The 115,343-nt window shown below is 44.0% G+C and carries 104 protein-coding genes (2 of these 104 cut by a window edge); 92 read left to right on the top strand and 12 right to left on the bottom strand.

Going from position 1 to position 115,343, the window contains the following annotated elements; genetic code table 11:
- The 11 genes from K401_RS0129720 to K401_RS0129670 form a co-directional block, all read left to right on the top strand.
- On the top strand, positions 1-100 hold the end of the coding sequence (locus tag K401_RS0129720) for an SDR family NAD(P)-dependent oxidoreductase (RefSeq protein ID WP_024296367.1). It extends 701 nt beyond the left edge of the window; 100 of the gene's 801 nt are visible here — the last part of the coding sequence; the start codon falls outside the window, past its left edge; it ends in the stop codon at positions 98-100.
- 46 nt (positions 101-146) lie between these two features.
- The gene (locus tag K401_RS0129715; protein ID WP_242842341.1) at positions 147-980 is read left to right on the top strand and encodes an SDR family oxidoreductase; all 834 of its coding nucleotides are present in this window, start codon (positions 147-149) and stop codon (positions 978-980) included.
- 65 nt (positions 981-1,045) lie between these two features.
- The gene (locus K401_RS0129710; protein WP_024296365.1) at positions 1,046-2,125 is read left to right on the top strand and encodes an efflux RND transporter periplasmic adaptor subunit; all 1,080 of its coding nucleotides are present in this window, start codon (positions 1,046-1,048) and stop codon (positions 2,123-2,125) included.
- Positions 2,122-5,172, top strand: coding sequence for an efflux RND transporter permease subunit (locus K401_RS0129705; protein ID WP_024296364.1), 3,051 nt, complete (start codon positions 2,122-2,124; stop codon positions 5,170-5,172). The genes K401_RS0129710 and K401_RS0129705 overlap by 4 nt, the downstream gene beginning before the upstream one ends.
- 2 nt (positions 5,173-5,174) lie before the next feature.
- Positions 5,175-5,369 (top strand): hypothetical protein, encoded by a 195-nt coding sequence (locus K401_RS0129700; RefSeq protein WP_024296363.1) that lies wholly within the window; start codon positions 5,175-5,177, stop codon positions 5,367-5,369.
- Between the two features lie 158 nt (positions 5,370-5,527).
- Positions 5,528-6,745, top strand: coding sequence for an AAA family ATPase (locus K401_RS0129695; RefSeq protein WP_024296362.1), 1,218 nt, complete (start codon positions 5,528-5,530; stop codon positions 6,743-6,745).
- A 544-nt stretch (positions 6,746-7,289) separates the two neighbouring features.
- Entirely contained in the window at positions 7,290-8,936 is a 1,647-nt protein-coding gene (locus K401_RS0129690) for an ABC transporter substrate-binding protein (protein ID WP_024296361.1), read from the top strand.
- An 87-nt stretch (positions 8,937-9,023) separates the two neighbouring features.
- Complete coding sequence (locus tag K401_RS0129685) at positions 9,024-10,013, top strand: ABC transporter permease (RefSeq protein WP_024296360.1); 990 nt, start codon at positions 9,024-9,026, stop codon at positions 10,011-10,013.
- Positions 10,003-10,857 carry an ABC transporter permease gene (locus K401_RS0129680; protein ID WP_024296359.1) on the top strand — a complete coding sequence of 285 codons (855 nt, stop codon included), beginning with the start codon at positions 10,003-10,005 and terminating at the stop codon, positions 10,855-10,857. Before K401_RS0129685 ends, K401_RS0129680 begins: the two co-directional genes overlap by 11 nt.
- Before the next feature lie 8 nt (positions 10,858-10,865).
- Positions 10,866-11,798, top strand: a complete 933-nt coding sequence (locus K401_RS0129675) for an ABC transporter ATP-binding protein (protein WP_024296358.1) — start codon at positions 10,866-10,868, stop codon at positions 11,796-11,798.
- On the top strand, positions 11,788-12,405 hold the full coding sequence (locus K401_RS0129670) for an ABC transporter ATP-binding protein (RefSeq protein WP_024296357.1): 618 nt from the start codon (positions 11,788-11,790) through the stop codon (positions 12,403-12,405). Before K401_RS0129675 ends, K401_RS0129670 begins: the two co-directional genes overlap by 11 nt.
- Here K401_RS0129670 and K401_RS0129665 read toward each other — a convergent pair.
- Both K401_RS0129665 and K401_RS0129660 read right to left on the bottom strand, forming a co-directional pair.
- The gene (locus K401_RS0129665; RefSeq protein ID WP_024296356.1) at positions 12,402-13,715 is read right to left on the bottom strand and encodes a sensor histidine kinase; all 1,314 of its coding nucleotides are present in this window, start codon (positions 13,713-13,715) and stop codon (positions 12,402-12,404) included. The genes K401_RS0129670 and K401_RS0129665 overlap by 4 nt on opposite strands.
- Positions 13,708-14,409: a response regulator transcription factor gene (locus K401_RS0129660; RefSeq protein ID WP_024296355.1), complete on the bottom strand. Its 702-nt coding sequence runs from the start codon at positions 14,407-14,409 to the stop codon at positions 13,708-13,710. The genes K401_RS0129665 and K401_RS0129660 overlap by 8 nt, the downstream gene beginning before the upstream one ends.
- A gap of 330 nt (positions 14,410-14,739) precedes the next feature.
- On the opposite strand from K401_RS0129660, the gene K401_RS0129655 reads away from it, so the two are divergent.
- The 7 genes from K401_RS0129655 (at position 14,740) to K401_RS0129610 (ending at position 23,078) form a co-directional block, all read left to right on the top strand.
- Positions 14,740-16,311, top strand: coding sequence for a permease (locus K401_RS0129655; RefSeq protein WP_024296354.1), 1,572 nt, complete (start codon positions 14,740-14,742; stop codon positions 16,309-16,311).
- Positions 16,308-17,153, top strand: coding sequence for a TIGR03943 family putative permease subunit (locus tag K401_RS0129650; protein WP_024296353.1), 846 nt, complete (start codon positions 16,308-16,310; stop codon positions 17,151-17,153). The genes K401_RS0129655 and K401_RS0129650 overlap by 4 nt, the downstream gene beginning before the upstream one ends.
- A 796-nt stretch (positions 17,154-17,949) precedes the next feature.
- Positions 17,950-18,948 carry an MBL fold metallo-hydrolase gene (locus K401_RS0129640; protein ID WP_024296351.1) on the top strand — a complete coding sequence of 333 codons (999 nt, stop codon included), beginning with the start codon at positions 17,950-17,952 and terminating at the stop codon, positions 18,946-18,948.
- 262 nt (positions 18,949-19,210) lie between these two features.
- A complete protein-coding gene (locus K401_RS0129635) occupies positions 19,211-19,624 on the top strand; it encodes a Fur family transcriptional regulator (protein WP_024296350.1) in 414 nt (137 codons plus the stop codon).
- A gap of 580 nt (positions 19,625-20,204) precedes the next feature.
- Positions 20,205-20,774, top strand: coding sequence for an N-acetylmuramoyl-L-alanine amidase family protein (locus tag K401_RS0129625; RefSeq protein ID WP_024296348.1), 570 nt, complete (start codon positions 20,205-20,207; stop codon positions 20,772-20,774).
- Positions 20,775-21,076: 302 nt separating this feature from the next.
- Entirely contained in the window at positions 21,077-21,778 is a 702-nt protein-coding gene (locus tag K401_RS0129615) for a response regulator transcription factor (protein ID WP_024296347.1), read from the top strand.
- Positions 21,771-23,078 carry a HAMP domain-containing sensor histidine kinase gene (locus K401_RS0129610; protein WP_024296346.1) on the top strand — a complete coding sequence of 436 codons (1,308 nt, stop codon included), beginning with the start codon at positions 21,771-21,773 and terminating at the stop codon, positions 23,076-23,078. Before K401_RS0129615 ends, K401_RS0129610 begins: the two co-directional genes overlap by 8 nt.
- A 72-nt stretch (positions 23,079-23,150) precedes the next feature.
- Here K401_RS0129610 and K401_RS0129605 read toward each other — a convergent pair whose 3' ends face one another.
- The 7 genes from K401_RS0129605 to K401_RS0129570 all read right to left on the bottom strand — a co-directional run bounded on the left by K401_RS0129605 (position 23,151) and on the right by K401_RS0129570 (position 30,353).
- A complete protein-coding gene (locus K401_RS0129605) occupies positions 23,151-23,753 on the bottom strand; it encodes an ABC transporter ATP-binding protein (protein WP_024296345.1) in 603 nt (200 codons plus the stop codon).
- Positions 23,744-24,574, bottom strand: coding sequence for an ATP-binding cassette domain-containing protein (locus K401_RS0129600; RefSeq protein WP_242837916.1), 831 nt, complete (start codon positions 24,572-24,574; stop codon positions 23,744-23,746). Before K401_RS0129600 ends, K401_RS0129605 begins: the two co-directional genes overlap by 10 nt.
- A 9-nt stretch (positions 24,575-24,583) precedes the next feature.
- The gene (locus tag K401_RS0129595) at positions 24,584-25,420 is read right to left on the bottom strand and encodes an ABC transporter permease (protein WP_024296343.1); all 837 of its coding nucleotides are present in this window, start codon (positions 25,418-25,420) and stop codon (positions 24,584-24,586) included.
- 1 nt (position 25,421) lies between these two features.
- Positions 25,422-26,390 carry an ABC transporter permease gene (locus K401_RS0129590; protein ID WP_024296342.1) on the bottom strand — a complete coding sequence of 323 codons (969 nt, stop codon included), beginning with the start codon at positions 26,388-26,390 and terminating at the stop codon, positions 25,422-25,424.
- A 47-nt stretch (positions 26,391-26,437) separates the two neighbouring features.
- Positions 26,438-28,120, bottom strand: a complete 1,683-nt coding sequence (locus K401_RS0129585) for an ABC transporter substrate-binding protein (RefSeq protein WP_024296341.1) — start codon at positions 28,118-28,120, stop codon at positions 26,438-26,440.
- 241 nt (positions 28,121-28,361) lie between these two features.
- Positions 28,362-28,757: a transporter permease gene (locus K401_RS0129580; protein ID WP_024296340.1), complete on the bottom strand. Its 396-nt coding sequence runs from the start codon at positions 28,755-28,757 to the stop codon at positions 28,362-28,364.
- An 894-nt stretch (positions 28,758-29,651) separates the two neighbouring features.
- Positions 29,652-30,353 (bottom strand): FadR/GntR family transcriptional regulator, encoded by a 702-nt coding sequence (locus K401_RS0129570; protein ID WP_024296338.1) that lies wholly within the window; start codon positions 30,351-30,353, stop codon positions 29,652-29,654.
- Positions 30,354-30,664: 311 nt separating this feature from the next.
- Between K401_RS0129570 and hypB the strand changes: the two genes are divergently transcribed.
- The 4 genes from hypB to K401_RS0129550 all read left to right on the top strand — a co-directional run bounded on the left by hypB (position 30,665) and on the right by K401_RS0129550 (position 35,639).
- Entirely contained in the window at positions 30,665-31,333 is a 669-nt protein-coding gene (gene hypB / locus K401_RS0129565; protein ID WP_024296337.1) for a hydrogenase nickel incorporation protein HypB, read from the top strand.
- Between the two features lie 71 nt (positions 31,334-31,404).
- Positions 31,405-34,095: an FAD-dependent oxidoreductase gene (locus tag K401_RS0129560; RefSeq protein WP_024296336.1), complete on the top strand. Its 2,691-nt coding sequence runs from the start codon at positions 31,405-31,407 to the stop codon at positions 34,093-34,095.
- A 20-nt stretch (positions 34,096-34,115) separates the two neighbouring features.
- A complete protein-coding gene (locus tag K401_RS0129555; RefSeq protein ID WP_024296335.1) occupies positions 34,116-34,457 on the top strand; it encodes a hydrogenase maturation nickel metallochaperone HypA/HybF in 342 nt (113 codons plus the stop codon).
- A gap of 129 nt (positions 34,458-34,586) precedes the next feature.
- A complete protein-coding gene (locus K401_RS0129550; protein ID WP_029701086.1) occupies positions 34,587-35,639 on the top strand; it encodes a DUF5692 family protein in 1,053 nt (350 codons plus the stop codon).
- 88 nt (positions 35,640-35,727) lie between these two features.
- On the opposite strand, the gene K401_RS0129545 is transcribed toward K401_RS0129550, so the two are convergent.
- Positions 35,728-36,735, bottom strand: coding sequence for a LacI family DNA-binding transcriptional regulator (locus K401_RS0129545; protein ID WP_024296333.1), 1,008 nt, complete (start codon positions 36,733-36,735; stop codon positions 35,728-35,730).
- A 169-nt stretch (positions 36,736-36,904) separates the two neighbouring features.
- On the opposite strand from K401_RS0129545, the gene K401_RS0129540 reads away from it, so the two are divergent.
- From K401_RS0129540 to phoU, 25 genes are all read left to right on the top strand, one after another.
- Positions 36,905-38,305, top strand: a complete 1,401-nt coding sequence (locus tag K401_RS0129540; RefSeq protein ID WP_024296332.1) for an L-fucose/L-arabinose isomerase family protein — start codon at positions 36,905-36,907, stop codon at positions 38,303-38,305.
- 1 nt (position 38,306) lies between these two features.
- Positions 38,307-39,134, top strand: a complete 828-nt coding sequence (locus K401_RS0129535; protein WP_024296331.1) for a transketolase — start codon at positions 38,307-38,309, stop codon at positions 39,132-39,134.
- Positions 39,131-40,060 (top strand): transketolase family protein, encoded by a 930-nt coding sequence (locus K401_RS0129530; RefSeq protein ID WP_024296330.1) that lies wholly within the window; start codon positions 39,131-39,133, stop codon positions 40,058-40,060. The genes K401_RS0129535 and K401_RS0129530 overlap by 4 nt, the downstream gene beginning before the upstream one ends.
- A 1-nt stretch (position 40,061) precedes the next feature.
- Entirely contained in the window at positions 40,062-41,537 is a 1,476-nt protein-coding gene (locus tag K401_RS0129525) for an FGGY family carbohydrate kinase (protein ID WP_024296329.1), read from the top strand.
- Positions 41,538-41,574: 37 nt separating this feature from the next.
- Positions 41,575-44,226 (top strand): alpha-L-rhamnosidase, encoded by a 2,652-nt coding sequence (locus tag K401_RS0129520; RefSeq protein WP_024296328.1) that lies wholly within the window; start codon positions 41,575-41,577, stop codon positions 44,224-44,226.
- An 11-nt stretch (positions 44,227-44,237) separates the two neighbouring features.
- Positions 44,238-46,241, top strand: coding sequence for a glycoside hydrolase family 127 protein (locus K401_RS0129515; protein ID WP_024296327.1), 2,004 nt, complete (start codon positions 44,238-44,240; stop codon positions 46,239-46,241).
- Between the two features lie 12 nt (positions 46,242-46,253).
- Positions 46,254-48,269, top strand: a complete 2,016-nt coding sequence (locus K401_RS0129510) for a beta-galactosidase (protein ID WP_024296326.1) — start codon at positions 46,254-46,256, stop codon at positions 48,267-48,269.
- Between the two features lie 84 nt (positions 48,270-48,353).
- Positions 48,354-50,123, top strand: a complete 1,770-nt coding sequence (locus K401_RS0129505) for a sensor histidine kinase (RefSeq protein ID WP_024296325.1) — start codon at positions 48,354-48,356, stop codon at positions 50,121-50,123.
- A 3-nt stretch (positions 50,124-50,126) separates the two neighbouring features.
- On the top strand, positions 50,127-51,158 hold the full coding sequence (locus K401_RS32165) for a response regulator transcription factor (protein WP_024296324.1): 1,032 nt from the start codon (positions 50,127-50,129) through the stop codon (positions 51,156-51,158).
- A 142-nt stretch (positions 51,159-51,300) separates the two neighbouring features.
- The gene (locus K401_RS0129495) at positions 51,301-52,710 is read left to right on the top strand and encodes an ABC transporter substrate-binding protein (protein WP_024296323.1); all 1,410 of its coding nucleotides are present in this window, start codon (positions 51,301-51,303) and stop codon (positions 52,708-52,710) included.
- A 367-nt stretch (positions 52,711-53,077) separates the two neighbouring features.
- The gene (locus K401_RS0129490) at positions 53,078-53,956 is read left to right on the top strand and encodes a carbohydrate ABC transporter permease (RefSeq protein ID WP_024296322.1); all 879 of its coding nucleotides are present in this window, start codon (positions 53,078-53,080) and stop codon (positions 53,954-53,956) included.
- 14 nt (positions 53,957-53,970) lie between these two features.
- A complete protein-coding gene (locus K401_RS0129485; RefSeq protein WP_024296321.1) occupies positions 53,971-54,801 on the top strand; it encodes a carbohydrate ABC transporter permease in 831 nt (276 codons plus the stop codon).
- Positions 54,802-54,806: 5 nt separating this feature from the next.
- Positions 54,807-56,072, top strand: coding sequence for an MGH1-like glycoside hydrolase domain-containing protein (locus K401_RS0129480; protein ID WP_156945329.1), 1,266 nt, complete (start codon positions 54,807-54,809; stop codon positions 56,070-56,072).
- The gene (locus K401_RS0129475) at positions 56,065-57,429 is read left to right on the top strand and encodes a glycoside hydrolase family 140 protein (protein WP_024296319.1); all 1,365 of its coding nucleotides are present in this window, start codon (positions 56,065-56,067) and stop codon (positions 57,427-57,429) included. Before K401_RS0129480 ends, K401_RS0129475 begins: the two co-directional genes overlap by 8 nt.
- Positions 57,414-58,841 carry a four-carbon acid sugar kinase family protein gene (locus tag K401_RS0129470; RefSeq protein ID WP_027352259.1) on the top strand — a complete coding sequence of 476 codons (1,428 nt, stop codon included), beginning with the start codon at positions 57,414-57,416 and terminating at the stop codon, positions 58,839-58,841. Before K401_RS0129475 ends, K401_RS0129470 begins: the two co-directional genes overlap by 16 nt.
- Before the next feature lie 18 nt (positions 58,842-58,859).
- Positions 58,860-59,531 carry an aspartate/glutamate racemase family protein gene (locus K401_RS0129465; RefSeq protein ID WP_024296317.1) on the top strand — a complete coding sequence of 224 codons (672 nt, stop codon included), beginning with the start codon at positions 58,860-58,862 and terminating at the stop codon, positions 59,529-59,531.
- Positions 59,532-59,582: 51 nt separating this feature from the next.
- Positions 59,583-60,404: a beta-keto acid cleavage family enzyme gene (locus K401_RS0129460; protein WP_024296316.1), complete on the top strand. Its 822-nt coding sequence runs from the start codon at positions 59,583-59,585 to the stop codon at positions 60,402-60,404.
- Positions 60,405-60,896: 492 nt separating this feature from the next.
- Positions 60,897-61,727: an ornithine carbamoyltransferase gene (locus K401_RS0129455; RefSeq protein ID WP_024296315.1), complete on the top strand. Its 831-nt coding sequence runs from the start codon at positions 60,897-60,899 to the stop codon at positions 61,725-61,727.
- A gap of 130 nt (positions 61,728-61,857) precedes the next feature.
- Positions 61,858-62,283 (top strand): VOC family protein, encoded by a 426-nt coding sequence (locus K401_RS0129450; RefSeq protein WP_024296314.1) that lies wholly within the window; start codon positions 61,858-61,860, stop codon positions 62,281-62,283.
- Positions 62,284-63,175: 892 nt separating this feature from the next.
- Positions 63,176-63,973: a phosphate ABC transporter ATP-binding protein PstB gene (gene pstB / locus K401_RS0129445; protein ID WP_084493026.1), complete on the top strand. Its 798-nt coding sequence runs from the start codon at positions 63,176-63,178 to the stop codon at positions 63,971-63,973.
- 114 nt (positions 63,974-64,087) lie between these two features.
- A complete protein-coding gene (locus K401_RS0129440) occupies positions 64,088-64,936 on the top strand; it encodes a phosphate ABC transporter substrate-binding protein (RefSeq protein WP_024296312.1) in 849 nt (282 codons plus the stop codon).
- Positions 64,933-65,778: a phosphate ABC transporter permease subunit PstC gene (gene pstC / locus K401_RS0129435; protein WP_024296311.1), complete on the top strand. Its 846-nt coding sequence runs from the start codon at positions 64,933-64,935 to the stop codon at positions 65,776-65,778. Before K401_RS0129440 ends, pstC begins: the two co-directional genes overlap by 4 nt.
- Positions 65,744-66,622: a phosphate ABC transporter permease PstA gene (gene pstA, locus K401_RS0129430; RefSeq protein ID WP_330363189.1), complete on the top strand. Its 879-nt coding sequence runs from the start codon at positions 65,744-65,746 to the stop codon at positions 66,620-66,622. Before pstC ends, pstA begins: the two co-directional genes overlap by 35 nt.
- 10 nt (positions 66,623-66,632) lie before the next feature.
- Positions 66,633-67,394 (top strand): phosphate ABC transporter ATP-binding protein, encoded by a 762-nt coding sequence (locus K401_RS0129425; protein ID WP_027352260.1) that lies wholly within the window; start codon positions 66,633-66,635, stop codon positions 67,392-67,394.
- Positions 67,395-67,438: 44 nt separating this feature from the next.
- Positions 67,439-68,092: a phosphate signaling complex protein PhoU gene (gene phoU, locus K401_RS0129420; protein WP_024296308.1), complete on the top strand. Its 654-nt coding sequence runs from the start codon at positions 67,439-67,441 to the stop codon at positions 68,090-68,092.
- Between the two features lie 282 nt (positions 68,093-68,374).
- Here the strand turns inward: phoU and K401_RS0129415 are convergent, their stop codons facing one another.
- Positions 68,375-69,307, bottom strand: coding sequence for a helix-turn-helix transcriptional regulator (locus tag K401_RS0129415; RefSeq protein WP_024296307.1), 933 nt, complete (start codon positions 69,305-69,307; stop codon positions 68,375-68,377).
- Between the two features lie 120 nt (positions 69,308-69,427).
- Here K401_RS0129415 and K401_RS0129410 point away from each other — a divergent pair, with 120 nt between their 5' ends.
- The 8 genes from K401_RS0129410 to K401_RS0129365 all read left to right on the top strand — a co-directional run bounded on the left by K401_RS0129410 (position 69,428) and on the right by K401_RS0129365 (position 76,781).
- Positions 69,428-69,949 (top strand): cysteine hydrolase family protein, encoded by a 522-nt coding sequence (locus K401_RS0129410; RefSeq protein WP_024296306.1) that lies wholly within the window; start codon positions 69,428-69,430, stop codon positions 69,947-69,949.
- A 349-nt stretch (positions 69,950-70,298) separates the two neighbouring features.
- A complete protein-coding gene (locus K401_RS0129400; RefSeq protein WP_024296305.1) occupies positions 70,299-70,985 on the top strand; it encodes a response regulator transcription factor in 687 nt (228 codons plus the stop codon).
- 9 nt (positions 70,986-70,994) lie between these two features.
- Positions 70,995-72,032 (top strand): sensor histidine kinase, encoded by a 1,038-nt coding sequence (locus K401_RS0129395; protein WP_024296304.1) that lies wholly within the window; start codon positions 70,995-70,997, stop codon positions 72,030-72,032.
- Between the two features lie 99 nt (positions 72,033-72,131).
- On the top strand, positions 72,132-72,815 hold the full coding sequence (locus K401_RS0129390) for an ABC transporter ATP-binding protein (RefSeq protein ID WP_024296303.1): 684 nt from the start codon (positions 72,132-72,134) through the stop codon (positions 72,813-72,815).
- The gene (locus K401_RS0129385) at positions 72,812-75,130 is read left to right on the top strand and encodes an FtsX-like permease family protein (protein ID WP_024296302.1); all 2,319 of its coding nucleotides are present in this window, start codon (positions 72,812-72,814) and stop codon (positions 75,128-75,130) included. The genes K401_RS0129390 and K401_RS0129385 overlap by 4 nt, the downstream gene beginning before the upstream one ends.
- Positions 75,131-75,354: 224 nt before the next feature.
- A complete protein-coding gene (locus K401_RS0129375; protein ID WP_024296301.1) occupies positions 75,355-75,762 on the top strand; it encodes a DUF134 domain-containing protein in 408 nt (135 codons plus the stop codon).
- A gap of 61 nt (positions 75,763-75,823) precedes the next feature.
- Complete coding sequence (locus tag K401_RS0129370; RefSeq protein WP_024296300.1) at positions 75,824-76,210, top strand: NifB/NifX family molybdenum-iron cluster-binding protein; 387 nt, start codon at positions 75,824-75,826, stop codon at positions 76,208-76,210.
- Positions 76,211-76,241: 31 nt separating this feature from the next.
- Positions 76,242-76,781 carry a class I SAM-dependent methyltransferase gene (locus K401_RS0129365; protein WP_027352261.1) on the top strand — a complete coding sequence of 180 codons (540 nt, stop codon included), beginning with the start codon at positions 76,242-76,244 and terminating at the stop codon, positions 76,779-76,781.
- A gap of 272 nt (positions 76,782-77,053) precedes the next feature.
- On the opposite strand, the gene K401_RS0129355 is transcribed toward K401_RS0129365, so the two are convergent.
- Complete coding sequence (locus K401_RS0129355) at positions 77,054-78,838, bottom strand: sigma-54-dependent transcriptional regulator (protein WP_024296298.1); 1,785 nt, start codon at positions 78,836-78,838, stop codon at positions 77,054-77,056.
- Positions 78,839-79,083: 245 nt separating this feature from the next.
- On the opposite strand from K401_RS0129355, the gene K401_RS0129350 reads away from it, so the two are divergent.
- From K401_RS0129350 to K401_RS0129160, 37 genes are all read left to right on the top strand, one after another.
- On the top strand, positions 79,084-80,331 hold the full coding sequence (locus K401_RS0129350; RefSeq protein ID WP_027352262.1) for a four-carbon acid sugar kinase family protein: 1,248 nt from the start codon (positions 79,084-79,086) through the stop codon (positions 80,329-80,331).
- Between the two features lie 25 nt (positions 80,332-80,356).
- A complete protein-coding gene (locus K401_RS0129345) occupies positions 80,357-81,520 on the top strand; it encodes a sialidase family protein (protein ID WP_024296297.1) in 1,164 nt (387 codons plus the stop codon).
- A 54-nt stretch (positions 81,521-81,574) separates the two neighbouring features.
- Positions 81,575-82,738: an iron-containing alcohol dehydrogenase gene (locus K401_RS0129340; RefSeq protein ID WP_024296296.1), complete on the top strand. Its 1,164-nt coding sequence runs from the start codon at positions 81,575-81,577 to the stop codon at positions 82,736-82,738.
- A 33-nt stretch (positions 82,739-82,771) separates the two neighbouring features.
- Entirely contained in the window at positions 82,772-83,680 is a 909-nt protein-coding gene (gene dapA / locus K401_RS0129335) for a 4-hydroxy-tetrahydrodipicolinate synthase (protein ID WP_024296295.1), read from the top strand.
- A 1-nt stretch (position 83,681) separates the two neighbouring features.
- Positions 83,682-84,776 (top strand): PdxA family dehydrogenase, encoded by a 1,095-nt coding sequence (locus tag K401_RS0129330; RefSeq protein ID WP_027352263.1) that lies wholly within the window; start codon positions 83,682-83,684, stop codon positions 84,774-84,776.
- A gap of 45 nt (positions 84,777-84,821) precedes the next feature.
- On the top strand, positions 84,822-86,102 hold the full coding sequence (locus K401_RS0129325) for an SLC13 family permease (RefSeq protein ID WP_024296293.1): 1,281 nt from the start codon (positions 84,822-84,824) through the stop codon (positions 86,100-86,102).
- 161 nt (positions 86,103-86,263) lie between these two features.
- Entirely contained in the window at positions 86,264-86,611 is a 348-nt protein-coding gene (locus K401_RS0129320) for a VOC family protein (RefSeq protein ID WP_024296292.1), read from the top strand.
- A 425-nt stretch (positions 86,612-87,036) separates the two neighbouring features.
- Positions 87,037-87,255: a hypothetical protein gene (locus K401_RS0129315; protein ID WP_024296291.1), complete on the top strand. Its 219-nt coding sequence runs from the start codon at positions 87,037-87,039 to the stop codon at positions 87,253-87,255.
- A gap of 75 nt (positions 87,256-87,330) precedes the next feature.
- Positions 87,331-87,540, top strand: coding sequence for a YolD-like family protein (locus K401_RS31650; protein ID WP_242842340.1), 210 nt, complete (start codon positions 87,331-87,333; stop codon positions 87,538-87,540).
- A gap of 308 nt (positions 87,541-87,848) precedes the next feature.
- Entirely contained in the window at positions 87,849-88,004 is a 156-nt protein-coding gene (locus tag K401_RS33115; protein WP_156945327.1) for a winged helix-turn-helix transcriptional regulator, read from the top strand.
- 22 nt (positions 88,005-88,026) lie between these two features.
- On the top strand, positions 88,027-88,500 hold the full coding sequence (locus K401_RS0129295) for a metallophosphoesterase family protein (RefSeq protein ID WP_024347528.1): 474 nt from the start codon (positions 88,027-88,029) through the stop codon (positions 88,498-88,500).
- Between the two features lie 183 nt (positions 88,501-88,683).
- Positions 88,684-89,712: a substrate-binding domain-containing protein gene (locus K401_RS32160; protein ID WP_024296290.1), complete on the top strand. Its 1,029-nt coding sequence runs from the start codon at positions 88,684-88,686 to the stop codon at positions 89,710-89,712.
- 363 nt (positions 89,713-90,075) lie between these two features.
- A complete protein-coding gene (locus K401_RS0129285; RefSeq protein ID WP_024296289.1) occupies positions 90,076-91,101 on the top strand; it encodes a substrate-binding domain-containing protein in 1,026 nt (341 codons plus the stop codon).
- A 74-nt stretch (positions 91,102-91,175) separates the two neighbouring features.
- Positions 91,176-93,200: an ABC transporter substrate-binding protein gene (locus K401_RS0129280; RefSeq protein WP_024296288.1), complete on the top strand. Its 2,025-nt coding sequence runs from the start codon at positions 91,176-91,178 to the stop codon at positions 93,198-93,200.
- 83 nt (positions 93,201-93,283) lie between these two features.
- On the top strand, positions 93,284-94,267 hold the full coding sequence (locus tag K401_RS0129275; protein WP_024296287.1) for an ABC transporter permease: 984 nt from the start codon (positions 93,284-93,286) through the stop codon (positions 94,265-94,267).
- A gap of 17 nt (positions 94,268-94,284) precedes the next feature.
- Positions 94,285-95,421 carry an ABC transporter permease gene (locus tag K401_RS0129270; RefSeq protein ID WP_051153145.1) on the top strand — a complete coding sequence of 379 codons (1,137 nt, stop codon included), beginning with the start codon at positions 94,285-94,287 and terminating at the stop codon, positions 95,419-95,421.
- Positions 95,422-95,435: 14 nt separating this feature from the next.
- A complete protein-coding gene (locus K401_RS0129265) occupies positions 95,436-96,431 on the top strand; it encodes an ABC transporter ATP-binding protein (RefSeq protein WP_024296285.1) in 996 nt (331 codons plus the stop codon).
- Between the two features lie 3 nt (positions 96,432-96,434).
- Entirely contained in the window at positions 96,435-97,463 is a 1,029-nt protein-coding gene (locus K401_RS0129260) for an ABC transporter ATP-binding protein (protein WP_024296284.1), read from the top strand.
- Positions 97,464-97,480: 17 nt separating this feature from the next.
- A complete protein-coding gene (locus K401_RS0129255; RefSeq protein WP_024296283.1) occupies positions 97,481-99,139 on the top strand; it encodes a GH39 family glycosyl hydrolase in 1,659 nt (552 codons plus the stop codon).
- 18 nt (positions 99,140-99,157) lie between these two features.
- Positions 99,158-99,838, top strand: a complete 681-nt coding sequence (locus tag K401_RS0129250) for an aspartate/glutamate racemase family protein (RefSeq protein WP_024296282.1) — start codon at positions 99,158-99,160, stop codon at positions 99,836-99,838.
- Between the two features lie 20 nt (positions 99,839-99,858).
- Positions 99,859-100,704: a transketolase gene (locus K401_RS0129245; protein ID WP_024296281.1), complete on the top strand. Its 846-nt coding sequence runs from the start codon at positions 99,859-99,861 to the stop codon at positions 100,702-100,704.
- A complete protein-coding gene (locus K401_RS0129240) occupies positions 100,691-101,623 on the top strand; it encodes a transketolase family protein (protein WP_024296280.1) in 933 nt (310 codons plus the stop codon). Before K401_RS0129245 ends, K401_RS0129240 begins: the two co-directional genes overlap by 14 nt.
- 17 nt (positions 101,624-101,640) lie before the next feature.
- The gene (garR, locus tag K401_RS0129235) at positions 101,641-102,525 is read left to right on the top strand and encodes a 2-hydroxy-3-oxopropionate reductase (RefSeq protein WP_024296279.1); all 885 of its coding nucleotides are present in this window, start codon (positions 101,641-101,643) and stop codon (positions 102,523-102,525) included.
- A gap of 1 nt (position 102,526) precedes the next feature.
- Positions 102,527-103,324: a sugar phosphate isomerase/epimerase family protein gene (locus K401_RS0129230; protein WP_024296278.1), complete on the top strand. Its 798-nt coding sequence runs from the start codon at positions 102,527-102,529 to the stop codon at positions 103,322-103,324.
- A 155-nt stretch (positions 103,325-103,479) separates the two neighbouring features.
- Complete coding sequence (locus tag K401_RS0129220; RefSeq protein WP_024296277.1) at positions 103,480-105,003, top strand: Y-family DNA polymerase; 1,524 nt, start codon at positions 103,480-103,482, stop codon at positions 105,001-105,003.
- Positions 105,000-105,440, top strand: coding sequence for a YolD-like family protein (locus tag K401_RS0129215; RefSeq protein WP_024296276.1), 441 nt, complete (start codon positions 105,000-105,002; stop codon positions 105,438-105,440). The genes K401_RS0129220 and K401_RS0129215 overlap by 4 nt, the downstream gene beginning before the upstream one ends.
- 216 nt (positions 105,441-105,656) lie before the next feature.
- Positions 105,657-106,199 (top strand): AAA family ATPase, encoded by a 543-nt coding sequence (locus K401_RS0129210; protein WP_027352265.1) that lies wholly within the window; start codon positions 105,657-105,659, stop codon positions 106,197-106,199.
- Positions 106,200-106,405: 206 nt separating this feature from the next.
- A complete protein-coding gene (locus K401_RS0129205) occupies positions 106,406-106,828 on the top strand; it encodes a VOC family protein (RefSeq protein WP_024296274.1) in 423 nt (140 codons plus the stop codon).
- Between the two features lie 83 nt (positions 106,829-106,911).
- The gene (locus K401_RS0129200; protein ID WP_024296273.1) at positions 106,912-107,112 is read left to right on the top strand and encodes a putative immunity protein; all 201 of its coding nucleotides are present in this window, start codon (positions 106,912-106,914) and stop codon (positions 107,110-107,112) included.
- A gap of 85 nt (positions 107,113-107,197) precedes the next feature.
- Positions 107,198-107,884: an MBL fold metallo-hydrolase gene (locus tag K401_RS0129195; protein ID WP_024296272.1), complete on the top strand. Its 687-nt coding sequence runs from the start codon at positions 107,198-107,200 to the stop codon at positions 107,882-107,884.
- A gap of 714 nt (positions 107,885-108,598) precedes the next feature.
- The gene (locus K401_RS0129190; RefSeq protein WP_024296271.1) at positions 108,599-110,218 is read left to right on the top strand and encodes an ABC transporter substrate-binding protein; all 1,620 of its coding nucleotides are present in this window, start codon (positions 108,599-108,601) and stop codon (positions 110,216-110,218) included.
- Positions 110,219-110,293: 75 nt separating this feature from the next.
- Positions 110,294-111,217, top strand: a complete 924-nt coding sequence (locus tag K401_RS0129185; protein ID WP_024296270.1) for an ABC transporter permease — start codon at positions 110,294-110,296, stop codon at positions 111,215-111,217.
- Positions 111,218-111,236: 19 nt separating this feature from the next.
- Entirely contained in the window at positions 111,237-112,109 is an 873-nt protein-coding gene (locus K401_RS0129180) for an ABC transporter permease (protein WP_024296269.1), read from the top strand.
- 12 nt (positions 112,110-112,121) lie between these two features.
- Complete coding sequence (locus K401_RS0129175) at positions 112,122-113,102, top strand: ABC transporter ATP-binding protein (protein WP_024296268.1); 981 nt, start codon at positions 112,122-112,124, stop codon at positions 113,100-113,102.
- A gap of 2 nt (positions 113,103-113,104) precedes the next feature.
- Complete coding sequence (locus K401_RS0129170; protein ID WP_024296267.1) at positions 113,105-114,058, top strand: ABC transporter ATP-binding protein; 954 nt, start codon at positions 113,105-113,107, stop codon at positions 114,056-114,058.
- Between the two features lie 31 nt (positions 114,059-114,089).
- Positions 114,090-114,344: a hypothetical protein gene (locus K401_RS33345; RefSeq protein ID WP_024296266.1), complete on the top strand. Its 255-nt coding sequence runs from the start codon at positions 114,090-114,092 to the stop codon at positions 114,342-114,344.
- Positions 114,295-115,343 carry the 5' portion of a family 10 glycosylhydrolase gene (locus K401_RS0129160; protein ID WP_024296265.1) on the top strand. It continues 1,003 nt past the right edge of the window, so only the first 1,049 of its 2,052 coding nucleotides appear in the window; its start codon is at positions 114,295-114,297; its stop codon lies off the right edge, out of view. The genes K401_RS33345 and K401_RS0129160 overlap by 50 nt, the downstream gene beginning before the upstream one ends.

Genomic DNA, 115,343 nt, shown 5'->3' with positions numbered 1-115,343 from the left:
TATAGGAAAGGATTGCAGAATAATGAACGCCTTATATCGCTTGTGGCCTGAATATGCGATGAAATTAATAAGAAAAGTACTGGCAGCCAATAAGCATTAATTTTTTCATATTAATGAAGCGTTGGATCATTAGAAAGGGGAACGGAATGATGCGCAGGATTTGTGTAATTACAGGGGGTGGCAGCGGCATGGGGCTGGCTGCTGCCAAAGAAATGGGAAAAAATTATTATATTATCATATGTGGAAGAAATCCGCAGAAGCTGGAAGAAGCGGTAAATGAATTGAAAGCGGAGGGAATCCAGGCTGAAGCATACCCCTGCGATGTCTCTGATTATACCAGTACGGAGAAGTTGGCTTTTTATTCGAAAGCGAAAGGGTCAGTGGCAGCCGTAATACATGCAGCCGGAATGTCTCCCCATATGGGAGATGCAAAAACGATTATTGAAGTGAATGCGCTTGGTACCATTTATATTAATAATGCTTTTTACAAAGTGATGGAAGAAGGCTCCTGTTTGATTGATGTGTCTTCCATGTCCGCTTATTTAACTCCTAAATTAGTAATGCCTGTCAGATTATATAAGTACAGCCGGGAAGATCCGGAACATTTCATGAAAAAGGTAATGAAACGTATTAATCTTTATCCGGAAAAATATCGTTCCGGTATCGCATATGGAATTTCAAAAAATTTTGTCATCTGGTTTGCAAAACACGATGCAGCCAGATTTGGCAGTAAGGGGGCCAGAGTACTTTCCATATCACCAGGCAATTTCGATACACCTATGGGTGAACTGGAGAAAGAAGAAGCAGCATCTTTCATAAAATTCTGTGCGGTAAAAAGACCTGGGAGGGTGGAAGAAATAGCCAGTCTCTTCTCATATTGTGCCAGTGAAGGCGCAGGATATTTAACCGGAGTAGATATTTTGTGTGACGGCGGATTGGTTGCATCCGGAGTAAATGCAATGCTGAAAAAGGTTGTTTAAATGTACGCGGTCTCCTTGCCGATGAATCAGGATCAAATAATAATGATTTTTATAAGGAGCAGAAAATGAAAAAGAAAGTTTTATTACTTGGAATAATCGCAGTTATACTGATTGTGCCGGTCATTATTCGGGTTAATGAAAAAAAGGTTACAGAGAAGATTGATGTGCTGCCGGTTGTGGAAACAGTATATCCTGAGGTTGGCACAATTGAGTTGTATACCAGCCTGATCGGAACCGTGGAACCAGAGACGGTAGTCAGGATTTTTCCGGAAGCAGCGGGAACCATTACACAAGTTCCCGTAAAAGCCGGTGATACGGTAAATCAGGGACAGCTTCTCTGTGTGATTGACACAAATAAAGTACAGAACGCAAAGAATACCATGGATAATGCTGAAGTTACATATAAAGAAGCTCATGATACTTTGGGACGCATGGCTGTACTTTATCAGAGCGGATCTATCTCAGAGCAGGAATATCAGGGGTATACAAATTCGGCAAAAAAGTCAGAGATTGCTTTTAGACAGGCGAAGGAGGAATATGAAAATCAGATTTCCTACAGCAATATCAAGTCCCCGATCAGCGGCAAAATTGAGAGCTGCAGCATAGAGGGATTTGACAAGGTGTCAGTGAGTGATCAGATCTTTGTTATTTCCGGAGAGGGAAATAAAATTATTTCTTCAAGCCTGACAGAGAAATTAAAACGCCAGGTACAGCTTGGAGACACGGTAAAAGTGAAAGAAGGCGGAGAAGATCTGGAGGGAACCATTTCTGAAATAAGTGGGATGGCAGATGAAAAGACAGGACTCTTTAAGATTAAAATCCAGATGATCGGAGAAAACGATTTATCCTCCGGGACGAGTGTCAAGCTGTCGGTATGTTCCAATCGCGCGGAGCAGGTGCTTACGGTTCCTGTGGATTCCGTCTACTATGAGAACAGCAAACCATATGTCTTTACTTATGATAATGGGATTGTACATAAAATTTTTATAGAAGCCGGTATTTATGATCTGAATCTGTTGGAGGTGAAGGAAGGAATTCAGAAGGATATGGCAGTCATTACTACCTGGAGCCCGGAGCTTTACGAGGGGGCAGAAGTGTTGGAGATGAGCAGGAGTGAAGAAACAAAAGGAGAACCTAAGGCATGAATAATTTAACAAAAATTGTTTTGAAACGGCCTGTTACCATCATCATGTGTCTTCTGTGCCTGGTAGTATTTGGTATCTCTTCTGTTAAGGATTCCAGACAGGAGCTGACTCCTGAGATGAGCATGCCCATGCTTATGGTCGTGACGGCGTATCCTGGAGCTCAGCCAAAGGATATAGATGAATTAATTGGTAAAGAAATTGAGAGTGCAGTTGGTTCACTAAGCGGTATTAAAAAGGTGACATCAAAATCTTCGGAAAATCGCTCCACCGTCACGTTACAATATGAATACGGAACAGATCTTGATAAGGCCTACGATGATCTAAAAAAGAAAATAGACGGAATTTCCTCAAATTTGCCGGAGGATTCTGAAGTACCGGTGGTGATGGAATTGAATATGGCCTCCACTGCTGATATTGCTCTGGTTGTCAGTGGAGGAGAAACTGAAAATCAATATGATTATGTAAAACAAGACATCGTGCCGGAATTTGAAAAGCTGTCCAATGCAGCAGAGGTATCAATTGCGGGCGGAAGTGAGGATTATATCAAGGTAGAACTGAACATGGAAAAGATGCAGCAGTATAAACTTTCCATGTCTTCTGTAGCAAATGATATTTCTGCATCTGATGTAAAGATGCCAGGGGGAGCAATAGAGGTAGGCAGAAAAAAAGCAGCAATATCCTCGCGGCTGAAGTTTGATACAGAGGATTCCCTGCAGAATATACCGCTTACAGCACCCGGTAATAATATTGTTTATCTGGGGGATATTGCATCTATTTATACAACAAGTGAAAAAGAGGGAAGTATTGCCCGCTATAACGGAAACAATACGGTTTCTCTTTCTATAAGCAAACAGCAAAGCTCCACTGCTGCAGAACTTTCGAAAGAAGTGAAAAGTGCAATGAAAGCGCTGGAATCGGTGAATCCGGAATTAGATATACAAATGATTCATGACAGCTCAGAGGATATCATGGCCTCCTTGTTTTCCATAGCAGAAACGGTTGTTCTTGGTATCATTATTTCCATGATAGTTATCTGGCTCTTCTTTGGAGATCTGAAAGCTTCCCTAATTGTCGGAAGCTCTATACCGGTTTCCATTCTGGCGGCACTTATTCTGATGAAATTCATGGACTATTCCCTGAATATGCTGACCCTTGCAGCATTATCCATGGGAGTGGGGATGATGGTGGATAATTCCATTGTGGTGATGGAAAGCTGCTTCCGGGTGACGGCACAGGAAAAGAAAGAATTCATCGATTACTTTAAGGATGCATTGAAGGGTTCGGAGATTGTGGCATCTTCGGTTTTCGGTTCTACCCTGACCACCTGTGTGGTATTTCTCCCGCTTGCTTTCTTAAGCGGTATGGCAGGACAGATGTTTAAGCCTCTGGGATTTACTATCGTATTTTGTATGGGAGCTTCCCTGATATCGGCAATAACGATCGTACCATTATGTTATTTAATATATAAGCCGGAGGAAGCCCTGGCTCCTTTGTCCGCGCCTATACAAAAACTTCAGGATGCTTACAGAACAATTATGCGCTATATTCTGCCTAAAAAGAAAACAGTCATGTCAGTATCTGTTCTTCTGCTTTTAGTATCCTTCCTTATGGCCGCGCAGCTCAAAGTTAGTTTGATCACTGCGGATGACCAGGGACAGCTTGCCATTACGGTGAATATGGTTCCGGGGCTTAAGACAAATGAAGTGGATGAACTGCTGGAAAAAGTAGAAGCTGCATTCTCCGATTACGGGGAAATGGATTCTTATATAACCAGTTATGGAGGAAGCGGAGTCAGTGCAGGAAGTTCTGCAACGATACTTGTATATTTAAAAGACAACAGGAAGATACCGACAGATCAGGCGGTGGATATTTTTAAAGAGAAGTTAAGCCATGTATCAGATTGCAGCATTACAGTAGGAGAAAATTCTTATGCAAACATGAACAGTTCTGGAGATACTTACGAACTGATCATGAAAAGTGCAAATTATGATCAGTTAAAAAGGACCTCTGAAGAACTTGTATCAAAATTAATGGATAGGCCGGAGCTTACCAGGATACATTCTTCGATAGAGAACTCTGCGCCTGTTGTGGAAGTAACTGTGGATCCGGTAAAGGCAAAAGCAAAAGGCATAAGCCCATCTTCTATCGGGCACAGCATTTATCAGGCGATTAATGGGGTGAATGCGAAATCAATAGAAGTAGATGGTGATGATGTGGATGTAAAAGTCCAATATGCGGAAGACGAATTCAAGACAATGGATCAGATCCGGAATATGACCCTGTCCCTTTCAAATGGCGGTTTTACAGCTTTAGATGATGTAGCGGAATTAAGCTTTCAGGACAGCCCGGCAAGTATTACGAGAGAAGATAAGCAATATGTCGTAACGATTACCGGAGATTATACATCAGCAGCAGATAAGAAAACGAAAGGTACCATTAACAGTGAAGTTGTAGTGCCGAATATGAATCCTCTTGTGAGCCTGGGGGTCAGTTCAGTAGATGAAACGACGGCAGAGGAACTTACCACTCTTCTTACCGCAATTATTCTGGCAGTTTTTCTGGTATTTGTAGTAATGGCTGCTCAGTTTGAATCACCAAGGTTTTCCTTTATGGTCATGACTACTATTCCATTCAGCCTTATTGGTGCTTTTGGCTTGTTGTTCTTCGCAGGCTGCGAATTGAGCATGGTTGTAATGCTCGGATTTTTGATGCTTGTTGGAACGGTTGTAAACAGTGGGATTCTTTACGTGGATACGGTCAATCAGTACAAAGAGGAGATGTCTCTTGAAGAAGCAATGATTGAAGCAGGAGCTACTAGGCTGCGTCCAATCCTCATGACAACTCTCACAACGGTGCTGTCTATGATTCCAATGGCACTTGCATTGGGCCACTCAGGAGAAATGATGCAGGGTCTTGCTATTGTCAATATAGGAGGTCTTACCGCTTCCACAGTTTTAAGTCTCCTTATGCTTCCTGTATATTACAATATTATGTGCAGAAAGGGGAAGAAAGAGAGAAAGAAACGAAAGAATCTGGTGACTGAATAGGTTTGAAACAAGATGACCTTGTTATAAGGGATCAGTATGCTCAGTATTACCGGGATGCGGCAAGTGATGCCAGAAGTTCCATATCGGGAGATGATACAGTTTCAGATGCTAAAAGTGCGGTGCGCACCGCGAAAACAGATAAAGAGGCGGATGCTGAATATATTGTTAATTGGATTGTGAAGAGATTGGTTCAGTAGGCGGTGGCATAGGTACTCACGTCTTTATACGATGAACAATTTTACAATCATAGTTAAGATAATGGCCGTTCGAAATACCAAACATATAAATAGATCTAGAGTATGCAACTATTTAAATATACTATTAAACATCCGCCACGCAGAGGAGGAATGACGCAATGATATTATCTTTTCGCTTTAAAAATTTTCGTTCCTTTTTGTACGAAGTTTTTATTGATATGAGTGCATTAAATTATGAGGAACACCCGAGCCATCTGATCCAGGCTGACAGCAAAAGGCTGATAAAGACTCTGGCTGTTTATGGGGCCGGCTCAAGTGGTAAAACTAATTTATTTCTTGCACTTGTGAGTTTTCACTCTCTTATTTACAGACAGCTTTTTTTACTGAAGGGTATTTCAGAAAAATATTACATATCGCTTTTGGACTTAAACTGCAAAAGTAAGATTGTTCCTTATCAAATAACAGATATGAATCATCAGCCTACGGAAATGGAAATTTCTTTTGTAAGTGGCCAGCGTGTTTATGAATATGGCTTCACTATTAAAAATCAGAATATTCTTGCAGAGCATCTGACTGTAGATCATCATGTGGTATATACAAGGGCTGCAGGAGTAATATCCGTCGGACGCAGGTTTGAAAAACTTTTTGATAAACAGACTGCTTTCCGTCCAAATGATAAACGATTATTTTGTTCTGTTCTATCATGTTTGGACATTCCGGAAATTACAGATATAATGGAACCGTTTGAATGTTTTTTTTATGAACATATTGTGTATTGTTTTGATTTTCTTGAACCATTCCAATTACTTAGTAATGCAGCTATAGAAGAGAAAATTTATAAAATACTGGAAAATCATGATGCACTTGATTTTGGTTTGGAGCAGCTTCAAAAGCTGGGAATTCCTGTGGAAGACCTTATTGTTGAACAAGGTATTCCCATGCTTGGATATCGCGTGAAATCTCGGACCACCGGGCAATACAAGACACAATATATGAACTTTACAAATGTTTCCGACAGCACAATGAAATGTCTGTTCTTATTTATAAAAATATACAATCTATGCCAAAAAGGGGGAATCTTAATCATTGACAATATTTCTGACGAATTTCAACCGACTGTTGCGAAATTTATAATAGATTTTTTTCAACGGGATAGTAATGAGAATGTTCAGCTTATTTTCACAATTAATGATTACTCTGTTTTAAATAATCAGCAATTTCGGAGAGATGAGGTGGCTTTTGTGGAAATCAATGAATACCACGAATCAAGGCTATACACTCTGGCAGACATGATGGTACGAGCTGGTTCAAATTTATCATTGAACTTTTTGGAAAGATATAGAACTATTCCTATTTTTAAGGATTATATCTTATAATTTCTGTGTTAATTGTCAGCTAGGGCGAATTGCCATGATGTACTTTGGTGTTGTTAAGATTTCGTTTGAAGGGAAATATTAAAAATATGAAGAGGCTCTAGGCATGAATGCTTGTGGCTTAAATTGAAAATCGACATCAGGATAAATACAAAAGGTACGGTTGATATAACTGCAATTCCCAGACGCCAGTCTAAAAGCGTTACAATCACAAAAACAGCCACACAGACCATATACGTAATAACCACGTCGGGAAGGGTTTTTGTGTGCAGTCAGAAAATCGGGATAAGTCATCTCAAAAATATTAAATGTTAATAAACAAATCTGAAAAAGTGTTGTTTTGATCTCAACTAATCACACTCTGAATCATGTTATTCCATGAACAAGAAATAATTTTAAATACAATTTAGATGGCATTTCATAATTCTTAAATAATCTGAAATCGTTACAATATCTATTGTCATTTTTTTCAGAAGAAACTATAATTTTGCAGTGGAGTTAGATTAAGCTAACTACTTATAATCATAGAAAGGGAGATATGCTTCTTATGAAAAGACAATGGAATAAAACAAGACTTGCAGCAGGAGTGATGAGTATCGTACTGCTTATGGCCGGTTGTTCGTCCCAAGTACCTTCAAATGAATCGTCATCGTCTTCTTCCGATTCGAGTACGGTAAAAAACGTAGCCGCAAAGGATGAAGTAATTGTTGCAGTTGGCGGAGAAAAGGAATCGGGATACGATCCCTGCAAGGGCTGGGGAAGCCACGGTACGCCACTATTTCAAAGTAAATTACTGGATACTGATATCAATAACCAGCTGAAAAGTGACTTGGCAACAGATTACAAAGTCAGTGAGGATGGGTTGACCTGGACATTTACCATCCGTGATGATGTACTTTTTCATGATGGAGTAAAGCTGACTGCAAAGGATGTCGCATTTACATACAATAAGACAAAGGAAATTGGTATTTCTACCGTTGACCTGACTCTGTTGGACATGGCTGAAGCAGTTGATGATACAACCGTTGTATTTCACATGAAATCCCCCATGTCAATTTTTGTTTATCAGACAGCTGCACTAGGAATTGTACCGGAACACGCTTACAGCGACACTTATGCACAGGCACCTATCGGTTCCGGCCCTTACAAGTTTGTACAGTGGGATAAAGGTCAGCAGCTTATTGCAGAAGCAAATGAAGAATATTATGACGGAAAGCCGCCATTCAAACGCCTTGTGCTTCTGTTTCTTAGTGACGACGCAGCGTATGCAGCATTACAGGCGGGCCAGGTAGACGTAGCAAAAATTTCAGAAAATCTGGCCGTTAAAGGAATGCCAGGTTACAATCTGGTAGACTGCAAAACCAATGATTTCCGCAGCGTAGCACTTCCCGTTCAAAAACCGGGTGAAACCAGTAGTGAAGGATATCCCATTGGAAACGAAGTCACCAGTGATTTGGCAATACGAAAGGCCCTGGCAAACGGTATCAATCGTCAAAAAATTATTGATACGGTACTTAACGGCTATGGGGATGTTGCTTTCACCATTTCGCAGGGTCTGCCGTGGGACAATAAGGATATTATTTTAACTGACGGCAATGTAGATGCAGCTAAGCAAATTTTAGAAGAAGCCGGATGGGCAGACACAGACGGAGATGGAATTCGTGAAAAGGATGGGCAAAAAGCAGAATTCAGTTTAATCTATGCTTCTGATGACTCGACTCGCCAGTCCATTTCCATGGCCTTTAGTGAGCAGGCAAAAGCGTTTGGTATCAATGTAATAACTGAGGGACTATCTTCCGCAGACCGTACACCGAGAAAGCACAAGGATGCGTTCATGCTGGGCGGCGGCGATTACAATCCAACACCTGTTATCAATGCACTTTACGGTCCTTATGCAGCAAAAGGCGGATGGTATAATATAGTAGCATATAAAAATGCAACTGTAGACAAATATCTGGATGCAGCTGTAGCATCTACCACTCAAGAAGAAGCCAATCAATATTGGCAGAAAGCCCAGTGGGATGGAACCACAGGAGGAAGTATTCTTGGTGATGCACCCTACATTTACATCGTAAATATCAGCCATCTGTATTTTGTACGAGATGGTATCAGCATTGGAGAACAAAAGATCCATCCTCATGACCATGGGTTTGCGGTGCTGGGCAATATTATGAATTGGAGTTCTGTAAAATAGTCTGCAATTTAATATCAAGGAACGCGGCCATGCCAATTAAGCGGCTTGGCCGCTTTTTACAGGAAGAAAGGAGAGGTGTCGAACCAAATGAATAAGAGCCTAATTCAAATAATTGCACGAAGCCTTTTACGTGGGATAACCTTATTGATTGCAGTGGTTATTATTACCTTTTTGTTGGCGAACGCATCCCCAATTGACCCCATAAGCGCTTATGTCGGCTCCGAGAGTGCGATCAGTGAGGAGCAGAGAGAGGCAATTGCCCAGTATTGGGGGTTGGATGAGCCGCCCGCCGGCCGACTGATCAATTGGATAAAAGCCGTATCAAAAGGAGACATGGGCAAGTCCTATTATTTTCAGCAGCCGGTAACAGCAGTAATCGGGGAGCGGTTTACACAATCCATTATGCTGATGGGCGTTGCATGGATCTTGTCCGGAGTTTTTGGATTTCTGTTGGGTGTTATTGCTGCGGCCTATCGTCACAGTATAGTTGACAAAGGTATCAAAGCTGTGTGCCTGCTGCTGTCATCCAGTCCGGCATTTTGGTTGGGACTGCTGTTAATGATGGTGTTTGGGGTAAATCTTGGGTGGTTTCCGCTGGGGCTGGCGACACCTATCGGCAAGCTGGCTGGAGAGGTTACCATTTGGGAAAGACTGCACCATCTGGTGCTGCCTGCCGTTACATTATCCATTACGGGTGTTTCCAGTATCGCGTTACATACCCGGCAGAAGCTCATAGACATTCTGGAAAGTGACTTTATGCTTTTTGCACAAGCACGAGGAGAAGGAAAGTGGCAGGCAATACGCCGCCATGGATTTCGCAATATCCTTTTACCGGCAGTAACTTTGCAGTTTGCAGCAATCAGTGAATTATTTGGAGGATCAGTGTTGGCAGAGAATGTCTTCTCCTATACAGGGATCGGACAGGCGGCTGTATTGGCAGGAACGCATGGTGATACACCGCTGCTAATGGGAGTTGCATTATTTAGCGCTTTGTTTGTATTTTGTGGTAATATGATCGCAAATCTGCTTTATCCCATTATTGATCCTCAGATCAGGGAGGCCGCACATGACAAATAAAGCAATAGCTACAGAAAAAAAGCTTTTTATCAATCGACGCACATGGACATTAATCACTATCATAGCTGCCATTGTCATCCTGCTTGGTGTTGCGATTGCAGGGATTTTAATGCCTTCGGATGCCTATGCCACCAATTTTGAAAATAAGAATCAAGCCCCGTCGTTTTCACATCTCTTTGGAACCGATTGGATGGGAAGGGATATGCTTGCCCGTACCATAAAGGGGCTTTCGACCAGTATTCTGATTGGTATGTTAGCCGCAGGTATCAGTTCTATGATAGCGGTTATTCTGGGGACACTTTCCGCTGTCATGGGCAAGAAAGTGGATCAGTTGATTTTATGGCTGATTGATATGGTGCAGGGGATCCCCCACCTGATTTTGCTGATGCTGATTTCATTTATGCTGGGCAAAGGTTTGCGGGGTGTTATGGTAGGAATTGCAATCAGTCACTGGCCGAATCTGGCTCGAATTGTTCGCGCAGAGGTCATGTCGGTAAAGAATGGCCAATTTGTTCATGCATCCCGTAAGATGGGACACAGCCGTATGTTTATTGCCGTACGGCATATCCTTCCTCATGTAATTCCGCAGTTCATTGTTGGTTTAATTCTGTTATTCCCGCATGCAATTTTACATGAAGCATCCATCACCTTTCTTGGGTTTGGACTATCACCGGAAGAACCGGCGGTGGGTGTCATCTTATCGGAGTCCATGCGCTATTTGACCTCAGGCTTTTGGTGGCTGACCGTGCTGCCCGGTGCGGCTCTTCTGATTATTGTACTGCTTTTTGATGCCATTGGAGACAATCTTCGAATGATTATAGATCCATACAGCGCACAGGAATAGGAGAGTATATGTTGCAGAAAAAAGAAAAACCTCCTGTATTAGAGGTTAATGATTTATCGATTTGTTTTCGGATGTATGACCGGGGGCTGAACCAAAAGGAATTAAAGGTGATTTCGAACCTTGACATAGCTATAAACGCAGGTGAAATATTAGCAGTAGTGGGTTCTTCCGGGAGCGGAAAAAGTCTTCTTGCTCATGCTATTTTAGGAATATTGCCAAGCAACAGCTCTTGGGCGGGTTCCATGAGGTATTGCGGAAGAGAGCTTACGCCCCGGCTTCAAAGAAAGCTGAGGGGAAAGGAAATCGCCCTGGTCCCTCAGTCTGTGGGCTACTTAGATCCTATGATGCATGTTGGCAAACAGGTCAGCGGCATTCATGGGTCAGAAAAACAGCAGCAAGATGTTTTCCGTCGTTTTGGTCTTGTACCGGAAACAGCACAGAAATATCCATTTCAGCTTTCCGGAGGAATGGCTCGGCGAGTCTTGGTGTCTACAGCGGTCATTACAGATGCACATCTCATCATAGCTGATGAGCCTACCCCGGGACTTAATGCGGAGGTGGCGGAGGAAACCATGCGCTATTTCCGTGAAATTGCCGATCAGGGAAATGCCGTCATGCTGATTACCCATGACATTGATTTGGCGCTCAGCATTGCAGACAAGATCGCTGTTTTTTATGCGGGCACGACAGTTGAAATTGCACCGGTTCAGGATTTTATTGCAGGGAAAGACCATCTGCGCCATCCTTATACAAAGGCTTTGTGGGATGCTTTGCCGCAGAATGATTTCATTCCAATTTCCGGATTACAGCCCTATGCAGGCAGCTTGCCAAGCGGCTGCCCCTTTGCGCCACGCTGCCGGTTACGCACCGATGCATGCACCGGAACAATAGAAATGCGTGAACTGCGGGAAGGAGAGGTGAGGTGCAAGCATGCTACTTGAAGTAAAAAATGTAAGCTTCGGATATTCAAAAAAAGAGATGATATTAAAAAACGTAAGTTTCACAGTTAGCAAGGGGGAGCGCGTTGGATTGGTCGGCCCTTCCGGTTACGGGAAAAGCACGCTGTCCAAACTGCTTGCGGGCTATTTGGTACCCACAGAGGGGGAAATCCTTTTTGAGGGGAAGCCCCTGCCTGCAACTGGCTACTGCCCGGTGCAGATGATTTATCAGCATCCTGAAAAAGCAATCAATGAGCGGTGGAAAATGCGGCAGATTTTGGAGGAAGCGTGGACGCCGGATGATGCGTTCCTGCAAAAAATCGGCATTGAAAAGCAGTGGCTGGACCGCTGGCCAAATGAATTGAGCGGAGGTGAAATGCAGCGATTTTGCATTGCCCGTATCTTGGGACCGAAAACAAAGTTTTTGCTTGCTGATGAAATCAGCACCATGCTGGACGTCATTACGCAGGCCCAGATATGGCAGCTGGTGCTTTCTGAAGTAAAAGAACGGGAAATGGGGATGATTATAGTTACACATAGCAAGGCGTTGTCTCAAAAGGTATGTACGCGCATCATTGATCTTCCCGCTCTCAACGAGATTCAACGTTAAGATATCACCGATATAATAGGGATACTAAGTATAACTTGAAACAAAGAATCGTCTTTACTTATTTGTAACACACCTCCGCTTTGAAACGCAATTTCGCGGGCACTTTTCAAACCAACTCCGGCGCTGGAAACAGTGTCGGAGTTTTTTTTCAGTATATGATTGCAAAAAGACAGCACAAATACATGCTCTGATCTTTGGAAGTATATTTCAATTGGAAAAGCGGGATCGGCATATTTTAAAAGGTTGGAAAAAATGTTATCCAATATTCGTTGTAAGGAAGCCTTTTTGATGGAAAAAAACTCGGTTTCTTCTTTGGGTTTTGTGAATACAGATTGAAACAATTGTGATTCCAGCATGAAAACACCATCTTCGATTAATAAGTTAATTGTTGCGCAGTCACAAAAGGTATCTTCTGATTGCGCTTCATCCATGCTTACCATAAAATGATTAAACATATTTTCAGAAAGGTTCTTAAGCTGTAGTGCTTTTTCCTCTGCCTTATGAAGATATTGCTGCTGCAGTTTTATATCAGGAAAGCGTTTTTGATTCACAATATCCAAATAGCCAATTAAACTGGTTATAGGGGTACGCAAATCATGAGACATATGCACGGCAAATTGATCACGATCCTTGCGTGCCTTTTGAAAAAGAATAATTTGTCTAAGCAAAGCACAGCGCATTTTATCAACATCCTGAGCAAGAGAGGAAAGCTCATCATTTCCTCTAAGTGTAATCGGATTATTAAGGTTGCCTGCTTCTATATTTCGGATTTCTTTTGCAAGACAGTGTATATAAACTACTTTTCTCTGCATATACCAAAGCATAACAAGCAGAAAGACTAAGAAAAAAACAGCCAGACAGATATAATTCAAATTATCCTCGAAGCGATGACGCGCAAAAGTGCTGATAACTGCGGTTACTTCAACATCACGGAATTGCAAGGGATACGTTTTTTGCCATGGCAGGGGAGCAGTTAACCTGCCGCTCAATAAATTGCCTGCATGATAGGAAATTGTTGAATCATAAATAAGACGGTCCCCATAATATAAAAACAGAGAGGTCAGCTCTCGTTCCTTTACCCAAGCGGACACAAAATGATAATCCAGAGCAGATGCTTGACAATTGTCAATATGCTCTTGTAATTTTTGCAGCTCTAGATGTTGCTGCTGTTCGGCAAAGGCAGCATCTTGAAATTTATGATCAATCCACATTGAACCCATGGAATGAGCAACAAAAAAAATCAGGGTTGCAATGATAAATGCTGATAATGTACATAAGGCTAACTTCGAGCCTAACTTAAGACTAAACAATCTGATACCCCTCCCCCCAAACAGTGAGAATGTATTTGGGATGCTGGGGATCTTTCTCTACTTTTTGTCTTAGATTCCGAATATGCACCATCACTGTATTGTTTGCAGAGGGAAGATATGGCTCAGCCCAAAGCTCTTCATAAAGGACCTGCACCGAAAAAACGACCCTTCTATTTTGTGCAAGATAAGATAAAAGCTGATATTCTTTGTGTCTCAAAAATATAGGTGAATCATTCAAAAAAACTTCTCCGGAGGTTGGGTGTATGGCCAGCTCGTTAATCTGAATAAAATCTGAGTTTAGGCGGGAATGTTGTTTGCTGCCTGAGTAAATGTGATACCTTCTGAGCATGGCCTTTACCCTTATCAGAAGTTCACCCGGAATAAAGGGCTTTGTTAAGTAATCATCTCCCCCTGAATTAAATGCAGTTTCTTTATCCTTTGGTAAGCTTTTAGCACTTAAGTACAGAATAGGTGCGGTCGTCACCCTGCGCATTTTCTCACACACAGTAAAACCGGAATCTCCAGGCATCATGATATCTAAAATAATCAGATCAATATCTTTTCCAACCATGGACACTGCATCCTTCCCGTTGTTGGCCTGTAATGTGGAATAGCCCTGGCTTTGCAGCAAGGCGGCCGTTACTTCACATATATCTTTATCATCATCTACGATCAATATAGTTGATGTTCGCATTAAGCTTCCCTCCTGCATATAGCTGAATATATTTAGTAATGTGTGTATGCTCTCATATTACATAATACGTATAAGTTTATTTCACAATTTCTTTTAATATATAAATGGATTGATAACAGCTTTTAAATTTATCTTACTTTATTTTAACATAGAAAATCTTATAATGTAATCCAATAATTTGCAATGAGATTTTGTGTGCTAGATACATTTGTGAAATCTTTAAAAGGTATAAATTGTTAGACAAGTGAATAAAAAGTATGGAGGACATAGAGAATGAGACTTGATTTCCTTATAAGAGATTTCAAGGTATCTTTTGGGTAAAGGAGGAAAATGGCAATACCTGTTTATGTTATCACAGGGAGCCTGGATGCAGGAAAAACCACCTTTTTAAACAATATGTTTGATAAAAGGAAAGTAAAAGCTTTGGTAATACAGTTTGAGGATGGCGAAGAAGCTCTCTTTTGCGGCTATACTGGACATAGGAAACTGAAGATTCCCAGAAGGTTATTGGACCAGCAGCAGGAACAGATTCCTAATCAGATTTACGAGGTTGTACAAAACGGAGGCTGGGAAGAGATTTGGGTTGAATGGAATGGAACAGCCCCTTTTTCCTGGCTTTTATCACTGTTTTGGGACCCGGTGTTCAGCTCAGTCTGCCAGTTAAAAAAGGTAATCCATATTGTGGACGCTGAGAAACTGGAATTCCTCCTCAGTGGAATGGGAATTTATTTAATTGATCAGATTTCAGAAAGTGACATAGCGATTGTCCGCAATTACCATAAAAAAAGTCAATATCAACGTACCCGCCGTCTGTTGGAAGAGGTGAATCCCGGATTACAAATTTTAGAGATGACCTCTTACAGCAAACTTTGTAAGCTGGTTTTAAGAGAGCCGGATGGACCGGTCAGCACCTTTTTCATGGAATTTATGCTTATCATCTGTTTGTTTCTTCTGGCAGGAATCATTTCCGGACTGGAGGGATTACCAATCAGTAGAATGGTCAATCTGTTTTTTGGGATGACCCTGCAGGCAGTTCCCTTTTTGCTTATTGGAATTTTGCTTTCATCTGTCATTCAGATACTGATTCCGGATGGAATGCTGGAACGATGGTTTCCAAAGTCTCTTGTTTTGGGAATGGCAGCAGCATTAGCCGGAGGATTTTTATTGCCGGTATGTGACTGTGCTTCAATTCCAGTTTTTAGAAGTCTGATTAAAAAAGGAATTCCTCTGCCGGTGGCAGTCACCTTTATGATGGCGGCCCCTGTCATGAATCCAGTTGTGTTGCTGTCAACCTTCTATGCGTTTGGCGGTAACATGACGGTGGTCGCTGGTCGGGCAGGAATAGGTGCTTTAGCGGCAGTTTTGATTGGATTGCTTGCTGCTGTTTTCCAAAGAGAGACCCCGCTCCTTTCGGGGGGTGGACGAAGCCGGTTCATCTGTGCGTGCGGCTGTTATGAGGACAGTCAAAAAGCTGAATCACTGGCAGGAAAGCTGGTACTTTGTCTGCGTCATGGGCAGGCTGAGTTTTTTCAGGTAGGCAAATACCTTCTGATTGGAATACTGGCAGCCGCCGTTTTTCAGGCGTTAGGAGATGGGCCGCTGACTCTTACACAGTACAGAGGCGGACTGGCAGCTTCGATTCTGTTGATGATGGCAGCGGCTTTTATCCTGTCACTGTGTTCTTCATCTGATGCGGTCATTGCCCGCAGCCTTGCCAGCCAGCTGCCGGCCGGGGCTGTTATGGGGTTTCTCGTATTTGGGCCAATGATGGACATTAAGAATATGCTGATGCTCTACTCCGGATTTAAGAAGGGATTTATAGTGAAACTGATGCTGGTAACTGTCGCGGTATGCTTCTTCCTGGTCTTTTTGCTGTATGGGATATGGGGAATTAGGTTATGAAGAAAACAGTCAAAGTGTTAAATCCTCAGGTGTTAATTGAAATCCTATGTCAAATGGTTTTTGGAGGAATGATCGTTTATCTCGCTGCAAGCGGAGCTTATCTTCGGTATGTTACTCCGAGAATGAGGCCTTATCTGTATTTTACCGCCTGTATTTTGGGATTATGGGCATTGGCCGGAACCGGGAGATTGTTCAGGCCAAGATATAAAATACGCATGAACCACTGTTTCCTGTTAATTATCCCTGTCCTAATTATGTTGCTTCCACATACACCCCTTGATGTTTCTTCTTACAATACCATTGGTGAAGGCTCAAAGCTGCAGATAAGTAAAGCAGAACGAAAAGAGCCTGAGCGTATTCCGGATCAGATGGAGGGGACATCTGACCTGCAGCAGGAGACGGTTTCATTAGAAAAGCCACCTGCCAAAGACGAAAATGAGAACGCAATGCCAGGGCTGAATAAGGAAGAAAAGAAAATTATTGTATCGGATGATTTGTTTGGAATGTGGTATTCAGAGCTGTACATGCATATGGAAGAATACGAAGGATATACCATTGTAATAACCGGATATGTGCTGAAGGATCCAGAAACCTATGGAGAAAATGAGTTTGCAGTCGCTCGTCTGGCAATGACTTGTTGTGTCGCTGATCTGGCTCCTGCAGGTTTTCTCTGTGATTACAGGGAAGTAACAGGTTTAAAAGAAGATTCGTGGATAACCGTAGAGGGAACATTGACTTTAAACTACGAAGATTATAATGGACATAAGTATGCAGATCCTTATATTGCGGTGACAAAAATAACACCCGCAGAAAAAGTGGAGGGATATGTCTATCCGTATTAAAATTAAATTGATTCTTTAAGATACAACGAAAAGTCTCTTGACGGTTATCCGTAACTAACTTATAATATAGCACATAATGCAAATGAAAAGCATTTGCATTATGTGCTATATTATAAAAGGACGGGGAGAAATGAAGTTTAGAAAGATTACGGCAATTATACCGGCAACAGCCTTATGTATGTCTGTCACGGCATGTTCCCAAGGTGAAAAACAGCCAGAATTCAGCTCTGGATTAGGCTCAGAGATAAAAAAGGATGAGATGTGTTTGCCAGCACGAAGGATATACGGGATATCAATCCTCATTTATTTTTGGGAGAGATGGCGTCTTAAATATGGCTTTTGAATCTTTGGCGGTCAATACAGCTGAAGGGGGGCAGCCTGTCCTTGCGGAAACATGGAGAATTGGATAATTTGCAAACATAGTGTAGGTTTGGGAGAAAAGCAGCAGGTTATGTTGCGCCCTAATATACCTGGTTGTGAAAGGCCAGTCACCCTAATTAGTGGGGGGCGTGGTGCGGACATTTTGGTATTTTGGCATCTGTGTTCTTTCTATGAACGGTACAGGCTGTGGCTTTACGGTATTCAGCTGAGTATATCCACCCTGAAAAACATTATGATTGTAGGCATTCCGGCGGGTATACAGGCAATGCAGGTAACCCTTTTAAACCTTATTGTACAAAAACGTATAAATCGCCTTAGGGATAATTGTAAAAATGCTATCTGAAAATCTGCTTAAATAATTGATCCATTACAAAGGAAAACAATAAATAATAGAAGGAAAAGGAAGAATAATACTATGAAAAGATTATATAGGGGATTGTTTTTACTGGTGCTCGCACTGTGTGTGTCTAACGCAAATACACCGTTAACCGCAAATGCAGAAGAAACACATTCGGTTGATCCATTGTTTTCCGATTCAGAGATTGAGATAGGTGCATGGGGAAGTGTATCGACTCCTGTAACAGACCCTAGTTCTCTTTTTGGAGCAGGGCGCCTGACTATGCTGGCCAATCATGATACAGCGGCACAGCAGTTGTCAGTTATCATAGAGGATGGAGAAGGCGGACTGGTGGTCATTGATGGAGGTTGGACCGATAATGCGGAATACCTGTTTAATCAAATCAAACAAAAGGGGGGGCATGTAAAGGCATGGCTACTGACCCATCCCGATCCGGATCATGTAGGAGCCATTGCGGAAGTTATTTATAGGCATCGAGATGAATTAACGATTGATGGGATATATTATTCCCTTGCAGAAGATGAATGGTACCAGCAGAAGGACCCTGGAATTGTGGGAATGGTATCCTATTTAAGAGGAGCGCTGTCTTTAATGCCGGAAGCTGTGCTTCATAAAAATTTACAGGCTGGGGAAATAATTCATGCAGGGCCTGCACAGATACAGGTTTTAAATAAATCTTACTTGCTTGAACAAAATCCGATTAACAACAGCTCAGTTACATACCTGGTCTCCTTAAATGGAACAAATGTTGTAACTTTGGGGGATATGGGAGAAGAAGCCGGAGAGCTTTTACGCAGGGATTGTAACTTAGGTGCTTTGGACTGCGATATAGTTACTATGGCACATCATGGACAAGAGGGTGTGGGGTATGAGGTATACAAAGACCTGAAACCGGAAATTTGTCTGTGGCCAACTCCGCAGTGGCTGTGGGATAATGATAATGGGGGAGGCCCAAACAGCGGCCCATGGAAAACCATGGCAACCCGAAGATGGATGGCAGAACTGGGAGTAAAAAAGCATTATTGTGTTAAGGATGGAGATCAAATCATAGAATGAAAAGCGGCAGATAGTGTAAGATAATTGCTCCTTGGTATGAATCATATCAATTTAAATGCTGCAAGAGGAAGAACTCTATGCTGTTTTGCTTTAAAAAAGGACAGTTTTTGCTGGAGACTGACTTGACTTGCATAATAGTCAGGTATGCATTTAATTACTGATGTCTTCATAATGGTATCAAAGGATTCATATGGTAATATCGAGTAAGAGCCCATTATAGTTCATAGGATCAGTTTTACTTTTATCGGAGATAAATACTATTATGGATGAGAATTTTGAAAGCTGGCCTTCTGGCATAAAAAGAACTAAACCGCGTGAAAGCATGCTTACTGTGCTTAGAAATGCAGAAAAGCCTTTAAGTTCCATTGAAATCTTTACAGAAATTCAAAAGGATATTAAAACGGTTGCGCTTTCAACAATTTACCGTTCTCTTGAGCTTTTTGTAAAGAAGGGAACAGTTACTAAATTCGCGATCATGAATAATGAAGTAGCGGTTTACGAGTTCAACCGGTCTCAGCATAATCATTATGCGGTCTGTTTAGGGTGCCGGGAAATTTTCCCCCTGAAATACTGTCCCTTGGAAAAAGTATTGCCTGAGATGGTAGATGATGGCTTTAATATAAAGGGACATAATTTAGAAGTTTACGGATATTGCAAAGAATGTATTAATAAATGATGTAATGGCAGGCGCATGATACGCTTGCCTTGTATCTAAGTACCTTGAGTACGGGAAGACAGAAACCTTGACAAAGAGGTCAGAACACTTTATAATAAGTTATTGCGAATGATGTGCGTTTACATTCAACTGGTCTATAGTAATAATCATTTATGGTATTGGCCGTTAGTAAGGCTGTAAAAATTAAATTTTATGTAAATAAGGAGTGGCGGACTTCTTTATTTTTTGAATTTAAGTTAGTTTTAACTAACTTCACAAAGAACTCTTATTATCCAACTCCATTTTGAAAGGAGCAAATCATGGAAAATCCAAAAAAGCAGGGGTGTCCCGTCTGCTTGAATTTACCGGAAAGTATAAGCCGCTTGTAATCGTTTCCTGCGTGCTTTCCGCAATCAGTGCGGTAATCCAGTTGGCGCCATTTGTATGTATCTATTTCGTTATACGGGAAATTCTGATAGCAGCTCCGGCTCAGTAACGAAGAAGGCTGTACCCAGAATTTGTAAAAAAATCACGGAAAATGTAGCAATTGGGAGACCCTGGAATATATTGAAAGTAGCTGATTATGAAAGGAAATACAGATATGGCTATTAGAATATTTATTGATCAGGGTCATAATCCCAGTGGATACTTTAACAGCGGCGCGGAAGCAAACGGTTTGACAGAATCGGAAATAAATTATCAGGTGGGGCTGTATTTACAGAGCCTGCTGAATAATGATCCAAGGTTTGAGGCACGTGTGTCCAGGCCGGAACCAGATACTGTATTGGGAACAAACAATACCACCAGCCTGGCAGAGAGAGTCCGCATGGCCAATGAATGGCCGGCAAACTACTTTATAAGCATTCACGCCAATTATAATCCTAATCCCGCCTATAATGGGACAGAGGTGTACATTTACCAATATGGCACACAGGCTCAATGGCTGGCGGAACAGATCATGGATGGAGTAACCCAGGTGACCGGAACGAGAAATAATGGAATCAGGGAAAATCCCTCCTTATATGTTTTAAGAAATGCAGATATGCCCGCAAATCTTGTTGAATTGGCATATTTGAGCAATCTTTCGGATGTGGAAAAGTTACGTAATGACCTATACGGATTTGCTTACGGCATTTACTTAGGATTGATGCGGTACTTTGGCTTCGCTTAACAGACATGGTATGAGGGGAGCTCTTTACGGCAGACCCCGGAATATAAGGGCTGTTTGCCGTGAAGAGTACATAACACATTATATTATTATGCATACAGTATATGGTGTTTATCTTTCTTTTTGCAACAGCCCCTTTACTTTCGCCTTTATCTCAAATTATAATATAATAATCAAATATTGTGGATGAAACAAGGAGTTGATAGAATATTATGCGCTTTAAAAAACATGGTTATGGATGACCGTGAGGATATTCGTGAAGTTGTTGCGGTTCTTCACAACGTGACGGAGTGGAGGTGGGATAAATGAGTCTGACCAGAGGCGCAACAATTCTTATTGTGGATGATGATCCGGAAATCCGGGAAATCGTTCGCATTCTGCTGCACCGGGAAGGCTTTATCGTGCGGGAAGCCTTCGATGGGGAGACCGCGTTGATCATGCTTAAATCTCATGCAGATTTAATAATATTAGATATTATGATGCCAGGCCGTTCCGGCTTAGAGCTTTGTTCAATGATAAGAGAAACAACGACAATTCCCATTTTGTTCCTGTCTGCCAAAACACAGGATACCGACAAAGCAGAGGGTTTTTCCCGTGGCGGAGATGATTTTCTGGTAAAACCCTTTTCTTCTGTTGAGCTGATATCAAGGGTGAAGGCGCTTCTTCGCAGATGCCTTATTTACCAAAAACCGGAAACAGTTGTTAAAAATGAAATCAGAGCAGGTGATCTGCATATGGATCAGGACACAGGAACTGTCTCACTTGCGGGACAGGAGATTGTGCTGACAAGCATTGAGTATCAGGTGCTGCGACTCCTTTTACAGAACCGAAAAAAAACACTTTCTGCCCGTGAAATTTATGAACATGTATGGCAGGAGCCCTTTCTTCCCCTTTCAAACAATACGGTGATGGTACATATAAAAAACCTAAGAAAAAAACTGGAGAAGGATATAGGCCATCCGCAATATATCCGAACTGCCTGGGGAAGGGGATATTACATTGAATAATACGAAAGGCGAATGCAGGCTTTCACATAAATTGCTGGTGTCCGCCATTGCAGCGTTTCTTGTTTCGGCTACACTATTTCTTATTTCACAAAATATTTCCCGTAAAATAATCCATGTGTATTGTGAGCAGCCGAAAGTGATATCCCAACATATTCAGGAAAAAGCAGAAAGCCTTCAACAATATGTGAAAAACAGCAATCTATCCCTGTCAGAAATCTCCATGCTGGATAGATGGATGGAAAAAGAAGATTTGACCGAGGTTGCTGTTTACCGTAATAACATACTGCTGTACAGCTCTCACGCAGTGTTTCCAGGGTTTTTTCTTGAAAGCCGTACACAGGATATCAATTTTTCCTGGCAAAACGGTCATACACTGAGCTTTGCAGATGGGGAATCCGTTGCTTTTATCAATGATTTATTTGAACATCGCTATACAGACTATGCAGCCTGCTTAAACCTGCTTTTATTTTTTCTATGCTTCATCACCATTATGATCCTGTTCATTCGCAAAAAGGTATCCTACATCAATACTCTGGAACAGGAGATCAAGGTTTTGGAAGGCGGTGATCTCAATTACACAATCACCGTAAAAGGCAATGATGAACTCACTTCTCTGGCACAGGAGATAGATGAGATGCGTAAAGCGTTTATCGCCCGGGAACAGTATGCTGACAAAGTAAGAACTGCCAGTAACCAATTGATGACAGGTATTTCCCATGATTTGCGGACCCCGCTTACAGCTTTGATCGGATATCTGGAGGTAATGGAGGGTGAGGCGGTTCCCGCCGGACAAAGTCCCTTCCTACAGAAATGCAAAAATCGTGCTTTTCAGATAAAGAGCCTGACAAACAACCTGTTTGAATATTTTTTTATATCCACGAGCATTCATGAACAGCTTCAGTTCAGAAACTGTACAGTGAATGAAATCCTGGATGAAGTCATTAACGAACACGTTTTTTTAATGGAACAAAGTGGCTTTAAGGTTAAAAGCAGTATAAATCTGCCGGCTGTCAGACTTAAAATCGATCGGGGAATGATCCAGCGTGTATTTGATAACCTGTTTTCCAATATATGCCGGTATGCCGATCCCGGCTGCCCAATCCAGCTGAATATTGTTACCGAACCCCAAAAGCTTACGCTTATGATCCGGAATCATGTTCTGAACTCCCCTGAAATAATGCAGAGTACAGGTCTTGGGCTAAAAGTCTGTGAGAAAATAATGCTGCTGCACAGTGGGAATTTTATCCACAAACAGCAGGGAGATACATATACCGTCCAACTGCATTTTCCGCTCATCTGACAGCATAAAAAAAGCAGGTGCGCCGCAAAATGAAAAATCAAATTGCGGCACCCTCTGTCTTTTATCTTCCTGTCAGTTTTTCCCGACTTCAAGCACCCGGTCACAAATACGGTTGATCAGGCTTTTTTCATGGCTGACCACAATCAAGCCCAGCTGCCGGTCTTTGCATATGTGAAGCAGACTGTGCCATATCCTGGCCTGTGTGATCGCATCCAGCATGGTGGTCATCTCATCCGCTATAAGATACTTCGTCTCGGGATGCAGGGCACGGGCAATGCAAAACCTCTGCAATTCTCCGCCTGAGAGCTCAATGGGCCAGCGGTTCATCCATTCGTCCCTGATTTCAAAGGCATCCAGAATATCCTGTGAAGGCGAATAGGACTCGGTCAGTACCTCACGCATGCGCCATTTAGGGTCAATGGCCTTTTCCGGGTGCTGGTAAATAAGCTGTACCGGACGGAATCTGTGCCGTTTAAAAACGTTATTATCCAGTGTTACACGGCCTTCGCAGGGAGAAACATATCCGGCTAAGATTCTGGCCAGAGTGGTTTTTCCGCACCCGCTGTATCCGGATAAGCCAAGCACTTCCCCAGGCGAAACCGAAACATTGGTATCCTTAAAAATCCAGCGGTCCTTCTGATAATAAAACCCCAGGTGTTCACCGGTTAAAGGCATGATGCGTTTCCTCCTTCCTTTTGAAATTCCAGATCAAAGTCGTTTTGCGGCAAAGCTCTCCACAGTCTGCGGGTATAATCGGTCTGCAGGCGTTGGCCATTTCCTTCAAAAGCAGAGGCTTCGGAAATCTCCACAGTGCGTCCGTCCTGGATGACCGCCACACGATCCGCGATCTCCAGCGCCGACATGATATCGTGGGTAATCAGCATGACACCTGCCCCGTTATCTGCAAACGCTTTGAGTTGTTTCAAAATCTCCGAAAGTGCCTGGGGATGGATGCCGGGAGTGGGCTCATCGGCAATCACCAGACGTATCCCCTGCCGTACACTGGTTGCAAACAGTACGCGGCGCAGCATACCGCCAGAAAGCTCATAAGGAAACAACCTGCTGTCTCTTTCCTGCAAATCGTACTGCTTAAACAGCTCAAGCTGCTTTCTCTTTGCATCCCCTTTCCCCAGTCCAATTTGTACCTGCTTACCAACAGGCATAAGAGGGTCAAGGTAATTGACTGACTGAGGAATAAAGGAAATTTCCTTCCCCCGAAGTTTGCACTTGCGCTCTTGCGTCAGTTCCCCGCCCCGGTATGTAATATGCCCTTCGCATATGGCGTTGCCGGGAAGTATACCAAGTATGGCGTGAGCCAGCAGACTTTTACCGGAACCGCTTGCGCCCACAACCGCCACGATTTCGCCTTCGCTGATATCCACATGCAAATCCGCAATCGGCTGAATGACGCGTTTCTTTGTTCCTTTCAAATATTGTGAAAAGCCAATTGCCAGCTTTTCCACCTGTAAAAGAGGTGTTTTTTTCATATTGTCCATCTATCCCCCTTACTCATTGGAGCTTGCAGGCTCCATCAGGATACGGAGCTGCTCACCGATATTGTCAAAACTCTTAATAACAATTACCAGCAGCAACCCTGGGAAGAGCACCAGCCACCATTTTCCGGTGGAAATATGGCTCATTGCTTCCGAAAGGATGATGCCGATGGCAGGAGTCTGGGGAGACAGTCCAAACCCTAAAAAGGTCAGCGCAGCTTCATGCAGGATAACATGAGGAAACATCAGCAGAAAGCCAATCATGATCTGTGGAAATACAGACGGCAAAATGTGCCTGCAGGCAATATACCAGGGCGATTTTCCATAGCTTTGGGAAATATGGATATACTCCGCACTCTTAATTTGCAGTACCTCCGCCCGCACCACACGGGCCAGAGACATCCAGTGTGTAAAGGATACCCCAAGTACAATGCCGCGGATACCGCCGCCCATAATAAAAGAAATCAAGATCATAAATACAAGGTGGGGCATTCCAATAAACAAATCTATCACCCATGAAATCACATTATCTGCTTTTTTCCCGAAGGTGGCTGCTCCGATTCCCATTACGGTTGCAACAATTACGCTCATGACAGAAGCAAATGCTCCCACCGCAAGGGACAAACGCAGCCCTTTCATGGTTCTTGTCAGCATATCACGCCCCAGCCAGTCTGTGCCGAATGGATGCTGTGTGCTTGGGGGGAGGTTTTTTCCCACTGCGCTCAGCCGCAGGTTTGCATCACTGAGTGTGAAGCCAAGGATGAGGATGATCAGTAAAAGCACGGAAGAAATTGCAAGCATCCGCATCATTTTTCTTTTTACATTCTGTTCTTTTTTTTTCTTATGCATCCTACTCAGCTCCCTTCATGCGCGGATCGACAACTGTGTTTAATATATCCGCAATAAAATTACCCAGAAAAACAAACAGGGAACTGATCAGGATGATCCCCATCAGCAGGGGCAGATCCCCCTTTAATCCGGCAGTGGTCAGGGTACTGCCGAGCCCTGGATAAGCAAATACCTGCTCCGCCAGCACCGAGCCGCCAAACAGCTCGCCAAAATAGGCAAATTGCAGGGACATGGCAGGGATGATGGAGTTGCGAAAACCATGATTTTTAAAAATTTGCCATTTGCTTTCCCCTCTTGCCTTGGCAAACAGTACATACTCGGTGTTGAAAATATCGATCATTTTTTCACGGGTATGCATGGCGATATTGGCAACTCCCAGGATGCTTAAGGTGAGGGCAGGCAGCACAAAATGCCGCACCCGGTCAATGAACCGCACCTCGCTGTCAAGAACGCCGGCCGGTGCGGCAAGTCCTACCGGAAACCATTTAAGACCTGCCGCAAAAACAATCAGAAGAATCAGCCCCAGCCAGAAGATTGGGGTGGAGACCAGCGTGTAGCTATACCACTTGATAGCCTTATCAAGTGGTTTCCCACGATTCATGGCCGAAATAACACCTAAGAGATACCCCAGAATCCCGGACAGCACCCATGCGGTTCCCATCAATACAAACGAGGTCACAGCGCGGCTTTTGATGATATCAATTACAGGGCTGCGGTACAGCTTGGATATCCCGAAATTCCCCTGAAGCAAAGATCCTGCCCAAGAAAAATATTGTTCGGCCGGGCTTTTATCCACCCCCCAATATTCCTTGATTTTTTCAATCTGTTCGGGAGATGCGGAGCTGTCCCCGCCGACATAAGCATTTACAGGGTCCATGGGCGATAAGTGAACCAGAGTAAAGGTCAGAATTGATAGCCCGATAATTAAAGTGATCATGCGAAACAGACGAATCAGAATTATTTTTGTCACGAAACTTCCTCCTTCCTTTTCGCAGTGTCTTTTTAAACATTAACGGATCAGTCTTCCCATGTCCACTCCGTGATGTTTCCAAACAGAGCCCATTCATGGCCGTGAGAGTGAATCGGCTGACTGCCCACATTCAGCTTTTCGTTTGCCAGATACAGGTGATCCACACGTGCAAGCCAGATGATAGGAATGTCGCCGAGTGTGCCAAAGCCTGTTTTGCCATCCCACTGCGCCAGCTTCCAATACTTGTTGGCTTCTTCCTGGGTCGCTGCGTGCATGGCCTTATACAGATATTCATCCACAGTTGGATTCGTGTAGTGGGTCATATTATTATATCCCTGATTAAGAACCTTGGATGAATACATGGTATACAACTGATGGGCATGGTGGCGCCCACCGCCCCACATTACTGCGTTTTCCTTACCTTTGACATATATCTCATCCCAGGTCATTCCTTTGGCATTAATCTTAATGCCGAATTCCAGTGCCAAATCTGCCACAGCCAGAGACATGTCGCTTCGAAGCTGGTCGCTGGAGCTGAACAGCAAATCAAACTCTGCTTTCAGGCCATCCTTTTCAACAATGCCGTCCTTGTCGGTGTCCACCCACCCGCCGTCAGCAAGAATTTTCCTGGCCTCTTCCATATTTCCGTCCTGAATGACGGTTTCCTCGTTAAACCAGGGTAAATAGTCACAAAGCGAGAATGCCTTTTGTCCATAGCCATCCAGTGCAATATCAAGGATCGAATCGCGGCTTAATCCCACACTTAACGCCTTGCGGATAGCCAGGTCAGAGGTCACATCGTTCCCTACATTGACATCATTTTCGTTGATCTTTCCTTTTCCTCCGCTTTTTTGTGTGGGCATGGAGATTCCCCGTGAATCAATGCTCTCAAATTTAAGAAGGGTCATGCCGTCCACAGCCTGGTCTGCAAACGTGGGCGGAACATAAACAATATCGGCTTCCCCCGCCTTAGCAGCAGCAAGAGCAGCATCTTCTTCCAGAAGGAGAAGCGTCAGTTTTTTAAACTGCGGCTCTGTTCCATACCAGTATTCATTGTATTCCATGATGATCTGCTGTCCGTCATTATACTGAACAACCTTATAGGGACCGGAGCCGATGGGATTACCGGAATAATTGTCGTCGTATAAATCCTTTGGAACAATTCCTATTTCGGTAAGCTGGCTGACAAAGGTGGAACGCGGCTCAGACAGCGTAATAACAATTGTGTGCGCATCCTTTGCCTCAATGGACTTCATAAAGGATAAATCAAATTTTACCCCGTCCGCCTGAAGCATTTCATATGTAAATTTGACATCCTCCGCCGTAACCGGATTGCCGTTGGAGAATTTCACATCATCCCGCAGGGGAAAGGTCCATGTCAGCGCGTCCTCACTGACCTCATAGGACTCGGCCAGGTCGGGAACAAAATTCATGTCGGAATCAATCCGCAGGAGAGAGCTGTGGGTCAGACGGATCTGCGCATGGGTGCCCCAGCCCTTTTTGGGGTCAAACATACCGGTATCGGTTTTACCTACAGCCAGAATCAGCTCGTCCTTCTTTGTGGTGGATTCCGCCGATGTTTTTGATTCTTCCGGTGCCTGAGATGAAGAGGAAGGCTGAGAAGAAGAGGAAGAAGAGCCGCACCCTGAAACGATAGATGCAAACGTTAAAATCATTGCCATAAGAAGCGGCATGATCCGCTTTAAGGGCAAATTTTGGGGTTTTTCCATTTTTTTACCTCCGTATAATAATGTTTTGCTGTTTAATTGATCCATACAAATTTTAATGTGCATGGATCAATCAGTTAATCATGTCTAACTATAATAAACAGGGCCGGTAAATTCAACCAGTTCTCCGTATTCTTCAGGATTCTTCAGAATTCTGGTACAGAATTAATTATGGAATTTTATGAGATAGCAGGCGGATCCATTCTTTTTCTCAACTATATCCCTGTATACTTGATTCTATGAGTTAGATTATCCTAATCATAAATTTACCGGAGTTGTTCCATATTGCATTACCTGGCTGTAATACCATAGTTGAACAAGGCATTGCTACTGGGGTCATGAATGCAACCAGAAATACGGCAGTAATCTCAAAAGACTGAACGGCTTCCTTTTCTGAAACTACTTTGGCAAGCACCAGTATTACGGCACCAACAGTAGAAGTTATATACAGCGGAATACCGATGGAATCCTCAAAAACCATACCTAACACTGCGATAACCAAGATAATTAATGATAAATATTGTTTCCATGCAGGAACATTACTATAATCCATTTCTTTATTGATAAACTCGTTGCTGGAATCTTTGTTTGGCAGAAGTTTATGTCCTGCTAATAGAATGTAAAGGATTCCCCCAGCCAAAAGCGGGATTCCACTTTGCTGTATTCAAAGAAGCCGAACTTCATGCCACCATTACTATAGGAAATCAATGCATCATTGACGATCATATTTGGCGGAGAACCAATTAAGGTAATAGAACTTCCTAAACCTGCAGCTATTTAAAACTTATCAGGGGATTGCCCAGGACTTGGAGAGCGTAAAAGGGCAACTCAATTATGTGCGGGGAATACAAGACGATTATGAAACTGCAATTGTACGCTCCGCACTTTCACAGTTGCAGTTATAATATTATGATATGAATTTGGTTTTTGGGGTTATAATTCATAGACCAGATCTCTCCCGTTATCAATTTGATAATTTGGTGGAGTTCTGGTCTTTCTGCTGCAATGTTTAAGAAACTATTCATATAGCTTTTCAATGAATTGTGTGAGATAATGAAATTGGAGATAACCAAAGCTCGATTGCGGAAATGAAAATAGAGCTTTCCCGCATTCGCACATGGTCAGAGATTTCCGATGAGAGTGATATGGAAATAAAGAAGATGGTAACCAGTCACATTATAAAACGGGTCAATGTCTTTAAGGATTACAAACTGGATATTGAATTAAACCTGGATATACAACAATTTCTAAACGGAATTGATAGCATAACTAGAGAAACATCAATTACTAAAGTATCATAAGTAAAAACACATTTATAATAGCTCTTTACAGCTGAGTAAGTATTACTAACGTATAAAAAGATGGTTTGTGGGGGTGCACATCCGACATATCGGGAGAGCGCTTGAATGGCATTCAAGAGGTCATGGGTCCGAATCCCACTATCTTCATTTAAACAATAAGCCGCAGGCATGCTTGCGGCTTTATTTTAACTTAAAGAGACGGCTCCTTTTCCGGCCCTTCTTATTATATTCACTTAATATATCTGATGACCACCTTCCAAAGCCTCATCCAGCTGTTTATCGGTGCATCGTCTTGCCGCCTCCGCATCACGGTCTTTGAGGCATTTATATAAACAAAGTACGCTGTCGTATAGTGCCTCTTTCCCGTAACGCAGACAAAAACGTTTCCAAAGCTGTGTTACAACAGGTTTAAAAGATATGTAAATTAAAGGAATAATACTGTTTCCGCTGATAACGGAAAGTCTGTGATGAAAAGAAAAGGTGGCTGATACCGTTTCTTCAATCGAAGTTGCATCTGCAACTTCCTCTAATAATCCTTCCAATCCAAGAATATCCTCATTGGATGAATTCTTTATAATGGAATCCGTTGCCAGATGCTCCAATGCCCGGCGTACTTCAAGTATGGAGTAAATTTCTGCCTGTCCAAGTGTATCTCCGTGATATTCCATAATGGCATTTAAGGTATTGATATTTCCGTTCTTGCCGTAATCTGCTACAAACACTCCCTGCCTTGGATGTACTTCCAAAAAGCCCTGTTTTTCAAGTTCTGCAAACCCACTGTTAACCACTGCACGGCTAACCTGCATCTGTCTCGCAATCTCCCTTTCAGGAGGTAATTTGCTTCCAACCGGGATATGCCCTGATAAAATCATGTCACGAATCTGACAAATAAACATTTCTTTTAAGCTGGAAGCGCTAAGTTTCTGAAATTCCATGTTTTTTCCCCCTTATTCTGGCTCTGGTCATACCAGAAATCAATACCATTTTATCATACATTCTTACAAAAATTCAACAAATAAATATGTAAAAATGACGATTAATTTTTACATTATTGCTAGTTTTCATAGAATAATTTATAATGATATTGTTAAAAAATAAACTAGGCTATTCGCCTGGCTGAACCAGAGCACTTATGAAAAATATTCCTTCCTCTTGAAGGCTGAAAGACCTTTGAAGAAAAGGAAAATGCCAAAAAGTGATTCTAAAGCAACAGATGACAGAAAAGGAAAAGAAAGGAGCGCAACACATGGAAGATTTTAAAGTTCTTGAGATAAAAACAAGTGTCTTTGCTGACAACAACATACAAGCCGGAAAGCTTCGTGAAGAATTAAAGGAGAAGAAGGTCTTTCTTCTTAATCTGATGTCCAGTCCCGGTGCAGGTAAGACCACTACTCTGACCCGTACGGTTCATGCCCTAAAGAACGACCTTAATATTGGTGTTATGGAAGCGGATATTGATTCTGACGTGGATGCCCGTACCATACGGCAAACCGGTGCAAAGGCGATCCAGCTGCATACCGGTGGTATGTGCCATCTGGACGCGGAAATGACCCGCCAGGGATTAGAGGGGCTTGGTACAGACGGTCTGGACCTTGTAATATTAGAAAATGTGGGCAACTTAGTCTGTCCTGCAGAATTTGATACCGGCGCAGTAAAAAATGCTATGATCCTATCCGTACCGGAAGGAGACGACAAACCACTTAAATATCCGCTGATGTTTTCTGTTTGCGATGTAGTACTGATCAATAAGATGGATGTAATGCCGTATTTTAATTTTGACCTGGAAAAATGCAAAGTGAATATCAGACTTCGTAACCCCAACGCCATCATCATTCCCATCAGCGCTTTAAAAAATGAAGGGATAGAGGAATGGACCGGCTGGTTAAGCAATGCAGTAAAATCCTGGTGTGAATAACAAACGTATAACTGTCATAAAAAGGTATTCATAAACTTCAATTGCGTAAAACAAGCGCGGGAAAGGAAATTATGAGTGAATTAAGACCTAAAATAGTAAAGCTGGCGAAAATGGTAGGCGGTATTGCCGGAGCCATGAACAAAATCGATGAAAATTCTCCCGAATACTACGCTCTAAACTGTGTTGTAACAGATGACATGGCTGATATTGCTATGATTATAGGGCTGCGTAAACCCCGTACCTTCGAGTATGTCGCTAAGCGCTCCGGAAAGAGTAAAGAAGAGACAAAGGCGCTCCTAAAGCAGTTAACGTACACAGGTGTCGCCAAAGTATGGAAGGATAAGGAGGATCATAAAGAACGGTTCTTTGTGAATATATTTGCCCCCGGTATGTTGGAAATGATGGTAAATAACCGGGAACAGCTTAACGAACATCCTGAAATCGGCAAAGCCTTTGAAGAATATACCAGACTGCGTCTTGCGCCTATGGCAGCAAAATTCCCGCAAGGCATGGCAATGATGCGTGTCATTCCTGTGGAAGAGGCCATCAAGGATATCCCTGGTACAAAACCCTGGGAACGTCTCTCTTATTATCTGGATAAATATGATACGTTCTCAGTATCTGACTGCTCCTGCCGCCAGTCACGCCGTGTACTGGATGAGGGCTGCGGCCATCTGGAAAAAGAAATTTGCATCCAGATGGGCGAAGGTGCCGAATATTATATAAGAACAGGCAGAGGCCGCCAGATTTCACGGGAAGAAGCAAAGGAAATTATTAAATTTGCAGAAAATAACGGCCTCATGCATGAAATGCCCCATACCGACGGACTTGGTGAATCAGCGGCAATCTGCAACTGCTGTGGCTGCTCCTGCTTCTCCCTGCGTCTTGCAACACTTTTTAATACTCCGGATTCCATACGATCCAACTTCGCTGCCACGGTAAAAAAGGAAAACTGCGTAGCCTGCGGACAGTGTGTGGAAAACTGTCCGGTTAATGCTTTAAAACTTGGCCAAAAACTCTGTTCTAAAACACCCGCTGCCATAAAGGCAGAACCTACCGCACGTGATCATATCTGGAGAGAAAGCAACTGGAATGTGGATTACCGCGAGAACCGTAAAGATGTTGCGGAAGAAGGAACTTCTCCCTGTAAAACTGCCTGTCCTGCTCATATTTCCGTACAGGGTTACATAAAGCTTGCTGCTTCCGGCCGTTACCATGAAGCATTAGAACTGATAAAGAAAGAAAATCCTTTCCCTGCTGTCTGCGGACGGATCTGTCCTCATGGCTGTGAAAGCGAATGTACCCGCGGAGATATTGATGAACCGGTTTCCATCGATGAAATCAAAAAATTTATTGCAGATAAAGAGCTGGATGGTTCGATCCGCTATATCCCGCCAATGCGTTACCATCTTGGAAATAAAATTGCAGTGGTAGGCTCCGGTCCCTCCGGTCTTTCCTGTGCATATTACCTGGCAATTGATGGTTATCAGGTAACGGTATTTGAAAAGGAAGAAAAACTTGGCGGTATGCTTACCCTTGGTATTCCCTCCTTCCGCCTGGAAAAGGAGGTTCTTAATGCCGAAATAGATGTTCTGCGTGAAATGGGTGTTACCTTTAAAACCGGAATTGAAGTCGGAAAAGATATTACTCTTAATGAGCTTCGGAAAGAAGGTTATGAAGCCTTTTATCTGGCAATCGGCGCACAGGGCGGCAGAAGTCTTGGTATCGAAGGGGAGGACGCTGAAGGGGTTATCTCCGGCGTTGATTTCCTTCGCAATGTAAATCTTGGAAGAAAGGCAGAGTTTTCCGGAAATGTAGTTGTGATCGGCGGCGGAAATGTAGCAATTGATGTAGCCCGTACAGGGGTAAGACAGGGGGCTGCTGCTGTTAATCTTTACTGTCTGGAAAGTTCCGGTGAAATGCCGGCATTACCGGAGGAGATCGCAGAGGCTGAGGAAGATAACGTTTCCTTTCATAATGGCTGGGGCCCTAAGCGCATCCTGACAGAAGATGGAAAGGTAACCGGTGTAGAATTTAAGCGCTGCATCAGTGTATTCGATGAAGACCAGCGTTTCGCTCCAAAGTACGATGAAAATGATACCATTACTGTGGAAGCTGATACTGTACTGCTTTCCATTGGCCAGACCATCCAGTGGGGCGGACTTCTCTCAGAAAGCAAGGTTGAACTTGGACGCGGCGGTACTGCCAAAGCGGACAGTCTGACCTTACAGACTTCGGAACCGGATATTTTTGCCGGCGGTGACTGTTTTACAGGACCCCAATTTGCGATCCATGCCATTGCAGCCGGAAAAGAAGGTGCAATCTCCATTCACCGTTATGTACAGCCGGGACAGTCTCTTGTATATGGCCGTGACCGCCGGGAATACCATGCGTTTGATAAAAATAACGTTGCCATCGGCTTACAGGATTTTGATACAACTCCCCGCCAGAGACCAGGCCATTCTCCTGAGAAAAAAGGCAGCTTCTATGATGAACGGTTGACCTTCACCGAGGAACAGTTAAAGAAAGAGACGGAACGCTGTCTTGGCTGCGGTGCGGTAGAAATCGACGCTTATATGTGTATTGGCTGTGGCATGTGTACGACCAAATGTAAATTTGATGCAATTCATCTGGAGCGCACCTATAACACGGTTCCCAATACCTATGAAAAACTTCCTGTCAAGATTGCTGCCAACGCAATTATACGTACCGGAAAGATTGCTGCAGCCACCCTCAAAGAAAGCGTTGGCAGAAGAAGCTAACGGGAAAGGGAGAGTCAGTCATGCATGAGCTTGGTGTATTAAACTCAATGGTTCACACCATTGAGCGTATTGTAAAGGAGCAGAATATTACAGAGGTCCACAAGCTTGTCATCGAAGTTGGTGAGCTTTCCGGTATCGTGCCCAGATACTTGGAGCAAAGCTGGCCTGCTGCCTCCTATAAAACTTTTATGGAAAAAACAGAGCTGGAGCTTATCGTCATTCCCGGTATTGTGAAATGCAAAGGCTGCGGCAGGGTATTTAATGCCGTTTACAGTGATTTAATTTGCCCTGGCTGCGGCAGTATGGATATGGAAATCCTGGAGGGCGATGACATGATCATTAAGGAGATCGTGTGTAACTAAAGGATTCTGACGATGAAGTGGCGAAGGCTGTGAAAGAAGGGATCGCAATTCGTCACAGGTGAATGCCAGAATGCTCTCATGAATTAAATATGAAAGAAATAGAAGCGTGTAAAACAAGGAGGAATGGGTATGTTTGTGTTTTCAGAAGGTGTTCCGACAATATTGGTTTTACTGGTATGGCTTGGGGTGTTTCTATCGTTGTTTGCCGCAAATGAATTGAGCCGCCGTTTTAAATGGGTGGGATTTGGCTGCTTTGTTGTGCTTCCGGTTGTTTTAACCGTTTTATGGGTGACAACGCTGAAGGATACTTCTTATATGGACTGGTTTCATCTGGCAAAGGTTTACTCTTCTACGGCAGGGTGTATTGGCTTTTGGTGTATCCGTCATATCAAAAAGCTGCAGCATAATAAAATTGCGCTGTGTTTCCCGCCGTTAATTCTGGCGGTCAATATCCTGGAAGCCTGTTTCCGCGATTTTGAAGTAAGCCAGTATGTATCACCGGTTATGGAGTATATGAACAATCAGGTTCAGTACTATATCGGCGGTTCATGGAATGTCATGAACGGGATCGCAGGTCTTTTGAATATTGTGACCATTACAGGCTGGTTTGGAATCTGTATTCGAAAGAAGACCAGTAAAGATAAGAGCCAGGATATGCTTTGGCCTGATATGATGTGGTTCTGGATTATTGCCTATGATTTGTGGAATTTTGCTTATACCTATAACTGCCTTCCGACTCATGCATGGTATTGCGGATTAGCCCTTTTGCTGGCCCCCACAATTTGTGCATTTACAGTGGGGAAGGGGGCATGGCTGCAGCACCGTGCCCAGACGCTGGCACTGTGGTGCATGTTTGCCCAGACGTTTCCGGTATTTCAGGATGCCAGCAGTTTTCTGGTGCATTCCCGGTCCAGTAAGGCTATTGCAGAAGCAGCGATACGGGAAGGAATGCTTTCCCCTGACGGGTATACGGTATTGACCGGAATAGGAATCCAACCGGTGGCAGGTGTATCACCGGATACCACTTTTTTATTTGTTATAAGTTTGCTGGCTCTTCTTGCAAATATCGGAGTATTTGTATATATGATTCACAGAATGTATAAGACAAAGAGAAATCCATATACCGGAGAATTATATACGGATCATAAGAAGTATCAGGAAATTAAGGCTTTGGCAGAGTAAATGAAACGGCAGGAAACGAAAAGTCACTGAATAATCAGAGATTTGATCGTTGCCTGCTGTTTTTTATTCTACAACCTTTTCCTCTGCTTCAGGCAGAATTCCTCCGGATTAAAGTCGTGGCAATTTCAAGTTTCACGGAGGTGGCATCCGGTTCTTCCATGCGGCTAATGAGTCTGTTGGCAGCCATTGTTCCCATATAATGCTTAGGCACATGAATGGTAGTGAGGGCAGGATCCACAATGATTCCCGCAGGGATGTTGTCAAAGCCCACGATGGAGATATCCTCCGGTATCCGGTAGCCACACTGCTTAAATGCCTTAAGGGCTCCCATGGCGATTAAATCATTGTCCGCAAAGTAGCAGGGAGCCAGAGGTTCCTTCCTTTTAAGGATTTCCAGCATATCCGCATAAGCGCCTTCTATGGAAGGAGTGACTGAGTGGACAATGCTGTTGGAGGCGGCCATTCCATAGGTGTGAATTGCCTTAAAGAAGCCGGAATGCCGTTCTGCAAAATTTCCGATCGGATAGGAGGAATGGAGATAGCCAGGCTGTTTTCCGGTTGTTTTTATCAAGTAAGAAGCGGCAAGGAAAGCCCCCTGGATGTTGTTGATAATGATGCTGTCGCAGGGAACCGTTTCAAAATAGCTGTCCAGTAAGACGATCGGAATCGTGAGGGACCGAAAAGGAAGAAAATCTTCAGGTGTCATTTCGGTTCCCAAAAGGATGATTCCGGTACAGCCGGAGTAGAGCATATCTTTTAATCGATTTTCAATATTACCTTCCTCACCGTATAAATAACGGATTTCCATCTTGTAATTATTTTTCTGGCAACCGGCCGCGATTCCTTCGGAAAGCTCTTGAAAAAAAGGATTGCTTCCAACGATAGCTCCGTGTTTTTTATAAATAATTAAGTAAATGCTGCTCACGTCCCTTGGGCGAAATGTGTGACGGGTCAAATCATAATCAAACTTCTGGGCTGTTTCGATGACCCTCCTTCTTGTTTCCGTGCTGACGCCTGGCTTGTTATTTAAAGCCATGGATACGGCGGCAGCTGAAAGGTTTAATATTTTAGCCAGCTCTTTTGCAGTAATTCCCATAGATGTACCTCCTGATCGTTCTGATATCATTATGGTCTATTAAGTGGAAAAAGGCAAGAATTAAGTTAAAAATTCATTAATAAATACTGAATATCATAATGAAATTAAGTTATGTAATCTGTATAATTTATATATATGAAAAGATCGTTCAGCAGAAAGGATGGATGTTATGGCGACTATAAAACTGGGGTTCGCCCCCACAAGAAGGAGCATTTTCAGCGCTCCGGATGCTATAAAGTACAGGAATTTGACGGCGGATAGACTTGAGGAACTGGGAGTTTCTTTCGTGGATATTAAGGATATGAACGAAGAAGGGCTTCTCTACGATGACAGCCATGTAAAAATCATAGCTGAAAAGTTCAGGGATGAAGGAATCGATGGACTGTTTCTCCCTCATTGCAACTTCGGAACGGAATACGTTTGCGCGAGACTGGCAAAGGAGCTTGGAGTTCCGGTCCTGATTTGGGGGCCAAGAGACGAGAGGCCGGACGAAAATGGAATTCGCCTGCGGGACAGTCAATGCGGCCTCTTTGCCACAGGAAAGGTGCTGAGAAGATTTAAGGTTCCCTTTACCTATCTGACCAACTGCCGGCTGACGGACCCGGAATTTGAGCGGGGAATCCGTGATTTTCTGGCGGTCTGCAATGTAGTAAAAGTATTTAAAAACACAAGAATCCTGCAGATAGCCCCCAGGCCTTTTGATTTCTGGACCACCATGTGCAACGAAGGCGAGTTGCTGGAACGGTTCAACATACAATTGTCCCCAATTCCTATGCCTGAATTAACCTCCGAGATACAACAGATGAAAGAGGAGAGGACAGAGGTTGAAAAGATCGTAAAGGACTGCAAAGAGTCCATGAATATTAAAATCAGTGAAGAGGCACTGTTAAATGTCGCGGCATTAAAGGCTGCCATGAAAAATCTGGCAGTTAAGTACGGCTGCAACGCGATTGCCATTCAGTGCTGGAATGCTCTTCAGGGAGAAATCGGCATTATGCCATGCGGAGCCAATTCCCTGTTAAATGAAGAAGGAATCCCGGTGGTCTGTGAGACAGACATTCACGGGGCTGTTACCGCAGTTATGGCAGAGGCGGCGGGCATGGATGAATGCAGAAGTTTTTTTGCGGACTGGACCGTAAGACATCCGGACAACGAAAATGGAGAATTGCTTCAGCACTGCGGCCCATGGCCCATTTCCGTTGCGAAAGAAAGGCCGACCCTGGGCTACCCCCTGGCCTTTGACCATCCGGGAGCTGTGGAGGCGGAGGCAAAGCATGGTGAGATGACCTTGTGCCGGTTCGACGGGGATAACGGGGAATACTCTCTTTTACTTGGAAAGGCGAAGGGAATTGATGGTCCATACACGAAAGGCACTTACGTATGGGTGGAGGTAGCAAACTTAAAGAAACTGGAAGCAAAGCTGGTGGAAGGGCCTTATATTCATCACTGTGTGGGTATCCACAAGGACATTGTTCCGGTATTATACGAAGCATGCAAGTACATCGGCGTGAAGCCGGATTTATATGATGACAACGAGGAAGAGATCAGGGCCTATTTAAGAGGAGAATGATATGGACGGACTAAAGGCAAAGACCTATGAACTGAGAAAATCTGTGATAGATATGATTATGGAAGGGAAAGGGGGCCACATCGGCGGAGATATGAGCGTCATGGATATATTGGCCGTGCTGTATTTCCGCCAGATGAACATAAGTCCGGAGCTGATGGAAGATGAGAACCGGGACCGGTTTGTGCTTAGCAAGGGACATTCCGTGGAAGCTCTGTATGCGGTTCTTGCAGCAAAAGGTTTTTTCCCCATAGAAGAAGTCATAAAGAGTTTCTCAAAATTCGGCTCCAGGTTTATTGGGCATCCTAACAACAAGCTTCCTGGCATTGAGATGAATTCCGGCTCTCTGGGCCACGGACTGCCTGTCTGTGTAGGAATGGCTCTGGCAGGAAAGATGGACGGGAGGTCCTACCGGGTCTATACAGTTATGGGCGACGGAGAGCTGGCGGAAGGATCGGTATGGGAAGGGGCCATGGCTGCCAGCCAGTTTAAGCTGGATAATCTCTGCGCTGTTGTGGACCGCAACCGCCTCCAGATTTCCGGGAATACAGAGGAGGTCATGGGGCATGATGACCTTGGTAATCGTTTTAAAAGCTTTGGCTGGCATGTAATCGACGTGGCAGATGGAAACGATGTGGAGAAACTGAACGACGCATTTGAACAGGCAAAGACAGTAAAGGGAAGGCCCAGCGTTCTGATTGCCAACACGGTGAAAGGATGTGGTTCCCCGATAATGGAAAATAAGGCGGACTGGCATCATAGGGTGCCCACTGGAGAAGAGTATGAGGCTATAATGGCTGATTTGGAAATGAGAAGGGAGGCGGCAGTATGAATCAAATACCCAACAGACAGGCGATATGTGAGACATTGTCAGCGCAGGCAAAGGAAGATCATGATATCATTGTCTTGTGCAGCGATTCACGGGGAAGCGCATCCCTGGCCCCATTTGCACAGGCATACCCGGAGCAATTTGTGGAAACAGGAATTGCGGAGCAGAATCTGGTCAGCATTTCGGCCGGATTGGCAAAATGCGGGAAAAAAGCATTTGCTGCTTCTCCGGCTTGCTTTTTGTCTGCCAGAAGTTATGAGCAGGCGAAGATAGACTGTGCTTATTCCGACACGAACGTGACTTTAATCGGAATCAGCGGCGGGGTCAGTTATGGAGCTCTGGGAATGAGCCATCATTCCGCCCAGGACATTGCAGCTATGGCCGCAGTTCCCAATATGAGGGTTTATCTGCCCAGTGACAGGTTCCAGACAAAACGGCTGATCGAGGAATTGTTAAAGGATCAGAAGCCTGCTTACATAAGGGTGGGAAGAAATGCGGTGGCAGACATTTACACGGAGGAGAACTGCCCCTTTGAACTGGACCGGGCCAATGTTCTTTCCCTTGGAACGGATATTGCTGTCATTGCCTGCGGGGAGATGGTAAAGCCGGCGCTGGAGGCCGCAGAGCTGTTAAAGAAAAGCGGAATTTCAGCATCCGTTATTGATATGTACTGTGTAAAGCCTTTGGACCAGGAGGCTGTATTGCATGCGGCAGAACGTGCTGGAGCAATCATCACCGTGGAGGAGCATTCCCCATATGGAGGTTTGGGTTCCATGGTCAGCCAGATCGTCGCAGCCCACTGCCCAAAAAAGGTGATCAATTTGTCTCTTCCCGATGCCCCTGTCATCACGGGAACCTCAAAAGAAGTGTTCGAGTATTACGGACTTACGGCAGAAGGAATCGCAAAACGGGCAAGGGAGCTGATTTAACATGGCAAAATATATTCTGGCGGTGGACCAGAGCACTCAGGGAACAAAGGCACTTTTATTTGATGACCATGGGAAACTGGTAAAAAGGGAGGATGTGCCCCACAGGCAGATCGTAAGCGAAGAGGGTTACGTTTCCCATGATCCGGAGGAAATCTACCAAAACACGTTAAAAGTGGTACGAAAGCTCATGAAAACCTCCGGAGTTCCTAAAAATGAGATTGCCGGTCTGGGAATCAGCAATCAGCGGGAAACTGCCCTTGTGTGGGATAAGAAAACAAGGAAACCGCAAGCCTTGGCAATCGTATGGCAATGCGCCAGGTCAAGGGACATCTGCAAAAGAATAGAAGAGACCGTTGATTCGGAAATTATACGGAATAAGACAGGATTGATCCTTTCCCCTTATTTTCCTGCTTCAAAATTTAAATGGCTTCTGGAACATGTGGCTGGTCTGAAGGAACGGGCGGAGAAGGAGGAGCTGTGTTTCGGAACTGTGGATACGTGGCTGGTTTACCGTCTGACAGGCGGAACTTCTTATAAAACAGACTATTCAAACGCTTCCAGGACGCAGCTTTTTAATATCAGGGATTTGGCCTGGGATCAGGAGCTCTGCAAGATATTTGGTTTAAAAAGCCAGTGGCTTGCTGAGGTTTCGGATTCGGACTCATGCTTTGGAATGACGGACTTTGAGGGACTGTTTGACGCACCTATTCCCATTCACAGCGTGATGGGAGATTCCCACGGCGCGCTGTTTGGCCAGGGCTGCTTAAAAAAAGGCATGACAAAAGCAACCTATGGAACCGGATCTTCCATCATGATGAATACGGGAAAAGAACCGGTGTTCAGCACCCATGGAGTAGTGACTTCCTTAGCCTGGCGCATGGGCGGAAAGGTGAACTACATTCTGGAAGGTAACATCAATTATACGGGCGCGGTAATTACCTGGCTGAAAGAGAAGATGAACATGATTTCCTCCCCGGAGGAGACGGAGCAGATTGCAGCAGCAGCCGACCAAAATGATAAGGTCTACTTAATCCCGGCCTTCACCGGCCTTGGAGCGCCATATTGGGACAGCCGTGCCACCGCTTCCATTAACGGAATGACAAGGACCACAGGCCGGGCGGAAATCGTCAGGGCCGGACTGGAAAGCATTGGCTACCAAATTGCCGACGTAATTCAGGCTATGTGTGAGGACATGAACTGCATCATAACAGAACTGCGGGTGGACGGAGGTCCCACGGGAAACCAGTACCTGATGCAGTTTCAAAGCGATATCCTGGGAACAAATGTGCGTGTCTCCGAAATAAAAGAGCTCTCTGGAATGGGAGCCGCTTTCGCCGCAGGCCTTTCCCTTGGCATTTATCAGGAAGATATATTTGAAAAAATGAAAGCAAAGCAATATAATCCATGTATGGAGCCAGGAGTGAGAGCTGAGAAATATGAGGGCTGGAGAGAAACGGTCAGGAAGCTTCTGGCTTAATTACAGCGGACAACGATAATGGAATGGGAGAGAAAGCATGCTGAAAGTGTCGGAAATAACAATTGAATATTTGAAAAATCCGGTGGGGCTGGACGGCAGGCCATGGTTTGGCTGGATTCTTTGCAGTGACAAAAAAAATGTAAAGCAGGAAGCGTACAGGCTGGAGATTGCCGGGGATGAGAACTTTAAAACCATGGTTTATGAAAGCGGCTGGGTTAAGAGCCGGGAGTCCATCCATGTGGAGGCAGCCGGGTTTTGTCCTGCTTCCTGTAAAAAATATTTTGTCCGGGTGCAGGTGCAGGATGGAGAGGAACAAAGCAGTTTCAGTGAACCGGCGTTTTTTGTCACTGCAGTCATAAAACAAGACCAATGGAAGGCCCAGTTCATTACTGCGGAAGGACCGGAGGATAAAGACTTCTCGGGAAGCACTTATCTGCGAAAGGAGATCGAAGTCAGCGGTGAAATGCTGGAAGCCTATGCATGCACCACAGCACTTGGACTGTATCATTTCTATATAAACGGACATAAGGTGGGCCAGGACGAGATGACCCCTGGCTGGACTTCCTATCAGAAGCATTTGTGCTATCAGACCTATGAGGTTACGGATCTGCTGAAACAGGGAGCCAATGCGCTTGGAGCTTTGGTTGGTGCCGGATGGTATAAAGGGAAAATGGGCTTTCTTCATCTGCGTAATAATTACGGAGACCAGGCGTCTTTTCTGATGCAGCTGGTGGTCCGCTACCGGGATGGCCGGGAGGAGACGTTTTTTACGGAAGAAAGCTGGCTGGGCCATGAGGGCCCTGTGACTTTTTCTGAGATTTATGACGGGGAGATTTATGACGCCGGCATGGAAATTGAAAATTGGAACTGTCCTGGCTACCGCGCAGATGACTGGAAGGGGGTAGAAACGATTGAGTTTCCAAAGAGTGCTTTGACCGCCCAGGCTGGTTCGAAGGTAAAGGTCATAGAGACTCTGAAGGCAAGGAGTATCTTCCAGACGCCGCAGGGAGACCGGGTCATTGATTTCGGGCAGAACTTAACGGGCTGGGTACAATTTAAGGTGCGGGGAAGGACAGGAGAAGAGGTAAGATTTCAATGCTTTGAGACGCTGGATTCTTCAGGAAATGTTTATACAGCCAATCTTAGGTCGGCAAAAGAAGAAATCCGCTATATCTGCAGAGGAGTAGGCGAAGAAATCTATCATCCCCATTTCACCTTCCAGGGCTTTCGGTATGTTCATGTCCTGGATTGGCCGGGGGAACTGAAAGAAGAAGATGTGGAAGCCTGCGTCCTGCATTCGGACATGGAAGAAACCGGAGAATTTTCCTGTTCCCATCCTTTGGTAAACCAGCTCCACAGCAACAGTAAGTGGAGCATGAAGGGGAATTTTCTGGATATTCCCACGGACTGCCCCCAGAGAGATGAGAGAATGGGCTGGACGGGAGATGCACAGATTTTTTGCCGTACTTCCTGTTATCTGATGAATACCTATACGTTTTTCAGAAAATGGCTGAAAGATGTGGCCGCGGACCAGACGCCGGAAGGGGGAGTTCCCCATGTGGTGCCGGATATCATAAGCGGCAGGGAAAAAGACGACTGGCTGCTTTCAAAGGGAACCCATTCCGCGGCAGCCTGGGCTGATGCGGCCGTGATCAACCCATGGACTTTATATCTGATGTATGGGGATAAGGTCATATTGGAAGAGCAGTATGACAGCATGAAGCAATGGATCGGGTTTATGAGAAAACATGCCAGGGATCATATCTGGAATTATAAACTGCAGTTTGGAGACTGGGTGGCGCTTGATGCAGAGGAGGGCAGCTATTTCGGAGCAACCCCCAATGATCTGACCTGTACCGCATATTATGCATACTCAACAGGACTGTTTGCGAAAATAGCTTTGATCCTGCAGCGGGAAGAGGATGCCAGAGAGTATGAAGCATTGTATGGAGAAATTGTAAAGAAGTTTCAGAGCACATTTTTTGAGAGTGACGGAAGCATGACGGCTATGACCCAGACCGCCCATATTCTGGCTTTGCATTTTAACCTTGTTCCGGAAGCATACAGGCAGAAGACGGCCGAGCAGCTGGTTACACTCCTTGAGAAAGAGGGCGGACATCTGGTGACCGGCTTTGTGGGCACCCCCTATTTCCTCCATGCACTTAGTGGAAATGGTTATGCGGATAAGGCTTATGAGCTGCTTTTAAAGGAAGATTTTCCTTCCTGGCTGTATCAGGTCAAGAGGGGGGCGACCACTATTTGGGAGCATTGGGACGGCTTAAAGCCGGATGGAACCATGTGGAGTCCGGATATGAACTCTTTTAACCACTATGCCTATGGAGCGGTGGGAGAATGGCTGTACCGCTCTGTTCTGGGAATTGAAACGGATGAGGTTTGTTCCGGATACCGGCGTATCATCATCAGCCCCCAGACAGGAGACGCCTTAGCATATGCAAAAGGATCATATAAAAGTGCACTTGGAATGATCCGGATCAGCTGGGAAAAAACGCAGACGCCGGGAGAGCGGCGGCTTGCCTTTGCCGTGCCGGCCAATGCAGCGGTTACAATACGTCTGGAAAAAGGGGCAGTGCCGTATGAAACCGATGGTCTTGCCTTTCAGCTTAAGGAGGGGTGTATGACGGCTGAAGCAGGCTCCGGAAGCTTTGAAATAATTTATAAAAAACAGTGAGGAGGAGAACGATGCTGACAGATTTAAAAAGTTCACCCTTTGCCCGGGTTTGCGGTCTTCCCTTTCCCGCGGTGAAATGGACAGGCGGACTATACAAGGAACGGCTTGATACCTGCATGAATTCTACGGTTCCCCATCTGCAAAAAATGTTTGAGAGCAAAGAAATCAGCCATGTGACGGAAAATTTTAAGATCGCAGCGGGTGAATCAGACGGTGATTTTGACGGCACTGTTTTTGGAGACGGCGATTTTTATAAATGGATGGAATCTGCTGTTTATACGGCGGCTCTGGGAGAGGACCGGCAGCTTTTGGAAGAGCTTGAGGATTATGTTGGTTTGATCGGCAGGGCACAGATGCCTGACGGATATATTTCCACAAAACAGATTATCAGTGAGAAGAAGGGGAAGGCCGCAAGACTTGGAGATATCAACGAATTTGAAGTCTATAATTTCGGCCACCTGTTCACCGCTGCCTGCCTGTATCAACGGGTGACAGGCCGGGACAGCTTTCTTACCATTGCCGAGAAAGCCGCCGGATATTTAAAGCATCTGTATGAAGAGGCCAGGAAGAGCAGGGAGGCACAGACCGCTGTATGCCCTTCCCATTACATGGGGCTGGCCGAATTGTATCGGACAACGGGAAAACAGGAATATCTGGATTTGTTAAAAGATGCAGTGGAGCTGCGGGACTGCATAAAGGAAGGGCTGGATGACAACCAGGACAGACTTCCTCTTATAAAACATGAAAAAATCATCGGCCATGCGGTGAGAGCCAATTACCTGTATGCAGGAGTGGCGGATTTATGCCTGGAAGAGGAAAATCCGGAACTAACGGAGGTCCTTCATAAAGTATGGCACAGCCTTGTGACGCAGAAGCTCTATATAACCGGAGGATGCGGCGCTTTGTATAACGGTGCGTCGCCATATGGAAACTTTTTCACCCACCAGCTGGTCCATCAGGCTTATGGATATGAATACCAGCTTCCCAATGTGACGGCTTACAATGAGACCTGTGCCTCTGTGGGAGGCGTATATTGGGCATACCGTATGTTCTGCATGGAGAAAAAAGAGGAGTATGCGGAGGTTCTGGAACGGATGGTCTTAAATGGGAACCTGGCGGCAGTCAGCCTGGATGGGAAGAGATTCTTCTATGAGAACATGCTGCGCCGGGCAAAAAAACTTCCTTATGAGCTGATCTGGGGACAGGAGCGGACGGAATATATTTTAAGCTACTGCTGTCCGCCGAACCTGGCCAGGCTGATTGCCCAGCTGAGTGAATACGCTTACACTTTAGATGATACCGGCATTTATCCGGTATTATACGGTGCCAGCCGGGCGGATATAAAGCTCCTGAATGGCTGTGAAGGTGTTCTGGTTCAGGAAACGGACTATCCATATGACGGAAAAATAACCTTTCGCTTTGAAGACATGAAGAAGAATGAGCCGGTGAAGCTGCATTTGAGGATCCCGTCCTGGGTACGGGGAGAAAGCGGGGTTCAGATAACGGAAAACGGGCAGAAGTGTATATGGGAAAGAAAGCTCTCGGCTGCGGACAGGGGCAGTTTTCTGACTGTGGAAATAGAGGATCCGGAACATACCGTGATCAGCCTGGATTTAGGGATGAAGCCCCGTCTGACCTGCTCCCATGCTCTGGTGGAAGAAAACTGCAATCAGGTAGCTGTGGAGCGGGGGCCACTGGTATACTGTCTGGAAGGCATGGACGCTCCGGCAGAAACCATTGACGATCTGTTTGTTCCGTCAGACGTACGGTTGGAGCCGGAGGAGATTGAGATAGAAGGCCGGAAGGTGACCGGACTTGGGGCCACGTTTTTAAAGAAAATTAATGGACCGGAATATGACAGAAATTCCCTTTACCAGGATTACTCTGAGGAAGGCTATGAACCGGTCCCGGTGCGTATGATTCCTTATTTTGCCTGGGATAACCGGGGTCTGGATGAGATGCGCATCTGGATGCCCGTAGTCAGAAACAGATTTGGCAGTGAAAAGCAAGGTTGAGGAGGCAGATCAATGTTATATGGAGTATCCTATTACCCGGAACATAAAAGCAAAGAAGAGCTTAAATGGGATTTAAAGCTGATAAAGGAATCCGGAATCAATACGGTCCGAATGGGGGAGTTTTCCTGGTGCCGGATGGAACCGGAGGAAGGAAAATATGACTTTTCCTGGCTGGACCCGGTGATTGAGGAACTGGGGCAGGCCGGCATCCGTACGATCGTAGGAACCCCTACGGCATGCCCCCCGGCGTGGATGGTGGAAGCCTGGCCGGACATGTTATATCAGGATAACAGGAGGATTCGCCGTCCTTTCGGAGGCAGAAGACATGGATGTTATCATCATGAAGCGTACAGGAAGGCCTGTGCCGGCATCGCAGAAGCTGTAGGGAAGCATTATGGCAGGAATCCCTATGTGGCAGGATTTCAGATTGACAATGAACTGGCTCAGGAAGGAACGGGCAGATGTACCTGCGAAAACTGCCGGAAGAAGTTTCAGGATTGGCTGAAGCAGAAATACGGCGGGATCGAAACCTTTAACAGGAGAAGCGGTGCCATCTTCTGGTCCCAGGAGTACCGGTCCTTTGAACAGATCAATCCACCGGTCAATGCCATTGAGCCGGGGGCGCAGATCCAGATTCGGGACTTTTATGAAAACCCCACGGTCCGTCTGGAGTTCGAACGGTTTTCCAGTGAAAGCCAGATCGAGTTTCAAAACATTCAGGCTGATATCCTGAAGGCTTTTACTTCGTATCCGGTGACCACCAATGGAACGGGACTTGTGACCAACAGCATTGACTATTTTAAAGGCTTTGAACAGCTGGATTGCTATGCCTTTGATTATTATCCCAATCTGCGAAACGCCTGGGTAGATTCCTTCCCCTATGCATTTGGCAGAGGGGTAAAGCCTGACCAACCGTTCTGGGTCATGGAATTTATGTCCGGAGGAGGCCACAGGCTGAGCGGGACGGGACGGCTGCAGCCCGGACCCGGTGCATTGAAGCAGGCGGTGGTCCAGGCATTTGCCAATGGTGCCGGTTTACTTTTACACTATCAGTTCCGCAGCTTTCCGGCGGGGGCAGAGCAGTTAAACTATGCAATCGTGGATTTAGACGGGATTCCAAGAAGGCGGTATTATGAAATGAAGGAAACAGCCAACATCTTAGAGCAGCTGGAACCTTTAAAAGAAGCATCTTTCTGCTCAGAAGTAGGGATTCTGCTGGATTACGACAGCCATTGGGCCTTAAAAATAAAGCCGGTCAATGATCCTGAATTTTCTTATATGGATTTTGCCGGAAAGCTGTATTATAATTTAGAGCGTATTGGGATTCATTCCGATGTGATTTCCCTTGAACGTGATTTCCAGGAGTATAAGGCATTGGTGCTTCCGGCAGCTTTTGTTCTGAAAAAGGAGACAGTAAAGCGTCTCCGGGATTATGTAAATCAGGGCGGAATTTTAATCGCCACCTTTTTGACGGGTGTTAAAAATGAGGATAACCTGGGGTATACCATATCTCTTCCGGCCTATCTTGACGAAGTATTTGGAGTAACGGTGCAGGAGGTTGAGCCGGTATTAGACAGCAACCGGACCAGACTGGGCATCCGCCTGGCATCTGAGGAAGATGAGGTGGAAACAAGGGACAAAGCATGGAGCGAGCTGCTGGCAGGGGAGGCAAAACTTCTGGGGTCCTACAAGGAAACTTATAAGAAGGACTCTATGGTGATTTCCCAACATTCCTATGGGGACGGAACGGCTTATTATGTGGGAACGGATCTGGAAGATCCGGCATGGAGGGCACTTTTTAAGTCACTGTTAGGCCCTGTCTGCAGACGGAAGGATGAGATGGAAGCTCCGGAAGGAGTACAGGTGATAAGCCGGATCTGGCAGGGAAAATCAATCTATTTCCTGTTTAATTTTTCCGGGCAGGAGAAAACTGTCTGCATTCCGGAAGGAAAATTGGATTTTCTGACAAAAGAGAAGCTTTTACAGGAGATAATCTTAGAGCAGAATGGTTTTAAGGTCATTGTGTAAGGATAGGCATTAGAAAAGAGAAATAAGGGAGCACCGGATTTAAGGTTCTTCCTTATTTTTGCATAGCAAGCGGAGAGGGGAATTATGAAGCAGTGGAAATTATGGTTTGAGGAAATGTGGAAAAAGAGAAGCATCAAGAATCAGATCTTGATTTCTACGCTGATATGCTTAATTCTGGCAGTGGCTTTGGTTGGCTGCATAACCTTTATTTTTTCAAAAAGGACCATGGAGCGCAATTACCAGAATTCCCACAGGCACAATTTAGAAGTGTCCGGAAGCATCATTGACATTCAGCTGCAGAATCTGGTCGACCTTTCCAGGACCCTGCTTAACAATCAGAATTTTAAAAAGATCATGACGAAGAAACAAAAGAAAAGCACTTATTTTTCCAGCCTTGATGATGTTGTTTTAAATCATACGCTGCGAGATTTGGCTGAGCAGAACAAATATATCCAGAGTACTGTTGTCATTCATAAAAAGGGAAATATCTATTTTTACAGCAAGCTGACCCTGCAGAACGGTAAAATGCTTAAGTATCATAAGGATGAAGATATTTTAGCTATGGACTGGGTTGGGGTTGCGGACCGGGAAATGGGGAAAGAGGTATTTTACGGGTACAACGTGCTGTTTGATGATAACAATGAAACATTTTCCATGGTGAAAACCTTGAAAAATACGGAAAATGGAGAAGACATGGGGTATGTGGTCTTTAATATTAAAAAAAGCATGTTCCTTTCCGCGTTTGGAAAAGGGGATGAGGGATATGTGACCAACCGGTATATGATTTTTGATAAAAATGAGAGCCGGTCTGTAAGCAGACCTGACTGGAATCTCGTCTACTTCCACGGAGGAACGGACGTGAAGCAGGAGGTTCTGGAGGATTATATTTCAGGAGAGACGGGCAAGTACTTATTCAGTGAAGTGCACAATGAAAAGGGTGACTGGGAAGTGGTCAATGTAATTGCCAGAGAGGAATTAAGCCGTGACAGCAATTATATTGCCTGGATTTCTGTGCTGGTATGTATGGCCATGCTGATGATCTGCTGCTTGTTTGTCAACGGAATTTCCAAGGTCATCACATTCCCTCTGGAACAGCTGAAAAAGAATATTGACGTGGTCAGCAAAGGAACATTCCGCATTGAAGAGGAGTTTGACGAAACGGAAATAGGAAAGATCGGCACCCAGTTTAAGAACACGGTAAACAATAATCTGGACTTACATGAGAAGCTCCTCCATTCTGAAATCAAGGAAAAGGAGGCGGAGCTTTTACTTCTCCAGTCGCAGATCAACCCTCATTTTTTGTACAACACCCTGGATTCCCTTTATTTTATGGCGGTCATAGAGCATGCGGATGAGATTGCAGATATGGTGCTTGCTCTTTCGGATACGTTTAAGCTGAGCTTAAACAGAGGAGAAAAGCTGATTGAGGTGGGAGCCGAGATTGAGAAAATAAAAGCGTATATGAAGCTTCAGAACATGCGTTACCACAACCGTTTTGAACTGAAGATTGAGATAGAAGAATCCCTGATCACCCGGAAAATCCTTACGTTTATTTTGCAGCCTGTAGTGGAAAATGCGGTGTATCACGGGCTGGAGCCGAAGCTTGGCGGTGGGTGCAGCATCCGCTTATCCGGCTGCCTTGACGGGGAAGCTATGGTATTTAAAATCAAGGATAATGGGGTGGGAATTGTGGATATGAACCTTCTGGACGAAGGCTACGGAGTAAAGAATATAAGGGAGAGGCTGTCCTTGTTCTATGGGGATCAGGCAGGTATCTGTTTTGAAAGTGAGGCCGGAGCGGGAACGGAGGTTACCCTAAGAGTACCGCTTCATGCAGAAAATAAGGGGGAATAACAGATGTATCGAATGGTGGTTGCAGATGATGAATATATCGTGGTTGAGGGGATCAAAGCGATTCTGGAACGGCAGAAGCTGCAGTGCGAAGTGGTGGGATATGCCTACAATGGAATCGACGCTCTTGACGTTATACAGGAGCAGAAGCCGGACATTGTCATTACAGATATCAGGATGCCCGGGTTGGACGGGCTTTCCCTGATCGAAAGCTGCAAGGAATTTCTGCCGGAAGCCAGTTATGTGGTGATCAGCGGTTATACGGAATTTGAATATGCCAGGCGGGCCATTACCCTGGGCGTGGTGAATTATATTGATAAGCCGGTTACCATACAGAAAATTGAGGAAGTGCTGCAGGAAGTGGAAAAACGGAGCAATCCGCCCCAATACGCATATAACCGGATCATACGTGAGACAGACCGTGTTGTGGATATGGTGCTTATTGGAAAAGCGGAAGGGCTGGAAGAAGGAATGGAAGGAATCTTACGGGTGATGAGGGAAACAGTCCCTGATTTTGAGCAGTATAAACAGGAGATATATAAGATCATGTCAATGCTGGTCCAGATTTTTAAGGAAACAAACCCGGATGCTGTCTGTCAGCTTACCCATCATGATGTGGAAAAACTCCATGAGGAGGAAGAATGCAGGCTGTACTGCCTGTCCCTCATCCGAAAGATGAGCGAGCTTTTTCTTGGAAAAAAGGTGGGAAGCAATCACCGTGTCATTCAGAAGCTTCTGCAGTTTATTGATGAGAAATATGCGGATAACATCGGCTTAAATGAGCTGGCCATGCTGGTAAACATGAATCCGGCTTATTTAAGCATTTTATTCCGCAATGAAGTGGGCATGAGCTATGTTAAATATTTAACGGATTTGAGGATTAAAAAGGCAAAAGAGCTTTTGGATGAGGGCATGAAGGTAATGGAAGTCAGTGAAAAGGTGGGGTATTATAATTACCGGTATTTTTGTGAGATATTCAAGAAATATCAGGGTATAACGCCGAACGAATATAAGGGACATACCAGAAGAAGAGATTAAATACACAATAAGAAAATTGCAAATCATAATTATTATATAAAAAGTGTACAAAAACAAAGAAATGACTGACTAGTATGTGGGGAAATTCCTTGTTAAAATGTATCTATCAAACAAAAACTATGAAACGTGTGGGAGGTAGAAAATGAAGAGAAAAGTTTTAGCAGGAATCCTGGCTGCAGCCATGATGACAACCTTATTGACCGGCTGCGGAAACAAACAGGCATCCGATGGCGGCGGACAGACAGGGGCAGAAACGGAATCCGCAGCAAAAACGGAAGCCTCTGGGGAAACAGAACCTGCTGCAGGGGCGGATTCAGGAAAACCCAGCGCAGCGGAGGACCCCAAGCTTACAAAGAACATGAAAATTTTATCGATCTGGGCGGAAGACAATGATAACGGCGTGCTGATCAAGGCTCTCTGTGAGAAATACCAGAAAGAGGTGAATCCTAATTTCACATGGGATTATGAAGTGGTGTCTTCCGATAACTTAAGACAGAAGGTGGCTACCCTGGTGGCTTCCAATGATCTGCCGGATATGTTCGTGTACGAATCAGGCAAACCCATTGTGGACTTAATCGAAGCAGGAAAGCTGGTAAATGTTTCAAAGGTGCTGAAAGATTTTAACTGTGAAGAAGCATTGAACCCATCAGCAGTCTCTCTTTTGAAAAGTTTATCAGGAACGGACGATATTTATGATCTGCCTCTTGGAATGAATGTGGAAGGTTTCTGGTATAACAAGGCTTTGTTTGAGCAGGCAGGCTGCCAGGTTCCGAAAACATGGGATGAGTTCGAATCTGTGCTTGCAAAGCTGAAGGGAGCGGGAATTCAGCCGATCGCGTGCGGTGCTGCGGATAAATGGGGAGCGACCCGTCTTTTAAATTCTTATCTCGTCAGAATTGCCGGACCTGATGCCATGGCAAAAGCAGATGAAGGAATTTCCAAATATACGGATGAGGATTACGTGAAGGCCGCCCAGAAAATGCAGGATTGGGCAAATGCAGGGTATTTCGGTGAAGGAGTCAATACCGTAGACATGAACACCGCGGGCTCCATGCTCATGACCGGACAGGCAGCCGTATTCTATAACGGTTCATGGTTTACAAGCAACTTAAATGATGCTTCCCAGAATCTGGCTGGAGAAGACGGAATCGGATTCTTCAACGTGCCGGTTGTAGATCCTTATGTCAGCGACGAAAGCAGTTATTCCATGAACTGCGGCAATATCCTTTCCTTCAGCCAGAAGAATTATGATGAGGCAACCGGATGGTTTATGAAATATTTCGCAGAAAATATGGGCGATCTGGCCATGGAGCTGCAGGGGAGCGTAAAGGGCTATAATTATACAGTCTCTGCAGAAGGCGCCAGTGGTTATACACAAATGGTCCTTGATACCATCAACAATGCGGAAAGTGCTTTTACATGGTTTGAAGCAACCATGGGCAATGAAGTTCAGAATGTGGCAAAAGACGGAATCCAGACCTTGTTAACCGGTGAATTATCGGCAGAGGATTACATGAAGTCCATTCAGGAAGCCTGGGATATGAGCCAGTAGTAAGAATTTAACTTCTATAAGTCTGATGGCCTGATAAGCCGTAAAATGAGATGCGGGGTGCTGCGAAGTTCTGAAAAGGAATCCAGCACCCCGTTTTTTAACCGAATCAAGAAAGTCCCCCGCTTCAAATGCGAAAAGCATTAAGCGGTGGGTGAGGGGACTTGCTTGTATCAGGTGGAGTACAAGCTCCACCTGATAAGCAGCGATAGCTGCTATTCGGTTATGCCCGATGGAGCGGGGCACACTGTGAGCAAGTAGCGAAGCGGATTGCGAATATCCGCTTGACCCGAATCCGGCAGCAAAGCGGATTATATAAGTCCGCCTGGCATGCGGGAGCGTCAAAAGGAAAGGGATTGGAGGTTTTTCTATGAAAAAGGTATTGGAAAATAAAATGGCAATTGCAATTTTCGTATTACCTGCATTGATCGTCTATTCTGTCATAGTCATTCTGCCGGTAATATGGTCTTTGTATTACTCGTTTTATTCTGGATCTCCGGGGCTGAAATGGGTGTTCTGCGGGTTTGACAACTTTCTGCGTCTGCTGGGAGACAGCAACTTTAAAGCGTCATTAGCCGTAAATTTGAAGTACATATCCATTGTTATGCTTGGTCAGGTAGGGATGGGGCTTTTGTTGGCTCTGATGTTTTATTTCTGGCTGAAACGTTTTAAGAACGTGATCCGTACTCTGGTATTTTTTCCGGTGGTGCTGCCCACTGTGGCAGTGGGTCAGCTGTTCCAGAAAATTTACGAGATACAGCCAAATTACGGACTGCTAAACAGCCTTTTAGATACCCTGGGACTGTCCGGTCTGGTACAGCCCTGGATCGGCCAGGCTTCCACGGCTCTGGGAAGCTTGTGCGTAATGGATATCTGGGTGGCCATGGGATTTTATGCCGTTATCTTCTACGGGGCGCTTTTGGATATTCCGGGAGACGTAATCGAAGCTGCAAAAATTGACGGAGCTGGCGGACTGCAGCTGTTTCGCCATATTCTGGCCCCTTTGCTGCATGCAATGATCATCACCTGCCTGATCTTCAGTTTTTCCGGAACAGTGAAAATGTTTGAATCCGCGACCGCTCTTACGAACGGAGGACCGGGAGCTGCCACGAGATCCCTGTCCATGTATATGTATAATGTTTCCTTCACCTATAACAAGGTGGGATACGGAAGTGTGGTTGCGCTGTTCATATTCATGCTGTGCGTGCTTGGATCGTCCATCATCCGTAAGTTTGATGTAAAAGAATAGGAGGTAGGCCGAGAATGAAAAAAGGATTTAAGTCAATTGCAATTAAATTAGTCATTATTTGTCTTGTGGTGATCGAAGTATATCCGCTGTTCTGGATGCTGACCGCTTCCTTAAAACAGCAGAGTGAGTGGACCAGCAAGCCGGCATATGCGTTAAACTCGGGCTTCTATATCCAGAATTACATAGAGGCGTGGACAAGAGGAAATATGGATATTTTCTTTAAAAACAGCTTTATATGTACGGTGGTTTCCTTATTCTTTATTGTACTGTTTACGGTAACTGTCAGTTTTGCGGTAACAAAGATGAGATGGAAGCTTAAGGGGTTTGTTGGAAAGTACTTTGAATTTGGCATCATGATTCCGGTGGCAACTGCCCTGATTCCCTTATTCCAGATCTATTCCGGAATGGGCCTTTTAAACAGCAGGCTCTGCCTGATCATCACATACACGGCTTTCGGCCTGTCTCTGTCGACACTGCTGACAACCGGTTATCTCCGGTCGTTTCCCGATGAGATTATGGAAGCGGCGGTGATTGACGGATGCGGAATCTACAAATTGATGTGGTATGTGGTTGTGCCGCTGATGAAGAATGCCATTGTTACGGTTTTAGTATTGCAATTCTTCTTTAAATGGAATGATCTGATTTTTTCCATGACATTTATCAGCGACCAAAAGCTGAAGACGGTTCAAACCGGTCTTCTGTATTTTCAGAATGAATTTGGAGCGAAAAACTGGGGAGCGATTTTTGCTTCCGTGTCTATGTGCGTGATCCCTATGCTGGTCTTATATATGATTCTGAACAAAAGGGTAATCGAAGGGATGACAGCAGGAGCGGTGAAAGGATAAGCGGGATGATGGATCAGGAAAGCAAACGTTATGCGCAGGAGATAAAAGATTATGTGGCAGGTCATGTGAACGGGCTTTTAAAAGAGCCTCATGGATTTATCCGCCATCCCTTTATTGATCCGGGCAGTGTCTATGACGGAAATTTATGGGACTGGGATACCTACTGGTCGGTTTACGGATTATTCGGTATCATGGATTCTTTTTCAGAGGAGCTGCAGGAAAAGATTCTGGTCCATGCCAGAGGAAATGTGAGAAATTTTATGGATCATCAGCTGAAGGATGGCTATATTCCCATGATGATTGAGGTTGACCGGTGGCCGGAGCCCTATTTAAACATGAAGCATAAGGAAGGCGTGCAAATGAACATGCATAAGCCGTTTCTTTGCCAGCAGATGCGTCTGATCAGTGAATTCCAGGGGGATTATTCCTGGACAGGGGAGTATTTAGACGGACTGAAAGCATACTTTGACTGCTATTACCGAAATTATTTTATGGAAGAAAAAGGGCTGTTTGTCTGGTGCGATGACATTATGATAGGGATGGACAATGATCCCGCTTCCTTCGGGCGTCCCAAGTTTTCCACGGCAAATATATATTTGAATTCATTTATGGTTTTGGAAATGCAGGCATACGGGTGTGTTCTGAAAAACGCAGGAAAAAGCGGTGAGGCCCTTGAGTGGGAGAACCGGGCGAAAGTCCTGATACAGACCATACAGGAGGAGTGCTGGGATAAAAGGGATCAGTTCTTCTATTCTGTTGACGTGGATATCAGGACCAGAAAATTTGACTGGTTCCATGAAGGCCTTGGGGTGTTCTGGAAGACCCTTCCCATTAAAATAAGGGTATGGTCCGGATTTATCCCCATGTATGCTGGTTTTGCAACAAAGGAACAGGCAAAGAGTCTGGTCAGCCATTATCATGATGAGAATACATTTCACAGCAGTTTTGGAATCGCCACCTTGGCCAAGGATGAGAAGATGTTTAATCTTGAAGCGACCAATAATCCCTCCAACTGGCTTGGTCCTGTGTGGCTGGTAGCCAATTATGTGGTGTTTCAGGCCATGCTCACTTATGGATACCGGGAAGAAGCAGAAGAAATCTGCCGTAATTCTTTAAAGCTTCTGGGCATGGATCTGGAAAAAACGGGATGTATGCATGAATATTACAATCCTATCAACGGAGATCCGGTGGTAAACGGCGGGTTTATAAACTGGAACCTCCTGGCGATTAACATGTTGGCTGACTTGGAAAAGGAGAAAGAGCATGAATAAGAAACCCTGGGAGAGAGGACTTCTGCGGGTGCATGAAAACAAACGGTATTTTACCAACGGGGCCACGCCTTTTTTCTGGCTGGCCGATACCGCCTGGCTCATGTTTCAACGGCTGACCTTAGAGGAGACATACCGGTATTTGAGAAACCGGAAGGAAAAAGGATACAATGTGATTTTAGCTGACTTTTTGCATACGGCTGACCAAAGGAATCTGGCGGGAGATGCGGCTCTGATGAATGGGGACTTCTCCAAAATCAACACCTGCGGAACCTTTTGGAGTCATATTGACCGGGTAATGGAAATGGCAGAAGAGCTGGGATTATATCTGGGAGTTCTGCCGGTATGGGGAAGCGATATTGTAAAAAACGGCTCCTTACATATGGGGAATTTAACGAGCTTCATGAAATTCGTGCTGGAACGTTATCACCACTGCCCCAATTTAATCTGGATCGTGGGCGGTGATGTGAGAGGCGATGTTAATCAGGAGCTTTTTTGTACCATGGGAAAAATGATGAAAGAAGATGAGCCGGACCGCCTGGTTACTTATCATCCCTTCGGGAGAACGGATTCCTCCCAATGGTTCCACAAAGAAACGTGGCTGGATTTTAATCTGTTCCAGTCAGGGCACAGAAGATATGACCAGGATCAGTTAGGATCTTGGGATGACAACCGGCCCTCAGAAACCTGTTTTGGGGAAGACTGCTGGCGTTATGTGGAAGACGATTATGCCAGACTGCCTGTGAAACCTGTTCTGGACGGTGAGCCTTCTTATGAATGGATTCTGCAGGGACTTCATGATAAGACCCAGCCCTATTGGCAGGCTGCAGATGTCAGACGTTATGCCTACTGGGACGTGTTTGCCGGGGCAGCAGGCCATACTTACGGCCATAATGCGGTGATGCAGTTTCAACGTGATTTATCAGAAGACGGAAGCTTTGGCGTAAACTGTTTATGGGAAGACGGCCTGCATCATTCCGGAAGCTCACAAATGAAGCATTTAAAAGATTTGATGGAGTCGGTCGGCTTCGTACACGGAAAACCGGCGCAGCAGCAGCTCCTGTCCCAACAGGGAGAAAAGTACGGTCGGATCAGTGTGTTTGCCGGAGAAGACTTTTTAATGGCTTATTCTTATACTGGAAGGGAAATAAAGCTTTCCCTGGAAGATTATAAGGAAAAACGGATGATGGTATTCTGGTTTTGTCCGGCGACAGGAATAAAGAGCTATATTAAGACCGTCAGGGGGCAGTCTGAAATTACGGAAACGCCGCCTGCCGTGGATGAGACAAAGGATATTGTGCTGCTGTTGCAGGAAGAAAAAGATATGCATGGAGAAGTAGACGGATGGAAAAAAGAATAAGCAGTGAGATATTACATTCATACCCCTGTTACGATAAGAGGAAGGTGGATGATCTGCTGGCAGCAGAAGCCGACGCGGATACCAGGAAAATTGTTGTTTTGGATGATGATCCCACAGGGATACAAACAGTCCATGATATATCCGTTTACACGGACTGGTCTCCGGAAAGCATAGGCCGCGGTTTTGAAGAAAAGAATAAATTATTTTTCATTCTGACCAATTCAAGGGGATTTACGGCAGAACAGACGGCTAAGGCCCATGGGGAAATTGGAAAGCGGGTAGACCGGACGGCAAAAGAGATGGGAATGGAATATCTGATTGTAAGCCGCGGGGATTCCACTCTGCGCGGTCATTATCCATTGGAGACCGAAGTGTTAAAGGCGGTTTTAGAAGAGCAGAACCCGTGGAAGGTGGACGGAGAAATTTTGTGCCCCTTTTTTGCAGAAGGAGGACGCTTTACCATTGATAATGTCCATTATGTTAAATATGGGGCCGAACTGGTTCCGGCGGGAGAGACGGAATTTGCCGGGGATAAGACGTTTGGATATCAATCCTCCGACCTCTGCGGATATATCGAAGAGAAGACGGAGGGAAGGTTTCGGGCGGATTCCGTTGTCTGCATTTCTTTGGAAGATTTAAGGGAAATGAAACTTGATAAAATTACAGAGCAGCTGCTGGCTGTAAAGGGTTTTCAGAAAATCATCGTAAATGCGGTAGATGAATATGACATTAAGGTTTTCTGCATTGCTCTTTACCGGGCCATGGGAAGGGGAAAGCATTACATCTTCCGTACGGCTGCGGCTTTTGTAAAGGCGTTTGGCAATATCAGTGACAAGCCCCTTCTTACGAAAGATGAGATGATAACTGGGGCCGGAAGGGCGGCAGGGATTGTGGTGATTGGCTCTCATACGGAGAAAACCACCATGCAGCTTGAAGAGTTAAAAAAGACGGCTGGCCTTCAGTTTATTGAAATGGATTCTGATCTGGTGCTGACGGCTGGAGGGCTGGAACAGGAGGCAAACCGGATACGGACGATGTGTGAAAATGCGGTCCGTGAAGGGAGAACCGTAGTCGTTTATACAAAGCGCCGTCTGCTTTCCATAGAAAATGATACAAAGGAAGCTGCGCTGCTTCGTTCGTTAAAGATATCGGAAGCGGTAATGTCCCTGATTGAGAAGCTGGAAGTGACACCGGCATTTATCATTGCAAAAGGCGGAATTACTTCCAGTGACATTGGAACCAAAGCTCTCCGGGTGAAATGTGCCCGGGTTCTGGGGCAGATCCGTCCGGGAGTTCCGGTATGGCGTATAGGAGATGAGAGCAAGTTTCCCCAACTGCCATATGTTATTTTTCCGGGGAATGTGGGAGATGTGACTACACTCCGGGAGGCGGTGGAGCTGTTAATGATATAATAATAGAAAGGATTCAATATGAAAATTGGTTTGATTTATACCAGCACCACACCGGAGCTGGTTGAAATTGTTGAAAAAGAAGTCAGGGAACAGCTGGGCAGCCAAGCGGAGCTCATAAGCTTTCAGGATCCCACAATTCTGGCGGAAGTGAGAAAAGAAGGTTATGTTACAGCAGCGCCTGCAGCAAGGCTGATAGGGATGTATATGAAGGCGGTGGAGCAGGGAGCGGATGCGATTCTGAACCTGTGCTCTTCCGTGGGCGAGGTTGCAGACTGCGTGCAGGATGCAGCCAGATATCTGGGAGTGCCCATTGTGAGAGTGGATGAAGAGATGTGCAGGGAAGCGGTCAGACTGGGCAGGAACATCGCAGTGATGGCAACACTTTCTACCACACTGGAGCCTACCAAAAGAACTGTTTTACAGGTCGCAAGAGAGATGGGAAAGCATGTGGAGATGATGGAGGTGCTGGTGGATGGAGCGTTTGGCCTGGATCAGGAGCAGTTTAAGGTCTTGATGGCAGAGCATGCCGGAAAAGCAGCGAAAGAGGCGGATGTGATCCTGTTTGCCCAGGGCTCTATGGCGTATTGTGAAAGCTATATCGCTGACATGTATGGGAAAACCGTGCTTTCCAGCCCGAAATTTGGAGCAAAGGCACTGAAGGCGGCCCTTATTTCAAAGGGAACCTTATGACCAATGCCCCTTACAACCAATGACCCTATAACAAAGAAACAGGAGAGCTGTATGAAAAAAATAGTGATATCCGTTGCACCGGTGGCAGCAGATGATACGTTGATCGATCCCAGGAAGATCGCAGAGGATGTCATTGCCTGCAGCAGGGCAGGAGCCGGAATGGTGCATCTGCATGTAAGGGATGGGAATGGACGGCTGACTCCGGATTTAACTCTGTTGGAGGAAACGGTCCGGTATATTCGTTCGGAATGCGACATTGTCATCCAGGTATCCACGGGAGGGGTATCGGATTTAACCATAAAGGAGCGCTGCACACCTGTATTTGCGGACTGGGTGGAAGCGAACTCCCTGAATGTAGGCTCTGTGAATTTGGGAGATCAGGTTTATATCAATCCTATTAAAGATGTTCATTATTGCGTAGAGCAGATTCTTAATCATCATAAAACTCCGGAGATAGAAGTTTTTGAGATCGGTATGATTAAAACGGCAAAGGATTTGTCCATGAAGTATGAATTTACAGACCCAATTCTGTTCAGCATTGTACTGGGACATATGGGAGCAGCTCCGGCCACGGTCCGTACCTTAAAGTCCATGCTGGAAGCATTGGAGGAATTCTTTCCGGAGAAAGAGAAGATCCTGTGGGGAATTACCCATGCCCATCGGACCGATTTCCAGATTATAAAAACTGCGCTCGATTTAGGGGCCTCCACGGTGCGGATCGGATTTGAAGACAGCAGGTATTTAAGCCGGGAAGCCATAGCCGGTACGAATCTTCAGTTAGTGGAGGCGGCGGCAGGCATTGTGAGAGAGAAGAAAATGCTGCCTGCTTCCCCTGATGAAATCAGGGCTATGCTGAATATTCGTCCCCTATAACTACATGTATTCCGCTCTTATACGTTCAACAAAGGCATATCAACCTTTGACATCTTTCAGGCTGGATGGACTTCTAATTATAGTATAAGTAAAAAGAATGAAACATAATTTGAGTAATGCCCCTTGAGCGTAAGAGCGATTTTGCTTTTGCGCTTTTTTCTTAGAGAAACAATACTATTGATTTTAAGGTGAAAATATATAAATTATTATCTTAAGATATAAGTACATGTTGAAAAATAGCAGGAAGGGATATACAATTATAGTAATAACATTGTTGGTATTGCTATTGTCTTTTTAGAGGTTAAAATTTCTGAATATTATCTTACGGCTTCAAGCCGGCAGATACTTGGAAATTAGTTTCCTCTTTTGCCAGGGCCCCACGGGAATATGAACGAGTTATTTTAACAATTCAAAGCAAGTGGAGGCTTGTAGCAAATTTAACGAAAATAAATGGATTGTAATTTATCAAACGGAAGATATGGAGGGATCTGTTTGAAAAGTCTGATCAGATTAACGGATTTAAAGTCAAGGGAGATATATGATATTTTCAGGATTTCAGATGAAATTCAGTGCGGTAAATACATTGATATACTAAAAGGGAAAAGTGTAGTCTTATTCTTCCCAAGTTCAAGTATTAGAACGCGTGTCACATTTGAAAAGGGGATACATTTATTAGGAGGACAACCTATATTATTTCCCAATGAAGCGCTTGATAAAAAAGAAGATTTGAGAGATGTATGCGGGTATTTAAATAACTGGGCAGATGTTATTGTAGTAAGACATAGGAATATACACATACTGGAACAGCTGGCCAAATATTTAAGAGCACCAGTTATAAATGCAATGACAGATGTAAACCATCCATGCGAGATACTCACAGATATGTACGCACTTTCAAAGATAAGGAAAGATTTTATTCATGATAAATACTTATTTTGCGGAGCGTTAGGAAATATAGGGTTGGCTTGGAAAGAGGCTTCTGATGCCATGGGCTTTGAATTATCACAATGTTGTGGTAACGGCTATGAGATAAATGGTTTGATGACGTACAACTACGTAACAGAAGCCATAAGCGGCAAAGACATTATTTGTACGGATTCATTGCCTTCAAATGTACTTGAGGATTTTAGAAATTGTCAGATTACAAAGGAAATAATGGATATGGCGAATGATGGAGCGATATTAAATCCCTGTCCTCCATTTTATCGCGGAGAGGAAGTTTCTGATGATGTGATAGAGTCAAAGTACTTTGTTGGGTACGAATTTAAAAAGTATTTGCTTCAAGTTCAGCAAGGGATAATTATATACTGTTTGCTCAGCTGAATTCTGATTTGTGAAGGAGTTGTTTATTATAACGAAAAAAGGAAGGATGAGTTTTGGCTTATCGGGAGATTGGGCAGAGTGAAGTAATGGAAGTTTAGTATAGATTATTTTTTAAGGAGGTATCAGCATTATGAATGATGAATTAAAAATCAAAATGTACTCGTTTACGGTGGATTGCAAAGACCCGCATGAATTAGCAAAATTTTATGCATCGCTGCTTAAGTGGGAAATGATGTTGATCGATGAAGAATGGGCATGTGTATACGCTCCGGGAACCAATCAGGGAACATATCCTGGTATAATGTTTCAACGGAATCCTGAGTATAAACCGCCTGTGTGGCCGGAAGAGCCTGAAACGCAACAGCAAATGGCACATATAGACTTCGCTGTTAATGATTTAGAAAAAGCGGTTCAACATGCAGTCCATTGTGGAGCAACAATTGCAGATGAGCAATTTTCTAATGATTGGAGAGTTATGTTTGACCCCGCCGGACATCCTTTTTGCTTATGCCAAATGAAATCAATGATTGAGAGTCCTCATTTTGCGTTGTTATAGATAATCTTGATATACTCATTACAAGCGGATCGTATTAACATTATATGAGGCTTGGCAGATCCAATTTGTAAAGAGAAAGGATGTAGAGCAGGAGAAAGTAAAAATGCAAGTAGAAGATAAAATAATATTCACCGTATATGAATGGCATATACCCGACATGTAAAATAATGCGGCTTTGATATAACTGAGGATCAAGTAGAATTACGTACCTGCCATGATATTTCTATTGATATAACATTGGATGACATTTACGAGCATAAATTTAAAGAAAAACTGGGATTATTTAATCAGTCGATATATCATTTATTAACGAAAATCCATGAGAATATCTGTATTGAAAGAAAGACGGTGCTGGGACTTGCGTCCTTGCACCGTCTTTCTTTACAGTCTGAGAGATTTCAATTAGAAATCTCTTTTTTTATTTTTGACAATTCTGCTTCCGTAAGATACTAATAAAAAAATTAATGGAGAAAATATTACAATACATACAAAATACAGAATAAATAAAAAAGATTAGGGGATTTGAACAGTATAAATATAAAAACGTATTGCAAATTGCGGACAATAAATTACTTTTGATAGTTATAAAGGACAAACTGCGATTATGTCCGAATAACTATTTTCAAGAATGCTTCGCAATTCTGATTGAAGAATATCGGTCTATTAGGAATCCGGCAGGGGGGGGGTTATATCACCTTGCCTGCTGGACCTTTTGGAGATAAAAATTTTACAAGAATTTTACCTATAATTAACATAGATAATGCTTTTGTTAACTTTAATTATTGTATAATTAATAATTGTTGTGAAAAAGAAGATAGAAATTTCAAATATTATAAAGGATAAGAGCTTCTTAATTAAAGTTTAATAAGGAGTCGGTTAGCGAGGGTGACGAATGGATGATCTAATGTTAAAACCTGGGCAAAGAGCCAAGATAAAAACAGATGCGGTAAACCTTTTTTATGGCAATTTCCAAGCTCTGAGGAATGTTACAATGGATATTGCGGAATGTGCTATTACAGCCATAATTGGGCCGTCGGGATGCGGTAAATCTTCTCTTCTGCGTCTTTTTAATCGTATGAATGACCCAATACCAGGAGTTAGGGTAGAGGGGGAAATTATGCTTGATGGTGTTTCTATCTATGATAAGAATATGGATGTTGTTGTACTTAAAAAAAGAGTTGGTATGGTTTTTCAAAAACCTAATCCCTTTCCCATGTCAGTGTATGATAATATGGCTTTTGGTCCAAGGCATCATGGAATAAAACAAAGAGCTCGTCTTGATGAGATTGTGGAGAGGAACTTGAACCAGGTGGCTTTATGGGACGAAGTTAAGGACAAATTGAAAGAATCTGCTTTTGATCTTTCTCCGGGCCAGCAGCAGCGTTTATGTATTGCCCGTGCGTTGGCTGTGGAGCCTGAGGTTTTGTTAATGGATGAATCTTGTAGTGCTCTTGATCCGGAATCTACAATGCAGGTTGAGGGGTTAATGGAGGAGCTGGCTCAAAAATATACGATTATTATTGTAACTCATAGTATGGAGCAAGCAGCAAGGGTGTCTCATATGACTGCGTTTATGATGATGGATCCTGATAGGGCGGGGACGTTGGTTGAATACGCTCCAACAGCACAAATTTTCGCTAATCCTAAGGATAAACGCACAGAGGACTACATTACAGGTCGGTTTGGATAAAGATTTATAAAAGGTGAACTTGCAGTTCTTTAATATATTCTGAGAAATGGAGGAAATCAAACATTAGAATTTTATCGTAGCTGATGATTTTAATGTTTGATTTTTGTGAGACATATGAGAAAAAAGATTGTAACATGCAAATTATTAAGACGGATAAGAGGTTTTGTCAGCGTAGTGATATTGACCCTTTCCATGGGTATGATGACTGCCTGCAGCCAGGCGCCTGGCTCAGCTGCGATTGTTGCAGGCTCAACTTCTGTACAACCCTATGCTGAGATTCTGGCGGAAGAGTATATGGTTTTAAATCCTGACGCTGTGATTGATATCCAGGGCGGAGGATCTTCGGCAGGTATTACGGCAACCAAGACACACAGTGCTGATATTGGAATGTCCTCCCGTGCATTAAAAGATGAGGAGAAAAATCTGTGGAATGTAGAAATTGCTCAGGATGGATTGGTATTAATAGTGAACCCTAAGAATCCAATACAAAACCTTACTTCAGATCAGATCCGCGATATTTACGCAGCTGCAATTACCGACTGGAGTCAATTGGGAGGCTCAAAGTCAAAGATCAATATCATAGCGCGTGAAGAAGGATCAGGTACAAGAAGTGCCTTTACGGAGCTGTTGATGGGTGAAGAAGAGATAACCCCGAAAGCTATCGTCCAGGACTCCAATGGGGCGGTACGGCAATTGGTTGAGGATGACCCTAATGCCATAGGATTTATCTCTTTGGGTCTGGTTACGGATAAAGTGAAGGCTTTGCATTTAGATGGTATCGAAGCGACACGAGAAAATATAATGAATGGCAGCTACAGACTGTCCAGGCAGTTTTTGTTTGTCACTAACGGTGAGCCGACCGGGTTAGAGAAGAGATTCATAGATTTTACCCTTTCTTCAGAGGGGCAAAAGTTACTGAGCAATGAAGGACTTATTCCTTCAGCAGAGGGGGCAGGGAAATGAAGAGTTTCAAGGAAAAATTATCTGAACGAGTGTTTCTACTAATCGCTCTTTCGACTTTATCGGTGCTGGCGCTCATTACTGTGTTTATATTTATAAAAGGTATCCCTATTATTGCCGAGGTTGGCATAATAAACTTTGTTTTTGGTATGAAATGGGCTCCCAGCCAAGGTGCCTATGGCATTTTCCCGATGATAGTGGGATCTGTATCGGTCACTTTAGGAGCAGCAATCCTGGGAGTTCCCATTGCCATTTGCTGCAGTATTTTTTTGGCTGAGTTTGCTCCTGCAAAGCTTAGAAACATATTCAGACCCGCCATCCAGTTGCTGGCTGCCATACCTTCCGTGGTATATGGGTTTTGGGGAGTATTGTTCGTGGTACCAATGATACGTAATTACCTGGGAGGGCCGGGGTTAAGCATATTGGCCGGTTCCATCATTTTGGGTATTATGATCCTGCCAACGATCATCAGCATCACCGAAGTATCTCTCCTTGCGCTGCCGCGCCATTATAAAGATGGAGCGCTTGCATTAGGGTTGACACATTGGCAGACCATATGTTCACTGCTGTTACCTGCGGCTAAATCGGGTATTGTTGCTGCCGTAATTTTAGGTTTAGGCAGGGCAATTGGTGAGACTATGGCGGTGATTATGGTTCTGGGTAATGCTGTCGCACTTCCTGAATCAGTTCTTGACCCTGTCAGGACACTGACCACGAATATTGGTATTGAGATGGGATATGCATCTGGCGAACACCAGCAGGCGCTTTTTGCCACAGGTATTGTACTGTTTGTCATTATCATGATTTTAAATGCTACTGCCCAATACATCACACGAAAGAGGTGAGGTTACTATGAGAATTAACCCGAAATCTTCCCAAAAGATAGCAAAATTTTTAATTTGGACAGCTGCTCTTCTTGTTATTGCAATTCTTTTTTCTATCATTATTCATATATTAGTCAAGGGAATACCTATGCTCAGCTGGCAGTTTTTAACGGATATTCCGCGGGATATGGGCCGTTCCGGGGGTATTGCCTCTTCCATTGTCGGTACTCTGATTGTGACTGCAGTAGCCGTTATTGTTGCAACACCATTTGGAATTGGAACAGCTATATACCTTACGGAGTACACACGGGAGAGCAAAGTCACCCGCATTATCCGTTTCAGTGCCGAGTCCCTGGCAGGCATACCCTCCATTGTATATGGACTTTTTGGTTTTATCTTCTTTGTCATATACTTAAAAATGGGCTGGTCAATTTTGTCCGGCGGATTAACCATGGCTATCATGATTCTTCCTACTATTATACGTACATCAGAAGAGGCGATTCGTACTGTGCCGCAGCTATACCGGGAGGTAGGCTTCTCTTTGGGACTCACTAAGTGGCAGGCAATAACCAGAACAGTACTTCCATCAGCACTCCCTGGTATAGTAAATGGAGTGATTTTGAGCATAGGGAGATGTGTAGCCGAGACAGCTGCCGTTATTTTAACAGCCGGCTCAGCATTGCGTATGCCTGCATCAATCTTCTCCCCAACTCGAACCATGGCAGTACATTTTTATATACTGGCGAGGGAGGGAATATCCATGGATAACGCTTATGGAACAGCAGCGCTCTTGATTATTCTTATTCTTCTGCTTAATGTTGGTTTTAATATGCTGGTCAATCGATTCATAGCGAAGGGCCGTTAAGAGGTGAAAAATGATACAGAAATCAAAAATAGAGATAAAAGGATTAAACTTCTATTATCAACAAAAGCAGGTTATTAAAGAACTGAACCTGGAGATACCTAAAAATCGGATTATGGCTGTTTTTGGTCCGGCCAACAGTGGTATAACAACACTGCTCCGCACATTAAACCGTCTGAGCGACTTGACTGTGGGTGCCCGTCAGGAGGGTGAGATACTTTTAGATGGGAAAAATATCTTTGACCCGGATGTTAATGTGACAGAACTGCGCCGCAGGGTAGGGATGGTTTTTGATGTACCAACACCTCTTCCTATGTCCATCTTTGATAATGTGGCATTGGGCCCCCGTATGGGTGGAATAAAAACCAAGTCGGCTGTGGCAGAGGAAGTAGAAAAGGCTCTGCGGATATCTGCCCTTTGGGATGACGTCAAAGATAGGCTGGATACTCCTGCGGCCAGGTTATCCGGTGGTCAGCAGCAGCGCTTGTGTATTGCCAGGGTTTTGGCTCTTGAGCCGGAGGTTATTTTGCTGGACAGACCCTGTTCAGCTCTTGACCCAATATCAACGGCCAAAATTGAGGAATCCTTAATACAGCTTAAGGAGCAATACACCATTATCATTGCACCGCATACCGTTCAGCAGGCTGGGCGCATTGCTGACCGGGTTGCATTCATGCTAATGGGAGATTTAATAGAGCAAGGTTATACCCAAGAGGTTTTTTCATTCCCAAAGGATAATCGAACCAACGATTACCTTACCGGAAGATTTGGTTGAAATTCCGAATATTTTATATGTTTTTGTAAAAGGAGATGAGCATTTTGGTTAGAGAACGTTTTACACAGAAGATACTTGACGTTAAGCAAAAGGTATTAAAAATGGGAGCCCTGGTTGAGAATATTATTGATACGGCAGTGACTGCTTTAAAGACACAAGATCTTCAACTTGCAAGGATTGTTTTGAAGAAAGATGATGAAATAGATCAGTTGGAACTTGAAATTGAACAGGAATGTATGATGCTTCTTGCCCTTCAGCAGCCTCTCGCCAAGGATTTAAGGACAATTGCATCGGTTCTGAAAATCATAACAGATCTTGAAAGAATGGGAGACAATGCAGTAAACATTGCAGAGGTAATACTTGAGATTGGCGAAGAACCCATTATGAATTCCCTGAAAGATATTCCAAGTATGGCAGATATTGCTCAGAAAATGTTAAAAATGAGTCTTGATGCCTTTGTAAATGAGGATATTGCCCTTGCAGAAAAGGCAGCGGAGAGGGACGAAGATGTTGACAGGCTCTATGAAACCGTTATAAATGATATCCTTAACATTATCACAGAAAAAAGAGAACTTACAAAACAAGGCACTAAACTTCTGTTCTTAGGCCGGTATCTTGAGAGAATCGCCGACCATTCTACAAATATATGTGAAAGAACCATATACATGATTACAGGTGAGTTAAAGGAAATCAATTAGAGGCATGCCTCTGATTGATTTCCTTTCAGACAGCTCTGAGAAACTAAAGCGAAAAAGTATATGCTAAAAAAGCCCATGTAAAGGCAGTCCGTCATAAAACAGTATAAAAAACTATATTGTTTATGGACTGCTGCCATGTAAAATGTCTAAAACGAGCGGATTGTTCAAAGTGGACGAGCCGTGAATGTTGATCTTTTACCTGTAAAAGAACAAGCGGAAACAACGAAATAGTACAATACAGCGAGCAGAAAGTATTGTGAATATGAGAATAGACTCCTTGTACTAGTTTTCGTATAAGTTAGCTATATCTTGTATTCTGCGCTTCATTTCTGTGCGGATATGTAACGGCTCTAAACACTGGCATTTGTCTCCAAAACTGAAAAGAATATTGTAATAGTATTCGTTCTCTATGAAAGGAAAACTAACAATGTAATGCTCATTACCGTCTGGAGAAAAGTGTTCATAGGTGCAATAATCAAGTACCCTGTCCATGACAGATTTATGAATACGAATTTTAATTTTTGTTTGCATAGTTGCCAAAATATCAGTAAAATCTAACTGCGGTTTTTGATAATCTCGCGGCGTAAAAAATTCCTCTTGTATTTGCAGGTTTGATATGCGGGAGAGTTTGAATAAGCGAAAATCATTTCTTTTATGGCAATACCCTTGCCAATACCAATCACTACTTTTCAATACAAGCTGATACGGCTCGGCTGTTCGTTCAGTTTTATTTCCATAGCGGTCTGCATATTCAAAGGTCAGCAGCTTGCTTTCCTGTAAAGCTGTTTTGATAATTTCTAAATATGGTTGTATGTTCCTGTTGCCCATCCACGGACTTAAATCTATATATATTTGATTTGCTTTTAATTCAATGTCTTTCGCTCTGTCGGCGGGGATAAAACTCTTGACTTTCGCAAGAGCGTTTACCAGTTCATCACCTCGTATCATGTTGGAAAGGCTGGAAAGCCCCATCAAGATAGCGGAAATATCGGCAGTCGAAAAAACTTTTCTGTCAATCTTGTATTTCTGCATGATTTCAAAGCCGCCGCCCACTCCCGATGCCCCGCGGACAGGAATACCAGCCATGTTGATCGTGTCTATGTCGCGGTAGATTGTGCGGGGGGAAACTTCAAACATATCTGCTAACTCCTGTGCGCCTATACGCTCTTTACCAAGGAGTATCATAATAATGCTCACAAGCCTGTCAACTTTCATTTGATAGCCGCCTTTCAAAATTTCTTCTTATCATCATAGATTGTTGCCATACTGTTGTCAACAATTACATGGTACAATAAAAAGGCAAACAAATCAATCTACCTATCAGGAGGAGACACTATGCAGAAAAAAGCTTTAGTAATAATCGATATTCAAAATGACATAACAAAGAATTATAAGAATATTATTGACAATATCAATAAAGCGATTGATTGGGCAGTCAAAAATAATATTCACGTTATTTATATAAGGCATGAAAATTTATCGGTCGGTACGAGGACTCTTAAACCTAATACATATGGGTCTGAATTAGCCTCAGACTTGAAAATAGTATCAAAAAATGTTTTTACAAAATACAAAGGCAACGCATTAACCAGTGAAGAATTTACAGACTTTATTAGTAAAAATGAAATATGTGATTTCTACATAGCAGGAGCAGATGCTGTTGCCTGTGTTAAATCAACCTGTTACAACTTATGCAAAGCAAATTATGGCGTTAATGTCCTATCAGATTGCATTACCAGTTATGATAAAAGGAAAATTGACGAAATGCTGCGTTATTATGAAAGTAAAGGCAGTAAAATCATTCGTTTAAATGACTTGTTACCGAATCACATCTTTGAAGCACAGAAACATTACTGAACTCAGTCGATGAAGAAGGCCGTCTGACATTGGATTAGCTCTCAACGGCGGACTATAATACTTCGGGCCGCTAAAGCATAGCGGCTCCGGTTGTCTTGTTCATTTTTGATTTATTGCTTTTTATTCACAAAGGCTTGACTTTGCTTAGCTGGCCTGGTTAGTGGTAAGCCATAAATGCTCTTAAAAGTGACATGCTTGAATTATTCGATATCTCGAAATATAATATAAGCATATCTGTAAAAAGACGGTGCTTACATGGTATTTTTAACAGTGAAAGAGGCCGGGGGAAAATGGCTTATTCCAGCCAATATAGAAAAACCTAAAGATGGACGGACAAAGGAGCAAAATAATGAATAGGATGTTACTTCTTGAAGATGATTTAAGCCTGATTGATGGGCTTTCCTGTTTGCTAAAAAGACAGGGTTTTGAATTGGATATTGCTCGAACCGTTAGAGAAGCCAATACCATTTGGACAGACGGTAAATACGATTTATTGATCCTGGATGTGTCTCTGCCGGACGGTTCCGGGTTTGAAGTATGTCAAAAAGTGCGTCAGGTATCCAAAGTGCCGATTATCTTTTTAACTGCGTCAGATGAAGAAATAAGTATCGTTTCAGGACTTAATATCGGGGGTGACGATTATATAACCAAACCCTTTAAATTAGGTGTTCTCATATCGAGAATTAACGCGTTGCTTCGGAGAGCAAAGAACTTTGGAACGACAGATACAGAGATAATATCCAATGGAATAAAAGTTTTGCTGCTGCAAGGACAAGTGTATAAAGACAACCGGCTTTTGGATTTGACAAAAGCCGAGTATCGGCTGCTTTGCCTGCTTATGCAAAATCCCAATATCATATTATCCAAAGAAAAAATTCTGGATAAGCTATGGGACGGTGAGGGCAGCTATGTGGACGATAATACATTAGCGGTATATATTCGCAGGCTAAGAATGAAGATAGAAAACAATCCGGGTGAACCGCAAATGCTGCTGACCGTCAGGGGTATGGGGTACAAATGGAATATATTGAATTGAGGTGGGCAGGTGAAGATTTTTACCAATACGGATATTAGAAATTTTTTTATTGCAATATCGTGTATATTGGGCGGTTTTATCCTTTTATTTCAGTTACTAATATGGCTGTTTTACGGCACATGGAACCTTGTCATACTGTTGCTGTCTTTGTTCGCTGCATTGTGTATTTTAGGCGTTTGCTTTCTTTATTTTCGTAAGCAAAATCAGATTATGGAAGAAGCCATATCTAAAATCAATTTATTCCTTTCAGGGAATACGGATATCCGAATTGATTGCGATAAGGAAGGCAGTCTGTATAAGCTTTTCCATGCAGTCAACACATTGGCTACAGTACTCAATGCTCATACAGTAAAAGAACAGAAACTAAAAGAGTTTTTGAAAGGTAATATTTCTGATATTTCTCATCAGCTAAAAACACCCCTTGCCGCTCTCACGATTTACAACAGTCTGTTACAAGATGAAACAGAAGATATTGCCGCGGTAAAGGAATTTGCAGTAAAATCAGAGAAAGAGATTGAGCGGATTGAAATGCTTGTTCAAAGCCTCTTGAAAATCACGAAGCTGGACGCAGGGGCTATTATTATAAAAAAAGCACCTGAAAGTGTAGAAAATATGATAAATGATATCTATCAGCATTTTGAATTTCGTGCCAAAGGGGAAAAGAAAATTATTACCTTGTCAGGGCCAGATGACACCCGGCTTTTTTGTGACAGAGATTGGATCATAGAAGCTATTAGTAACATTGTAAAAAATGCACTCGACCATACGAACGCAGGAAGTCAGATTACAATTGAGTGGAAAAAACTCCCGTCTGTCACACAGATAACCATAAAGGATAATGGAAGCGGCATACACCCTGAAGATATACACCATATTTTTAAGCGGTTTTACCGCAGCCGCTTTTCAAAGGATACGCAAGGAATTGGCCTTGGACTGCCTCTTGCAAAAACAATCGTGGAAGCACATGACGGTACCATCACAGTGGACAGTGTATTAGGTAAAGGAAGCATATTTGTTATGAATTTTCTTAACCTTACTAAGATGTAAGCGGAAATTCATGTGGGAGTAAGGTGCAGATGTTAGCGTATCCTTAGGCAGTTATAAAAACGTAATGAATCGTAACTGCCTGGAAAGGTGTAATAAGATATGGATTTATTAGAAGTGAGAACAATTAGCAAAACCTATGGTACAGGTGAAGCTGCGGTCAATGCACTAAAGAATGTGAGCTTTTCGATTCCTAAAGGAGAATTTGCTGCCATTATAGGGGAATCCGGCTCCGGAAAAAGCACATTGCTTAACATGATCGGTGCACTGGACACTCCTGCTTCCGGCAAGGTGTTAATTGACGGCAATGATATATTCAGCATGAAAGATGAAAAGCTTACTATCTTTCGCCGCAGAAACATTGGTTTTGTTTTTCAGGCGTTTAATCTGATACCGGAACTTAATGTGGAGCAGAACATTACATTTCCCGTTCTGCTGGACTATAAAAAGCCGGATCAGGCTTATGTAGAGGAAATTCTAGCTGTGTTGTCCTTGAAGGACAGGCGGAATCACCTGCCACGGCAGTTATCCGGCGGTCAGCAGCAGAGGGTAGCCATAGGACGTGCTTTGATTACCCGTCCTATGCTGATTCTTGCAGATGAACCGACCGGAAATCTGGACAGCCAAAACAGCAGTGAGGTTATATCGCTTTTAAAAACAGCGTCTAAACGCTATCAGCAGACAATTATCATGATTACTCATAACCGGAGCATTGCTTCTGCGGCTGACCGTGTGCTGCAAGTGTCGGACGGTGTTCTCACAGATCTAGGGGGATATACCCAATGAACAGCTATCTTGGTCTTGTTTCAGAATATGCAAAAGTACATAAAAAGAAAAATAGGCTGACTGTAATATGTATTGCCATATCCGTCATGCTGGTAACAGCTATTTTCGGTATGGCCGATATGAGCCTGAAATCCCAAATTAATGAATCGATACGCCGGTATGGTAACTGGCACGCTATTGTTTCAGATATTTCAGACGATACAGCAGCCTCCATAGACAGTCGCGGTGATATCAATGTATCCGGTTTTTTGGGTATGGCTGATGCGATAACATATCAGGGAAAGGAACTTATTGTTCAGAGCAGCAGCGAAGAGCTTGCGAAACAAATGAATTTGGTTGTTTCTGATGGACGTTATCCTGAATCGGAGCAAGAAGCCTTGCTTGACAGTCAGGGTCTTGAACAGTTTGGTCTTTCCATTGGTGACACAATTGAAATTGATTTTTCTGACGGAAAGGCAAGGCAGTATAAAATCACTGGAATCTACGGTGATTTCTCTAGCCTGCAAGGTACGGACGCTCACGGTTTACAGCTGTCAACTGCTGGAATGCGTACGCTTCCGTCTGAACTATATCAAGAGTATGATTACATTCAATTCAAAAACGGTGTAAATATCAATCAGGCGCTTTCGGAAATCAAAGCGGAATATGGTCTGACTGATAAACAGGTTTCCACAAATGCCATGCTACTTGGCCTAATGGGACAGAGCAATGACACCACTGTGTTAGAAGTTTATCTTACAGCTGCAATTTTATTTATTCTTGTGACAATGACAGGTACATTCATGATTGCCAGCAGCTTTAGCATGAGCATTTTGGAAAGGACACAATTTTTCGGATTGCTGCGCTGTCTTGGAGCAACCAAAAAGCAAATCAAACGATATATCCGACTTGAGGGACTTCAGTATTGTATAAAAGGAATACCTATCGGATTATTGGCCGGATGTGTTATATTGTGGACAGCACTCTTTTTTTTAAACAGGCTGAACTCGGAATATCTTCCTGAAATGCCAATGTTCCAGATCAGCTGGATTGGTATGGCTTCGGGAATTATAATGGGCTTCCTGGTTGTTTTGCTTGCTTCAAAATCTCCCACAAAAAAAGCCGCCAGGGTATCTCCTCAAGCTGCTGTAACGGGCAATATCAATAAAACCAATAATTTGCAAATAAACAGAGCGTCAAACACAAGAATGCTTCACGTAGATACCGCAATGGGTGTTCGCCACGCTTTTTCCAATAAAAAGAGCATGGTGTTGATTGCGGGTTCTTTTGCAATCAGCATAGTCCTGTTCTTGTGCTTTTCAATCTTAATTACCTTTATGAACCATGCGTTAAATCCGTTGAAGCCTTATGCGCCTGATTTATCCATCGAGGGAACCCAGGATACCGTTCTGCTTAAACGTTCACTCAAAGAAGAAATAAATGCACTTCCTCATATAGAGAATATCTATGGACGTATGTTTTACACAGACATTCCTGCAAGCGACAAACGGGATACCAATACGGCCACACTGGTTTCCTATGACGAGCCTCAATTTGCGTGGGCAGAAGATTCGCTTATTACCGGCAGTATTGAAAATGTTAAAAACGGAAACGGTGTATTGGTTGATTACGGGTATTCACAGGAATTTAATTGGCAGATTGGCGATACGATTACGCTGAACATGAACGGAAAGCTGCATGAGGTACAGGTTGCCGGTATTGTTTCCGATGTTCCCCTTGATTCAGCTAATGGCGAGTGGATTATTCTTTGCTCAGAAAACACATTTACAGCCTTAACCGGGGTAGATTGTTATAAAATTATTGATATACAGGTTAAGCAGGACATTTCCGGTCAGGTCAGAAGTCTGATTACACCGGAAATGAAACTGCTGGATTTTCAGCAACATAACAGCGAGGTACGCACAAGTTATCTCGCAATGGCAGTATTTGTATATGGATTTTTGATGGTCATTGCACTCGTTGCCTTAATCAATATTATCAACACGGTAAACGCAAGTGTTTCCAGTCGTATTGGCAACTATGGCATGATGCGTGCAGTGGGCATGTCAGGTAAACAGCTTAAAAAAATGGTAACGGCTGAGGCTGCTGCTTACGCTATATCCGGCAGCCTGACGGGAGGAATTTTAGGACTAATTTTACACCGTTTCTTCTTCGGAATGTTGATAACATCCAATTGGGGAGAGCTTTGGCAGCCGCCGCTTGTGGTTTTGACTGCTGTCATTTTAGCCGCGATCCTAACAACCTTTATCGCGGTGATTTCACCAACTAAGAAGATCGAAAAAATGAGCATTGTTAATATTATGAATGCAGGATAACAGTAAAGTGTATTTAGGCAGCCGGAACACGGAAATAAAAAAACGTTGTTTCGGCGGTGGTATAGCTATGCCTTTTAAAGAACAGCCATGCCAAACAACGGTGGCATTGGGAGATGCTGATGATGTTTATAATTAGGTTATTGACATATGCCAAAAACAGAGTATAATTATTATATAAATGGCATATGCCATTTATATAATTGACTTGGAAAGGCGGTAACTATATGCCAAGACCTCACAAATGCAGGCGGGTATGCTGTATGCCTCAGAGCAAGGTTTTCGGTCCGCTGGATACTCCGGAATTAAGTGAACAGGCAATCAGCATGGCTATTGATGAATTTGAGGCAATCAGACTTATCGATCTGGAAGGGCTGACACAGGAAGAATGCGCCGGGCGGATGGGGGTTGCCAGAACAACGGCACAGGCAATCTATAACAGTGCCCGTGTCAAATTAGCGGAGTGTCTTGTGACGGGAAAGAAGCTGTACCTGGAAGGCGGTAATTATGTCCTTTGCAATGACCGCACATCTCATTGCGGCTGCAGACATTGCCATAGGGAACAGCATCCGGAAAGAACGGCTGCGGGAGAGAAGGACATTCAGTCCCATACCTGTGATGAACAATCAGAATGAGACTTCCGGACACGAGTCAGTTTGAACAATGGAGTGAATAGATTACAGGAGGGTTATAATCATGATCATTGCAGTACCTTATGAGAACAAACAGGTGTTTCAACATTTTGGGAAAACGGAAACCTTCAAAATTTATGAAGTAAGTGATGGCAGAATTACCGCTGCAGAAATCCTTTCTGCAGATGGCCGCGGACATGGTGAACTCATTGACATTCTTAAAAAGCGAAAGGTTTCCGTGCTGATCTGCGGGGGCATTGGCAGCGGCGCCCAAAATTTGTTGATCGAAAATGGCATACAATTCTTTGGCGGAGTAATTGGTGAGGCGGATAAGGCTGTAGAGGATTATCTACAGGAAAAGCTGAATTACGATTCCAATGTTACATGTGGTCATCACCATGAGGAGGGTCATATTTGTGAGGGACACGACCATGGCTGTGAGCCTCACTGAATCAATGACAAACAGGAGTATGGGAACGAATATGAATAATAAACTGGAGAATCCAAACAGACTTGCGGAACTGACCCCAAAGGACACACTCAGACGAATCGGCCTCAAAGACGGAGATACTTTCTGTGATGTTGGAGCCGGTACGGGAATATTTACATTCGCTGCTGCTGAAATAACAAATAATAAAATATATGCAGTGGAGATTTCCAACGAAATGCTGGAGGTATTGCGGGTAAGAACAGAAGAAAAGAAGCTTGAAAATGTCATGATCATAAACGGCATTCAAGCAATGCCGGAATCATCCTGCAGTGTTATTTTGCTTTGTACCGTTTTACATGAAGTGCCTGATGTGCAGAAAATGGTAAATGAAATAAAGAGGATAATCACCAAAGGCGGAGTGTTGTCTGTTATAGAGTTTCATAAACGGCAAACGCCCATGGGGCCTTCAGTTGAGCATCGCTTGGATCGTATACAGCTGGCGGAAGACCTTCGTAACTATGGATTACATCAGTTACAGCATTTTGAGCTGGGAGAGAATTTTTACTGTTCTGTTTTCAGATGCATGGATTAATGATATTTTTGTAAGGTTGGGTTCAAAAATTCATTGCCTTTTTATGCAGAACCAAACACAAGAGACTATGTTTTCTTTAATGAGAAATATAGTCTTTTTTATTGCTGTTTAAGAGATATCGTGATAAATGGCAAATGGAATGGCTGGGATCAACGTGCTCTGTCTCCTTTGTCTGCAGTCTGAAGCTGGTAAACAAATGTTTTACTGGCTTTTTTTGTTCATCCCAGGCATTCATATGTTTATTTAACAAAAACCTGCGTGCTTTTTTTATATTATTTTTGCATCAGACGCCATAGGGTTGTGCGGCTGATGCCCAAACGTTTGGCTGCTGAGGTGTGGTTGCCCCCGGTTTCATTGACCACCCGGATAGCGATGTCCTGACTGATCTCTGTAAGCGTACGGTTTAAATCCAGAGGAGTGGCGGCATTTTCTTTCTGGGAGGAGAAAGCACCAACGTGCCGTTCCTTAAGCAGTACCTGACGGACATTTTCGGCGGTGATGATTTGGCCTGTACCCGTTACCGCAAGTTCCCCAATTACCCGGCGGAATTGGGTGTAATTATGGGGCCAGTTGTAACTTTGCAGCAGAGACAGCGCTTCCGGGTCTGCACCCAGAATCTGCCGGGGCATGTTGACGTTCATGTGGCTCAGACATAGATTCATCAAAGTGGGAATCTGATGAGAGAGCTGGCGCAACGGGGGTAAGTACAAGGAAAGACAGGAAAGTTTTTCCCGGAAAAGGGCACCTACTTTGGATATATATTCACCGTTCTGACAAACACAGGAAATCATTACCCTGTTTCGCCGGCACACATCCATCTCTGTCAGAACAGCGATTAGCTGGTACTGCCGTTCCAGAGATAATACATCCACATTTGAAAAGTATAGGGTGCTGTCCTCGTCTGCCAATGGGGAGTTGTGATGCTCCATAAGAAACACCCAGCTGCGGTCGTTCAGCAGGCTGCAGTTGATGGATACTAAGGGGTTATTCCGCAGCGGGCCCCTGATGTAAAGCATGCTGACGACAGATTCCTTACCTGTGCCATCCTCGCCTGTGAAGATGACAGGGGCGGTACTTTGGCCTATTTGGTCAATTTCCTGCTGAAAGCCCTGGAGATTTCCCGCAAAGCTGAAAATGCTGTTGTAATAAGCTGCCTCTGCCTCTGCCCGGCCGGAGAAACTGATTCCCATCTGGTTTGAGGATACGGTCAATTTTCTTTCATCGAAGAAAAAAGCGGTATATCTCAAAGTACCGCTGGCAATTTGCCGGACACGAATGGAGTAGCGCATGCCTCTCAGAGAACGGCTGATCCGCTGATCCCCCTCCTGCTGTCCTTGGGATAGTTCCTGGCGCAGCAATTCCAATAATTCAGGCTTTGGATCTTCCAGCGTGGACAGAAACAGATTTCCCTGACTGTCAAAGACAATCGTCTGCCCGATCTGCCCTCGGATAAGCTCCCGAAAAAACAAGTTTTCATCCCGCAGGTATTGTTGGCTTTCGCACAGCAGCAATACCTGGTTATAGGCATTTCGGATGCTGTCCATTCCGGAGGTGATAAGGAAAGAATTGATTCCCAGCCGCTGTGCCGTGGTGTTAACAATCACGTCGCAGAGAATGGTCTCACACTGTTTCTCCTGAAGGCTGCGCAGAGTCGGCTCCACTGCCTCAATAGAATCCACTGTATGGATATCAATGTCGCATTCCAGCAAGTCGCATAAGGGCAGCACATGGTTTCGGATATCAGCGAAAGAAATCATGGTAATCTTTTTTTTCAGTCCGTTGGCCAATTTGATGGCACAGAGAATATCATACATAGAAATTTCGATCTCAATAACCGGAATGGTTAGCTGCCGCCGCAGCATCTGCGCCGTTGCACCACGGGAAATTACCACATCGTAATCTCCATGAAAGTTATTCTGGGCGATAATAAGGCCCTGCTCCATATCACCAACATAGACTGTCAAATCAATCTGGGGATATTCTTTCGCCAGATTGAGCATCTGAATTTTCATTCCCTCATAGGGCGCAATGCCCAAAACACGAATATAGTTTTTCATAAACACCTCCATATTGCGTTTCATATTTGAACATATTATACCAAATGCACAAAAAATAAGCAATAAATTTTTTGTATGTTTCAAATATAAACGATTTAAAGCCGAAAATAACTTGACGAAAGCAATAAAATTTATATAAAATGAATATAAAATTAAACTAAAAGGGATTGACAATTTCCAAAATGCACAAAAAAGAAATTAGCCCTTCTATACTGTTTCAAAATGAAACAACAGGAGGTAAATGTATGGTAAAGCTTCTGATCATTGCTGATGACTTCACAGGAGCACTTGACACAGGAGTGCAGTTTGCAGCCAGGGGCACAGCAACAATCGTGGTCACAGATTTAAACTATGATTTCCGAACAATTGAAAAAGCGGTAGAAGTTTTAGTGGTGGTGGCAGAAACCCGGCATCTGCAGCCACGGGAGGCCTATGAGATTGTGTACAGCATAGTACATAGAGCATTTCAAGCCGGAATTGCTTACATTTATAAAAAGACAGACTCTGTACTGCGGGGAAATATTGGCAGTGAATTGACGGCACTGATGGACGCAACAGGTGTCAGCGCCATACCGTTTCTCCCAGCCTTTCCCAAACTGGGCAGGGTCACCCGTAAGGGAATTCACTATATCGACGGTGTACCTGTGGCCCAGACCGTTTTTGGCCAGGATCCTTTTGAACCGATTTTGGACTCGGCGGTGGCGGAAATCCTTGGACAGCAAACGAATGTGCCGGTTCTGATACATCCACAAAATAAAGAGTATCAGATTTCAAATCCCGGAATCCAGGTATTTGATGCTGAGACAGATGCAGATTTAAAGCACATCGGCAGAAAACTGGGGCTGGAGAGGCTGCGATTCTGTGCAGGATGTGCCGGGTTTGCGGCGGTGCTGGCAGATATGCTGAATTTGAATGGGCCTGCCTCCAAAATGCCCAAGCTTGAAGATACACTGTTTATAGCTTGCGGCAGTGTTAATCCGGTAACGATCAGCCAAATGAAAGCGGCAGAAGAATACGGCTTTCCCCATGTGAATTTGAACCCTGTTCAAAAACTGGAAGGCGGCTGGGCGGATAGTGAGCCGGCGGCCGAATGTGTTGGTCAATGGCTGGCACAGGCATATGCGAAAAAACGCTTTATTCTTGATGTTAATGACCCGGAAGGGTATGAGGATACCCGTATCTATGCACAGGAACACAACCTGACAACGGAACAGCTTCGGGTGCAAATTTCGGACAATCTGGCAGCTTTGATTAAGCGAATGCTTGACCACGGTCTGAACGCCACTCTTTTGTGCACCGGCGGAGACACGCTCATGGCGTTAATGCAGGCGTTAGATGTTTCAGAGCTGACGCCAATTTGCGAAATGGCAACCGGCGTTGTTTTAACAGAATTTATTTACAAAGAAAAAACATATCATATTATTTCAAAATCCGGTGGTTTTGGATATCAGGATCTACTGATAAAATTAGCAGAAAAAATTTCCTGGAAATAAAAAATATGAACTGGAGGTATATATTATGAGCTATCCTACTCTTGCCGGTCTGACTTTAGACGGTCGTATTTACCGCAACGAAGAAATGGGTACTGTGGAATCCATGGTACCTCCCGGCCCTTTTGCTACCTGTCATTCTCCTGCAATGCTGGAGCTTCCAAACGGTGACATGCTGTGCTGCTGGTTTGCGGGAACCTATGAAGGAGAAGCCGACGTGCATATTGTATGTGCCCGTCTTCCCAAGGGGGCCGATCGATGGAGGCCGCCGGTCTCCGTATCCGGTGATCCCAAGCGCAGCGAGCAGAATCCATCTTTATTCTACGGTCCTGACGGTGCTGTCTGGTGTATGTACACCGCGCAGCTGGACCGCGTTGCGGGCAAAGATAACATGCAGTTCACTTCTCAAATCAGATGCCAAAAGAGCTTTGACGGCGGCCTGACCTGGGGCGGCTATGAGACCGTTTTCCCAAGAGAAGGCAGCTTCTGCCGCCAGCCCATTCAGATTCTGAAAAATGGCCGCTGGATTTTTGGCAACTGGCTGTGCACAGACTCCGAAGAAGGCCTGTCCGGCGACCCCAGTGTATTTCAGATATCTGATGACCAGGGTAAGTCCTGGCGAATGGTAGAAATGCCGAACAGCCGTGGCCGTGTTCATCCTACCGTTGTGGAGCTTGATGACGGGCACCTTGCGGCTTTCATGCGCAGCCGTGAGGCCGACCACGTCTACCGCAGCGAATCTCTGGACTGGGGCGAAACCTGGTCAGAGCCGAAACCTACTCCTTTGCCAAATAATAACTCCTCTATAAGTGCGATCCGTACCCAAAGCGGCCGTGTTGCTGTGGCATATAACCCCACCGCCACGCCATCTCCCGTTCCGGGCAAAGCTGCATGGCCGGGGCTGCGTTGTCCTGTTGCTGTGGCACTGTCCGAAGACGGCGGCCTTACTTTCCCGTTAATCCGCTTGATGGAACGTGGAGAGGGATACATGGGTGAGGAGAACAAAACAAACAACAAGCAATACGAGTACCCTTACCTGATGCAGAGCGCTGATGGCAGACTGCATTTGACATACGCAGCCTACACCCGTAAGTGCATTAAATACGTCAGCTTCACCGAAAAAGACGTGATCGGCGCAAAGCGTGAGTACGTCGGCGTGTACAACCCTACATCCGGCGAGGGCACAAAATAAACAACATTATAAGGATGTCTTTCACTAAATTACGATCAATAGGAGTGATATCAGATGCAGACTGTATATAATTTAAGAATGCCCCATGCCGTCTACGGCGGCGAAAACTCAATAGACAATATCACTGCAATATTAAAGAATAATTACGTTAAGCGTGTAGCCATGTTTACCGACAAGGGAATACATGCTTCCGGCCTGTTTGATTTGCCGGAAGCTGCAGTAAAGGCCGGGGGAGCAGATTACTATGTGCTGGACGGGATTCCGCCGGAGCCATCCTACATGGCGGTGCAGAATATTGTTGATCAATTTAAAGCAAGCGGCGCAGATATGATTATCGCCTGCGGCGGCGGCAGTGTTTTGGATGCTGCCAAGCTGGCCAGCGTACTTGTAACTGATGAATACGGTGTAAAGGAACTGCTGGATGAGCCGGGGCGCGCGAAAAAGTGTGTTCCGACAATTCTTATTCCCACCACCGCCGGCACCGGTGCGGAGGTAACTCCAAATGCCATTGTTGCGGTTCCGGAAAAAGAGCTGAAAGTTGGCATAGTAAATGAAAATATGATTGCTGATTATGTAATTTTAGATGCCCGCATGATTAAAAATTTACCCAGACAGATTGCTGCAGCTACCGGCGTGGACGCCTTAGCTCACGCCATTGAGTGCTACACCAGCAAAAAGGCTAATCTGTTCTCAGACACCTTTGCAATGGAAGCGCTTGATCTGATTTTGAACAATATTATTCCTGCCTGTGATGATCCTGAGGCTATGGATGCCAAGAACAAGATGCAGATTGCTGCATTCTATGCCGGAATTGCCATCACAGCTTCCGGTACCACAGCTGTACACGCCTTAAGCTACCCTTTGGGCGGAAAGTATCACATTGCTCACGGCGTTTCCAATGCAATCTTGCTGGCACCGGTTATGCGTTTCAATGCACCTTTCTGTCAGGATCGTTTTGCTTTAGTATATGATCGCTGCTGCCATGACACCGAAACGATCTGCCGGACAACGAATGAAAAGGCAGAGTGGATGATTGGGCAGCTTGAGCGAATCGTACGTCATTTAGACATTCCGGCCAGCTTAAAGGAATTCGGCGTTCCGCTTGAGGATTTGGATGGCTTAGTAGAGGCCGGCATGCAAGTGCAGCGCTTGCTGGTAAATAACATGCGCCCTGTAACTGCAGAGGATGCAAGAAATCTGTACTTAGAAATCCTATAAATTATTTTATAAATAAAGAAGGAGAGCGTTATTATGAGGAATATTGAATTAAAAGGCATTATCCCACCGATTTTAACCCCAATGAATCCCGATGAATCGATTAATCTGAAGGAGCTGTGTAACCAGATCGAACGTTTGTTGGAGGGCGGCGTCCATGGTCTGTTCCCATTCGGAACCAACGGTGAAGGCTACATTCTAAGTGAAAATGAAAAAATTCAGGTTCTTGAGGCTGCTATCGACCAAGTGAAACATCGTGTTCCGGTGTATGCAGGTACCGGCTGCATTTCCACGGCTGATACCATTCGTATCAGCAAGAAGGCTCAGGAGCTTGGCGCCGACGTGCTGTCCATTATCACTCCCAGCTTTGCTCTTGCTTCACAAAAAGAGCTTTATGACCACTATGTAGAAATTGCCAAGCATGTAGATATTCCAATCGTGCTGTACAACATCCCTGCACGCACAGGCAACAAATTGCTTCCTGAAACCGTTGCAAAGCTGGCTAAAGATGTAGACATCATCATGGGTGCCAAAGATTCCAGCGGTGACTGGGATAATTTACTTGCCTACATCAATCTTACAAGGGACTTGGACAAAGACTTCCGTGTTTTGTCCGGAAACGATTCATTAATTCTGCCTTGCCTGGAGGCAGGCGGTGCAGGCGGCATCGCAGGATGTGCCAACGTATATCCTCATGTTCTGGCATCTATTTATGAATTGTTCAAGGCCGGTAAGCTGGAAGAGGCTAAAGCAGCACAAGACTCCATCGCCTCCTTCCGTGCCGTATTCAAATATGGCAACCCTAACACTGTTGTTAAAAAGGCTGTTTCTATGCTGGGTTATCCTGTAGGCGACTGCCGCCGTCCATTCAACTACCTGTGCGACGAAGGTATTGACGCGCTAAAACAGGTTTTGAAGGAAAACGCCGACAGAGGGATGTGCTGATATGAATATAAAATTGAAACCTGTTATTGGTATTTCTATGGGTGACCCCTTTGGAAATGGCCCGGAAATTACCGTTCGTGCACTGGCAGATGCAAAACTCTACGAACGTTGTAAGCCCTTGGTAGTGGGCGACGAAACTTCCATGAGTTACGCTCTGAAGGTGGCCGGGAAGGTTCACGGCATTCATCTGGAGCTGAATGTGGTTTCTACCCCTGCCGAAGGCAAGTACACCTATGGCACCATCGACCTGATGGATTTGGGGCTGATTCCTGCAGATGAAATTCCGGATACCTCTAAACTGGATGTGCCTGAGCCTTTTGGTGTGGGAGCCTGTGCCCTGGGCGGCGAGGCAGCTTTCCAGTATGTTGTAAAAGTTATTCAGCTGGCTACGGATGGCCAGATCGATGCTACGGTTACCAATGCCCTGAGTAAGGAAGCCATAAACATGGCTGGCCATCACTACTCAGGCCATACCGAGATTTATGCTGATTACACGGACACACCGAAGTACACCATGATGCTGGCTCACGGCGATCTGCGGGTAGTCCATGTTTCCACTCATGTGTCTTTACGTGAAGCTTGTGATCGTGTGAAGAAAGATCGTGTCCTGGATTGCATCCGCATTGCTAACGAAGGCTGTAAAGCATTGGGAATTAAAGAGCCTAAAATCGGTGTTGCAGGGCTGAATCCCCACTGTGGTGAGAACGGCATGTTCGGCTGGGAGGAAGTGAAAGAAATCCAGCCTGCAATTGAGGCTGCTATGGCTGAGGGCATCATTATCCCTGAAAAGAAGCCAACCCCTCCCGATACCGTGTTCTCTAAGGCATTGGGCGGATGGTATGACATCGTTGTGGCCATGTACCACGATCAAGGTCATATCCCGCTGAAGGTGAAAGGCTTTGTTTATAACCGTGAGGAAAAGCGCTGGGAGGCTGTTGAAGGTGTTAACGTGACTCTGGGCCTGCCTATCATTCGGGCCAGTGTGGACCATGGCACAGGCATAGACCTTGCAGGCAGCGGCCGTTCCAGCGAGCTGAGCCTGGTCAATGCCATAGATTATGCCATCCTTATGGTTCATGCCAGGAAAGAAGCATGATATTGTATAAAAATAATCCTGTATAAAAGAGAGGAGTTCAATCAAATGACTGTCCCAATGATTATTGCCATTGCTATCACTGCATTCATGATTATTTTGATCATGACAGAAAAACTTCCGTTCGGCGCACCTCCAATTCTCGCATGTCTGCTGATGGTTCTTTTTGGAATAACCGATATCAAGACTGCTTTCGGCGGTTTTTCTAACGCTACCATTATTATGCTTGCCTCTTTTATGGCAATCGTGGCAGCTCTTCAAAAAACCAGCCTTATTGGTACTTTCAGAAAAACAATTTTGAACATGGCTAACAAAGGTGGATTTAAGGCATATATACTGTTATTTATTATCGTTATGCTGGCCAGCAGTATCTTTGGCACGGGCTCAACTGCATTCTATGTTCTTACCTTAGGTATATTATCTACCATACAGTATACTGACAAGTTACCGCGTGGTAAAGTTATTGCTGCTGCTGGTTTCGCAGCTAACCATCCACTAATTCCTGTAAATGTTACATTACAATATGGTATTGTTATTGCTGTTTTAGGAGCTGCTGGTTCAGGTATTACCAGCGTGTCCTTAGCAAAATTCTCTATTGTAAATCTAATACTTTCATTAGCTTATGTAGTATGGGCTTTAATTGGTTATAAAGTTCTGCCTGACAAAAATGTTGAAGATACAGAAATCGACGCTGATAAGTCTAAAGAAACAGTTTACGATTTACCAAAATGGAAAGAAAATACAACATATGCAGCCTTTATAGCAGCAGTTGTTGGTATGATTCTTCAAAGCAAGGTTGGCGATGCAGGATATATGATTCCGGGTTTATCTGCATGTCTGGTTTTAGCTGTCGGTGTTCTGAATTTCGATGAAATTCGTAACAACATCGGTGCTCCAATTATTTTGATGTCTGCTGGCGTGATCGGTGTTGCTGATGCTCTTGGCAGTACAGGATTAACTGCTTTAGTTGGCGAAACTGTAGCTAATATGCTGGGCACTAATATCAATCCTTTCATCCTGATCTTTGTTTTCTGTATGTTAACAAGTGTACTTGCAACCCTTACAGGATCCACTATAGGTACTGTGTATGTATTTGCACCTATGGCTATTGCTACCTGTATGAGCTTGGGTCTGAATCCAACAGCTGCTGCTGCTGCAATTGTAGTTTCGGGCTGGAATGGCCATTTCTTACCAATTGACGGTATGCCGGCTATGGTAATGGGAATTGGTAAGTACAAGCTGATCGAGTTTTGGAAATATACAATTCCCATGTACTTTATCCGTCTGCTTGCTTTAACTGCCGGAGCTTTGCTGTTGTTCCCAATGTAGATTCTAAATTACTTAAATGAATGGTAATCTTTTTGATCGGTCCATGGTCTCTCATATGGTTTACGGCAGGCAGTGACCGAACGCATTCAATGTATTTAAAAAAATATCCGGCTTTATATGAAACGGATCATCTTCCGACATTTTGAGAAAGAGGTATGATTATGAATAATAAATTTGAACTGGAGCATATCGGCATCAACACCCCAAATGCTGAGGAGGCAGAGAAACTGGCTCAGCTTCTGAGTATGATGTTTAACCTGGAGCCTCGTCATGGACAAAAGTCCGAATTCGGCGGTCCTTACTTTGAGTGTATGAAGGCTCCATTCCTGGGGGCAAACGGTCATATCGCCATGCGTACACCTGATTTGACCGCTGCAGCAGAAGAGTTAAAAGAGAAAGGTTTCTCCTTTAACATGGATACTGCCGCATATTCCGAGGATGGCAAACTGAAGAACGTATATTTAGACGGTGAGTTTGGCGGCTTTGCCATCCATATTATGCAAAAGTAAGAGAAAAACCAATTGAATCAACACATTAAAATTAGCCCCCGGTTCAACCAAATCAAGTAAGTTCCCCACTTCAAATGCGAAAAGCATTAAGTGATAGGTGGGGACTTGCTTGTGTCAGGTGGAGTACAAGCTCCACCTGACAGGCAGCGACAGCTGCTGTTCGGTTATGCCCGATAAAGCGGGGCAGGGCCTCCCCCGCACTATCGGGGACGCCGTGAGCAAGTAGCGAAGCGGATTGCGAATATCCGCTTGACCTGCACCCCAAAAGTCAGGCATGTTATAAAACAACATGTCAGACTAAAGGAGTGCAGTTTTTTTATAGAGGAATACAATTTACTGGTTGGACCTGAATCATATAGGCATTGTCAATATGGGCCATATTACCCGCGCAAATGAGGATTCGCTATACCGATTGTTTGGCATTGATGATTGGATATTCTAATGAACTGGAATTAAAACCGGCGATAGGAACCACATCCATGTCTGTTGCCACTAATTCCTACCGAGCTATGATACCCTATGTGATGGAACAGTATGACTTATTTACCGGTCCGGCAGAACTGGAAAAAGACAGGAGGTTACAGAAGGCTGGTACCACCATAGAACGTAACAGGCAGATTGGAGGTCATAAAAGCGGAGAATAGCAGGAGTAAAATGGACAGGAGCAGCCGTGCGAAACAATTTTGCCCTTTGATGCATTAAAAGGGTTTCGGGAGGCAGTGGGAGAAAAAGAACAGATTATCGTCCCTGAACGTGATCTGTCAGAAGAGAAGAAGGAGGAGTTAGATTGGAAGTTAAGACAGATTCAGAAAAGAGACATAGTGACTGTGGAGTATTTTATGGGTAGAGAATATGTGCAGGTAACCGGAATGGTAACACGAATAGATGATGTAAGCAGAACATTGGAGATTGGCAATGCAAGGGAATAATAGAATGGAAAAACTTTTAATTCCGCATAGTTATGTGTTTTTTCTGGATGTGGAGTCATGGAAAACAGAATGGCCTTATCAATGGCAGCGCCTCTAACTTTTTAACTTGACTCTCCACAGAGAGCATTATATGTTCATGGCTATCAATAATCATAAAAAACATCTTCCTTTCTTATGGCGACTTGTAAAATTGATGCCGTTTGTTATACTAAAAGAGTAGCACCATTCTTTAAGGGAAGCAAGTATGCACTTTATTAATACGACGTATCTTTTTTGATATGTACTCCATAGAAGAAAGGATGATGTAGATGTCAAAAACAGTTACAATCAGCGAAATATGCCCTACGGAGCTGGGAATCAATATTTTGTCCGGTAAGTGGAAGCTAATGATATTGTGGAGAATTTATAGAAGCAAGGTAATTCGTTTCAATGAGCTGCAAAGACAGGTTGGGAACAATTATTAACAAAACTAAGAAAGAGGAGCTCATGAAACAGATTGCAATCTTATCCGATACTCATGGTCTGCTGCGAGAACATGTTATGGCTGAACTTGCTGAAGCTGATTGTACCATTCATGCTGGCGATATCAACACACCATACATTATCGAGTCAATGCGAAAGCTGGGAGAGACTTATGTGGTGCGTGGTAACAACGATAAAGAATGGGCAGAAGCCCTGCCTAAAAGCATTGCCGTCACAATTGAAGGTGTAAGATTCTTCATCGTTCATAACAAGAAAGATGTCCCAAAATACTTAACAAATGTGGACGTGGTGATCTATGGACACTCCCACAAATATTCTGCTGAAATTATTAACGGAGTACTGTTTCTCAATCCCGGCAGCTGCGGTAAACGGCGTTTTGATTTGGAAGTCACAATGTGCCGTATGATCGTGGATGCGGGGCGCTACCAGTACGAAAAAGTGATGATTCCCTATGACATCTCAAATGGGCGAATATAATACATTTGCTTTTAAGAGTAATTTCAATTTTCAAGAAAGTCACTAAAATATAAAAATGAATAATAAATACGCGTAATTAATATTTTTTAATATATTTATGAAAAGGATGGGAATGATGCCGGCAGAATATTTAAAAAATATTTTGTCAGCTTTGAAGATCTCATCATTAAATTGGGAGATGCCATGAATTGTGAGAATAAAGAGATTGCAGATGCCCTGCGCCACGAAATAATAATGCTTCAGTCTGACCGATTGGTTAAGCTGGAATCGGAGAGGAAATTAGAACAAAGGCTTAAAGTGGGAAGGCAACGGATCAGGGAGGTCATCAGCCAGCTTGTGTCGGAGGGGCTTTTGATCAAGTATGAAGGAAAAGGAACTTATATTGCGCCTTTAGTAAAAAATGAATTTGTAAATATTATCTGTTCCCCCGACATTAAGTTAAATGATCCCTTTTATAACCGTATGCTGATGGAACTTACGGGATACTCCGCGAAAAACAGTGTGAACATGATTCCGCTTACTATGGATACGCTGGAAAACGGAGATATTATTTCGCCGGTATTGATGATTGGTAAGTTTGCAGAAGAACATCTTGAAAAGATAAAAAAGGCCTATTCCCAAATCATTTCCTTTGAGAATTATCCTGATGATGACGATTTTGTACAGATTTATTTTGACCATTTTAAAATTGGGATGAATGCAGCTAAAGTTCTTGCTGCATATGGACATATGAAGGTGATACACATAACCGGCCCGGCATCCTTTGCTTCTGCTCTCTATCGGAAAGACGGTTTTATCAGAGGAGCCATAAAAAACGGAATGGAATATACTGTATTGGAAAGCAAGATGAATTTTGCAGGAGGGTATTCTCTTGGGGATGAGGTTGCAGAACTGGTCAGTCAAGAGCAATATACGGCGATATTCGCCGCTAATGATTGGATGGCTATCGGCTTAATTCAGGCTCTTAGAACAAAAGGCCTGGAGGTACCCGATTATGTTTCTCTGCTCAGCGTGGATAATATTCCCTTGGCAGGTCAGTTCGCTCCTGCGCTCACCACCTACTCTCTTGATGCCAATATGGTGATTGCAGAGTGTTTTTCCCTTATGAATACAGCCAGGACAAGTCAGAAGGAGAAGCATTTTCAAAAAAGGGTGATTCTTCAGCCTGTGTTAATAACCAGAGATACACTGAAAAAAACAGGAAATAGATAATAAGGAGTCCAAAGTTTCTTAAGTGGAAACTTTCAGGACTCCTTATTTTTGTGTGGTAATACTAGACAAGTATGGGAAATGAAAAATGTGCAAAATAACTAAAATACAGAAAAAAATAATTAGTTTTTTTATTTACTTGACAAGAATAAGTGGGTGTTGTATTATTGGTAAAAATGACTATAAAAAAGATAAATGAAAACGTTATTTTAAGCAATATATTAATTAAAATAAGAATAAATTGTAAAATATGTATAGTAATGCACTTTATTTGGGTTAAACCAAAAGTAGTTTTTGTGAATATTTTTATATTAAAAACAAAAAGGGTATTGTGCAAAATTTACAATAAAAGTCAGGAGCGAAAATATGAATGAGGAAAATAAAGTAATTGCTGATGTACTGCGCAGAGAGATAAAAGAACTTCAATCTGACCGCTTGATCAAGCTGGAGTCCGAGCGGAAGCTGGAGCAAAGGATGAGGGTAGGCAGGCAGCGTATAAGAGAAATTATCGCCCAATTGGTGTCAGAAGGGCTGCTGATCAAGTATGAGGGAAAGGGAACTTATGTAGCTCCCATCATCAAAAGCAAATACATCAATATTATTTGTTCCCCCAGCATTAAGCTGAATGATCCATTTTACAATAGGCTGTTGATGGAGCTGACCAACTATTCGGCAAAAAACAGCGTAAATATGATCCCATTGACCATAGATACCCTGGAGAAAGGAAATATGGTTTCACCGGTTCTGATGATTGGAAAGTTTGAAGCAGTGGATCTTTCGAGAATCAAGGAAAAGTTTCCCCGCATTATTTCCTTTGAAAATTATCCGGATCATGATGATTTTGCGCAGATTTATTTTGATCATTTTAAAATTGGTATGAATGCAGCAAAGGTCCTGGCCGGTTATGGTCATAGACGATTGATTCATATTACCGGACCAGACACATATGCTTCCGCACTATACCGTAAAAACGGATTTACCCGGGGAGCCAGAAAGCATGCGGTTGAACATGTTGTTCTGGAAAGTAAGATGAACTTCAGAGGCGGTTATTCCCTGGCCGACCGGGTAATCAACCTTGTGGAGCACCGCAGCTTTACCGCAGTTTTTGCCGCCAATGACTGGATGGCCATTGGCTTGATCCAAGCTCTTAGGGCAAAAGGAATTGAGGTTCCGGATCAGGTATCGGTGCTCAGCGTGGATAATATTCCTCTTGCCGGTCAGTTTGCTCCGGCGCTTACCACCTATTCTCTGGATGCCAATATAATGATTGCAGAATGCTTTTCCCTGATGGAAGAGGCTCATGTAAATCTGGAAGAACAAAAGTTTCATAAACGAATCATTCTCCAACCGGTTCTGATGACAAGAGATACACTAAAAAAGCCGGGTAGTTGAGTATAGAATCATAACTGAAGTAACAAGGTTGCTTAAAAACACCTGAAATAAGGAAAGGAAAGAGAGGAAGCAGAATGAAGAAGAGGAGATTTGTAGGAGTGTTACTGGCAGCTTGTATGGTTGCTGGAACTGCAGGCTGTGGAAGCGGTACTCCGGCAACGGCCACATCCCGGGAAGGAGGTGCAGCGGCTCCGGCAAAAACATCTGGAGGGACGCAGGCAGGAGCTTCCGGGACAGACAATCTGGCTCGCGGAGGCGTTGGAGATGGAAGGTACAAGGAATCTCCATTGCTGTATGAACTGGTGGAAAAGGGAGAACTTCCCCAAATTGAGGATCGGCTTCCCAAGGAACCGGCTGTAGTTGAAGTGGATGAAATCGGTGTTTACGGCGGAACTTATGTTGGTGCTGCCTTTGGGCCGAGCGTGGGTCAGGTGGATACGGAAGGATTGCGATTCCAGTCTATACTGACCATTGAAAAGGATTTGCAGACCTTTAAGCCAAACCTGATTAAAAGCTATGATGTCAGTGAGGATTTCACTGAATTTACCATTCACTTAAGAGAGGGGATGAAGTGGTCCAATGGAGAGGACTTTACCACTGACGACTGGATGTTCTGGTACAATGATATTCTCATGAATACTGCTGTCAATCCTGCAGTAGAAGCTGCTTACTGTAGTAATGGAATACCCATGGTATATAATCAGATCGATCCTTATACTCTGACCATTAATTTTGAAGAACCAAATCCCGCGTTTGAGGTTACCATGGCCCGTTATTCCACCAACATTATCCGGACATTTTTTGCACCCAAGAGTTATTTGGAGAAGTGGCACAAAACTTATAATCCGGATGCAGATAAGGTTGCAAAGGAAGAAGGGTATGAATCATGGGTGCTTTGCTTTAAAATGCATGTGGACAACTCGCAGGCACAGACGGATACCGAGGCTCCAGATGTCTATCCATGGGTTTTAGACAGAATCGATACAAACGGAAATAAGTATTTTGCACGTAATCCATATTACCATGTGGTTGACCAGGAAGGAAACCAGCTTCCCTACATAGATGAGCAGAAAGCGATGATTGTACAGGATAAAGATGTGCGTGCCCTTAAGCTGATCAGCGGTGAAATTCATGCGGCAGGTGAGAATCCTCTCCCTGTTTCCGATTACACCATGCTGAAAGAAAATGAGGCTAATGGAAATTACCAGGTGTATTTGTTTGATAATACAAGAGGTGCGGATTGTGCGTTTTCCTTCAATCTCACTGATAAAAATCCGGATTTGAGAGAAGTATTTACCAATGTGAAATTCCGCCAGGCAATGAGTTATGCTCTGGACAGGGATACCATTAACCAGACCTTATACTATGGAAAAGGTGATGTGAGACAGGCAACCGCTGCGTCCAACACCTCCTTTATGAAGGCAGAATTTGAACAGGCATTTTTGGATTATGATGCACAAAAAGCAAATGCATTGCTGGATGAGTGCGGATATCAGTGGAACAGCTCCCATACTGTAAGGCTTATGCCAAATGGGCAGGAGTTTAATATTGCATTGGAAACCATTGAAGAATTTGTGCCTGTAGCTGAGATTGCCTGTGAATACTGGAATGCAGTTGGTATTAAGGTTTCTTTAAAGCAGGTGGAGCGCTCTTACTATCTGGAAAGAGGTATTGCAAATGAACGAAACATGCAGGCATTTACTTTGGATTCAGTAGGTGAGTTTAACTTAAGAGGAGCTGCGTTCAGCCGCCTGCGTCCCGGGAATGCATTTGACGATCTGGAATTTATGAGAGCATATAAGGATTACTGGGACAGCAATGGAACCAAAGGTGAGAAACCTCCTGTTGAAATTCAGGAAATCTATGATGACTGTTTAAGGTTTGGAACCATGTCTAATACAGATCCTGAGTATGCAGTTCTGGGAGAAAGTATTTTAAAGAGAATCAGTGACCAGTGCTGGCTGATCGGTGTTTCTGTCTCCCCACGGCTGGTAATTATCAGCAATCGCCTGGGAAACACACCAAAGGAAGGGGCTTTTGCTAATGATTATAATTTCTGGAAGCCTTATCGCGGTGATACCTGGTATTTCAAAAATTAAGGTGTGACTTAAACGGGAAGGCGGATTACCTGCCTTCCCTGATATGAAAAGGCAAAATGGAAATAAGGAGGGATGAAAGATAAATGAAGAAGTATATTGTTAGAAGATTTATCTACATGATTATTTTGCTGGCAGTCATGTCAGTGTTTGCCTTTGTGGTGATTCAGCTTCCTCCTGGGGATTATCTTACTTCCTATATCGCCAATCTGCAGCAGCAGATGGGACAAGTAGATGAATCGGTGGTTCTCAGCTTAAGGCAGCAATATGGCCTGGATCAGCCGATGTGGAAGCAATACCTTTTATGGATGAAAAATATGTTCCATGGGGACTTTGGGCAGTCTTTCCAGTGGAAAACCCCGGTTAAGGATTTGATTGCGACCCGTATGCCCATGACTATAGTTCTTTCCTTGATCACCCTGGTGTTCTCCTATGCGCTGGCAATACCTATCGGTATCTATTCCGCCAGACACCAGTATTCCGTGGGAGACTACCTGGTATCCATTCTGGGATTTGTTGGATTGGCTACTCCCAGCTTCTTTCTGGCACTGATTCTGATGTACTACAGCAACCATTATTTTGGATTGAGTGTGGGAGGGTTTTACTCACCGGAATTTCAGAATGCATCCTGGAGTATGGCAAAATTGTGGGATTTGTGCAAGCATCTGCCCATACCGGTTATTGTCATCGGTCTTGCCAGTATGGCTAATGTGATCCGTATCTTGAGGGCGACTCTTTTGGATGAGCTTAAGCGGCCATATGTAGTTGCGGCCAGGGCCAGAGGACTTAAAGAAAATAAAATGATTTATAAATATCCGGTTCGTGTGGCGCTCAACCCGATCATCAGTTCTATAGGAAGCGTTCTGCCTACCATCGTATCAGGCGCTACGGTAACTGCGATTGTTTTAGATATCCCCACAGTTGGCTCCCTGCTCTACAATGCGCTGCTGTCACAGGATATGTATCTTGCAGGAACCAGTGTGCTGATGCTAACGGCAATTACTGTTGTGGGTACCTTTATTTCGGATATACTGCTGGTGGTGATTGACCCAAGAATACGGCTGCAATAAAGGAAGGAGAGTATGACATGACTTTTGGGAAAACGAAAAAAGCAGCGGGAACAGCGGAGATTTCCATGGAAGAATCAATCTATATGGAAACCCAATGGCAGCTGATGTGGAGGAAATTTAAAAAGCATAAGCTGGCAATGCTGGGGATGATGATACTGCTTATCCTTTATACGGTTGGTATTTTCAGCGAGTTTTTTGCGACACAGGATATTGCCAAGAGAAGCACTACTGCCATCAGCATGGCGCCTACAAAGATACATTTTGTGGATGCAGAGGGGAACTTTTCTTTACAGCCTTTTGTTTATGGGCTGAAGCAGGAGGAGGATCCGGTAACCTGGAGAAAATACTATGCAGAAGACACCGCCGTCAAGCATGAACTGGGATTTTTTTATAGGGGGGATTCTTATAAACTGTTGGGCGTTATAACGGGAAACATTCATTTTTTCGGGACACCGAAGCAGGATGTATTCTTTCCTTTTGGTACAGACTCTTCCGGCCGGTGTTTATATTCCAGGGTAATGAGTGCCTTGCGGATATCTCTGAGCACGGGATTGGTGGGTGTGTGTTTTACCTTCATTCTGGGCTGCTTCTTTGGGGGGATTTCGGGGTATTATGGGGGCATAGTGGATACCATCATCCAGCGTATTATTGAATTTTTAATGTCCATTCCCAGTATTCCTCTGTGGATGGCTCTTGCAGCGGCCTTTCCCACTACATGGTCATCCCTGAAAATATATTTTGCAATTACCATCATTCTGTCCCTGATCGGCTGGACCAGCCTGGCAAGAGTGGTGCGGGGAAAGCTGCTTGAGCTTAGGAATGAGGATTTTGTAACAGCCGCAAGGGTTTCCGGAGCTACAGATGGATATATCATCCTTAAGCATCTCCTTCCGTCCTTTGGCAGTTATCTGATTGTTAACGTGACGCTGGCGATACCCAGTATGATTCTGGCGGAAACATCCTTAAGTTTCCTTGGAATCGGTCTCACGCCTCCTATTGTAAGCCTGGGTGTACTTTTACAGGATGCACAAAGCATTAATACCATTTCCATGTATCCGTGGATGATGATACCTGGTCTCTTTGTGGTTATCTCTGTTCTTGCCTTTAACTTTTTGGGGGATGGACTCAGGGATGCGGCGGATCCATACAAATAAGAGGGGGAAAAGAGATGAGTGAATACATTTTAAGGGTAAATAACTTAAAGACCTATTTTAAGCTGGATACGGGAACTCTGAAAGCGGTGGATGATGTCACCTTTCGCTTAAAACGGAATGAGACAATCGGAATCATCGGAGAATCTGGAAGCGGAAAGAGTGTTACGGCCCACTCGATCCTCCGTACCGTGCAATACCCGGGAAAGGTTTTGGGGGGAGAGATTCTGTATCATGATGAAAATGAACTGGTGGATTTGGTAAATTATAATCCGGACAGTAAGGCTATGAGAAAGCTGAGAGGAAAAGACATATCCATGATTTTCCAGGAGCCTATGGCCAGTTTATCGCCGGTTTATAGTATTGGTGCACAGATGATGGAAGCAGTTATGGTTCATCAGGAAAAAAAGGATAAAAAGGCAGCCAGGCAGCTGTGCGTGGAGATGCTTCAGGCAGTGGGAATGCCCAATGCAGAGCAGAAATTTGATGCTTATCCCCATCAGATGTCCGGTGGGCAATGTCAGAGAGCAATGATAGCTCTGGCGATGGTAAACAAGCCCAAAATTCTAATTGCAGATGAGCCTACAACGGCTCTGGATGTAACGGTGCAGGCTCAGATCACTGATTTAATGAAGCGTTTCCAAAAGGAATATAACATGTCCATTATCTATATTACACATGATATGGGAGTGATTGCGGAAATGGCAGATTCCATAGCGGTGATGTATCTGGGAAGGGTAGTGGAGAGCGGAAGCGTCAGGGCTATTTTTAAAAACCCTATCCATCCTTATACCAGGGCATTGTTAAGTTCCATGCCGGTGCTTGGGAAGAAATCAAAGGAACGGTTAAATGCCATAGAAGGAAATGTACCCGTTCCACTGGATCCACCGGAGGAATGCGGATTTTATTCCAGGTGTAAGGAGCGCTCAGGGCATTGTAATAAAAGCATACCACCCCTGATTGAAGCAGAGCCGGGACATATGGTCAGATGCTTTCATTTTAAAGGAGAATAAAAGATGCAAAAACCTTTACTGGAAATTACAGGATTAAAGAAATATTATCCGATTGAAACAGGTATTACGAAGGCGCGGGTGGGGGTGGTAAAGGCAGTCGATGACATCACCATCAGCATTGCTAAAAATGAAGTGCTGGGCGTGGTAGGAGAGTCAGGATGTGGAAAAACCACTTTGGGAAGAACGATTTTAAGAATCATTGAGCCTACAGAGGGAACGGTGAAATTTAATTTTGATGATAAGGAAATTGATTTTACATCTATAAATAAAAACAAACTTAGGGAAACGCGGAGATATATTCAAATGATTTTTCAAAATCCTTATACCTCTCTTAACCCGCGAATGACTGTTTTTGATATTGTGGCAGAACCCATGAGGCTTGCAAAGCAATTCAAAGAAGAAGAGATAACGGAACGGGTGAAATATCTGGTTAACAGGGTTGGTCTGGAATTAAAGCATTTGAACCGCTATCCTCATGCATTTAGCGGAGGACAGCGGCAGAGAATCGGGATTGCCAGGGCATTGGCGTCAGGCCCTAAATTTGTGGTGGCGGATGAAGCAGTATCTGCCTTGGATGTGTCCATTCAGGCACAGATTTTAAATCTCTTGCAGGATTTAAAGGAGGAATATGACTTAACATATATGTTCATTGCCCATAATCTGAGTGTGGTGGAGCATATATCGGACCGTGTTTGTGTGATGTACTTAGGGAGAATTGCAGAGCTTACCGAGACTGAGGAGCTGTTTTACAACCCTATGCATCCCTATACCGAGACTTTGATTTCTGCTATTCCGGTTGCGGATCCCACGGTGAAAAATGAACGGATTATGCTGCTGGGTGAGGTCGGAAACGCGGCAGACCTGCCTTCCGGATGCTGTTTTCAACCAAGATGCCGGTATGCACAGGAAATATGCAGCAGAGTATGCCCTGCCTTAAAAGAAGCTATACCCGGACACTTTGTATCCTGCCACTTTGCGGGAGAGCTTAAGCTGAAAGGGATAGGCGAGTTAAAGAAAAAAAGTGATGATTAAAGGAGGATAAGAAGGAAATGAGAAGACCTATCAATGTGAAAGTGAATGCAGATCAGGTTATAGGAACCCAGGAACATTTATGGAGGTGGATTGGATATGATGAGTGCAATTATACTTACATACCAGAGGGGGTAGAGCTTTTAGAAAAGTTTGCCGCACTTGAAGATGCCCCATATTATGTCAGGACGCATTTTATGTTCTGTACCGGGAATTGCCATGGTGCATATAAATTTGGCTCTACCAATATCTATTGGGAAGATGAAAATGGAAACCCATCATATGACTTTACCTATTATGACCTGATTGTTGATGCGATTTTACAAACCGGGAATAAACCTTTTATTGAACTGGGGTTCATGCCTAAGGATCTGGTGGATTTGAACTATCTGCCTCCGGCAGAAGGAAATTGGGATCAATATGAACAATATAAGCAAACCGGCTGGACTTGCCCTCCAAAGGATTACAGGAAATGGCATGATTTTATCAAAGTGGTGATTGAGCATCTGGCTGAGCGCTATGGCATGAATGAAATCAGGACCTGGTACTATGAACTTTGGAATGAGCCGGATATCTTTTACTGGAAAGGGACGGCAGCAGAATACTGTAAGCTGTACGATTATACGGAGCATGCTGTCCATGGAGTGTCTCCGGAGCTGAGACTGTCAGGCCCTGCAGTGACTGGTATCTTTGAAGGAAAACGATCCCAGAAGTTTTTATGCTTTTTCCTGGACCACTGCAAAAACGGAACAAATTACTGTACACAGGAAAAGGGAGCACAATTGGATTTTATTACCTTCCATGTAAAAGGCGGCGGCTTCCCCTTTGAGATGCATGCCTCTAAAGCAGTTCCGTCAGTGGAGAGTCTGGTGCATCAGGTAAAGCTGGGCCTTGACTGCATTGTGGAATATGGTTATCAGGACTGTGAGGTGGTTCTATCAGAAGCGGATCCGGACGGTTGGGCAGCAGGCGGGATATATGATAATCCAAACATGATTTTTAGAAATACAGAATATTATGCCACCTATGTTGCATCCACTTATGAAAAAATCGACCGGCTTTGCCAACAGTACCAGATGAAGGTAAGACCTTTGGCATGGGCATTTATGTTCCCGGGAGAACGGTGTTTTGAGGGAACCAGAACCTTTACTACCCAGGGAATTGATAAAGCAGTATTTAACATGTTTAAAATTTATGGAATGCTGGGAGAAGAAAAGCTGGAATTCTCCAGCGATGGAACATCTGGTCTGGAATTCTTCAGCCGGCCTGGAATAGGAGAAAAAAATAAAGGCCGGTACACCGGAGAAGGAGAAGATACCGATGTTTCCGGCTTTGCGGTAAAAGGGAAAAACGGCGAGGTACAGGTGGTGATTTACAGCCATTGCAACGACAGGGATAAGAAGGAACAACAGTTTATCACGCTTTTGGTGGAAGGAATTGAAAAGGAAAAGGTAAGCGTTGAACATTACCGGATTGATGAGGAGCATTCCAATCCATATGCGGAGTGGGTCAGACAGGGCAGCCCTATTTTTCCCAAAGGAAAGCAGTATGAAGCCATTAAGGCAAGGGATGGACTGGAAAAGCTGTGTAATGATTTTTCGGCAGAAATCAATGGCGGACAGCTGGAAATAAAATTTGACATGCCGGCCCATGCAGTTTCATATTTGGTGATTAAGTAAAGAGAAAGAAGGATAACAATGAGCAGTGATTTAAGAAAAAAAACATTGGGGGTTATCCATGCATCCCATATTACCATAAAAGCCATGGAACCATATATTAAGCAATACATCCCGCAAGTACAGATCATGCACCTCTGTGATGATACAATTCAGAGGGACAATATCAAGGCGGGCCCAGGAGTGATTCCTAAGGTGAATTACTTTAAGTTTGCCCAGTATGCCCATAATCTGGAGGAAGCGGGGGTAGATTTAATTCTCCTTGCTTGTTCCACCTTTAATTATGCGGCAGAGCTTGGAAGGCCCCTGGTGGACACTCCTATCGCACAGATAGACCGGCCTATGATGGAAAAGGCTGTCCGCACAGGAAAAAAAATTGGTATGCTGGCAACGCTGGTAACTACCGTACCTTCCTCCGAACGGCTTCTTGACATTGCGGCGGCAGAAGCAGGTGTGGAGATTGAAAGAAAGACTGTTTTGTGCAGCGAGGCATTTGAGGCATATTCAAAAGGTGATATTGAGCTTCACAATAAGATTTTGATGGAAGCTATTGATGAACTGTCGGATGAAGTGGACTGTATTGTGATGGCACAGCTGTCCATGTCAGCGCTGGCACCTTATTTGAAGGAGACCAGGGTTCCGGTGTATAATAGCGGGGAGACCTGCTTTATCAAAGTCCGGGAAATTCTGGAAGGCAGATAGGGCAGAAGGGGGAATCAGATATGCTTGAGTTAAAGAAAAAACAGGAACTTTTACTGAAAGCCAGAGAGATACGAAAGGATATTGTGGAAATGATTGGAGTGGGAAAGGCCGGCCATCTTGGCGGCTCCTGCTCTCTGGCCGATATGGTAACCGTTTTGTATTTTCATAAGATGAAACATGATCCCTCAGAACCGAAAAAGGCGGACAGGGACAGATTCATTTTGAGTAAAGGGCATGCGGCCATTGTTCAATATGCGGCTCTGATGGAGTGCGGATACTTTGACAAGGAATCCCATATCCATACCTTAAAGAATCTTGGCAGTAAGCTGCAGGGGCATCCGGATATGAGAAAGCTGCCGGGGATTGAGGCAAATACCGGCTCCCTTGGACAAGGGGTATCCCTTGGTGCCGGTCTGGCAGCAGGACTGAAGCTGGATGGACTGGATTCAAAAGTTTTTGTAGCGGTGGGAGATGGCGAACTGGCAGAGGGGCAGCTTTGGGAAGGTTTTATGGCTGCGTCAAACTTTAAGCTGGATAACTTAAGGGTGATTATCGACAGGAACAGGCTGCAGGCTACCGGAAAGACGGAAGAGCGTTTCCCCATTAGGGAAATCGAAAAAAAGATGGCAGCTTTTGGCTTTGAGGTCATGGTAATTGACGGACATGATATGGATGCCATTGCCGATGTCTTTGACCGGGCCGATGAGGTGAAAGAAAAACCGGTATGCATCATCGCGGATACCATAAAGGGAAAAGGCGTATGCTTTGCTGAGGGAGTTGCCGCATTCCACAACGGAACACTTTCCCAGGCACAATTCAGTCAGGCAATACAGGCACTTGAGGAGGTTTCGCATGGGAATACATAATCAAAGAGTAGAATATGGAAAAACCCTGGTTGGGCTGGGGAAGAATAATCCGGATATAGTGGTGCTGGAGGCAGACCTTGGAAAATCAACCATGAGCTGTATGTTTGAGGAAGCTTTTCCTGAGCGCTTTTTTGAAATGGGCATTGCAGAGCAGAATATGACCAGCTTTGCCGGGGGACTATCCCTGGCGGGAAAAATTCCTTTTGTCAATACCTTTGCAGTGTTTGCATCGGGAAGAGCATATGATCAGATACGCCAGAGCATTGCCACAGCAAATTTAAGGGTGAAAATTGTGGGCTCCAGTTCCGGAATGTCCGACTTTGGAGATGGGGCAACCCACCAATCCATTGATGACATTGCCATTATGAGCGCCATTCCCAACATGGCGGTGTTTACTCCCTGCGACGGAGTGGAGGTACAGATGGCAGTCAAGGCAGCTGCAGGCATTGACGGGCCTTGCTATATCCGTCTGTGCAGAAATGATCTGGAGGATATCTATCCCTCCTCTGTTGAGTATAAAGTGGGAGAGCCGGTGGTGCTTTGTGATGGAAGCGATGTTACGGTATATACTCATGGAATAATGGCCCACGAGGCGCTCAAAGCAGCCCAAATGGCTAAGGCAGAGGAAATTGGTGTAAGTGTGGTTCACATTCCTACCATAAAGCCTCTGAATGAGAAGGCGGTAAAAGAACTTGCCGAAGGAAAAAAAGGAGTTGTAGTTTGCGAGGAGAGCAGCATTTACGGCGGATTGAATATGCTGGTCAGCTATATTCTGCGTGGAACAGGGCTTCCCATACAGAGCGTGGCGGTGATGGATGTGTTTGGTCAGTCCGCATCTTCCCATCAGGAGCTGCTGGAATATTACCACCTTGATGCCAGGAGTATTCTAAAGGAGATAAAAAAAGCTGCAGGTAAATAGAGAAAGGGGCATTTGTCATGAAAGTTGGTTTTATTGGTTTGGGAATTATGGGAAGGCCCATGGCTAAGAACTTATTAAAAGCGGGATATGAGCTGAATATCTGTGATGTAAATGAAGAGGCGGTAAAAGAGGTGGAAGCTGCGGGTGGAGCGCCATATAAAACTCCAAAGGAAGTAGCCGAAAAGAGTGAGATCATCTTAACCATGCTGCCCAATTCTCCTCATGTGAGAACAGTGATGAAAGGAAAAGATGGTGTGCTGGAGGGGATAAAGCCGGGAACCATTGTTGTTGATATGAGTTCTATTGATCCTACTGTTTCTATTGAGCTGGAAAAAGCAGTATCAGAAGCAGGAGGAGAGATGATTGATGCTCCTGTCAGCGGGGGAGAGCCAAAAGCAATTGACGGGACGCTTTCCTTTATGTGCGGAAGCAAAGAAGAAGTGTTTGATCAGGTTAAGCCGATTTTAGAAAAGATGGGAGCCTCCGTGGTTCACACCGGTGAAATCGGAAGCGGAAACATGACCAAACTGGCTAACCAAATGATTGTGGCAGTAAATATTGCAGCAATGTCTGAAGCTCTGGTTCTTGCAGCCAAATCAGGAGTGAATCCTGAACGTGTATACCAGGCTATCCGTGGCGGACTGGCGGGAAGTACGGTGATGGATGCAAAAGCACCAATGATGCTTGACAGAAACTTTAAACCAGGATTTCGTATTGAACTGCATATAAAGGATTTAAACAATGCAAAACATGCATCAGAGGCAGTGGATATGGATCTTCCTATGACGAAACAGGTGCTTGAAATGATGAATAAACTTCAGGAACAAGGACTGGGTGCTTATGACCATGGTGCAGTGCTTTGGTATTATGAAGAAAAAGAAAATGTGGAAGTGAAGAGATAAGATGAAATTGGGTTGTTGTTTAAATATGTTAGGAAACAGCGTGGATCCAATTGGCGCAGGGTATATCCCTGCGCTTGCTTCATCGGGCTATGATTATGTGGAGCTTCCGCTTGCCCAGGTGATGGAGCTTCCGGAAGAAGAGTTTGAAAGTTTATTGTTTGAAGTGGAGCGTTCAGGGGTTTCCTGTGAGTGCTGCAATAATTTCTTCCCTGCCTCAATCAGGCTGACTGGAGAAATGGTAAATAAACAAGAGATTGAAAGCTATGTAGAAAAGGCCATAGACCGGGCAAAGAGACTGGGGGCGAAGGTGATTGTTTTTGGCAGCAGCGGGGCCAAAAATGTTCCGGAAGGATTTGACACTGGCCGGGCATTTGACCAGATTGCAGCTGTGTTAAAGCTTGTTCAGCCCTATGCTTTGGCTGCGGGAATCTGCATTGTCATTGAACCGCTTAACCGGATGGAAAGCAACATCATTAGAACGTTAAAAGAGGGAAAAGCGCTGATGGACGCTGCAGATGCATCCTCGGTGAAGCTTTTGGTGGATTACTACCATTTTTCCATGGAAGAAGAGTCCCTGGATGCGTTGAAAGAGCTGATGCCCTATATCAGACATGTACATTTTGCAAAACCTGAGGGGCGGCGTTTTCCCCTGGAACCGGATAAGAGATACGGGGAGTTTTTTGAAGTGTTAAAAAACGGCAGGTTCACAGAGCGGGTGAGCATTGAGGCGTATTCTGATGAACCGGAGGAGGAGATAAAGAAGGTGCTGTTTCTTAAGAAGTATTTTTACTCTTTATAGATAGAAAGGACAAAAGTCAGTATTTTGCTGAGGACAAAGTACTGGCTTTTTCTTTTTGATAAAAATTCAGTGCTATATTTTTTCTTTTTTTTTGCTATAATTAAATTATATGTTATGGAGCAGATGAATTTTAAGGAGGCGATCAGAGAATAAAAATGAAGAACAGAATCTATATTGCAATCGATTTAAAGTCCTTTTATGCTTCAGTCGAATGTATAGAACGAGGTTTTGATCCGCTGACCACTAACCTTGTTGTCGCTGATGCAAGCCGCACCGAAAAAACCATCTGTCTCGCCGTCTCTCCATCTCTCAAAGCATACGGTATTCCTGGCAGACCGAGGCTGTTTGAGGTCGTGCAGAGGGTCAGGGAAGTAAATGCAGCACGGTTACGAAACGTGCCAGGACGAGCCTTTTCCGGGGCTTCCTTCAGCGATATTGAAATTAAATCCTCACCGGAAACCTCGCTGGACTATATGATTGCTCCACCGAGAATGGCGCATTATATAGAATACAGCACGAGGATTTACAATATTTACTTGAAATACATCGCACCAGAAGATATCCATGTCTATTCCATTGATGAGATATTTCTTGATGCTACCGATTATCTCAGCACCTACAATCTCTCAGCCCGTGAACTTGCTACGAAAATAATTCTTGATGTTCTTAAAACGACTGGAATTACAGGATCAGCGGGAATCGGCACAAACCTGTACCTTTGTAAGGTAGCTATGGATATTCAGGCAAAGCATATTCCGGCGGACCAGAACGGCGTGCAGATCGCTGAATTAGACGAAATGAGCTACCGTCATTTGCTATGGTCGCACCGGCCTCTGACAGACTTTTGGCGTGTAGGTAAAGGATATGCTAAGAAGCTGGAGGATCAAGGTCTCCTTACCATGGGAGATATTGCAAGATGCTCTATCGGTAAGAACACCGATTATTACAACGAGGATTTACTGTACAAGCTGTTCGGCATTAATGCGGAGCTGTTGATAGACCATGCATGGGGGTGGGAGCCATGCACAATTGCTGATATTAAAGCGTATAAGCCAAGTACAAACAGTATTGGGTCGGGGCAGGTACTGCAATGTGCCTATACCTTTGATAAAGCGAAGCTGATCGTGCGGGAAATGACCGATCTGCTGGTACTTGATCTGGTGGATAAAAGGCTTGTGACCGACCAGCTTGTTTTAGAAGTCGGATATGATATGGAAAATCTGACAAACCCCAAGGTAAAGAAATCATATCACGGGGCGATTACCATTGACCGCTATGGACGCTCTGTACCAAAAGCTGCCCATGGTACGGCAAATCTTGGCGGACAGACCTCCTCTACAAAACTGATTCTGGAAGCCGTCACAGAGTTGTTTGAACGCATCGTTGATAAAAATCTCATGGTCAGGAGAGTCAACATTACAGCAAATCATGTTATGAATGAGGAAACCGTTCATGAGACAGACAACTTTGAACAGCTTGATCTCTTTACGGATTATGCGGCTGTACAAGCGAAGAAAGAGGAGGAAGAAGCTGAGTTTGCACGAGAAAAAAGCATGCAGAAAGCAATGCTGGAGATAAAGAAGAAATACGGCAAGAATGCAATCCTAAAGGGTATGAATCTGGAGGAAGGCGCTACCACTGTAGACCGAAATAAGCAGATTGGAGGACACAAGGCATGAAGAGGGCATATGACGACATCATCAATCTACCGCACCATGTCTCTACGGCCCACCCTCATATGGAAGTCATTGACCGGGCAGCTCAGTTTTCTCCTTTCGCCGCGCTGACCGGCTATGATGCGGCTGTCAAAGAGACAGCAAGGCTGACTGATGAGAAAGTTGAATTGGACGAATACATGAAGGATGCTTTGAACGATAAGTTACAAATCATAGCAGACCGGCTTAAAGAGCATCCTGAAATCGCTATCACCTACTTTCGGCCGGATGTGAAGAAGAATGGCGGTGCCTATGTTACCACTATAAGTACAGCTAAAAGGATAGACGAATATGAACGGGTTATCATTATGACCAGTGGTGAAGTGATCCCCGTTGATGATATGATTAGTATAGATGGGCAGATATTTGAAACTATGGCGATCCATTCCTGTGATGAATAACGAAAAATCAGAAGTTGCCGGGTAGAATACTATTTTTCTTATGGTAAGAAATAATTATAACTAACACAAGATATTTTTAAAATATGTAGTACAGTGTCAACTATGCATTAAAAGAATATTACTGATTTTCATGAATACTTGGGTTATTCGAAGGCAGATCCCTTAAAAATTACGGTTATATATTTGTATTATGATAATGAAATCAGGAGGTACTCAATGCTGGAAAAAGCAATTTACTTAATTACCGGCGTTATGGCATCTGGAAAATCAACAGTTGCAGAACTGCTCACTTCAAAAATTGAAAAGAGCGTACATTTACGCGGTGATATATTTCGCACAATGATTGTATCAGGACGTGCTGAGATGTCCCCGCAGCCGTCCGATGAAGCAATCCGGCAGCTGCATCTGCGCTATCGTTTGGCTGCAGATGCGGCAAAAACCTATTATGATAATGGATTTTCCGTAGTTATGCAGGACAATTATTACGGTCAGGAACTTGCCCGCGTATTAGATATGCTGGGAGATCGTCGTGTACATGTAATAGTACTTTGTCCAAATGTGGAAACAGTAAAGCAGCGTGAAACATTGCGGGGAAAGGTTGGGTATGTTGGTTTTACGCCAGAAGCTCTATATGCGGATTTTATGAGAGAAACTCCTAAAATTGGATTTTGGCTTGACACCTCAGCGCAGTTACCGGAGCAATCGGTGGAAGATATTTTGTTACATTTCAGGGAGCAGAGGAACGAATCAGGTAATTGACTATGTGGAATATTATTTAAACAATGAGATTAATGAGGCATCCTGATGGATGTTTGACAAACTCGCACAGTCCCATATGAACAGGTCACTTTGTTATCTAAAACAAGAATGTGAATTACTGAATGATGTGTTCTGACAGAAATGCCTGTCTTATAAATTTGAATTTGTTTTATGCACAGAATATTAAAATAGCGGGAGGTAAAGATATGGTTACACCTTATATTACATTTGCAGGAAATTGCAGTGAAGCATTGGAGTTTTACCAGACAGCTTTTAGTAGTAAAATTCTAATGTCACAGCCATATGGAGAGTATGTACCGGAAGGTGTTACTGCTCCGCCGTTAAATCTAAAAGACTGGATTTTACATGCTGAAATGAATATCTGTGATACAGTTTTTTGGTTTGCAGATGAAATAGCAGAGCCAGTGTCCAAAGGTAACATGATAAAATTAACTACAAAAGTACCCTCCGCAAAAGAGGCACAAAAAATTTTTGATGTATTGAGCGTTGGTGCTCATATTACCCTTCCGCCGACAAAAACATTTTACAGCACATTTCATGCGGGGCTTATGGATAAGTACGGCGTAAGTTGGAATCTCGTTGCCGAAGAGCCGCCCAGTCAACCTTAGTATCATAAGCATTATTATACAGACTCCAATTTATCTGATGGTTTCAAACTGCGGCTTATTATTAATAGATGAGGGAGGATAATATGATATTGCCTAAAATCCGTGACAAAAGGTTCATCACAGTTCGCCGAGGCGGTACATTGTCAGATGAGGATCACCATCTGTTGGCGGTTTGGGCAGCACAGTGCGCTCAGCATGTCCTGCACTATTTTGAAGAAATGCGTCCGGATGATGACCGTTTGCGAAATGATATTTGCTGGTTTGTGTTCAACAAGGATTTGTAAACGATACTACAAGCAGTCAAATTATATTGACTGGAATGAATGAAGTATTGCTTCAAGATTTGCTGCCGGAAAGGTGGGATAACAAATGGAACTGAAAAAAATAAGCGGCAGGATATTTTATTATCCACATCAGCAGGAAACAGACCGTCCTATGCTGGTTTATCTAAAAGGTGAAAAAATTATGATTGCCATTGATGCAGGTAATTCAGCAGACCATGTTGATGAATTTTATAAAGCTTTAGAAGTTGCGGGATTAAAAAAGCCGGATTTTACAATCATAACCCATTGGCATTGGGATCATACATTTGGAATGCATCATATTCATGGACTATCCATTGCTCATAACAGAACGAACGAGTTCTTGGATATTGAACGAGCCAAACTATCAGACAGTGCATATATACAATTTCTAAAAGAGAATGATGAGTGCCTCAGCAGAGAGTATGAAGATAATAAGAAAATTGTTGCCGTACTATCGGATATTCAATTTGAAAAAGAACTTACTGTTAATTTGGGCGGAATGACTGCAAAGATCTTCCATGCAGAATCGCCCCACTCAGAAGATACCGTGCTTATTTATGTGCCTGAAGAAAAAGTATTGTTTTTGGGAGATTCAACAAGTGAGGATTTCTTTAATGATTCTTACATGGATAGAGAGAAATTAGAGAAATTGATAAATCTGATAGAAGGTACAGATTATCAATATTGTATTTTGGGTCATGCAGACCCACTTACTAAATGTGAGTTATTGTATTATTTGAAATCGATATAATGTTTCTTTGCAGAAAAAATATGCAAATTCCAATTTGTCGGTTTAAATCTTAACTTATAGAAATGGAACACTTAACAAAAAGCAAGGACAATAATGAAAGGTACATTTTCAAAACATGGAAATGTGCCTTTTTTTTGATAAATGTTTTTCAATGGGTATTTCAAGCTGCCTTATTATATTGCTTCGCAAATCTGTTGAATTGGTTTGTTACTGATTCAAAGTTCTGACATGTATAACTTGATCTTTGCAATAAAGAATCCGTCGGGAGTTTGGTACAGGCTTCCAGTACCTACATTTGATACTTTGATTGTACCGGAATTATTTTTTTGAAAATTTTCATTTTGACATGCAGTATTTAAATTCTAACACCAATGATTAAGCAGACTGGAATGATAAGCATTCTTAAAACGTAGAAGAGAATCATGGCAATGATAATGATCAGAGCGAAATAAGAATGAAGTCAACTAAAAAAGTATACAATAATTGATTTAAATGCGGCATGTTATGCAATATTTACAACAAAATGTATACATTTTGTAGAGAATGTCAATATAATCAATGATTTTTTAATGATATAATGTATACGAAAATAAGAAAAAATAAGTGTAAAAGTAAGAAAAGCACACATAAAGAATACATTATGCAGAGAGGGGGGATAATTTTGAATCATGTGTGCAAAAAATAAAAATTCTAAAATATCAGGAGGAAGGTTTAATGAAAATGAGCAAAGTATTGGCAATAATGCTGGCAGCAAGTATGACTTTTTCACTAGCAGCCTGCGGCGGGGGGGCCGTCAGCAATTCCGGAGGAACGGCTTTACAGGCACAGAATTCCGATGCCTCATCTTCGGGAAACAGCAGTGCAGATGGCAGCAGCACAGATTCCGGGGGGAAAGATACAGTCATTGTAGCCTGTGCCGCAGAGCCGGATTGTTTCTTCCCATTCCACAGTTCATTGAAGACAAATATGGATGAGGTTCCGATTCTACATAATGTATACGAAACACCGATTAAGTTTGGCCCAGACGGTTCCCATGAGCCCCTGCTGGCTGAAAGCTGGGAGGTTTCTGATGACGGAAAAACGTACACCCTGCATATCAGGGATGATGTATATTTCCATGACGGCACAAAGATGACAGCAGATGATGTGGCCTTTTCCATTGACACAGCCGGACATACTGCCCAGGGAGCCGCACAGTTGGCTAATTTAGACAGTGCAGTGGCAACTGATGACAAGACGGTAGTAATTACCCTGACTGCTCCTTATGGCCCGTTTCTGAATGCTTTGGCTGGACGCTATGCACTAGTGGTATCCAAAGCACTGTATGAGAGTGTGGGAGAGGATGCCTATAATGATAAGCCAGTCGGAACAGGTCCCTACACCTTTGTATCCCGTGTTTCCGGTGACCGGATTACTATGGAAGCGTTTGATAACTATTGGGGCGGGGTACCGGCTATCAAGCACGTGACCTATTTGATTTTAACGGATATCAATACCCAGATGGTTTCTTTGGAAAATGGGGATATCGATGTCTTGATTCAGGCAAATGTTGGATCTCTGACCAAGCTCAAATCTGATAAAGTAACATGGCAGACAACAGATGCATCTTCTATGTGCAGTATGCATCTGAACTTAAATGAAGGCCCGGCAAAAGATATTAATTTTAGAAAAGCACTGATGTATGGTATCAACAAAGAGGAAGTCAATATCGGTGTTTACGAAGGCTATGCAACGGTTGGGGATATTCCGATTGCTCCTTCCTTCTCTGGAAGACCGGATGCGGGCACCTATGAGGTGGTTGAGTATAATCTGGATACAGCTAAAGAGTATCTGGCAAAATCCGGCTATAACGGGGAAGAATTTAAGATTCTGACCGTAGCAGGAAGCAGGAATGAAAGCGCTTCACAGATTATTCAGGGACAGCTGATTGAACTGGGAATCAATTGTACGGTAAATGCGCTGGATGCTGCCTCCTATCAGGCAGCGGCAGATGCCGGCGAATTTGGAGCGTCTGTCCGGGCGCAGGGAGTGTCGGTTCTTGATGCGGACGGCATGTTTTTCCAATATCACAGTGAGTTTCTGGTACAGCCGGGACTTTACGATGCGGGAATCACCTCTCCTGAGATGGATGCATACCTGACCGCAGGAAGAACGGAAACTGATCCGGAAAAAAGAAAAGAAAATTATGCGGCTGCCTGCAATTTGATTGCCGAACATGCATTAAGTGTCTGCTTGTATTATGAAGTAAATGCCTGTGCATTTAATTCATCAATTAAAGGTGTGGTGCCAAGAGCATTGACCGGTCTCTATTATTTTAATGACTGGAGTTGGTAGGAGTCGTTTTCAGTAAACAATCAGACGGGACAAGAGGGGAGTTAAAACTCCCCTTTTCTAAAAATGAGGTGTAGTATGGCTAAGTATGTTTTTAAGAGAATTCTAATGCTGATTCCGGTTGTGGTCGGTATTACAATGTTTATCTATATCATCATGAGCATGGCTCCTGGTGATCCGGCCAAGCTAATATTGGGAACTGATGCATCATATGAAGAAATCGTGGCAAAACAGTTGGAACTGGGACTGGATAAGCCCGTTTTAATACGTTATTTCAGTTATATGAAAGATGTCTTAATCGGTAATTTCGGTACTTCCTGGTACAACGGCTATGATGTTATGTCAGAATTTGTATCAAGACTTCCCAATACGCTGTCTTTAGGTTTGATGTCCATGGCAATCGCTGCTTTTATTGGGATTCCGCTGGGAGTATTTGCTGCGGTCAGGCAAAACGGGGTGTTGGACTATGTTACGCTGGTTTTGGCAATGCTTTTTTCATCTCTGCCAGCCTTTTGGTTTGGGCTGATGGCACAGATTTTCTTTTGTATTCAGTTGGGGTGGTTTCCGGCAACCGGAGCGGGATCGGTCCGTCATTTTATTCTGCCGGCGATTACGTTAGCCAGTGCTTCCCTTGCCGGTCAGGTGCGATTGACCAGAACCAGTATTCTGGAGGTCAACAAACTGGACTATGTCCGGACCGCCAGATCCAAAGGGGCCTCTGAGGGCCGGATTATTATGAAGCATGTTTTAAGAAACGGTATGCTGCCGGTTGTTACCAGTATCGGCAGCCAGTTTGCAAATTTGGTTGGCGGTGCTATTGTTACGGAAACTGTATTTGCTATCCCCGGAGTCGCAAGCCTTCTGATCAATGCTGTTAAGCTGAGGGATATCCCGGTTGTCATGGGGATTATCGTAATCATTGCAGTTTTTGTCGGTGTGGTTAATTTGCTGGTGGATTTGACTTATGCATTTATTGATCCGCGGGTAAAACTGGGCTCTTGATAAAAAGGAGGATAATAAATTGAGTAAGCAAAAAAGCAAAATTGCTAATAAAAGCCAGTTAGGGATGATTGTTTTCCGTTTCCGAAAGAACAAGCTGGCGATGGTGGGGCTGGCCGTCATCACGGTGCTGGCGCTGATGTGTATTATGGCCCCTCTCTATATACAATATGAAGCGGTCTACAAACAAAATATGATAAATCGTTTTATTTCCCCGGGAGCCGAATTCATCTTCGGAACCGACCAGTTTGGCAGAGATTTATTTGCCCGGATCATTTATGGCGGAAGAATTTCTCTGCTGGCAGGATTAGTTGTAGTGGCACTGGCATTGACAGTGGGGATAACCCTGGGAGGCATTGCCGGCTATTGCGGCGGCAGGGTTGATGATATTATTATGAGAATTTGCGATATCTTCATGGCAGTGCCAAGAATGCTTTTGTCTATGGCGGTAGTATCAGCATTGGGGCAGGGAACTTTTAAAATGTTGATCGCTTTATCCATCGCAGCATTTCCCAAATATGCACGAACTATCAGGGCATCGATCATGATTCTCAGAAATCAGGAATATGTGGAGGCGGCTAAATGCTGCGGAACCAGTCCGCTGCGGATTATTTTCAAGCATGTGGTTCCAAATGGTTTGGGACCGGTTGTGGTTCAGGCAACGTTAGGTTTGGGAGAAACCATTCTGGCCATAGCATCACTGGGTTTCCTGGGCATTGGGGTAGCATCGCCAACACCGGAATGGGGCACTATTTTATCAGAAAACCGAACAAATATCCGTTACTATCCTTATTTGGGTATGGTCCCCGGCATATTTATTGCCATTTCGGTTATGTGCCTGAACTTTATCGGTGACGGTTTACGGGATGCGCTGGATCCGCGGACAAAGAGCTAAGGGGTGGGAAAGATGGAAAAATATTTACTTGAAATAGATGATTTACATGTTCAGTATAACACTGACGAAGCCGTGGTTCATGCTGTCAATGGATTTAATTTAAAATTGAAAGCCGGTGAAACGCTGGGGCTGGTGGGAGAGACCGGAGCTGGAAAATCAACAGTTGCGTTAAGCGTTTTAAAGCTTTTGCCCATCAGAGTCGGTGAAATCACAAAAGGAAGCATTACATACGACGGCATTGATGTAATACATGCTAACAGTCACACGATGCGGGATATTCGCGGGGCTCGGATTGCCATGATCTTTCAGGATCCAATGACAAGCTTAAATCCGATTATTCCGGTTGGTGATCAGATCTATGAGGTTTTGGAATTGCATTTCCCGGATATGACAAAAGAAGCAAAGGATAAAAAGGTGGATTCGATTCTTGAACTGGTTGGTATTCAAAAGCATCGGAAGACCAATTATCCCCATCAGTTCAGCGGCGGGATGAAACAGCGGATCGGGATTGCTATGGCATTGGTCGCAGAACCAGAGCTGCTTTTGGCAGATGAGCCCACCACGGCCTTGGACGTGACCATTCAGGCTCAGATTCTTCATCTAATGCAGGAATTAAAGGAGAAATATAATACCGCCATGGTTTTGATTACCCATGATTTAGGGGTAGTGGCAGAATTTTGTGAGAATGTAGCTGTCGTTTATTCCGGGGAAGTGATAGAACAGGGCTCGGTAGAGGATATTTTTACCAGAGCGAAAAATCATCCATATACCGAGGGGCTGTTTAACAGCATTCCAAATCTAACGACGGATATGGAGCGGCTGATTCCGATTCCCGGTTTCATGGTGGACCCCTCCAACCTTCCTGCCGGGTGTAAATTTGCAGATCGCTGCCGGTACTGCCGGGACATCTGCAGGCAGCAGGAGCCGCCAGTATTTGCCAAAGGCAGCCACCGCATAAAATGTTTTCAATTTCAGACCAAAGGAGGGGAATAAGAATGGGTGCGCCGATTATTGAGACCAGAAACTTAAAAAAATACTTTAATACTCCCAAAGGTCTTTTACATGCGGTGGATGATGTGAATATCCGGATTAACGAAGGCGAAACACTAGGGATTGTCGGTGAGTCCGGCTGCGGCAAATCGACTCTGGGGCGAACTCTGATGCGGCTGCTGGATGCCACGGAAGGCGAGATTCTCTATCAGGGTCAGAACATTCTGGGCTATAACAAGAAGCAGATGAAGCAGATGCGTACCAACATGCAGATGATTTTTCAGGACCCATTTACTTCACTGAATCCGCGGCTTTCGGTTGGTGAGATCATTGCTGAGCCGATGAAAGTGACCAAGATTGTCCGCGGCCAGGAGACTATGCGGTACAAAGTACAGGAATTGATGGATATGTGCGGCCTGCCGGAACGCTACTACAACACCTATCCCCACGAATTGGATGGCGGAAGGCGGCAGCGGGTCGGTTTGGCCCGTGCATTGGCGGTCGATCCTCGGTTTATTGTCTGTGACGAACCGGTGTCAGCACTGGATGTGTCGATTCAGGCTCAGATTATTAATCTGCTGATGGATTTGCAGGATCAAAAAGGGCTGGCGTATATGTTTATTACTCATGATCTTTGTGTGGTCCGACATATCAGCAATACCATTGCGGTTATGTATCTGGGCCAGGTGGTGGAGTACGCCTCCCGCAAAGAATTGTTTGCCCATCAGTATCACCCCTATACCAAGGCTCTGCTTTCGGCGATTCCGACCACCGATTTGGCTAGAAGGGATCGGGAACGTCACATGCTTCAGGGGGAAGTCGGCAACCCGATTAACCCGGAGCCGGGCTGCCGCTTTGCCAGTCGCTGCCAATATGCAGATGAAGGCTGTAAACAACCCCAATCCTTACGGGAGGCAGTACCAGGACATTTTGTCCGCTGCATGAAAGCAGACGTATGAAGATTTCTATCAAAGGCTCAAAAAGCCCCGAATGGATATAAATATCTATGAAAAACGTGGTGATGAATTGCTGGAGAGAATTTGGAAGCACTCGGAACAGGTAAGGCTTCCGGGAGAGTGTGCTTATCATGCCGGCCAGAAGATGAAAAAACAGAAACAGGTCAATATATCAAAACAGACAATGCTGCGGCTGCAAAAGCTGTACTGGGTACAAAACCCAAAACAGGAGGATGGATATGAGCGAAACAGTGTGGTGGAAAAAACCAATGAGAATCATTCAATATAACCTTCAGGTTGCTGATACTCCGTTAATGGATGCACAAAAGATTGCCGAAGAGCTGGAGGCAGATTATGCCAATGTGGTAGTCATCAATGTGGGCGGAATTTATGCATGGTATCAGAGTAAGGTGAAGCATCATCATATTAACGAATTTTTACCGCCGGAGAGGGAGCTGCTTAAGGAACTGATCGAGGCCTGCCATCAGCGGGAAATTAAGGTTATTGCCCGTTTCGATTTCAGCAAGGCAGAAGATATTATTTATCTGAAAAGGCCGGACTGGTTTGTTCAGCAGCAGGATAAATCACCGTTGATTTACGGAAAAGAAAGAATGGGAAATTGGTCACTGCTCCTGACTACCTGCATCAACAGCGGATACCGCAACGAAGAGGTGGCGGTTCCAGTGATGGAAGAGGTCGTCAGAGAATATGATATTGACGGCATATTTTTCAATGCTCCTCATGGTTCTCCGTGCTGGTGTGAAAACTGCAAGACAAAATATAGAAAGCTGTACGGAACAGAACTGCCGACAGCAGCGGAAGATTTTGATACTGATTGGAATTCGCTGTGCCTGAAAGAGAATATCAGCCTGCTGAATGATGCGGTTAAGAATATCCGCAGTGATATTCCGCTGATTCTGTATTATTACGGCTTTGATCTGCTGCCGGGAGAGACCTGGGCGGTAGATAATTTGGATGAACGTTATGCTTCTGCAGATTTAATCTGTACCGAAGCACAGGATGTCCTATCGGTTGGGGTAAAGAATGTTCCGGCTATATGGAAGCCCTATATAAATATGAAAATCGGCAATGCAGTTCCCGGTTATCCCCGGCCCTTCGGAATCATTCATTCCTGTCCGGGAATGGATTGGCGTCATGCCGGACTTCCAAAGGCAGAGTACATGTTCTGGATGGCTCAGGTTATGGCAGGCAATGCTCATCTGTGGCATTCGATTACAGGTTTTAATGATACAGTTACAGATAAACGATTGCTGGGGGCTGTCAGGGA

This window comes from Lacrimispora indolis DSM 755, from assembly GCF_000526995.1.
Classification (GTDB): Bacteria; Bacillota; Clostridia; order Lachnospirales; family Lachnospiraceae; genus Lacrimispora; species Lacrimispora indolis.
Note: the sequence above shows the minus strand (reverse complement) of the source record. Positions and strands in the feature narration are given on the sequence as shown.

What these genes read in the sequence shown, in the direction of transcription:
- K401_RS0129495 (WP_024296323.1), top strand. Translation starts at nt 51,301, where the DNA reads ATGAAGAGAAAAGTTTTAGCAGGAATCCTGGCTGCAGCCATGATGACA.
- K401_RS0129505 (WP_024296325.1), top strand. Translation starts at nt 48,354, where the DNA reads ATGAAGCAGTGGAAATTATGGTTTGAGGAAATGTGGAAAAAGAGAAGC.
- K401_RS32165 (WP_024296324.1), top strand. Translation starts at nt 50,127, where the DNA reads ATGTATCGAATGGTGGTTGCAGATGATGAATATATCGTGGTTGAGGGG.
- K401_RS0129325 (WP_024296293.1), top strand. Translation starts at nt 84,822, where the DNA reads ATGACTGTCCCAATGATTATTGCCATTGCTATCACTGCATTCATGATT.
- K401_RS0129365 (WP_027352261.1), top strand. Translation starts at nt 76,242, where the DNA reads ATGAATAATAAACTGGAGAATCCAAACAGACTTGCGGAACTGACCCCA.
- pstB (WP_084493026.1), top strand. Translation starts at nt 63,176, where the DNA reads ATGGATGATCTAATGTTAAAACCTGGGCAAAGAGCCAAGATAAAAACA.
- K401_RS0129345 (WP_024296297.1), top strand. Translation starts at nt 80,357, where the DNA reads ATGAGCTATCCTACTCTTGCCGGTCTGACTTTAGACGGTCGTATTTAC.
- K401_RS0129470 (WP_027352259.1), top strand. Translation starts at nt 57,414, where the DNA reads ATGGAAAAAAGAATAAGCAGTGAGATATTACATTCATACCCCTGTTAC.
- K401_RS0129525 (WP_024296329.1), top strand. Translation starts at nt 40,062, where the DNA reads ATGGCAAAATATATTCTGGCGGTGGACCAGAGCACTCAGGGAACAAAG.
- K401_RS0129515 (WP_024296327.1), top strand. Translation starts at nt 44,238, where the DNA reads ATGCTGACAGATTTAAAAAGTTCACCCTTTGCCCGGGTTTGCGGTCTT.
- dapA (WP_024296295.1), top strand. Translation starts at nt 82,772, where the DNA reads ATGAGGAATATTGAATTAAAAGGCATTATCCCACCGATTTTAACCCCA.
- K401_RS0129555 (WP_024296335.1), top strand. Translation starts at nt 34,116, where the DNA reads ATGCATGAGCTTGGTGTATTAAACTCAATGGTTCACACCATTGAGCGT.
- K401_RS0129685 (WP_024296360.1), top strand. Translation starts at nt 9,024, where the DNA reads ATGAATAAGAGCCTAATTCAAATAATTGCACGAAGCCTTTTACGTGGG.
- K401_RS0129660 (WP_024296355.1), bottom strand. Translation starts at nt 14,409, where the DNA reads ATGCGAACATCAACTATATTGATCGTAGATGATGATAAAGATATATGT.
- K401_RS0129275 (WP_024296287.1), top strand. Translation starts at nt 93,284, where the DNA reads ATGAAGAAGTATATTGTTAGAAGATTTATCTACATGATTATTTTGCTG.
- K401_RS0129450 (WP_024296314.1), top strand. Translation starts at nt 61,858, where the DNA reads ATGAATGATGAATTAAAAATCAAAATGTACTCGTTTACGGTGGATTGC.
- K401_RS0129385 (WP_024296302.1), top strand. Translation starts at nt 72,812, where the DNA reads ATGAACAGCTATCTTGGTCTTGTTTCAGAATATGCAAAAGTACATAAA.
- K401_RS0129285 (WP_024296289.1), top strand. Translation starts at nt 90,076, where the DNA reads ATGAATGAGGAAAATAAAGTAATTGCTGATGTACTGCGCAGAGAGATA.
- K401_RS0129545 (WP_024296333.1), bottom strand. Translation starts at nt 36,735, where the DNA reads ATGGGAATTACTGCAAAAGAGCTGGCTAAAATATTAAACCTTTCAGCT.
- K401_RS0129485 (WP_024296321.1), top strand. Translation starts at nt 53,971, where the DNA reads ATGAAAAAAGGATTTAAGTCAATTGCAATTAAATTAGTCATTATTTGT.
- K401_RS0129415 (WP_024296307.1), bottom strand. Translation starts at nt 69,307, where the DNA reads ATGAAAGTTGACAGGCTTGTGAGCATTATTATGATACTCCTTGGTAAA.
- K401_RS0129260 (WP_024296284.1), top strand. Translation starts at nt 96,435, where the DNA reads ATGCAAAAACCTTTACTGGAAATTACAGGATTAAAGAAATATTATCCG.
- K401_RS0129650 (WP_024296353.1), top strand. Translation starts at nt 16,308, where the DNA reads ATGAAGAAAACAGTCAAAGTGTTAAATCCTCAGGTGTTAATTGAAATC.
- K401_RS33345 (WP_024296266.1), top strand. Translation starts at nt 114,090, where the DNA reads ATGGATATAAATATCTATGAAAAACGTGGTGATGAATTGCTGGAGAGA.
- K401_RS0129255 (WP_024296283.1), top strand. Translation starts at nt 97,481, where the DNA reads ATGAGAAGACCTATCAATGTGAAAGTGAATGCAGATCAGGTTATAGGA.
- K401_RS0129460 (WP_024296316.1), top strand. Translation starts at nt 59,583, where the DNA reads ATGAAAAAAATAGTGATATCCGTTGCACCGGTGGCAGCAGATGATACG.
- K401_RS0129355 (WP_024296298.1), bottom strand. Translation starts at nt 78,838, where the DNA reads ATGAAAAACTATATTCGTGTTTTGGGCATTGCGCCCTATGAGGGAATG.
- K401_RS0129205 (WP_024296274.1), top strand. Translation starts at nt 106,406, where the DNA reads ATGGTTACACCTTATATTACATTTGCAGGAAATTGCAGTGAAGCATTG.
- K401_RS0129490 (WP_024296322.1), top strand. Translation starts at nt 53,078, where the DNA reads ATGAAAAAGGTATTGGAAAATAAAATGGCAATTGCAATTTTCGTATTA.
- K401_RS0129475 (WP_024296319.1), top strand. Translation starts at nt 56,065, where the DNA reads ATGAATAAGAAACCCTGGGAGAGAGGACTTCTGCGGGTGCATGAAAAC.
- garR (WP_024296279.1), top strand. Translation starts at nt 101,641, where the DNA reads ATGAAAGTTGGTTTTATTGGTTTGGGAATTATGGGAAGGCCCATGGCT.
- K401_RS0129705 (WP_024296364.1), top strand. Translation starts at nt 2,122, where the DNA reads ATGAATAATTTAACAAAAATTGTTTTGAAACGGCCTGTTACCATCATC.
- K401_RS0129425 (WP_027352260.1), top strand. Translation starts at nt 66,633, where the DNA reads ATGATACAGAAATCAAAAATAGAGATAAAAGGATTAAACTTCTATTAT.
- K401_RS0129265 (WP_024296285.1), top strand. Translation starts at nt 95,436, where the DNA reads ATGAGTGAATACATTTTAAGGGTAAATAACTTAAAGACCTATTTTAAG.
- K401_RS0129640 (WP_024296351.1), top strand. Translation starts at nt 17,950, where the DNA reads ATGAAAAGATTATATAGGGGATTGTTTTTACTGGTGCTCGCACTGTGT.
- K401_RS0129635 (WP_024296350.1), top strand. Translation starts at nt 19,211, where the DNA reads ATGGATGAGAATTTTGAAAGCTGGCCTTCTGGCATAAAAAGAACTAAA.
- K401_RS0129675 (WP_024296358.1), top strand. Translation starts at nt 10,866, where the DNA reads ATGTTGCAGAAAAAAGAAAAACCTCCTGTATTAGAGGTTAATGATTTA.
- K401_RS0129715 (WP_242842341.1), top strand. Translation starts at nt 147, where the DNA reads ATGATGCGCAGGATTTGTGTAATTACAGGGGGTGGCAGCGGCATGGGG.
- K401_RS0129330 (WP_027352263.1), top strand. Translation starts at nt 83,682, where the DNA reads ATGAATATAAAATTGAAACCTGTTATTGGTATTTCTATGGGTGACCCC.
- K401_RS0129315 (WP_024296291.1), top strand. Translation starts at nt 87,037, where the DNA reads ATGATTGGATATTCTAATGAACTGGAATTAAAACCGGCGATAGGAACC.
- K401_RS0129530 (WP_024296330.1), top strand. Translation starts at nt 39,131, where the DNA reads ATGAATCAAATACCCAACAGACAGGCGATATGTGAGACATTGTCAGCG.
- K401_RS0129550 (WP_029701086.1), top strand. Translation starts at nt 34,587, where the DNA reads ATGTTTGTGTTTTCAGAAGGTGTTCCGACAATATTGGTTTTACTGGTA.
- K401_RS0129615 (WP_024296347.1), top strand. Translation starts at nt 21,077, where the DNA reads ATGAGTCTGACCAGAGGCGCAACAATTCTTATTGTGGATGATGATCCG.
- K401_RS32160 (WP_024296290.1), top strand. Translation starts at nt 88,684, where the DNA reads ATGAATTGTGAGAATAAAGAGATTGCAGATGCCCTGCGCCACGAAATA.
- K401_RS0129625 (WP_024296348.1), top strand. Translation starts at nt 20,205, where the DNA reads ATGGCTATTAGAATATTTATTGATCAGGGTCATAATCCCAGTGGATAC.
- K401_RS0129190 (WP_024296271.1), top strand. Translation starts at nt 108,599, where the DNA reads ATGAAAATGAGCAAAGTATTGGCAATAATGCTGGCAGCAAGTATGACT.
- K401_RS0129185 (WP_024296270.1), top strand. Translation starts at nt 110,294, where the DNA reads ATGGCTAAGTATGTTTTTAAGAGAATTCTAATGCTGATTCCGGTTGTG.
- K401_RS0129440 (WP_024296312.1), top strand. Translation starts at nt 64,088, where the DNA reads ATGAGAAAAAAGATTGTAACATGCAAATTATTAAGACGGATAAGAGGT.
- K401_RS0129680 (WP_024296359.1), top strand. Translation starts at nt 10,003, where the DNA reads ATGACAAATAAAGCAATAGCTACAGAAAAAAAGCTTTTTATCAATCGA.
- pstC (WP_024296311.1), top strand. Translation starts at nt 64,933, where the DNA reads ATGAAGAGTTTCAAGGAAAAATTATCTGAACGAGTGTTTCTACTAATC.
- K401_RS0129595 (WP_024296343.1), bottom strand. Translation starts at nt 25,420, where the DNA reads ATGCATAAGAAAAAAAAAGAACAGAATGTAAAAAGAAAAATGATGCGG.
- K401_RS0129540 (WP_024296332.1), top strand. Translation starts at nt 36,905, where the DNA reads ATGGCGACTATAAAACTGGGGTTCGCCCCCACAAGAAGGAGCATTTTC.
- K401_RS0129270 (WP_051153145.1), top strand. Translation starts at nt 94,285, where the DNA reads ATGACTTTTGGGAAAACGAAAAAAGCAGCGGGAACAGCGGAGATTTCC.
- K401_RS0129400 (WP_024296305.1), top strand. Translation starts at nt 70,299, where the DNA reads ATGAATAGGATGTTACTTCTTGAAGATGATTTAAGCCTGATTGATGGG.
- K401_RS0129280 (WP_024296288.1), top strand. Translation starts at nt 91,176, where the DNA reads ATGAAGAAGAGGAGATTTGTAGGAGTGTTACTGGCAGCTTGTATGGTT.
- hypB (WP_024296337.1), top strand. Translation starts at nt 30,665, where the DNA reads ATGGAAGATTTTAAAGTTCTTGAGATAAAAACAAGTGTCTTTGCTGAC.
- K401_RS0129240 (WP_024296280.1), top strand. Translation starts at nt 100,691, where the DNA reads ATGGGAATACATAATCAAAGAGTAGAATATGGAAAAACCCTGGTTGGG.
- K401_RS0129655 (WP_024296354.1), top strand. Translation starts at nt 14,740, where the DNA reads ATGGCAATACCTGTTTATGTTATCACAGGGAGCCTGGATGCAGGAAAA.
- K401_RS0129370 (WP_024296300.1), top strand. Translation starts at nt 75,824, where the DNA reads ATGATCATTGCAGTACCTTATGAGAACAAACAGGTGTTTCAACATTTT.
- K401_RS0129220 (WP_024296277.1), top strand. Translation starts at nt 103,480, where the DNA reads ATGAAGAACAGAATCTATATTGCAATCGATTTAAAGTCCTTTTATGCT.
- K401_RS0129215 (WP_024296276.1), top strand. Translation starts at nt 105,000, where the DNA reads ATGAAGAGGGCATATGACGACATCATCAATCTACCGCACCATGTCTCT.
- K401_RS0129170 (WP_024296267.1), top strand. Translation starts at nt 113,105, where the DNA reads ATGGGTGCGCCGATTATTGAGACCAGAAACTTAAAAAAATACTTTAAT.
- K401_RS0129245 (WP_024296281.1), top strand. Translation starts at nt 99,859, where the DNA reads ATGCTTGAGTTAAAGAAAAAACAGGAACTTTTACTGAAAGCCAGAGAG.
- K401_RS0129600 (WP_242837916.1), bottom strand. Translation starts at nt 24,574, where the DNA reads ATGGACAATATGAAAAAAACACCTCTTTTACAGGTGGAAAAGCTGGCA.
- K401_RS0129410 (WP_024296306.1), top strand. Translation starts at nt 69,428, where the DNA reads ATGCAGAAAAAAGCTTTAGTAATAATCGATATTCAAAATGACATAACA.
- K401_RS0129465 (WP_024296317.1), top strand. Translation starts at nt 58,860, where the DNA reads ATGAAAATTGGTTTGATTTATACCAGCACCACACCGGAGCTGGTTGAA.
- K401_RS0129605 (WP_024296345.1), bottom strand. Translation starts at nt 23,753, where the DNA reads ATGCCTTTAACCGGTGAACACCTGGGGTTTTATTATCAGAAGGACCGC.
- K401_RS0129350 (WP_027352262.1), top strand. Translation starts at nt 79,084, where the DNA reads ATGGTAAAGCTTCTGATCATTGCTGATGACTTCACAGGAGCACTTGAC.
- K401_RS0129230 (WP_024296278.1), top strand. Translation starts at nt 102,527, where the DNA reads ATGAAATTGGGTTGTTGTTTAAATATGTTAGGAAACAGCGTGGATCCA.
- K401_RS0129390 (WP_024296303.1), top strand. Translation starts at nt 72,132, where the DNA reads ATGGATTTATTAGAAGTGAGAACAATTAGCAAAACCTATGGTACAGGT.
- K401_RS0129670 (WP_024296357.1), top strand. Translation starts at nt 11,788, where the DNA reads ATGCTACTTGAAGTAAAAAATGTAAGCTTCGGATATTCAAAAAAAGAG.
- K401_RS0129480 (WP_156945329.1), top strand. Translation starts at nt 54,807, where the DNA reads ATGATGGATCAGGAAAGCAAACGTTATGCGCAGGAGATAAAAGATTAT.
- K401_RS0129175 (WP_024296268.1), top strand. Translation starts at nt 112,122, where the DNA reads ATGGAAAAATATTTACTTGAAATAGATGATTTACATGTTCAGTATAAC.
- K401_RS0129195 (WP_024296272.1), top strand. Translation starts at nt 107,198, where the DNA reads ATGGAACTGAAAAAAATAAGCGGCAGGATATTTTATTATCCACATCAG.
- K401_RS0129710 (WP_024296365.1), top strand. Translation starts at nt 1,046, where the DNA reads ATGAAAAAGAAAGTTTTATTACTTGGAATAATCGCAGTTATACTGATT.
- K401_RS0129320 (WP_024296292.1), top strand. Translation starts at nt 86,264, where the DNA reads ATGAATAATAAATTTGAACTGGAGCATATCGGCATCAACACCCCAAAT.
- K401_RS0129570 (WP_024296338.1), bottom strand. Translation starts at nt 30,353, where the DNA reads ATGGAATTTCAGAAACTTAGCGCTTCCAGCTTAAAAGAAATGTTTATT.
- K401_RS0129510 (WP_024296326.1), top strand. Translation starts at nt 46,254, where the DNA reads ATGTTATATGGAGTATCCTATTACCCGGAACATAAAAGCAAAGAAGAG.
- K401_RS0129535 (WP_024296331.1), top strand. Translation starts at nt 38,307, where the DNA reads ATGGACGGACTAAAGGCAAAGACCTATGAACTGAGAAAATCTGTGATA.
- K401_RS0129560 (WP_024296336.1), top strand. Translation starts at nt 31,405, where the DNA reads ATGAGTGAATTAAGACCTAAAATAGTAAAGCTGGCGAAAATGGTAGGC.
- K401_RS33115 (WP_156945327.1), top strand. Translation starts at nt 87,849, where the DNA reads ATGTCAAAAACAGTTACAATCAGCGAAATATGCCCTACGGAGCTGGGA.
- K401_RS0129340 (WP_024296296.1), top strand. Translation starts at nt 81,575, where the DNA reads ATGCAGACTGTATATAATTTAAGAATGCCCCATGCCGTCTACGGCGGC.
- K401_RS0129695 (WP_024296362.1), top strand. Translation starts at nt 5,528, where the DNA reads ATGATATTATCTTTTCGCTTTAAAAATTTTCGTTCCTTTTTGTACGAA.
- pstA (WP_330363189.1), top strand. Translation starts at nt 65,744, where the DNA reads ATGCTACTGCCCAATACATCACACGAAAGAGGTGAGGTTACTATGAGA.
- K401_RS0129520 (WP_024296328.1), top strand. Translation starts at nt 41,575, where the DNA reads ATGCTGAAAGTGTCGGAAATAACAATTGAATATTTGAAAAATCCGGTG.
- K401_RS0129210 (WP_027352265.1), top strand. Translation starts at nt 105,657, where the DNA reads ATGCTGGAAAAAGCAATTTACTTAATTACCGGCGTTATGGCATCTGGA.
- K401_RS0129690 (WP_024296361.1), top strand. Translation starts at nt 7,290, where the DNA reads ATGAAAAGACAATGGAATAAAACAAGACTTGCAGCAGGAGTGATGAGT.
- K401_RS0129250 (WP_024296282.1), top strand. Translation starts at nt 99,158, where the DNA reads ATGAGCAGTGATTTAAGAAAAAAAACATTGGGGGTTATCCATGCATCC.
- K401_RS0129200 (WP_024296273.1), top strand. Translation starts at nt 106,912, where the DNA reads ATGATATTGCCTAAAATCCGTGACAAAAGGTTCATCACAGTTCGCCGA.
- K401_RS0129375 (WP_024296301.1), top strand. Translation starts at nt 75,355, where the DNA reads ATGCCAAGACCTCACAAATGCAGGCGGGTATGCTGTATGCCTCAGAGC.
- K401_RS0129295 (WP_024347528.1), top strand. Translation starts at nt 88,027, where the DNA reads ATGAAACAGATTGCAATCTTATCCGATACTCATGGTCTGCTGCGAGAA.
- K401_RS0129585 (WP_024296341.1), bottom strand. Translation starts at nt 28,120, where the DNA reads ATGGAAAAACCCCAAAATTTGCCCTTAAAGCGGATCATGCCGCTTCTT.